Here is a 111,614-nt window from a genome sequence, read left to right as displayed (position 1 = left end):
CGATTGCCGGCGCAACTTCCCGTTCGCGGCGTTGTCGCAGAACTTTGGTTGCGAAGGATTCATGTCACGAATCAATGCGGTTAGACGGGGCCGGTTAACAGTCCCTCTCGCACAACCCTCGAAAACAACAAGAAAATCCGGCCGAGGCCGGATCGGGAGAACGCGCATCAAAGGGGCAACTGGCGGAGAGACAGGGATTCGAACCCTGGGACCCCGTGAAGGGTCAACGGTTTTCGAGACCGCCCCGTTCGACCACTCCGGCACCTCTCCGCGGGGGTCTGGAGTGGCCGTGTAATGGCCTTTGGCGGGCGGGGCAAGGGGGATTGCGCTTGTTTCGCGCGCGAATTTCCATAGTGTCGCGCCTGACCGTCAGGGTGCGATGGGAGGACAGGATCATGGCATGGCCGGACAGCGCGGTGCGGCTGCGGGGGCTGTTCGCGGGGCTCGCCTGTCTCGTGCTCGCGGCGGTCGTCCTCGCGGGGCCCGCCCGCGCCACAGAGCGTGACCGCCTCCTGGCCTTTCTCGAGGTGACGGGGTTCGGCGTGGCGATCGACAGCATCGCGCTCAGCGCCTCCGATGCGCCCGCGATGATCGGCATGGTGCCAGACGATTTCGGTCTGGCCTGGCCCCGGATTACCGCCGGGGTGTTCGACAGCACCCTGATGCGGGGCTTGGCGCTCGACATGCTCGACGAGACGCTCGACAATGAAATGCTGGGCCATGCCGCCGCCTTTTATGCCTCCGATCTCGGGCAGCGGCTGGTCGAGGTGGAGAATGCCAGCCATGTGCAGCGCGCCGACGAGGCCGCGCGCAAAGAGGCCGAGGCGCGCGCCGCCGCGCTGTCACCGGCGCGCCGTGCCGTGCTCGAGCGGATGAACGCGGCGATTGACGGCTCGGGCATGGCCGAGCGTGCGTTCCGGGAAATACAGGTGCGATTCCTGCTGGCCGCCGCCGACGCGGGGCTGACCGACGATGATTTCGACGCCGACCTGCTGCGCCGCCTATTGGCGCAAGGGGCCGAAAGGGCGCGCGCCGAGATGAAGGAGGCCGCGCTCGCGAGCGCCGCGCAGACCTATCGCAGCCTGTCCACGGACGACCTGCGCGCCTATGCGGACGCCCTCGAAGACCCGGTGATGGGCCGCGTCTACGAACTGATGAACGCCGTGCAGTTCGAGATCATGGCCAACCGGTTCGAGGCGCTGGCGGCGCGGCTGGGAGAGGTGCCGCCAGCGCACGACCTCTGACGCGGTGCGCGCGCGGCTCTTGACACCGCGGCGTCACTGACGCATACGAGCGCGACCGGCGGCAGGATGCGCCGGTTTTGCATTTGTAATGACACCCCGAGAGGGGCGCCGTCCGAGGTGGCCGCGAGGCCCGCAACACCCGCCAAGCCGGGGACCACAGGACGCGGGATGAGAAGGAAAGAGCCATGTTTGCGGTCCTCAAGACCGGCGGCAAGCAATACAAGGTGCAGTCGGGCGACCTGCTGCGTGTTGAAAAGCTTGCGGCGGATGCCGGCGAGAAAGTGCAGTTCAACGAGATTCTCATGCTGGGCGGTGACAGCCCGGTAGTGGGCGCCCCCCTTGTCGAGGGGGCCGCGGTTCAGGCCGAGGTGATCGACCAGGTCAAGGGTGACAAGGTCATCAACTTCGTCAAGCGTCGCCGCAAGCACGGCTCGCAGCGCACCAAGGGCCATCGGCAGAAGCTGACGCTGCTGCGCGTCACCGAGATCCTCGAGAAGGGCGCCGACAAGTCCGGCGTCAAGGCCGCGATTGGCGCGGGGTCGGTGGCTGGCGTGACCGTGGCTGCCGCCGAGGCGAAGAAACCCGCCAAGGCCAAGCCCACGGCAAAGCCTGCCGCCAAGGCAAAGCCCGCCGCCAAGGCCAAGGCCGAAGCGCCCGCGGGCGGCGACGACCTCAAGAAGCTGTCGGGCGTCGGCCCCGCGCTGGAGAAGAAGCTCGTCGAGGCGGGTGTGACCACCTTCGCGCAGATCGCCGCGTGGACCGAGGCGGATGTCGCCGAGATGGATGAGAAACTGTCGTTCAAGGGCCGGATCGAGCGCGAAGGCTGGATCGAGCAGGCCAAAGAGCTGACCAAGGGCTAAGGAGAGACGAGATGGCACACAAGAAAGCAGGCGGGTCGTCCCGCAACGGTCGCGATTCGGCGGGCCGTCGTCTCGGCGTCAAGAAATACGGCGGCGAGGCCGTGATCCCCGGCAACATCATCGTGCGTCAGCGCGGCAACAAGTTCTGGCCGGGCAACGGCGTGGGGCAGGGCAAGGATCACACGATCTTCGCCGTGACCGAGGGTGCCGTGACCTTCCACAAGGGCCTCAAGGGCCGCACCTTCATTTCGGTGCTGCCAGTGGCAGAGGCCGCCGAGTAAGCCGGACCCGGGATATGTCAGGAACATGAGGGGGGACCGGCTCGCGCCGGTCCCTTCTTCGTTTCCGGGGCATCAACCGGTCAAATCGTCGTCACTTTCCGGTGTGGGTGAGGCCCGGCAGGCTTGCGGCAGAGGCGCGTGCCCCCAATTTGAAACGCGGGGGATGTGCCCATCATGCGAAAGGAGGAGCGCATGACTTTCGAGACGGTGATCGACCAGCCGGTGATCGCGGCGGAACGGTTCGACCTGAGACCGCTGCGCGCGTCCGATGCCGGGCTGATCGCGCTCAACGCGGGCGACGAGCGGGTGGCGCGGGCCACTGCCTCGATCCCGCATCCCTATCCGCCCGGTGCCGCCGAGGCGCTGATTGCGCGCGCGCAGGCAGAGGGCAGGGTCGAGGATATCTGGGCCATCGACGGCACCCGCGCGGGCGGGTCGGAGGTGATGGGCCTCATCGGGCTTACCCGGGTGGACGAGGGCCAGTCCGAGATCGCCTACTGGGTGGCGCCCGCGTGGTGGAACACCGGCATCGCCTCGGCGGCGGTCGAGGCCATCCTCGCGGCCAACCCGCACGCCGCGCGCACCATCTTTGCCAGCGTCTTTCAGGACAACGCCGCGTCGGCGCGGGTCTTGACGAATTGCGGCTTTCAGTATCTTGGGGACGCCGAGAGCTACTGCGTCGCGCGCGGGGCCAACGTGCCCACATGGACCTACAGCCGCCGGATGGGCTGAGAGCCGCGCGCGGACCGCGGCGCGGCGAAAGGATGGGCAATGAAATTCCTCGACCTCGCAAAGGTATATATCCGCTCGGGTAGCGGCGGCGCGGGCTGCATCAGCTTTCGGCGCGAGAAATACATCGAGTTCGGCGGCCCCGATGGCGGCGATGGCGGCGGCGGCGGCTCGGTCGTGGCCGAGGCGGTGGACGGGCTCAACACGCTCATAGATTTCCGCTACCAGCAGCATTTCTTCGCCGTTGACGGGCGGCCCGGGCAGGGGCGTCAGCGCACCGGCGCCAGCGGCGACGACATCGTGCTGCGCGTGCCCGTGGGCACCGAGATCCTCGAAGAGGACGAAGAGACGGTGATCGCCGACATGACCGAGCCGGGGCAGCGCGTCGAACTGGCCCGCGGCGGCAACGGCGGCTGGGGCAACCTGCGGTTCAAGACCTCCACCAACCAGGCCCCGCGCCGCGCCAATCCCGGCCAGCCCGGCGTCGAGCGCACGATCTGGCTGCGGCTCAAGCTCATCGCCGATGTCGGCCTTCTCGGCCTGCCCAACGCCGGCAAGTCCACCTTCCTCGCTGCCACCTCGAACGCGCGGCCCAAGGTGGCCGATTATCCCTTTACCACGCTGCACCCCAACCTCGGGGTGGTGGGCATCGACGGCGCGGAATTCGTGGTGGCCGACATCCCCGGCCTGATCGCGGGCGCGTCCGAGGGGCGGGGGCTGGGCGACCTGTTCCTCGGCCATGTCGAGCGCTGCGCCGCGCTTTTGCACCTCGTCGATGGCAGCTCCGGCGATCCGGTGGCCGACTACCACACCATCCTCGACGAAATCGAGGCTTATGGCGCGGGCCTCGCCGACAAGCCGCGCCTGACGGTGCTGAGCAAGATCGACACGCTGGACGACGAGGAACGCGCCTTCCTGCGGGACGAATTGCAGGCGGCCTCGGGCGGCGAGGTGATGCTCATGTCGGCGGTCTCGGGCGAGGGCGTGCCCGAGGTGCTGCGCACCCTGCGCGCACAGATCGGCAAGAACCGCGCCCGTGTCCGCCGCGAGGAGGCCAGCGACGAGGACGCCCCGTGGCAACCCTGAGCGACGCGGCCCGCGTGGTGGTCAAGATCGGCTCGGCGCTGCTGGTGGACCGCGCCACCGGCGACCTGCGCGCCGAATGGCTGGCCTCGCTTGCCGCCGACGTGGCCGGGCTGCGCGCGCGCGGTGCCGACGTGGTGCTGGTGTCGTCGGGCTCCATCGCGCTGGGCCGCGGGATGCTGGGCCTGCCTGCCACCACCCTCTCGCTGGAGCAGAGTCAGGCAGCGGCAGCGGTAGGGCAGATCCGCCTCGCCGGGGCCTACGAGGCGGCGCTGGCGGCCCACGGCATCAAGGCCGCGCAGGTGCTGGTCACGCTCGAGGACAGCGAGAACCGCCGCCGCTATCTCAACTCCCGCGCCACGCTCGATCAGCTTTTGCGCCTCGGCGTGGTGCCTATCGTGAATGAAAACGACACCGTCGCCACCGACGAGATCCGCTACGGCGACAACGACCGGCTGGCCGCGCAGGTGGCGGTAACGGCGGGGGCGGACCTGCTTGTGCTGCTGTCGGACGTGGACGGGCTCTATACCGCCAACCCGCAAACCGACCCGGACGCGCGCCACATCCCCCACGTGGATGCGATCACCCCCGAGATTGCGGCGATGGCGGGCGATGCGGGGTCGGGCCTCGCCAAGGGCGGCATGAAGACCAAGCTGATGGCGGCGCGCACCGCCACCGCCGGGGGTTGCGCGCTGGCGATCACGCGCGGCGACGTTGACCATCCGCTCGCGGCCCTCGGCGCGGGCGCGCGCGCCACATGGTTCGCCGCGCAGGGCGACCCGCAGCAGAAACGCAAGGCCTGGATCGCGGCGATGAAGCCGCGCGGCCGCATCACCGTCGACGCCGGTGCCGCGCAGGCGCTTGCCCGCGGCAGCAGCCTGCTGCCCGCCGGGGTGAGCGCGGTCTCCGGTGCCTTCGGGCGGGGCGACCCGGTGGAACTGGCCGACACGGATGGCCGCGTGCTGGGGCAGGGGCTCACCCGCTACGACAGCGGCGATGCCGACCGTATCAAGGGGCTGCGCCTCGATCAGATCGAGGCGGCGCTCGGCCACCCGCCGCGAGGGCCGCTCGTCCACCGCGACGACATGGCGGTCTGAACGGGGGAGGCTGGCCCGGAGCGGGCGATGGCGCGGCGGGCTTCGCCCTTGAATCCGCGCCGGGAGCAGACGGCGACCGTCCGCTCCAATCCATCACCCCTTCTTCCCGCCAAAGACCGGGGCGCGTCCGGCCATGTTGGCGGCGATCTGTTCCATCTGCTCGGGCCCGCCGATGAGCGCCGCCTGTTCGCGGCTCTCGGCCATCAGAACATCGGCCACCGCCGCGCCGCTCTCGGCCACGGCGATGAGCCGCTTGGCGGCGCGGATCGCGGACGGGCTGCGCCCGGCGATCTCGCGCGCGAGGTCTTGCGCGGCGGCGTGCGGGTCCTCGGTGACTTCGGTCACCAGCCCCCATGCCGCCGCCTGCGCCGCGTCCACCGGCGCGGCGGTGTAGGTCATGCGGCGGATCACGTCCGACCGTGTCAGCCGCGGCAAGAGCGCCATGCCACCCATGTCGGGGATGAGGCCCCATTTCATCTCCATGATGGCAAGTCGCGCGTCGGGCGCGGCGATGCGGATGTCGGCCCCGAGGGCCAACTGGAATCCCGCGCCATAGACCGCCCCGTGCAGCGCCGCGATCACCGGCACCGGCAGGCGGTGCCAGACCATCGCCACCTCCTGAAAGAGGTTGGTGTCGCCATGGCTGCGCGGCAGGACGAGCGCTTGCGGATCGCCCTGCGCCAGCGCGGCAAAGCTCATCACGTCGAGCCCCGCGCAGAACGCCTGCCCCGCGCCTGACAGCACCACCGCGCGGATATCCGCCTCCTGCAGGGCATGGCCCGCGCCGACGATGGCCTCGGCCATCTCGGGATCGACCGCGTTGCGCTTCTCCGGGCGGGTGAGGGTGACATGGGCGATGTGATCCACGATCTCGGTGCTGACGCGGGGCATGGGCGGTTCTCCTTTGGCGGCCAGTGAACCACGCCCGCCCCGCCCGGCACCAGCGGAACGTGGCGACAGGCGAGACTTGCAGGCGGCCCCGCCATCCCGTTAACTGCACGCCATGACCGGACCCCGCCTGACCCCGCTCGCCGCCTCGCTGCCCGCCACCGTGCCCTTCGTCGGCCCCGAGGAGCAGGAGCGCGCCCGTGGCGCGCCCTTCGCCGCGCGGCTGGGCGCGAACGAGAACCTCTTCGGCCCCTCTCCCGCCGCGCTGGACGCGATGCGCGCCGAGGCGGCGGAGGTGTGGAAATACGGCGACCCCAAGAGCCATGAGCTGCGCGAAGCGCTGGCGCGGCACATGGGCGTGGCCCCGGAAAACGTGCTGGTGGGCGAGGGGATCGACGGGCTGCTGGGCAATCTCGTGCGGCTGTTGGTGGCGCCGGGCGACGCGGTGGTGACATCGGATGGCGCCTATCCGACGTTCAACTACCACGTCACGGGCTTTGGCGGCGCGCTGCACAAGGTGCCTTATGCCGACGATGCCGAGGATCTGCCCGCCCTCATCGACAGGGCCCGCGAGGTGGACGCAAAGCTCGTCTACTTCGCCAATCCCGACAACCCGATGGGCACCTGGACAAGCGGCGCCAAGGTGGCGGCGGCGCTCGACACGCTGCCCGATGGCTGCGTTTTGTGCCTCGACGAGGCCTATGTCGAGTTCGCCCCGGCGGGCACGGCACCGCAGATTGCCGCCGATGATCCCCGCGTGATCCGTATGCGCACCTTTTCCAAGGCGTACGGCATGGCCGGTGCGCGCATCGGCTACGCGGTGGCAGACGCGGGGCTGATCGCCGCCTTCGACCGCGTGCGCAACCATTTTGGCATGAACCGGATGGCGCAGGCGGGGGCGCTGGCGGCCTTGCAGGACGGTGCGTGGCTTGCCCATGTGCAGACGCAAGTGGCCCGCTCGCGCGACGCGATCACGGCGGCTGCCGTGGAAAACGGCCTGACCGCCCTGCCGTCCGCGGCGAATTTCGTGGCGGTGGATTGCGGGCGCGACGGCGCGTTCGCCCGCGCGGCGCTGGCCGCTCTGGTAGACCGGGGCGTGTTCGTGCGGATGCCCTTCGTCGCGCCGCAAGACCGCTGTATCCGCGTCAGTTGCGGCCCCGAACGCGAAATGGCGGTGCTGGCGGACATGCTCCCGCGGGCTCTTGCCGAGGCCCGAGAAAACACCTGACAGCCGCGCGATTCGCGGTAAACTGTGCTTATGCGCAGAGGCCAGATGGACGCCGCACCGAACTACACCACCGCCGCACTGGTGATGGGGGGCGTCAACCTGTTCTGGATTCTGTTGCTGATCCGTGGGTTTCTGGGGTTCGGCGCGGTGTTCGCGGTGGGCTATGCGCTTGACCGGCTGATCGTGTGGGGCGCGCGGCGGCGGCGCCGGGCGCGCTGAGGCCGGGCGCGGCTCAGACCGGGACAGTGCGCACCGACCAGCCCCAGAACCGCCAGAGCATGAACACCCCCGCCAGCGCCAGTCCCAGCGCCAGCCCCAGCCAGATGCCCGGCCCCCCGAGCCCGAGGGTGAAGCCCAGGACATAGCTTGCCGGCACACCCACGGCCCAGTAGCTGAGCGCGGCGATGACCATCGGCACGCGGGTATCCTGCACCCCGCGCAACAGCCCCAGCGCCATGACCTGCGCCGCGTCCACCACCTGGAAAAGCGCCGCCGCCGCAAGCAGCATCACGCCGATGGCGACGACCGCCGGGCGGTCGGGATCGTCGGGGCTGAGGAACAGCCCGATCAGCACCTCCGGCGCCATCAGGAACACGACGACGGTGGCGAGCGCGACGAGGCCCGACACCACCAGCACCACCCGTGCCCCCTCTCGCAAGCTGCGCCCGTCGCCGCGGCCCTGCGCCTGTCCCGCGCGCACGGTGGCGACGTTGGACAGGCCGACATGCACCATGAAGATCACCGAGGTGACCTGCAGCGCGATGCCGTGCGCCGCCAGTTGCAGCGTGCCGAGCCAACCCATCATCACCGACGAGGCGGCGAACAGTCCCACCTCGGCGAGATTGGTCATGCCGATGGGCCAGCCGAGGCGGAACACCTGCGCCAGCGCCTCCCAGTCGGGCCGCCAGAGCCGGGCGAACATCGTGTGCTCGGGCATGCTGTGCTGCACGTAGACGGCCAGCACCAGCATCGAGGCGAGGTTGACCGAGACCGAGGCGATGGCCGCGCCGCGCACGCCCATCTCGGGCATACCGAGATTGCCGAAGATGAGCGCGTAGTTGACCAGGATATTGAGCGCCACCGCCGCCAGCGTCACCCACAGCACCACGCCGGTGCGCTCGAGCGCGGCGAGGCAGGACTTCAGCACCATCACCAGCAGCGCGGGCAGGATACCCCAACCGGCGATGACGAGGTAATCGCCCGCCAGCGCCGCGGTGCCCGGGTCCTGCCCCATCACGCGGAACAGCGTGGCCGAGCCCAGCGTCACGGGCAGGCACGCGAGCGCGAACATCGCCGAGGCCCAGAGCCCCATCCGCGTGACCCGGCGCACCTGCGCCTCCTCGCCCGAAGATGCGGCGCGCGCGACCATCGGCATCACCGCCCAGGCAAACCCCGATCCCATGATGAACAGCACGAAGAACAGGGTGCCACCCAGCACCTCGGCGGCCAGCGCCTCGACCGAGTACCAGCCCAGCATCACCGCATCGGTGAGCGTGATCGCGAACTGCGCCAGGTGGCTGCCGACGAGCGGCAGGCCGAGGCCAAGGACGGCGCGCAGGTGCTGGCGATATGTAAGGCGCTGCGACATGGATTTGCCCTATGCCGGGGCGCCTGCGGGTGCAAGAGGGGGGGAGGTGCAAGGGCTGGTCCTGGCCTCAACCTGCCATGCGCATCTTCGCCCTGTGCGGCTCATCGCCGGATGCCGAACGCCCGCAAAGGACCGGCCCCGCTCATCTTTCGTGGCCGGCTCTCCGGGCGCCCTCACGTTCCGATCAGAGCGGCACCGCCGCCACCTCGTCGCCACGCACGACAAGCCCGATCTCGCCCCGGCACAGGCGCAGCGCGTCCTCACCGAACACCTCGCGCCGCCAGCCCGATAGTGCCGGCACCTCGCGCCCGCCCGCGGCAAGGTGGTCGAGATCGGCGGCGCTCGCGATCAGGCGCGCGGCCACGTCACTCTGGTCGCTGCGCGCCTTCAGAAGCACGCGCAGCATGTCTGCAATCGCCGGGTTGGCCTGCGCCTTGCCATGAGGCTCCGAGTCGACGCGCGGCAGGTCGTCTTGTGGACAGTCCAGCCCGGCGCGCACCGCCGCGATGATCCCTTCGGCGATCTCGCCCTTGCGCGCCTCGCGCAGCAGCAAACGCGCGCGGCCCAGGTCCTGGTGCGATTGCGGCTTTGTCGCCGCCAGTTCCAGCAGCGCGTCATCCTTGAACACCCTTGAGCGCGGCACGTCGCGGGATTGCGCGTAGGTCTCGCGGAAACGGGCCAGTTCGCGCAGGATGGCGAGGAAACGCGGCGCGGTGTTGCGCGTCTTGATGCGCCGCCATGCCTCGTCCGGATCGGTGCGGTAGGTGTCGGGATCGGCGAGGGTCTTCAACTCCTCGGCCACCCAGGCGCTGCGCCCGGTCTCGTCCAGCTTGGCCGCGAGATACTCGTAGATCTGGCGCAGGTGGGTCACATCGGCCACGGCATAGTTTTTCTGTGCCTCCGACAGCGGGCGGCGCGACCAGTCGGTGAAACGCGAGCTCTTGTCCACCGAGGCGCGGGCGATGCGTTTCACCAGCGTCTCGTATCCCGCCTGATCGCCGAAGCCGCAGACCATCGCCGCCACCTGCGTGTCAAAGAGCGGTGTCGGGATCACCCCTGCCGCGACGGCGAAAATCTCGAGATCCTGCCGCGCGGCGTGGAACACCTTGACCACCGACGGGTCGCGGAACAGATCGTAGAGCGGCTCCAGCGAGAGCGCGTCGCCCCCCGCGATGGGATCGACCAGCACCGCGTTCTCGTCGTCGTTGCCGGGCATGGCAAGCTGCACCAGGCAGAGCCGGGAATAATAGGTGCGCTCGCGCAGGAACTCGGTATCGACGGTGACGTAATCATGCGTGCGTGCCGCCTCGCAGAATTCGGCGAGCGCCTCTGTGGTGGTGATTGTCTGCATGAAGGTTATGCTCTCCGGTGTCGCGGTCCTGCCCCTCGGCGGGGTATATCCCAGCCCCCCGGCAAATGAAATGCCCCGCTCAGGGCAGCATCACCGGGCGCCGGTCGCCAGCGGCAAAGCGCTTCAGCACCGCCGGGTAGAGGATATGCTCCTGTTCCAGCACCCGCGCGGCGAGGGTTCGCGCCGTGTCATCCGGCAGGATGGGCACCCGCGCCTGCCCGAGGATGGGGCCATCGTCGAGCGCGGGCGTGACCTCGTGGACGGTGCAGCCGGCTTCGGTATCGCCCGCCGCCAGCGCGCGGGCATGGGTGTCGAGCCCGCGATACTTCGGCAAGAGCGAGGGATGGATGTTGAGCATCCTGCCCTGCCAGGGTGCGACGAAGCCCGCAGTGAGCACCCGCATGAACCCCGCGAGGGCGATGATGTCGATGGCGTGCGGGGCGAGCCGTTCGGCGAGCGCGGCCTCGAACGCCGCGCGATCGCCCGCGAAGGGGCGGTGATCGACCACGTCGGTCGGGATACCCGCGTCCCGCGCCCACGCGATACCGCCCGCCTGCGGATCGTTCGACAGGACCAGCGCGGCGCGCGCGGGGTGATCGCCGGTCATGCTTTCGACCAGCGCGCGCATGTTCGAGCCGCCCCCCGAGATGAAGATCGCGACCCGCTTGCTCAAAGAATCTGCCCGGAGTAACGCACCCCCGCCCCGGCGGTGACATGGCCGATGCGGTGGGTGGTCTCGCCCGCTTCCCGCAGCGCGGTCTCGACCGCGTCTGCGCTGTCGGCAGCGGCGACCACCACCATGCCGATCCCGGCGTTGAAGGTCTTGAGCAGCTCCGCCCCGGCGAGCCCGCCGGCCTCGGAAAGCCAGCCAAAGACCGGCGGCAGCGCCCATGCGCCGAGGTCGATCTCGGCGCCCGTGCCCTCGGGCAGCACGCGTGGCAGGTTCTCGGTCAGCCCGCCGCCGGTGATATGGGCAAGGCCATGCACGCCGCCCACCGCCAGCGCCGCGAGCGCCGGGCGCACATAGAGCCGCGTGGGCGCGAGCAACGCCGCGCCGAGGGTCTGCTCCGCGTCCCACGGACAGGCATCGTCCCAGCCAAGGCCAGAGCGTTCGACGATCCGGCGCACGAGGCTGTAGCCGTTGGAATGCACGCCATCCGAGGCAAGGCCAATGAGCACATCACCCTCGACCACGCCGCGCGGCAGGTCGGTGCCGCGCTCCATCGCGCCGATGGCAAACCCCGCGAGGTCGAAATCGCCCGCCGGGTACATGCCCGGCATCTCCGCCGTCTCGCCGCCGATGAGCGCGCAGCCCGCGCCCCCGCAGCCGCGCGCGATCCCCTCGATGATCCGCGCGGCATTGTCGAGTTCGAGCTTTCCGGTGGCGAAATAGTCGAGGAAAAACAGCGGCTCGGCCCCCTGACACACCAGGTCGTTGACGCACATGGCGACGAGGTCCACGCCGACGCCATCCACCAGCCCGGTGTCGATGGCGATGCGCAGCTTGGTGCCGACGCCATCGGTGGCGGCCACGAGGACCGGATCGGTGAAACCGGCGGCCTTGAGGTCAAAGAGACCGCCGAAGCCACCAAGACCCGCCATCACCCCGGGCCGTTTCGTGGCGGCGGCGGCGGGCTTGATCCGCTCAACCAGCGCGTTCCCGGCGTCGATATCGACGCCTGCCTCGGCATAGGTCAGCCCGCTCGTCTTGCCGGTCTCGGTCATGCTCAGGTGTCCTTTTCGTTGCTCGCGCAACGCAGTATTGCATCCACCTGCCCCGCGCAATCGCAAAGCCCGCCTGGCGCCGTTCCGACCTTGCTGTATCAGAGGGTATCTTGCATCGTCGCGTCGTCGCCCAGCATCGCGCGCAGCCGTTCCAGCCCGCGGTCGCGCAACTGCCGAACCCGCTCGCGCGAGACACCGTGGATATCGCCCAGCTCCTGTAGCGTGAGCGGTGGATCGGCCAGCACGTTGGACACCACGATATGCCGCTCGCGATCGGGCAGCGCGCGGAAATGGTCGACCATGATAGTGCGCAACCGCGCGCGGTCGTGACGATCCGCGACATCGGCCTCGACGTCCGTATCGAGGTCGGGCAGCAGGTCCATCGCTTCTGCCCCGTCCTCGCCGACGGGGCCGTGAAGTGAGCTGTCGGCCTGCCCGAATTGCCGCCGCATTTGGTCCAGCACGCGCGTATCGACCCCGAGCGCGGCGGCCAACCGCGCGTCGCGCGCCGCCGGGTCCTCGCCGGGTCGGCGGGGCAGATTGTTCTCGATCTGCCCCAGCCGATAGAACGCCTGCCGCGCCTTGGCCGACCGGCCCCGCCGCACCAGCGACCAGTTGAGCAGCCGGTAATCCTGCAACTCGGCGCGCACCCACCACGCCGCGTAGGTCGCGAAACGGATGCCGCGATCCGGGTCAAAGCCGTCGGCGGCGCGCATCAGCCCGATATAGGCCTGTTGCATCAGGTCGGGATCGTCCTGCGCCCGGCCCTTGGTAAAGCGTGCCACCATCGCCTGCACCAGCGGCGTGAAGGCCGTGACCAGCCGGTTGCGCGCCGCCACGTCGCCGCGCTCGCGCCACGCGCGGGCCAGCCGCGTCTCCTCCTCGGGGGACAGGAAGGCGCGGCCCGCGGCGCGCGCGCGCTGGGGCGGTCGGTTCGGGAAATAGGGCTTGTTCATGGTCTCGGGCCCGACTCTTGCAGCGGTGAAGTGGTTTCGAATCGAAACTATCCCTCCGCGCGCCTCTGGTCAAACCGGTTTCGACTCGCTATTACTCTCCCATGAGCCGATCCGAGGCCCCCCAAGCCGACCCTGCCGAGGCCGCGCCCGCCACGCTGGCCGAACTGCTCGTGCATGTCGGGCGCTCGGCGCGCGGCGAAGAGGGCGGCCTCGCGCGCCTCACCGCCGCGCAATGGACGGCGCTGCGTTTCTTCGCGCGCGCCAACCGCGCCTCGCGCACGCCCTCGGCCTTCGCCAGCTTCCAGGCGACGACACGGGGCACCGCCTCGCAAACGATCAAGACGCTGGAGACGCGCGGCCTGCTGGCGCGCCGCCGGTCAGAGAGCGACGGGCGCAGCGTGCACTTCGAGGTGACGGCAGAGGGGCAGGAGATGCTCGCCGCCGATCCGCTGCGGCACCTGATGGCAGCGATCGACCATTTGCCGCAGGCCGACCGCGCGGCGCTGGCGCGCATCCTGCCCGAACTGTCAGCACAGCTCGCGGGCGCGCGCGGCGGCACCTGCGTGGGCACCTGCGGCCGTTGCGACCACTACGAATCGCGCGGCGATGGCGGCTATTGCGCCTGCGTGGCGATGAGCCTCGCACCGTTCGAAATCGGCCAGCTCTGCACGCGGTTCAGCCCGCGCGAGGCGGCAGAGTAGGGCAGGGGGCTGTCTGCCCCCCGTCGCCCGGGACGGGCGCCTCCCCCCGAGAATATTTTGGGCAAGATGAAGCTCAGGCGAGCGTGCCCTCGGGCGTCAGCACGCGCTTGCCACCCAGATATGGCACCAGCGCCTCGGGCAGGCGCACCGAGCCGTCCGCCTGCTGCCCGTTCTCCAGTACCGCGATCAGGCAGCGCCCCACCGCGAGGCCAGAGCCGTTGAGCGTGTGGACGTAATCCGGCTTGCCGCCGCCCTCGGGGCGGAACCGCGCGTTCATCCGCCGCGCCTGGAAATCCCCGCAGACCGAGACCGAGGAAATCTCGCGATAATTGTCCTGTCCCGGCAGCCACACCTCGATATCATGCGTGCGCCGCGCGCCGAACCCCATGTCGCCGGTGCACAGCACCACGGTGCGATAGGCCAGCCCCAGCCGGTCGAGGATTCCTTCCGCGCAGGCCGTCATCCGGTCTAGCTCGGCGCGGCTCTCACCCGGGTGGGTGATCGAGACCATCTCGACCTTCTCGAACTGGTGCTGGCGCAGCATTCCGGCGGTATCGCGCCCCGCGCTGCCTGCCTCCGAGCGGAAACACTGGGTGTGGGCGACATAGCGGCGCGGCAGGGTGGCCGCCTCCACCGTCTCGCCATGCACGAGGTTGGTCAGCGGCACCTCGGCAGTGGGCACCAGCCACCAGCCATTGGTGGTCTGGTAGCTGTCCTCGCCGAATTTCGGCAACTGCCCGGTGCCGCGCATCATCTCGTCGCGCACCAGCACCGGCGTCCAGGTCTCTTGCAGCCCGTTCTCGGTGATGTGGGTGTCGAGCATGAATTGCGCCAGCGCCCGGTGAAGCCGCGCCACCGCCCCCCTGAGCACCACGAAGCGGCTGCCAGAGAGCTTGGCGGCGGTCTCGAAATCCATGCCCGGAATGACGCCCGCGATCTCGTAATGCTCCTTGGGGGCAAAGTCGAACGCGGGCGGCGTGCCACGGCGGTAAAGCTCGACATTGTCATCCTCGTCCGCGCCCTCGGGGACATCCTCGAGGGGCAGGTTGGGCAGGCCCATGAGCATTTCGGTCAGTTGCTGATCGAGGTCGCGCGCCTGCGTCTGCATGGCCGCCACCTCGGCCTTCTTCTCCGAGACCAGCGCGCGCAACCGCTCGAATTCGGCCTCGTCGCCGCGCCCCTTGGCGGCGCCGACCTCCTTGGAGGCCCGGTTCTGTTCCGCCTGCGCGGTCTCGGCGGCGTGGATGCGCGCCCGCCGCGCCTCGTCGAGCGCGAGAATCTCGCCTGCGACCCCCTCCAGCCCCCGCCGGGCCATCGCCGCGTCAAAGGCGTCGGGGTTGTCGCGGATGGCGCGGATGTCGTGCATGGAATGGTCCCTCGCGTGAATCGTCTCTCGCGCGCTTATGCACCAGATTTTTGGCGAGGTGTAGGGCGGGGTTTACCCCGCTGTATCCGGTGGGTCGGGCGGGGTATAGCCCTCGGGATCGGCCTGCCACTTGCGCCATTCTTCATTAAACTCTTCGGGTCCAAGCGCATGCCGTGGCCAGTGGTCCGGCCAGCTTCCATGCTCCGGTCCATGGCCGCCGGGCAGTGTGACGCTGGCATCACCGAACATTTCGCTAAAGTTATCACGACAATTCCACCGGTTTGGAAGGCAAGTATTGCGCAAACCAAGACCTGTGAGAGCGCCTTGATCAAACTGCCCCTCGAGACCAAAAAAGAAACCGTCTCCCTCCCACAATGCGTACATCAATTTGGGTTTACAAAATTCAAGACGATTGGCGTCAGTTCGTCTGCCGTCTTCTCGAACAAAAATTGCTCCGACAAGTTGGGAATTTTTGAACTTTGTCAATTCAAAGTGACAGTTGATGAATTTGGCCTCATCAAGGACCCCAGAACCGCCAAGTAACGTTTGGGTGGAGCGATTGTGTTCGAAACTTGCTTGCCGCAACTCGGCTTCAGTAAAATCGGTGCCAACTGCGTTCGTGTTCTCAAACCGACATCCATTAAGATTAGCCCTCATAAAATGAGCGCCGTTCAGAAATGCGTCGTCAAATGTAGAATTGAAAAAAACAGCATCGTCAAAATTGCGGTCAATCAGCTCTGCTCCATTCAAGCAGGTATGGCGGAGATCAAGACGAAATTCTCCCCGTCTCTCAGTTTCTCTTACTGATTGCTGCCGTTTTTTCTCTTTTCCGAACCGTCGCCCCAGGACCGTCAAAGCTGTTTGAATGTCAGCACTCACCTTTGGCTTTTGCTCTGTCACAGGCGCATTCTGCCTCACGTATGCGCAGAGGATTTCCATGATCTGCACATGATCGCGGTCGCTGTCCTGCGCGATCCGCTCCAGCGCGTAGATCGCCCCGATCCGCACTTCGAGGTTAGGTTGGGTTTCGGTGAAGACCTGCCACTTACCTTCGCTTTCTGGTGTCTCGTGATCATCCAGTGAACCGGTTTCTCCTGGCCTGCGAATAACGGTTCTCGAATACGCTTCGTTACCGTTAACCGCGCCGCCGGAGATGTTGACTGATTGACCGATCCAGTTCACCTCCTTCTCCGCCCCCAGCCCCTGAACCGCCGTGTTGATCCGATCCGTGATCTGCCCCTGTTCCTCAACGCTCACGGTCTTCTGCGCCACCACCGCGCGCCAGATCACGAAGGGCGCGCCGAGCAGGGCGACGATCACCGCCCCGGTGCCGAAGCCCGTGCGCGGCGTCCCCAGGCCGAGGTCGAAGATCGCGTGGAGCAGGATCGCCGCCGCTGCCGCGACCGCCAAGGCAAAGAGAAGCATCACCACCCCGGACAGGAGTGGGCCGAGCGGGCGCGCGACGGTCAGGACCCATGGACGGCGCAGGCCGAACCAGCCGGGGATATCGGGCTTCTCGGGCGCGCTCACGGGGTCTGCCTTTCGCGGGTCATGGCCGCAACCTACCCGCGAAACGCGCAAAGCCCAAGCCCGCGCGCGCACCGACGGAATACCGACGTAATACCGACGCTGTGCAGCCCCGGCTTTCGCGCCTTGCAAATGCGCGGCCCGAACCTTAGGTTCCGCGTCAATTCGCGGGGCCGGGCCCTGCCATCAGACAAGGAACGCACCCCATGGAAGCCTTCGCGCAATTCGTCCCGCTTATTCTGATCTTCGTCATCATGTACTTCCTGCTGATCCGTCCGCAGCAGAAAAAACTCAAGGAACACAAGGCGATGGTCGAGGCGCTGCGGCGTGGCGACCAAGTGGTGACCCAAGGCGGGCTGATCGGCAAGGTGGCCAAGGTCAAGGACGAGGGCGAGATCGAGGTGGAGCTTGCAGAGGGCGTCAAGGTGCGGGTCGTGCGCTCGACCATCGCGCAGGTGCTGTCCAAGACCGAGCCGGCCGAGGGCTAAAGGCCGCCACCTACCATGCAAGCCATTGAAAAGGCTCGACAATGCTGCAAATCGACCTGTGGAAACGCCTCCTGATCTGGGGCATCGTCGCGCTCGGGCTGCTGCTGGCCCTGCCCAATGGATTCTACGACCGGGTCGAGACCCATAACGACGCCGCCACCGCCATCGAGCGGGGCGCCAACCCCTCGGAATTGCAGGACGAATTGGCCCTCTGGCCCGAGTGGCTGCCCTCGGGCCTCGTCAATCTCGGGCTCGATCTGCGCGGCGGCGCGCATCTGCTGGCCGAGGTGCAGGTGGGCGATGTCTACAAGGCACGGCTGGAGGGCATGTGGCCCGAGGTCCGCGACCTGTTGCGAGAAGAGCGTGATCGGGTGGGCGCGATCCGCCTGCAAGACACTGAAAACGCAGAACTTCGTGTGCGAATGGTCGAGAAGCCGGAGATGGCCGAAGAGGCCGCGGCGCTGGTTCGCGGGCTCGCGCGCCCGGTCACCAGCCTGACCGGCGCCGGGGCCACCGACATCGCGGTGGCGAGCGAAGGCGCCGATATCATCGTGCGCCTGAGCGAGGCCGAGCAGCGCGCCACCGACGAGCGCACGGTGCGTCAGGCGCTCGAGATCATCCGCCGCCGCATCGACGAGACCGGTACCCGCGAGCCAACGATCATGCGCCAGGGGGCGGATCGCATCCTCATCCAGGTGCCGGGCATCGGCTCGGCGGGTGAGCTCAAGGCGCTCATCGGCACCACGGCGCAACTGACCTTTCAGCCGGTGGTGAGCCGCACCTCCAACCCTGACGAGACCCCAGGCCCGGGCAACGAGATCCTGCCGGCGATTGACGAGGAGGGGGTCCACTACATCCTCGAGCGCGCGCCGGTCGTCACCGGTGAGGAGCTGGTCGATGCTCAGCCCGATTTCGACCAGAACGGGCGGCCGGCTGTCTCTTTCCGTTTCAACCCCACCGGCGCGCGCAAATTCGGCGAGTACACCGCCGAGAATGTTGGTAATCCCTTTGCCATCGTGCTCGATGGCGAGGTGATCTCGGCTCCCGTGATCCAGAGCCACATCCCCGGCGGCTCTGGCATCATCACCGGCAATTTCACCGTCGAGGACAGCACGCAGCTTGCCGTGCTGTTGCGCGCAGGCGCGCTGCCTGCGGGCCTCGAATTCCTCGAAGAGCGCACCGTCGGGCCGGAACTGGGCGCCGACAGCATCGAGGCAGGCAAGATCGCCTGTATCGTGGCCTTCGCGCTGGTGCTGGCCTACATGCTGGCCTCCTACCGGATTTTCGGGCTGTTTGCCAATATCGCGCTCATCGTCAACGTCGGCCTGATCTTCGGTCTGCTGAGTCTCATCGGGGCCACGCTGACGCTGCCGGGGATCGCGGGCATCGTGCTGACCATCGGCATGGCGGTGGATGCCAACGTGCTGGTCTTTGAGCGCATCAAGGAGGAGATGAAGACCGCCAAGGGCGCCGCCCGGGCGATTGAGCTGGGCTACGAAAAGGCGATGAGCGCCATCGTGGACGCCAACATCACCACCTTCATCACCGCCGTGATCCTCTACGCGATGGGCTCGGGCCCGGTACGGGGCTTTGCCATCACGTTGGGGTTGGGAATCATCACCTCGATCTTCACCGCGATTTTCGTGACCCGACTGATTGCCATCATGTGGTTCGAGCGCAAGCGCCCCAAGACCGTCCTGCAAGGTCGCGCGCTGCGTCTCGTGCCGCAGGAGACCGCGATCGACTTCTTTGGCCGGTGGAAGCTGTGGCTGGGTATTTCGGGCATGATGATCCTCGTGGCACTCGGCTCCTTTGCGATACAGGGGTTGAATTTCGGTATTGATTTCAAGGGCGGCACGACGATCCGCACGCAGAGCGCCGAGCTGGTGGACGTCGGTCAGTACCGCGATGCGGTGGGCGATCTGGGACTGGGGGATGTGAGTATCACGCAGGTGTTCGACCCGACCTTCGGCCCCGACGAGAACGTGGCGATGATCCGTATCCAGGCGCAGGACGAAACCGAGAGCGTCTCGCCGGAGGTGATCTCGGCGGTGGAGCAGGCCTTGCGGGCGCAGGTGCCCGATATCCAGTTCACCTCCGTCGAGAGCGTCGGGCCCAAGGTCTCGGGCGAACTGATCCAGGCGGCGGTGATCGCCGTGGCGCTCGCCATCGCGGCGGTGCTGTTCTACATCTGGCTGCGCTTCGAGTGGCAATTCGCCGTTGGTGCGGTGCTGGCGCTGGTGCACGACGTGGCGCTTACCGTGGGCGTGTTCTCGGAGTTGCAGATCCAGTTTGATCTGGCGATCATCGCGGCGCTATTGACCATTGTCGGCTACTCGCTCAACGACACTGTGGTGGTGTTCGACCGCGTGCGCGAGAACCTGCGCAAATACAAGCAAAAGCCGCTCCGCGAGGTGCTCAACATCTCGATCAACGAGACGCTGAGCCGCACGATGATGACCTCGGTTACCACGCTGCTGGCGCTCTTCGCGCTGTATTTTCTCGGCGGTGACGTGATCCGGGGCTTTGTCTTCGCGATGATCTGGGGCGTGGTCGTGGGCACCTATTCGTCCATCTTCGTCGCCTCGACGATCCTGATGTGGCTGGGGGTCAAGCGCGACTGGTCGAAACCGGATGCCACCGCCGGCACGCAATTCGCCAATGTGGATGCCTGATCCCCTCGTAGCGGCCCTTGCGACTCCGGGGTTGCCCTGGCTGATGCTGGCGATCGGGGTTGCCGGTATCGTGCGCGGCTTCTCGGGGTTCGGCACGGCGCTGATCTTTGTCCCTGTCGCCGGGATATTCCTTGCACCGCAGGTGATCGTGGGCGTGATGATGCTGACCGGCATCGTCAGTTCATCGGCGCTCCTGCCGCGTGCGTGGGGGCAGGCGGATCGGCGCGAGGTGGGGCTGCTGGCCTTCGCTGCGCTGCTGACGGTACCCTTGGGCCTGTGGCTGATGGCCCGGATTGACCCGGAACTGATCCGCTGGTGCGTGGCCGTGATCGCCACGGTGACGCTGGCGGCGCTGGTCTCGGGCTGGCGCTTTTCGGGGCGGGTGAGTCGCTCGCAACTGGCGGGTATCGGCGCGGCGGCGGGGGGTATCGGCGGGCTGACGGGGCTGACCGGGCCGGCGGTGATCCTGTTTTACCTCGCCGGGCAATCGGTGGCGCAGGCGGTGCGCGCCAACACCATCCTGTTCCTCGCCGCGCTCGACGTGGTGATCGTGGCCAACCTGCTGGCGAAGGGCGTGGTGGACTGGGCGCTTGTGGCGCTGGCACTGGTACTGGCAATTCCTTATGTCACCACCTCGCTCATCGGGCAGGCGCTGTTTGACCCGCGCCACGAGCGGCTCTACCGTTGGGTGGCCTACGCCGTGATCGCGCTCGCGGTGCTGAGCGGTCTGCCGATCTGGAGCAACGGAGCCTGAGCCATGCGCATGACCGAGATCACCTTTGCAGAGGCCACGCCGGTGGACGGCTACGGTCCCGGCTTTTTCCGTGTGGCCGGGCAGGTGATCGAAGGCGCGGTGCTGGTGACCGCGGCGTCGGCGCGCGGGTGGCGGGGCTTTGACGATCCCGCACCGCTCCTCGCGCTGGCGGGTGAGGTGGACGTGGTGTTCATCGGCACCGGGGCCGAGACGGCGCACGCCCCCGCCGACCTGCGCGACCGGCTGCACGAGGCCGGGCTGGGGGTCGAGGCGATGAATTCGCCCGCCGCCTGCCGCACCTACAACGTGCTCCTGTCCGAGGGTCGCCGGGTGGCGCTTGCGGCGCTGCCGGTGTGACATCGCGCGCAGGCTTTGGCGCTTTCCGCGCCTGCGGCTTTCGGCTAGGCAGAGCGCATGGTGTTACGTGTCACGGATATGGGCGTCGCCCGCGGCGGAGTGCCGGTGCTGGAAGGGGTGAGCCTCGCGCTCGGCCCCGGTGAGGCGCTGGTCCTGCGCGGACCCAACGGCATCGGCAAGACCACCCTCTTGCGCACGGTGGCGGGGCTTCAGCCCGCCCTTGGCGGCGAGGTCGAGGCCGCGCCCGAGAGCCTCGTCTATGCCGGGCACGCCGACGGGATCAAGGCGGCGCTCACCGTGGTGGAGAACCTGCACTTCTGGGCGCAGGTCTTTGGCACCAAGGACATTTCCCGGGCGCTGGAGACGTTTCGCCTTGGTCCACTGACGAACCGGCAGGCCGGCGCGCTGTCGGCCGGGCAAAAGCGGCGGTTGGGCCTCGCGCGGCTCCTAGTCACCGGGCGGTCTGTCTGGCTGCTGGACGAGCCGACCGTGTCACTCGACACGGACGCGGTGGCGATGTTCGCGGGCGCGGTGCGTGCCCATCTTGCCGCGGGCGGCGCGGCGCTCATCGCCACGCATATCGACCTGCGGCTGTCGGAGGCGCGCATCCTCGATCTCGCACCCTATCGCGCCGCGCCGCTGGCGGTGGAGGATTTCGACGGGGTGTTCCTGTGATCGCGCTTCTCACTCGCGACATGCGGCTCGCGGTGCGCGCTGGCGGCGGCTTTGGCCTCGGGCTGGCGTTCTTTCTGATCGTCGTGGTGCTGGTGCCCTTCGGCGTCGGACCACAGAGCGCCCTTCTGTCGCGGATCGCGCCGGGAATGCTGTGGCTGGGCGCGCTGCTTGCCTGCCTGCTGTCGCTCGACCGCATCTTCGCCCTCGATCACGAGGATGGCAGCCTTGATCTGCTGGCCACCTCGCCCTTGCCGATGGAGGGGATCGTGGTGGTCAAGGCTTTCGCGCACTGGCTCACCACCGGCCTGCCTCTGGTGCTGGCCGCGCCCGTGCTGGGCGTGCTGCTCAATCTGCCGGGGCCGGGCTTTGGCTGGCTGGTCCTGTCGCTGGTGCTGGGCACCCCCGCGCTCAGCGTGATCGGCACCTTTGGCGCGGCGCTCACTGTGGGGCTGAAACGCGGCGGATTGCTCCTCAGCCTGCTTGTGTTGCCGCTCTACGTGCCCACATTGATATTCGGTGCCGAGGTGGCGCGGCGTGGGGCCGAGGGGCTCGCCGTGACCACGCCGCTGGCGCTTCTGGCGGGGATCACCTGCGGCACGATCGCGCTTTTGCCTTTCGCCTCCGCTGCGGTATTGAAGGTCAACCTGCGATGACGGACGGATACAGCCCATGAATCTGAATGCCCTTTGGGAATACGCCAATCCGAAGAAGTTCATCGAGACCACCGACCGCGTCCTGCCTTTCGTGGCGTGGTCGGCGGCGCTCCTGCTGGCGGCGGGGTTGGTCTGGGGCTTCTTCTTCACACCCGAGGATTACCGGCAGGGCTCGACGGTCAAGATCATCTACCTGCATGTTCCCGCTGCGCTGATGGCGATCAACGCGTGGCTGATGATGCTGGTCACGTCGCTGGTCTGGATCGTGCGCCGCCACCATGTAAGCGCGCTCGCCGCGCGCGCCGCCGCCCCGGTGGGCATGGTGATGACGCTCATCGCGCTCGCGACCGGCGCGCTCTGGGGACAGCCGATGTGGGGCACGTGGTGGGCATGGGACCCGCGGCTCACGAGTTTTTTGATCCTGTTCCTGTTCTATCTGGGGTATATCGCGCTGTGGGAGGCGATCGAGAACGACGACACCGCCGCGGACCTCACCTCGATCCTGTGCCTTGTTGGCTCTGTCTTCGCGCTCTTGAGTCGCTATGCGGTGAATTTCTGGAATCAGGGTCTGCACCAAGGTGCGTCGCTCAGCCTCGACAAGGAGGAGAACGTGGCCGACGTGTTCTGGTATCCGCTGCTGGTAACGATGGCGGGCTTTGTGCTTCTGTTTGTCGCGCTTGTGCTGGTGCGCACGCGCACCGAGATCAGGGCAAGGCGGACGCGCGCGCTCGAGGCACGTGAAAGGATGCAGGCATGATCCCCGAACTGGGCAAATACGCGGGCGCAGTGTTGTCGTCCTACGGGGTGTCGCTGGCACTTCTGGCCGTGATCGTCTGGACCAGCCTGCGGCGCTCGGCACGCGTCAAGCGGGCTTTGGAAGAAATAGAGAAGCGGAGAAGATCCGATGGCTAGGCTTTCGCCCCTCATGGTTGCGCCGCTGGTTGTGTTTGCTGCCTTCGCGGGGCTGGCGTTCATCGGACTTTATCGCGAGAATCCAGATGCGCTCCCTTCGGCGCTGGCGGGCCGGCAGGCCCCGGCGGTTGAGACCACTCCGCTCGGCGACAAGCCGGGCTTTGGGGACGCCGACCTGCGCGCGGGCGAGGTCAGCCTCGTCAACTACTGGGCAAGCTGGTGCGCGCCCTGCCGGGTGGAGCACCCAAACCTGATGCAGCTCGCCGCCGATGGTATCCCCGTCTACGGCGTCAACTACAAGGACAAGCCCGGCAACGCGCTGGGCTTCCTCGAAGAGCTGGGCGATCCCTATACCGGTATCGGCGCGGACGCGTCCGGTCGCATGGCGCTCGAGTGGGGAGTCTACGGCGTGCCCGAGACCTACGTGATCGACGGGCAGGGCGAGATCGTGCAGCGCTTTGCCGGGCCGATCACCGACCGGGTTCTGGAAAACACCATCCGCCCGGCGATCGAGGCGGCGCGCGAGCGCTAGCGCCGCCTCAGCGTCTTTCGTGAAGTTTTGGTGACAGCAAGCCGTGGGCCTTGCCGCACCTCCAATATTTTGCATATTCGCGAAATATGGAAAAAGAAATCGCCACCCGCCTTTCCACGCTCGGACATCCGCAACGGCTCGGTCTTTTCCGGCTGCTCATGCGGCGCTATCCTGATCGCGTGTCGGCGGGCGAGTTGGCCGACGCACTCACGCTCAAGCCCTCGACCCTCTCGGCCTACCTGAATGCGCTGCTGCGCGCCGGGCTGGTCACCCAAGAGCGTCACGCCACGTCGCTCAGATATTCCATCAACTTGACTAAGGTGCGTGGCACCTTCGATTACCTGCTCAACGACTGCTGCCGCGGGCGGTCCGATATCTGCGTCCCCGCCCCAACCCTGACAGGAGGCTTGGACATGGCCGACAGGAAATACAACGTGCTCTTCATCTGCGTGGGCAACTCTGCCCGTTCGATCTTTGCCGAGACCATCCTGCGCGAGATCGCGGGAGACCGGTTCAACGCCTATTCCGCCGGAACGCGGCCCTTTTCCGAACTCAATCCCTTCGCGCTGGAAGTGCTGAAATCCAAGGGGCACGATGTTGCGGACCTGCGCGCCAAGAATGTCAGCGAGTTCACCGCCCCCGACGCCCCGGTGATGGATTTCGTCTTTACCGTTTGTGACCGGGCCGCGAACGAGGAGTGCCCGGCCTGGGACGGGCAGCCCGTCACCGCCCATTGGGGCACCCCCGACCCGGTCAGGGCCGAGGGAACCGAGGCGGAAAAGGCGCTCGCCTTCCAGCACGCCTATGGCGCGCTGCGCAACCGGATCATGATCTTCGCGGCGCTGCCTTTCGACTCGCTGGACAAGGTGAGCCTTCAGGCCCGGGTGGACGACATCGGGCGCAAGGCGGACGAGGCCGAGGCATGACCGTCTATGCCGTCAATGGGCTGGGCCGGATTGGCAAGCTGATCCTCAAGCCGCTGCTGGCGCGTGGCGCGCAGGTTGCGTGGATCAACGACGCGGTGGGCGATGCGGAGATGCACGCGCATCTTCTGGAGTTCGACACGGTGCACGGGCGGTGGGACGCGGCGTTTTCGCATGATGAGAGCGGCGTCACCATCGACGGGACGCGCCTGCCGTTCATCGGCACGCGCGACCTTGGCGACCTGCCACTCGACGGTGTCGACGTGGTGATCGACTGCACCGGCGTCTACAAGACCGAGGCGAAACTGGCCCCGTATTTCGACGCCGGGGTAAAAAAACTCGTCGTCTCCGCCCCGGTCAAGGACGGGGACGCCGCCAATATCGTCTACGGCGTCAATCACGAGGTCTACGATCCCGCCCGCCACCGCATCGTCACGGCGGCAAGCTGCACCACCAATTGCCTCGCCCCCGTCGTCAAGGTGCTGCACGAGGCCATCGGCATCAAGCACGGCTCGATAACCACGATCCATGACGTGACCAACACGCAAGTGATCGTGGACCGACCCGCCAAGGACCTGCGCCGCGCGCGCTCTGCGCTCAATTCACTGATCCCCACCACCACGGGCAGCGCCACGGCGATCACGCTGATCTACCCGGAACTCAAGGGCCGTCTCAACGGCCACGCCGTGCGCGTGCCGCTACTCAACGCCTCGATCACCGATTGCGTGTTCGAGATGGAGCGGGAGACCTCTGCGGAGGAGGTGAACGCCCTGTTCAAATCCGCAGCCGAGGGGCCGCTCGCGGGCATCCTGGGCTACGAGACGCGACCCTTGGTCAGTGCCGATTACACCAACGACACGCGCTCCGGCATCGTCGATGCGCCCTCCACCATGGTGGTGAACGGCACGCAGGTGAAGGTGTATGTCTGGTATGACAACGAGATGGGCTATGCGCATCGGCTGGTCGATGTGGCGTGCATGGTGGGAGCATCATTGTGAGCCCAGGCCCCGAGGACCTCAGCGCCTATATCGCCGTCACGGCGGCCTATTGGGCCTTTATGCTGACCGATGGCGCGCTGCGGATGCTGGTGCTTCTGCACTTTCACACGCTCGGGTTCAGTCCGGTGCAGCTCGCCTATCTGTTTGTCCTCTACGAGGTCGCGGGCATGGTGACGAACCTGTCGGCAGGCTGGATCGCGGCGCGGTTCGGCCTCACCGCGACGCTCTACGCGGGGCTGGGATTGCAGGTGCTGGCACTCATTGCGCTGGCGCAGCTCGATCCGGGCTGGACCGCCGCGCTTTCGGTGGCCTACGTGATGGTGGTGCAAGGAGCGAGCGGAGTGGCCAAGGATCTGGCCAAGATGTCCTCGAAATCCGCCGTCAAGCTGCTCGCACCAGCGCAAGACGGCGGGCTCTTCCGCTGGGTCGCGACGCTGACGGGATCGAAAAACGCGGTCAAGGGGCTGGGCTTCCTGCTGGGTGCGGCGCTGTTGGCCGGGATCGGTTTCAACGGCGCGATCTGGGCGATGGCGGGGGTGCTGGCGGTAATCCTCGTGGCCGTGGCGCTCGCCATGCCGCCGGGCCTCCCGACGGGGCGCAAGGGCGCGAAATTCTCCGAGGTGTTCTCGAAATCCGCCAACGTCAACTGGCTCAGCGTAGCGCGCGTGTTCCTCTTCGGTGCGCGCGACGTGTGGTTCGTGGTGGGCATCCCCGTCTATTTCTACGGCGTGCTGTCGGACGGCTCCGAGGTCGGGAACCGCGCGGCGTTCTTCATGATCGGCAGCTTCATGGCGGGGTGGATCATCCTCTACGGCGCGGTGCAGGCGGGCGCACCAAGCCTGATGCGCGCGCAGTCGCGGCCCGAGGACGATCTGATTCGGGCGGCGCGGGGCTGGGCGCTGGCGCTCCTTTCCGTGCCGGTGCTACTGATCGGCGCCGTGCTGCTGGCCGATGGGCCGCAGACATGGCTCACGATCACGCTGGTCGCGGGGCTTCTGGCCTTCGGCGCGGTCTTTGCCGTGAATTCCGCGCTCCATTCCTACCTGATCCTCGCCTTCAGCCGGGCGGAACGGGTGACGATGGATGTGGGCTTCTACTACATGGCCAACGCCGGCGGGCGTCTCTTGGGCACGGTACTCTCGGGGCTGACCTACCAGGCGGGCGGGTTGCCGCTGATGCTGGGCACGGCCAGCGCGATGATCGCTGCCTCGGCGTTCGCGGCGGGGCGGTTGCGCGCCGGGTGAGGCCCCGGCGCGCGTAGGCTCAGGCCACCATCTTCGCTACCACCTCACCGAAGGACGAGGGCGTAGGTACAATGGTCACACCGGCATCGCCGAGGATCTCCACCTTTTCCTGCGCCGATTCGCCAAACGCCGACACGATGGCGCCGGCATGGCCCATGCGCCGCCCCTTGGGCGCCGAGAGACCGGCAATGTAGGCCGCGACCGGCTTGGTCATGTGGTCGCGGATATAGGCGGCGGCCTCGGCCTCCTGCGGGCCACCGATCTCGCCTACCATCACCACGGCGTCGGTCTCGGGGTCGTTCTCGAACAGCTCCAGGATATCGCGGAAGCTTGATCCGTTGATCGGGTCACCGCCGATGCCGACCGAGGTCGAGACGCCGATACCGTGCTCCTTCATCTGGCTCGCGGCCTCGTAGCCGAGCGTCCCCGACCGCCCGACGATGCCCACGCGCCCCGGCATGTAGATATGCGGCGGCATGAGCCCGGCAAAGGCCTGCCCGGGCGTGATGATCCCGGCGCAGTTGGGGCCGATCAGGCGCATCCGGCGCTCGGCCTTGTAGCGGCGCATGTAGCGTTTCACGCGGATCATGTCGCGCGCCGGGATGCCGTCGGCGATGCAGACGCAGGTTCTGATCCCCGCATCCGCGGCCTCCATGATCGCGTCGGCGGCGAACGGGGGCGGCACGAAGCAGATCACCAGATCGGCCCCCGTCTCGGCCACGGCGCCCTTGACTGTGTTGAAGACCGGCAGGCCGTCATGCTTGGTGCCGCCCTTGCCCGGGGTCACGCCGCCCACAATGTTGGTGCCGTGCTTGATCATGTCGGCGGCGTGAAAGCTGCCGATGCGGCCGGTCAGGCCGGTGACGAGCACGCGGCTGGATGTGTCGATGAGAATGGCCATCAGGCGGCTCCCTTTTCCGATTTGTGGGCAGCAGACCACGCCGCCACTACCTTTTCCGCGGCGTCGGCGAGGCTCTCGGCGGTCTGGATGGGCAGGCCGCTCTCGGCGATGAGGCGGCGGCCCTCCTCGACATTTGTCCCCGACAGCCGCACCACCAGCGGCATGGTCAGCTCCAGCTCGCGCACTGCGCGGATCACCCCCTCGGCGATCCAGTCGCAGCGGTTGATACCGGCGAAGATGTTGACGAGGATCGCCTCGACATTGGGATCGTTCAGCACCGCCTGGAACGACATGAGCACGCGCTCGGGGCTTGCCCCACCGCCCACGTCGAGAAAGTTGGCGGGCTCTCCCCCGGCCATCTTGATCATGTCGAGTGTCGCCATGGCGAGACCCGCGCCGTTGACGATGCAGCCGATCTCGCCGTCGAGTCCGATGTAGTTCAGCCCGCGATCCGAGGCGAAGGTTTCGCGCGAATCCTCCTGGCTCTTGTCGCGCAGCTCCGAGATTTCGGGGCGGCGGAAAAGGGCGTTGTCGTCAAAGCTCACCTTGGCGTCCAGCGCCACGATCTCGCCCGCGCCGGTGACGACCAGCGGGTTGATCTCGACCATGTTGGCGTCGGTTTCTTCCATCATGCGGTAACAGCCGATGATGGTCTTGACCGCCTGCGGGATGAGCGGCGGGTCGAGGTCGAGCGAAAACGCGATCTCGCGCGCCTGGAACGCCTGCATTCCCACCGCCGGATCGACCACCGAGCGGATGATCGACTCGGGCTCCTCAGCCGAGATTTCCTCGATCTCCATGCCGCCCTGCGCCGAGGCCACGACGACCACGCGCTCTTCCTTGCGGTCCATCACGAAGGCGAGATAGATTTCCTGCGCGATATCGGTGGCTTCCTCGACATAGAGGCGGCTCACCAGCTTGCCTTGCGGGCCGGTCTGGTGCGTGACCAGCATCCGGCCCAGCATCCAGCTTGCCGCTTCGCTGATCTCTTTCTCCGACTCGCAGATGCGCACACCGCCCGCCTTGCCGCGGGCACCGGAATGGATTTGCGCCTTGACCACCCACTTGTCGCCCGACAACTCCGAGGCGCGGTAGACGGCCTGTTCGGGGCTGTAGGCGATGCCGCCGCGCGGCACCTGCACGCCGAAACGCCTCAGCAGGTCCTTGGCCTGGAATTCGTGGATATCCATTTGATTTCCTCCCTTATCCCTTGGCGGCGATGGCGTCGGCCACGCTCAGCACGTTGTTGGCCATCCGCTCTGATGCCGCGTCGATCATCTTGCCGTCGAGGCTCGCGGCGCCGCGGCCCTCGGCCTCGGCCTTGCGCAACTCCTCGATGATGCGCCGCGCGCGCGTCACCTCGGCCTCGGGGGGCGAGAACACCTCGTTAGCCAGCGCGATCTGGCTGGGGTGGATGGCCCATTTGCCCTCGATCCCCAGCGCGGCGGCGCGTTTTGCCGACAGGATATAGCCATCCGGGTCAGAGAAATCGCCGAACGGCCCGTCGATGGCGCGCAGCCCGTAGGCGCGGCAGGCCACGGTCATGCGGCTCAGCGCGAAATGCCACTGGTCGCCCGGGTAATCGGGGTTGAGCCCGCCGATCACCACGGTGCGCGCGCGGTTCGAGGCGGCATAGTCGGCGACGCCGAAATGCAGCGCCTCAAGCCGTCCGGGGGCCGCGGCGATGGCCTCGACATTGGCCATGCCGAGGGCGGTCTCGATCAGTGCCTCGAGGCCGATCTGGTGGGTAAGGCCCATGGCCTCCTCGATCTGGCTCACCATCGTCTCGACCGTGTAGAGATCGGCGGGCACGCCCACCTTGGGCACCAGGATCGTGTCGAGATGCTGACCCGCCTGTTCCACGATCTCGACCACGTCGCGATACATGTAATGGGTGTCGAGCCCGTTGATGCGGATCGAGACGGTCTTGCCCTTGGCTTTCCAGTCGATGTCGTTGAGCGCCTGGATGATGTTGGCGCGGGCCTGCACCTTGTCGGGGGGCGCGACTGCATCCTCGAGATCGAAGAAGATGTAATCGACCTCCGAGTCCGCTGCCTTCTCGATCATCGAGGGGTTGGAGCCGGGCACGGCCAGTTCCGAGCGTTGCAGGCGCTGCTTCTTGAGTGGGTGAAGGGTGTAGCTCATGTCATCTGTCCTTTCAGGCGGCGCGCGCGGCGCTGCGGGTCTGTACTGGCGGGGCCGTCATGCGAAACGCCTCTTGCGCGGCGGCGACGCCCTGGCCCGGGCTGATGGCCGCCCCCGCGTCGCGCAGCGCCATTTCCGCTGCCGACAGCGCGCCGCACAGCATCACCGGGTTGAGTGAGCCGAGATGGCCGATGCGGAAGGCACGACCGGCAAGCTTGGCAAGGCCCGAGCCGAGCGAGGTCTGATACTTGTGATAGGCGGTCTCGATCACCTGGCGTGCGTCGATACCCTCGGGGGCGTAGATCGCGGACACGGTGTCGGAATGCCATTCTGGCGCGTCGGCCACGAGGCGGCAGCCTTGCCATTCGGCTACGGCGGCGCGCACGCCCGAGGCGAGGCGATGATGCCGCTCCCAGACCGATTCGAGCCCGGCCCCGAGCAGCATGTCGAGCGACACGCGCAGGCCGCGCAGGAGCTGCGTCGGGGGCGTGTACGGGAAATAGCCGGTGTCATTCAGCCGGATCATGTCCGAAAAGCTGAAATAGCAGCGCGGCATTTTGGCGCGCTCATGGGCGGCGAGGGCCTTTTCGCTGACGGCGAGCAGGCCGAGACCGGCGGGTAGCATAAAGCCCTTCTGCGAGCCCGCGACGGCAAGATCGACGCCCCAGGCCTCCATCTCGAACTCGATGGAACCGATGGAACTCACCCCGTCCACGAACAAAAGCGCCGGGTGCCCGGCGGCGTCGAGCGCGGTGCGGATGGCGGCGATGTTGGACGTCACGCCGGTGGCTGTCTCGTTATGGGTGGCAAAGACGGCCTTGATCTCATGCGCCTTGTCGGCGGCGAGGCGCGCGGCGTAATCCTCCACGGGCACGCCTTTGCCCCACTCCACGTCGATCACCTCGACATCGAGGCCGAGCCGCTCGGCCATATCCACCCAAAGCATTGAAAACTGGCCGAAACGCGACATCAGCACGCGGTCGCCACTGTTCAGCGTGTTGGTGATTGCGGCCTCCCACGCGCCCGTGCCCGAGCCGGGAAAGACGAAGACGCGACCGGTCTCGGTGCGAAACACCTTCTTCAGATCGGCCAGCAGCGGCAGGATGAAATCGCCGAAATCGGGCGCGCGCATGTCCTCCATGGGCAGGTTCATCGCGCGGCGCACCTCCTCGGGGACGTTGGTGGGGCCGGGGATGAATAGATGGGTGTTGCCGTTCATTTGGTCCTCCTCTCAGGTTGACCCCTTGTCGCCGACCGCGTGCCGCCCGGGAACGCCCGCGCGCATGGAAAGCGCGGCCAAGAGGGAGGCGTTTCGCCCCGCCGGGTAGGACGCCCCTACCCGGCGCCGCAGGGGCGGCATACGTCTGTATGCAAAAAAATCGTTTGATTTCATGCATTTCCTTTGTCTTTGATGGCGGATCAGGAGGAGGAGGCCATGCGCGACATGGTGGATGCGACCGCTCAGGACGCGGAACATGGTTTGCCCGAGGTAATCGTGGCGGACAGGCACCTTATTGTCTGTCAGGGGCTGGGTTCGCTCGTGGCGCAGATGGCGCAGGTGCGGCTCGGGCCGTTCGCCACCGATCAGGCGAGCCTGCGCAAGGCACTGGCGGCGCGACGCGGTCCCTGCATCGTGATTCTCGGCGTGCGGCTCGCCGATGCCGATCTCGGCCGTGTGCTCGAGATGCTGCGGCGCGATCACGCCTCGGTGCTCGTGGTGGTGGTGGTCGAGGAGAGCGAATTCGCCTTCATCCGCACGGCGGTCAAGGCGGGTGCCAACTCGGTCTGCCTGATGGGGCAGGTCCTGACCTCCCTGTCCAAGGTACTCGGGCGGCTGGTGGAGGGGCATTGCATCCTGCCGGTGGACGTGATGCGCCGCCTGACCGGCGAACGGGCCGAGACCCTGTCGCGCCGCGAGCACGAGATCCTCGGCTTGCTCACCGACGGGCTCACGAATTTCCAGATAAGCGCGCGGCTCGGTCTGTCCGAGAACACGGTGAAATATTACCTCAAGGCGATCTACCAGAAGCTCGAGGTCAATTCCCGTGGCGGCGCCATCGCGAAATACGTGGCCGGGCATTACTGAAGTGGCAGCGTGCGTCCGGGCAGGTCATGGCCTGGAGGGGACGTTGCCGTCTGGTCCCGGCGCGGAATCAAGGGCGAAGCCCGCCGCGCCATCGCATGTCCGCCCCCCGGACAGGCGATTTGGCTAAGCCAATGCGCCGATTGCATGTTTTTCGGGAACGCAGAAATAAAGTGCCCTGAAAAACCGTTGGATCGCCTGCCCGCGGACATACGATGACACGGCTCACTGCAACGACCGCTCAAGGCCATCCGCCCCCTTAACGCACTGCCTCTATCGGTCCCTCCGCCCGGCCATGGATGAACTGGTCAAGATAGGGATCGCCCGACGTGTCCATTTCTCCTACCGGCCCGGTCCATTGGATCACCCCGTCATGCAGCATTGCCACGTTGTCGGCGATGGCGCGCACGCTCGTCATGTCGTGGGTGATGGTCATGGCCGTCGCGCCCATTTCCACCACGATCTCGCGGATCAACTCGTTGATCACGCCCGACATGATCGGGTCGAGACCCGTTGTCGGCTCGTCGAAGAAGATGATTTCCGGTTCCGCGGCGATGGCCCGCGCGAGGCCCACGCGTTTCTGCATGCCGCCCGATAATTCTGCCGGGAAGTTATCTGCCACATCCGGTTTCAGCCCCACGCGGCGCAGCTTCTCGATGGCGATCTCGCGCGCTTCGGCCTTCGGCCGCTTGAGCGAGCCACGCAGCAGGCGAAAGGCCACGTTCTGCCACACCGGCAGCGAATCGAACAGCGCCCCGCCCTGGAACAGCATCCCGAACCGCGCGAGAAAGGCATCACGGTCACCCTTGGTCACGTCGCGCCCGTCGAGCGTGATCTCGCCGCTGTCGGGCCGGATCAGCCCGAGGATGCACTTGAGCGCCACCGACTTGCCGGTGCCCGAGCCGCCGATGACGACCATCGACGTGCCGGACTCGATCGTCAGGTTCACCCCGCGCAGCACGCGGTTCTCGCCAAAGGCCTTGTGAACGTCCGTAAGCTCGATCATGCGGAAAAGAATACCTCGGTCAGCACGTAATTGGCGGCGAGGATCAGCACCGACGACGCCACCACCGCCGATTTCGTGGCGCGGCCCACGCCCTGCGCGCCGCGGCCCGAATTCATCCCGTGATAGCAGCCCATCAGCGCCACGATGAAGCCGAATACCGCCCCCTTGATGAGGCCCGAGACCACGTCCCATGTCTCGAGAAAGTCGATGGTGGTCTTGAGATAGGTACCCGGCCCGAAATCGAGTCGCCCGACGCCCACCATGAACCCGCCCATGATGCCGATGGCGTCGCCCACTGCCACCAGCAGCGGCAGCGCCAGCGTGGCGGCCAGCACGCGGGGCAGGGTGAGGTATTTCATCGGGTTGGTGGACAGCGTGGTCAGCGCGTCGATCTGCTCGGTCACCTTCATCGTGCCGATTTCGGCGGCGATGCTTGAGGCCACCCGCGCGGCCACCATCAGCCCGCCCAGCACCGGGCCAAGCTCGCGCGTGAGGCCGATGGCCACGATCGAGGGCACCACCGTCTCGGCGTTGAAGCGCGCGCCGCCGGCGTAAATCTGCAAGGCCAGCGCGCCCCCGGTAAAGAGCGCCGTCATGCCCACCACGGGCAGCGACAGCCAGCCGATCTGCACCAGCGCATGGCCGAACTCGCGCCAGTAGAAGGGCGGACGCGCGAGGTGGCTCACCGCGTCGGTGGCATAGAGCGTCACCCGCCCGACCCCGGCCAGCGCGGTGATCACCGCCCGCCCGATGGCGGCGAGGAGGCGTGCGAGCGCGCTCACGCGCCGACAAGGCGCCGCGTGTAGCGCCCCCCCAGCGAGGTGAGGATTTCATAGCCGATGGTGTCCGCGTTGTCGGCCAGCACGTCGATGCCCTGCTCGGGACCGAGCAGCCGCAGGCTCGACGGATCGTGGCCCAGGTCGGTGATGTCCACCCCAATCAGGTCCATCGAGATGCGGCCTGCAATGGGGCAGGGCGTCTCCTCGGCATAAAGGGACGTGCGCGGTCCCATGCCGCGCAGGATGCCGTCGGCATATCCTGCCGATACGGTGGCGATACGGGTGGGGTGGGCGGCCACGAAATCGTTGCCATAGCCCACCGTCTCGCCCGCCTCCAGATCGCGGCACTGGATGACGGGGAGGTCAAGCGTGACCACCGGCTTCGCGTCCGTGAAAGGCGCGCCGCCATAAAGCCCGATCCCGGGACGCGCGAGGTCGAAATGGTAATCGGGGTGCATCAGGATGCCGCCGGTATTGGCGAGGCTGCGCGGGATATCCAACCCCTCGGTCATCTCGCGGAAGGCGCGCAGCTGCTGCGCGTTCATCGCGTGATCCGCCTCGTCGGCACAGGCAAGGTGGCTCATGATGAGCTGTAGCCCCTGCGTCTGCGCGATCTCGCGCACCGCCTGCCACTCGGCGGGCTCCATCCCCAGCCGGTTCATGCCACTGTCGAGCTGGATGCCAAAGGCGCGGCCGGGAAGCGCCTCGGCGTGGCGGATCATCTGGTCGACCGAGTTGATCATCGGCACGAGGCCGCAGTCCGCGATCATGTCGGCATCGCCGGGCATGTGGCCCGAGAATACGTGGATCGCCGCCTCCGGCCCCACCACGTCACGCAGCGCGGCCCCCTCCTCGGCGATGGCCACGAAGAAGCTGCGCACGCCCTCGCGCACCAGCCTGCGGGCGACGCGGGCCGCCCCGAGCCCATATCCATCGGCCTTGACGACTGCTGCCGTCTCACCCGTGTTGGCGGCGTCGAGCGCGCGCCAGTTGGCGGCGATGGCGTCGAGGTCGATCGTGAGGGTGGCGGTGCTCATGACATGGGTTTTGACAGTCAGGACGGGGGCGTCAAGGGGAAAGCAGGCCCCGCGCTTACCGGCGCGGGCCATGAGCGCCGCGCCGCCCGCGACCGCGTCAGAACCAGCTCTGGACGCCGCGCGCGGCGCCGGAGATGTCGCGCCCGATGCCATCGACGGTGGCACACCCGGCCAGCCCGGCGATGAGGGCGAGGGCAATCAGTTTGCGCATGTGTCTGCCTGTGCTTGGTTGCTCTGCTCGTGTGACGGCGTAGCCTTAAGGCTATTCGCTCTTCTTGTCCCACCAGACCGTCGGCAGGAAATGAATTCCGTCACCGTAGATCGGCAGGTTATCCACAGGATAGGTCAAATCCGCCCTGTGGGCAATACGGCCCACCGCATAGCGGTGGATGGGGATGACATAGCGCCCGGTCGTCAGCACCCGGTCGAGCGCGCGGGTGGCGGCGACAAAGCCTTCGCGGTCGGGTGCGGCGAGCATGGCGTCGATCATCGCCTCGGCCGCCTTCGAGCGCATGCCCATCAGGTTGCGGCTGCCGGGCTCGTCGGCATGATCGCCCCCCCAGTAGAATCGCTGCTCGTTACCCGGGCTCAGTGACAGTGACCGGCGCATCATCGTCAGGTCGAAATCGAACTGCGCCGCGCGCTCGGAATATTGCGCCTTGTCCACCGTCTCGATGGTGAGCGCGATGCCCAACCGCGCCAGCGCGCGGGTGTATATGTCCATCATCGCGCCCGCCTGCGCGATCAGCCCGTCCTGTTGCAGCAGGACGGTCAGTTCCAGCGGGCGGCCCACGTCGTTCACCAGCCGGCCCTCTTGCACCTGCCAGCCCGCCTCTTCGAGTAGGGCTCGCGCCCGCCGCAGGCCGCCGCGATTGCGCGCCGTGCCGTCGCTCGCCGACAGGTCGTAGCCCTCGATCGCGCCGGGCAGCAGCGTGTCCTCGAAGGGCAGGAGCAACTCTCGCACGCGGCCTTCGGCAGGGCCGGGCCGCATGGCCAGTTCGGAGCCCGAGAAATACGAGGTGATGCGCGGCTGCCGCCCGCCGGTGAGCGTGTCGTTGATATGCTCGAAGTTGAACGCAGTGATGAGTGCCTCGCGCACCCGCCAGTCATCAAGCGGTGCGCGCCGGGTGTTCATCACGAAGCCGGTCATCCCCGAGGGCTGCTCGTGGGGGATTTCCGACAGAACGATCTCGCCCCGCTCCACGGCGGGAAAGTCATACTGATTGGCCCAGGCCTCGGCGTTGAACTCGCGCACATAGCTCAGCAGCCCGCCCTTGAACGCCTCCTTGAGCACGGTGTCGTCGCCGTAGAACTCGATCCTGATCTCGTCGAAATTATGCGTGCCGCGGCGATAGGGCAGGTCGCGGCCCCAGTAATCCGGGTCGCGCCGGAGCGACACAAAGCGGCCCGGCTCGTAGTCGGCGACGACATAGGGTCCGCTGCCGAGGGGCACGTCGTCGAGCCCGCCCTCGGCGATGTCGCGTCCCTCCCATTGTGCCTTTTGCAGGATCGGGCGCATCCCGGCCAGCAGCGCCAGCTCGCGATCGGCCTCGTTGAAGGTGATGCGTACCTTGCGCGCGCCGGTCGCCTCGATGGAGGCGACCTTCTGCCAGAAGCTGCGATAGCGGGCGTGACCGCGTGTGCCCAGCGCCTCGAAGGACCAGATCACGTCCTCGACCGTCACCGGCGAGCCGTCGGAGAATCGGGCCCCGGGCCGCAGGGTGAATTCCACCCAGGAACGGGCTGCATCGGTCTCCACCGATTCGGCCAGCAGGCCGTACAGCGTGAACGGCTCGTCGTAGGAGCGGCCCATCAGCGTCTCGTGCGTGAGATGCGCGATCTGCCACGGCGCGGTGCCGCGAATGATAAAGGGATTGAGCGAATCGAAGCCGCCGACATTGCCGGTGACGATGCGCCCGCCCTTGGGCGCATCCGGGTTGGCATAGGGTAGCGACACAAAATCAGGTGGCAGGGCGGGGGTGCCATACATAGCTATGCCATGCGCGGGCTCAGCACTTGTCGGCGGGGCCGCCAGCGCGACCACGAGCGCCGCCAGCGCGCCGCGCAATATGGAGAAAAAATCCGGTGTCATTTTGGCGACAATTCCTGCTCTGCCTTGTTTTCTTGACGCCAAGCCTAAGACCGGATTCACGTCTTTTCAAACTTTTAGCTTGGACTGAACCGCAGGATTGCTTATAAAGGAGTCACTGCTCGATAGGTTTCTTGCCTGTATGAAACCTGCCTCAATGACTATACCCCGGCCTTGTGCCGGGGTTTTTTTTGTCCGCGTTCCGGCGGCTCACGGTGACGTGACCGCAGAGCCCGCGTGCAATTCCGCGACGCGGCATCTATGCTGCGTGCGCAGTACACATTGGGAGACAGAGCATGAGTGTGAAGGGCAAGACCGCCGTCATCACCGGGTCGAATTCCGGTATCGGCCTCGGCATCGCCGAGGAACTGGCCCGCGCCGGGGTAAACGTGGTGCTGAACTCGTTCACCGATTCGGACGAGGACCACGCGCTGGCCCGCCGAATCGCCGAAGAGACCGGCAGCCAAGTGCGCTACATCAAGGCCGACATGTCGAAACCCGAGGAATGCCGCGCGCTGATCGGACAGGCGGGTGCCTGTGATATCCTCATCAATAACGCGGGGATCCAGCATGTCGCGCCGATTGACGAGTTTCCACAGGACAAGTGGGACGCGATCATCGCGATCAACATGAACTCGGCCTTTCACACCACCGCCGCCGCGTTGCCGCTGATGCGCGAGGCGGGCTGGGGCCGGATCGTCAACATTGCCTCCGCTCACGGGCTGCGTGCCTCGCCCTACAAGGCTGCCTATGTCACCGCCAAGCACGGTGTCGTCGGCATGACAAAGACGGTAGGGCTCGAGACCGCGAAAGAGCCGATCACCTGCAACGCGGTCTGTCCGGGCTATGTGCTCACCCCGCTGGTGGAGGCGCAAATTCCCGACACGGCCAAGCAATACGGCATTTCCGAGGATGCCGCGATCGAGGAGGTGATCCTCGCCAAGCAGCCGTCCAAGGAATTCGTCACGGTCGAGCAGCTTGCCGGGACCGTGCTTTATCTCTGCTCGGACGCGGCGGCGCAAGTCACCGGCACGACGATCAGCGTCGATGGCGGCTGGAGCGCGCAGTAAGTAGGGGCATTGGCGCGGGCGCGCGGGCGGTCTATATCGGAAAGCATGTTTGGAGATTTGCTCAGCCGGCTTCTGGCCACCGCCCCCGAGATCCTGCCCGACGAGGACGCGCGGCTTGCGCTGTCGGCGCTGATGGTGCGCCTCGCGCGCGCCGATGGCCATTACGATGCCGATGAGCGCGCGCGCATCACCGGCATCCTGTCGGGGCGCTACGGGCTCGACGAGGCCGGAGCCGAAGCGCTGCGCGGCGACGCCGAGGCGCTGGAGGCGGAGGCACCTGACACCGTCCGTTTCACCCGCGCGATCAAGGATGCCGTGCCGCACGAGGCCCGCGCCGAGGTGATAGAGGCACTGTGGCAAGTGGCGCTGGCCGACGGTGCGCGCGAGGCGCACGAGGATTCGCTTATCCGGCTGGTGACAAGCCTGCTGGGCCTGACCGACCAGGAAAGCGCCCGTGCCCGCCAGCGGATAACGCGCGGATGATCGCCAGCCTGCCGATGTATGACCGGCCCGAGACGGCGGCGGCCAATGACCGGCTGTGGCAGGCGGTGCGGGCGCGGCTGGGCGAGGGGCCGGAGGCGTTGACGCGGGATGGCGACCTCTGGGCGCAGTGGCAAAGCCCCGACCTGCTGTTGTCGCAGACCTGTGGTTTGCCTTACCGGTCAAGGCTTTACGACACGGTGAACCTTGTCGGCACGCCTGTCTGCGACCTGCCGGATTGCCCGCCGGGGCAGTACTACAGCGTCTTCGTTGCGCGTCGCGACGATCCGCGCGATGATCCGCAGGCCTATGCCCAGGCGGTGCTGGCGTATAACGAGCCGCTGTCGCAATCTGGCTGGGCCGCGCCGCAGGCCTGGGCGGCGGAGCGGGGTTTTGCCTTCACCGAAACGCTGCGCACGGGCGCGCACGCGGCCTCGGCGCAGGCGGTGGCCGACGGGCGTGCGGATATCGCCGCGCTGGACGCGCTAAGCTGGAGGTTCATGGCGCGAACCGATAGGTTCGCGGATGCGCTGCGGGTGATCGGGCGCACCGATCCCACCCCGGCGTTGCCCTGGATCACCGCCGCCACGCGCGACCCCGCCCCGATCCGCGCCGCGCTGTCGGCGGCGCTGCTCGCGATGCCGCCGGAGGATCGCGACACGCTGGGGATTTCCGGACTGGTGGAAATCGCGGCGGAGGCCTATCTCGCGCTGCCGATACCGGCACCGCCTGCCTCCGAGTTGACCTGACCAGGCGTCAATTCGGCGGGCAAGCGGCCCGTTCCGCCGCATTGCAAGTTGCATCGCGCAGAATTTTCGGCCCTATTGTCACGAAGACGTCGCAATGCCAGAGTCCGACAGGGGGACGCGCGTGACCGAAACGCCGGTGATCGAAATCCGAAACCTGCACAAGGCCTATGGCGCACTTGAGGTCATCAAGGGCGTCGATATCACCGCCCCCAGGGGCCATGTCATCTCGCTCATCGGGTCGTCGGGATCGGGCAAGTCCACCATCCTGCGCTGTGCCAACCTGCTGGAGGACAGCCAGCAGGGCGACATCCTGTTCAATGGCGAGCCGGTGAAGTGGAAGGGCGAGGGATTGGGTCGTCATCCCGCTGACGCCAAACAGGTTTTGCGCATCCGCACGAATCTCAGCATGGTGTTCCAGCAGTTCAACCTGTGGGCGCACATGACCATCCTGCAAAACGTGATGGAGGCACCGGTGACGGTGCTGGGGCGCGACCGGGCGGAGGCGGAGCACGCGGCGCGCGGCTATCTCGACAAGGTGGGTATCGGCGACAAGTGCGATGCATACCCTGCGCAGCTCTCGGGCGGGCAGCAGCAACGCGCGGCGATCGCGCGGGCGCTGTGCATGGAACCCGAGGCGTTGCTGTTTGACGAGCCCACCTCGGCGCTCGATCCCGAGCTGGAACAGGAGGTGATCCGCGTCATCAAGGACCTCGCGAACGAGGGGCGCACGATGATGCTCGTTACCCACGACATGAGCATGGCCCGCGATGTGAGCGATCACGTGGTGTTCTTGCACCAGGGTCTGATCGAGGAAGAAGGCGCGTCCGACGAATTGTTCGGCGCACCGAAATCAGAGCGGTTGCGGGGCTTTCTCAGCTCCACGATGGCCGCTTGACCGTTACCAACCAGGAGGGAGAAGACCATGAAGAAACTACTCGTTTCCACCGCCGCCGTGGCCATGATGGCCAGCATGGCGATGGCGCAGGACGTCGTGCGGCTGGGCACCGAGGGTGCCTATCCGCCGTGGAACTTCATCAATGATGCCGGCGAGGTGGACGGCTTCGAGCGCGATCTGGGCGACGAGCTGTGCAAGCGCGCCGAGCTTAACTGTGAATGGGTGACGAACGATTGGGACAGCATCATTCCCAACCTCGTTTCGGGCAATTACGACGCCATCATCGCTGGCATGTCGATCACCGACGAGCGCGACCAGGTGATTGATTTCACCCAGAATTATACGCCGCCGGACCCGTCCGCCTATCTGGCCATGTCCGACGACGTTGACCTCTCGGGCGGCGTGATCGCCGCGCAAACCGGCACGATCCAGTCGGGCTACGTGGCCGAATCGGGCGCGACCCTGCTGGAATTCGCCACACCCGAGGAAACCATCGCCGCCGTGCGTAACGGCGAGGCCGACGCGGTGCTTGCCGACAAGTCCTATCTCGCGCCGATCGCGCAAGAGGACCCGGGCCTGATGTTCGTGGGCGACGATGTGCCCCTGGGCGGCGGCGTCGGCATGGGCGTGCGCGAATCCGACGGCGAACTGCGCGAGACCTTCGACGCGGCGATCCAGTCGATGAAGGATGACGGCACGCTCAACACGATGATCGAGAAGTGGGAAGTGTCCTCCACCTTCGAGTGACCGCTTTCATCCCCGCGCGCCATGCGGCGCGCGGGCCGATCTTTCGGGGGCGGCCCTGATGTTTTCATTTTGCTCCGATCCCGCGACACTCGACGGTGCGCGGTGGCTGGCGTGCTACCTCACCACGGTAAAGCATGCCAATCTCTACGTCGCGGTGGGCACGGTGCTGCTGCTTCTGGCGATCACCGCGCCCGCGGCGCTTGCCTTCGGCTTCGGTGGGGCGATGGCGGCGCGGTCGCGCATCTGGCCGCTGTCGTGGTTCGGCAAGGGCTATATCGCCATCGTGCGGGGCGTGCCGGATATTGCCTTTTTCCTGTTCTTCGTGATCGCGCTCGACCAGATTTTCGAGGTGATCCGCCACAAGATCAAATGCCCCGACTGGCCCGACGAGATATGGCAGGGCAGCGATTTCGTGGTGTGCCAGGCGGCCAAGCTGCCGTTGGGCAATTCGCCGCAATGGGTGCATGACACCTATGGATTCTTCGTCGCTGTTCTGACCTTTGCCATCGTGTTTGGCGCGTTCGCGGCCAACGTGCTCTATGGCGCGATGCGCGCGGTGCCGCGCGCGCAGCTTGAAACCGCGGAGGCCTACGGCATGTCGCGGCGCCAGAGTTTCTGGCGCATCCTCGTGCCGCAGATGTGGGTCTATGCGCTGCCCGGCCTCAGCAACCTGTGGATGGTGCTGACCAAGGCCACGCCGTTGCTGTTCCTGCTGGGGATCGAGGATATCGTCTACTGGGCGCGCGAGATGGGCGGCACGGCGCTGCCGCGCTTTACCGAGTATCCGCACGGTGACTGGCGGATGTGGTATTTCCTCGCGCTGCTGGTGTTTTACCTGGGGCTGACCAAGGTGTCGGAGGTGGCGCTGGAGCGGGTGATGGTGCGGCTGAGCCACGGGCAGGCCACCACGGGCGGCGAAGCGCAGCGGAGGGCAGCATGAGCTGCTGGCAGACGGTTCAGGATTACGCGCTGCGCAGTCTCGGCCATGGCGAGCGGCTCTTGCCGCGCGAGGGCTATACGCTGTGTGAGCATTTCACGCTGATCGGCTCGGGGATGATCTGGAACGTGTATTTCGGGGCGCTGGCGCTTTTCGCGGGGTTCTTCCTGGCCACGGTCGTGGCACTGGGAAAGGGCGCGCGCAATCCGCTCATCAGAAAGCCGTCGGAGTGGTTCATATTCATCTTTCGCGGCTCGCCGCTCTTCATCCAGTTCTTTTTCGCCTATTTCCTGTTTCTGTCGCTGAAATCGGTCAGCCCGATCTTTGACGCCTTCACCTCGGCGTGGCTGGGGGCGCTGATCGTGCTGTTTCTGAACACTGCCGCCTATTCAGGCGAGATATTCTACGGTGCGCTGCGCTCGATCCCCAAGGGCGACGTGGAGGCGGCGGATGCCTACGGGTTCTCGGGGCTGCGGCGGTTTCGCAAGATCGTGTGGCCGACGATGCTGCGGCTGGCATGGCCGGCCTATACCAACGAGGCGATCTTTCTGTTCCATTCGACGACGCTGGTGTTCTTCTCGGGCTTTCCGGCGTGGCAACAGCGGGGCGATGCGCTCTATTACGCCAATTACTTCGCCGACAAGACCTTCAACCCTTTCGTGCCCTACCCGATCCTTGCCGGGTATTTCATCCTGTTGACGCTGGTCATCATCGGGATTTTCGGCGCGGTGAACCGGCACCTCAACCGGCACCTGCCGCAGGAGGCGCGGCGTGGGCTGCGGCTGCGGCTCAACGTCATCCGGTGACGGGGGCAGTGGCGATCCTGGTGCCGGCGGCGGGGGCGTCGCGGCGGATGCGGGGGCGCGACAAGCTGCTGGAAGAGGTGCGGGGGCGGCCGTTGCTGGCCGACCGTGTGGCGATGGCGCTGGCCCTTGATGCCGATGTGCTGGTGACGGTGCCGCCCGGGGGGGCGGCGCGCGCGCGGGCGCTGGCCCCGCTGACGGGGCCGAGGCTGTGGGTCGAGGAGGTGCCGGAGGCGGGCGAGGGGATGGCGGCGTCGCTGCGCCGGGGGGCGGAATGGGCCGAGGCGCGCGGGGCAGGGGCGCTGATGGTGCTACTGCCGGATCTGCCGGACCTGACCGGGGCCGATCTGCGCGCGGTGTGGGACGCCTTTGACGGGCAGCGCATCCTGCGCGCGACCGCCGAGGATGGAAGGCCGGGGCATCCGGTGGTGTTTCCGGCGCGGCTATTGCCCGAGATGGCGGCGCTGCGGGGGGACGAGGGTGCGCGGGCGATCCTTGTGGCGCATGATGTAGCGCGCGTCGCGCTGCCGGGGTGCCGCGCGGTGACCGATCTCGACACGCCCGAGGACTGGGCTGCGTGGCGTGCGGGCGGGGCACCAAAACCTTAAGAAAATGTAAATATAACGGATGGTTGGCGTGCGTGTGGATTTGACTCACCGCGCGTTTTCTCGTATAGGTTGTGCCATGCTGAGCGAGATGGGCAGGCGGCCCCGGGACACCCCCGGAGGCCGCCTTTTCATGTCGGCGCGGGCGGGGGGCATCGCGAGAAGGGAAACGGCATGAGGCAGCGACACGCATGGTTCTGATCACCCCGGAGGAGGGGCCTTCGGGCCTGACCAGTGCGATCAATTCGCTTGAAGAGCAGCTTGCGGACATGCGCGGGGAGCTCGAGACGCTTTATCGGCGGATACGGGCCGGGGAACTCGACGAATTGAAAAACGCGACGCGGGCCACGACGGAAATCCGTCAGTGGCTCAAGATCGCCATTGAAATGGAGGCACAGCTTGAAAAACGCAGACAACACGAGCGTGGCATCGTCCACGGCTACGCCATCGACTTCGACGCCGCCCGGGTTGAGATCCGGTGCCGCATGGATCGTCTCGCAAGGGCACGATGCGCGGCACGAGTTCCTCGATGCCCTGAGCGAGGGTGAGTTGCTGGCGCTGCCCTATATCTTTGAGTTCTGGGCGATGGAACATCAGTTGCCGCCCGAGGGGGATTGGCGCACATGGGTGATCCTGGGCGGGCGCGGCGCGGGCAAGACGCGCGCCGGGGCCGAATGGGTGCGCGCTCAAGTAGAGGGTGCGCTGCCGCTCGGTGAAGGGGCGTGCAAGCGGCTGGCACTGATCGGCGAGACGGTGGAGCAGGTGCGCGAGGTGATGATCTTTGGCGAGAGCGGGATCATGGCGTGCAGCCCGCCCGACCGGCGGCCCGAATGGCAGGCCACGCGCAAGCGGTTGGTCTGGCCCAACGGGGCGGTGGCGCAAGTGTTCTCGGCGCACGAGCCCGAGGGGCTGCGCGGGCCGCAATTCGATGGCGCGTGGGTGGACGAGCTGGCCAAGTGGAAGAAGGCGCGCGAGACGTGGGACATGCTGCAATTCGGGCTGCGGCTGGGTGAGGCACCGCAGGTTTGCGTGACCACGACGCCGCGCAACGTCGGCGTGGTCAAGGACATCCTCGCGAGCGACAGCACCGTGGTGACGAGCGCGCCCACAGAGGCCAATGCCGCCAATCTGGCGCAGGGTTTCCTGGAGGAGGTGCGCGCGCGCTACGCCGGTACGCGGTTGGGGCGGCAGGAGCTGGAGGGGGTGCTGGTGGACGCCACCGAGGACGCGCTCTGGACGCCGGCGATGCTGGAGGCAGGGCGGGTGGAGGTCGTGCCCGACCTCGACCGGATCGTGGTGGCGATCGACCCGCCGGTGACGGGCCATGCCGGCTCGGACGCATGCGGTATCGTTGTGGTGGGTGTGGTTACGCAAGGCCCGGTGCAGGACTGGCGGGCCTGGGTGCTGGCCGACGCAAGCGTGAACGCGGCGAGCCCGGCGGCCTGGGCGCGGGCCGCGATCCGCGCCATGGAACGCTGGGGGGCGGACCGGCTGGTGGCCGAGGTCAACCAGGGCGGCGACCTGGTGGAGCAGGTGATCCGACAGGTCGATCCGCTGGTACCGTTCCGCAAGGTCCACGCCAGCCGCGGCAAGGCGGCGCGCGCCGAGCCGGTGGCGGCGCTATACGAGCAGGGGCGGGTGCATCACGTGCGGGGGCTGGCGGCGCTGGAGGACCAGATGTGCGCGATGACCAATCGTGGCTACGAGGGGCGCGGCAGCCCGGACCGGGTGGATGCGCTCGTCTGGGCGCTGACCGATCTGATCGTGGAGCCGGGGGCAAAGTGGCGCCGCCCGAGCGTGCGCGCGGTGTGAGCGGCGGGCCGGGGGCATGACAGATGCGGCCCAAGGGTGATCGGGGTGGTCCCGATGCTGCGGCAGGCCGATGGGGTGGGCGTGGAGATTGGCCTGAAGCGGGCGTTCAGCACAACGCTTGAGGAGCCGCGCAGCGCCCGACCGCCGGGTGGGCGCAACCCCGGTTACGCTCTGCGATTTATGGTGCAAGATACCTCTTATATTTCCGCTGCTTGCGCCGTTATAGAAGCGCCCGCCCGAGGGGGCGGTCGGGCGCTGCGCGGCGGCGCGTAAACGCGCCTTGATTCCGCGCGGGGGCAGGAGGCGAACGTCTGCTCAAGGCCGTTCCCGTTACCGCAACCCGCCGGGCAGCGCTTGCCCGCCCGGCGGCGTGCAACGGGCTTCTTTCCGGGTTGATGCGATGGTTTTCGAGGGGGCGCACGCATCGCTTAACTTTCCTTAAACCTTTGACCGTCTGATGCCCCTCGAGCGCCGAGGTGAAGGAGCGAGCGATGATACTGGATTTCTTCCGGCAAGGAGGGGCAGAGGTGGCAGAGAGTCCGGAGCAGAAGGCGAGCGCTGCGGGCCGCGTCATCGCCTGGGGCGGGTCGGGGCGCGTGGCGTGGAGCCCGCGGGACACCGTGAGCCTCACGCGGAGCGGTTTTGCGGGCAACCCGGTGGGCTTTCGCGCCGTCAAGATGATCGCCGAGGCGGCGGCGGCGCTGCCGCTGGTGTTGCAGGATGCCGAGCAGCGGTTTGCCGTGCATCCGGTGCTCAACCTCGTGGCCGCGCCCAATCCGGCGCAGGGCCGGGCAGAGCTGTTCGAGGCGCTTTACGGCCAGCTTCTGCTGAGCGGCAATGCGTATCTTGAGGCGGTGGGCGCGGGCGCGGGCCTGCCGCTCGAGTTGCACGTGTTGCGGTCGGACCGGATGAGCGTGGTGCCGGGTGCCGATGGTTGGCCGGTGGCCTATGAATACAGCGTTTCGGGGCGCAAGCACCGGTTTCACATCGGCGAGGGTGCGCCCTGCATCTGCCATATCAAGAGCTTTCACCCGCAGGATGACCATTACGGGCTGAGCCCGATGCAGGCCGCCGCGCAGGCGGTGGATGTGCACAACGCGGCAAGCCGGTGGTCCAAGGCGCTGCTCGATAATGCGGCGCGGCCCTCGGGCGCGATTGTCTACAAGGGAGCCGAGGGGCAGGGCGCGCTGAGCACGGATCAGTATGACCGGCTGGTCGCTGAGATGGAGGCGCATCATCAGGGTGCGCGCAACGCGGGCCGTCCGATGCTGCTGGAAGGTGGGCTCGACTGGAAGCCGATGGGGTTTTCGCCCTCGGACATGGAATTCCAGCAGACCAAGGAGGCGGCGGCGCGCGAGATCGCGCTCGCCTTTGGCGTGCCGCCGATGCTGCTCGGCATTCCCGGTGACGCGACCTATGCCAATTACCAGGAGGCCAATCGCGCCTTTTACCGGCTGACGGTGCTGCCACTGGTGGCGCGCGTGAGCGCCAAGGTGGCAACGTGGCTCGACGCTTTCACGGGCGAGGCGCTGGAGATTCAACCCGATCTTGACCGGGTGCCGGCGCTTGCGGCCGAGCGCGATGCGCAATGGGCCCGCGTGGCGGGCGCGGATTTCCTGACGGCGGCGGAGAAGCGGGCGCTTCTGGGTCTGCCCGCGCTGCCGGGCGGGGCGGCGGATGACTGAGGGCGCGCCGCCGCCGCGCTACGGCTTCGAGGCGTTCGACTGTGCGCCCGCGCTTCGGCTGGAGGCGCATGAGCGGGTCTCTGACTTGCAGCAGCGGGCGATGCGCGAGCGGCTGGAGCGGTTGGAGGCGACGGTCGAGCGGCTGGAGCGCCGCCTGTGGCTGGCGGTCTATGGCGTGGTGGCGGCGGTGCTGGTGCAGGCGTTTCAGCCGATCCTGGCGGCGTTGCCGGGTTGAGGCGAAAGGAAGAGGTGGATGGAGATGGAGACGGATTTGGAACGCAAATTCATGCAAGGCGGGGCCGAGGGGCTATCCGTGACCGAAGCGGGCGGGATCGAGGGCTATGCGAGCCTGTTCGATGCGCCCGATCAGGGCGGGGATATCGTCGCGCGCGGGGCCTATGCCGCGAGCCTCAAGCGGATGGGCGCAGACGGGCGCCGCGTGCGGATGCTGTGGCAGCACGATCCGCGTGAGCCCATCGGCATCTGGGACGAGGTGCGCGAGGACGGGCGCGGCCTGTGGGTCAAGGGCCGGCTACTTGACGGTGTCGCGCGCGCCCGCGAGGCGGCGGCGCTGATCGCCGCGGGGGCGCTCGACGGGCTGAGCATCGGCTATCGCACCGTGCGCGCGGGCCGGAACGAGAAGGGCCAGAGGCTCTTGCAGGAACTGGAGCTTTGGGAGGTGTCGCTGGTGACATTCCCGATGCTGCCCAGTGCGCGGGTGGCGGCCAAGGGCGAGAGCCCCGGGGACGAAACCTTGCGCGAGATGGCGGCCGTGCTGAGGGCGGCGCGCCGGGAGATGGCGCGCGACTGAGCCGCCGACCCGCAACCGAGAGGAGTTGACGATGACGACCGAGACGAAGGCTCGGACCGGGGAAGACGTGTCTCCGGCAGCCGAGATGGGGGAGGCCCTGTGCGGGTTCCTCGACGAGTTCAAGGGCTTTCGGGCCGAGATCACCACGCGGTTTCAACAGCAGGAAGACAAGATGACCATGATTGAACGCAAGAGCCTGACGCAGGCGCGCCCGCAACTGGCAGGCCAAACCGACATGCATGCACCGCATCGCAAGGCGTTCGACGCCTATCTGCGCTCGGGTGACGATGACGGGCTGCGCGGCCTCGACCTTGAGGGTAAGGCGCTCAACACCTCGGTGACGGCGGAGGGCGGCTATCTGGTCGATCCGCAGACCTCCGAGACGATCCGCTCGGTGCTCAACTCCACCGCGTCGATCCGGGCGATCGCCAATGTGGTCGCGGTCGAGGCGACGTCGTTTGACGTGCTGGTGGACCATACCGAGCTGGGCCACGGCTGGGCCAGCGAGACCGGTAGCGTGGCCGAGACCGACACGCCGCAGATCGACCGCATCGCGATCCCGCTGCACGAGTTGAGCGCGCTGCCGAAGGCAAGCCAGCGACTGCTCGATGACAGCGCCTTCGACGTGGAGGGGTGGCTGGCCGCGCGCATCGCCGACCGGTTCTCGCGCGCCGAGGCCGCGGCCTTCGTGTCGGGCGACGGGGTGGACAAGCCGCGCGGGTTCCTCAGCCGTCCGGCGGTGGACAACGACGTCTGGACCTGGGGCAACCTGGGCTATGTGCCCACGGGCATCGATGCTGATCTGGGCGGCCCCGATCCGATTGTCGACCTAGTTTATGCGTTGGGTGCCGAATACCGCGCCAACGCCACGTTCGTGATGAATTCGCGCACTGCCGGTGTCGTGCGCAAGCTCAAGGATGTGGATGGCCGGTTCCTGTGGTCCGACGGGCTGGCCGCCGGAGAGCCTGCGCGGCTGATGGGCTACCCGGTGCTGATCGCCGAGGACATGCCCGAGATCGCGAGCGGGGCGGATGCCATCGCCTTTGGCGATTTTCGCGCGGGCTACACGGTGGCCGAGCGGCCGGATCTGCGCATCCTGCGCGATCCGTTCAGCGCCAAGCCGCATGTCCTGTTTTACGCGACCAAGCGCGTGGGCGGCGATGTGAGCGATTTCAAGGCGATCAAGCTGTTGCGGTTCGCCGTCGCCTGAGGCGGGCGGTGAAGGCGGGCGGGGGCCGATGGCTCCCGTCCGGGGCGCGTGCCGCGCGACGCGGCGTTGTTCAGCTTCCCCTCCGTCCGTGCAACGCCGGGCGGCACGCGCCGCAAGAGCCGGAGGGGTCCGGGATGATGGAGATGGTCCATGTTGCTGATGGAAGAGACCGCGGTGCCCGATGCCGCATTGCCGCTGGCGGAGTTCAAGGCGCATCTGCGGCTGGGCACCGGATTCGCGGATGACGATATTCAGGATCCCGTGCTGGAGGGATTTCTGCGCGCGGCGCTGGCCGCGATCGAGGGTCGCACCGGCAAGGCCCTGATCGAGAGGGATTTTTCCTGGGTTTTGCATGATTGGCAGGATCCGGCCGGGCAGCCGCTGCCGGTGGCGCCGGTGAGCGCGGTCCTTAGCCTCACGCTGCGCGATCGCGTTGACGAGGAAGAGGTAATTGCCCCCGCGCTCTATCGGTTGGAGCGCGACGCGCACCGCCCGGTTCTGCGGCCCGTGGGGCATGGATTGCCAATTGTGCCGACGGGCGGCGTGGCCGAGATCGTGTTTCGCGCGGGCCATGGTGCGGGCTGGGGTGAGCTGCCTGCGGATCTTGGGCAGGCGGTGCTGCTGCTTGCGGCGCATTACTACGAGCACCGGTCCGAGACCGCGCTGCGCGAGGGCTGCATGCCCTTTGGCGTGGCGAGCCTGATCGAGCGCTACCGCACGGTGCGCCTGCTGGGCGGGGGGGCACGGTGATGGCGCGGCCCATGCTCGACCGCCCGCTGGTGCTGGAGGCGCCTGATCGCGTGCCTGACGGCGCGGGTGGGTTCACGCAGGTCTGGGCGGTGCGCGGCACGCTCTGGGCGGCGCTCGACGTGCGCACGGGGCGCGAGGTGGCGGGCGAGGGGCTGCGGCTGGGGCGCGCGGGTTATCGCATCACCGTGCGCGCGGCCCCGCAGGGCGCCCCCTCTCGACCAATCCCCGGGCAGCGGCTGCGCGACGGCGCGCGGCTCTTTCACATCCTTTCCGTGACGGAGAGCGACGCGGGGCGCGGGTATCTGATGCTCTGGGCCGAAGAGGAGGTGGTGGCATGAGCTATGGCATGGCCGCAGCACTTCAGGCGGCGATCTGGCAGCGGCTCTCGGCCGACCCGGCGCTGGTGTCGCTGGTGGGCGGCGCGATCTACGACGCGGCCCCTCAGGGCACGGTGCCCGATCTCTACGTGATCCTTGGCCCCGAGGATGTGCGCGAGCGCGGTGATGGCACGGCGGCAGGGGCCGAACACCGCGTCACCGTCACGGTGGTGAGCGCGGCGGCGGGATTTCTCATCGCCAAGCAGACGGCGGGTGCGGTGAGCGATGTCCTGGTCGGCGCGGCGCTGACGCTCGATCGCGGGTGGCTGGTGTCACTCAATTTTCTGCGCGCCCGAGCGCGGCGCAGCCGCGACGGGCAGTTGCGCCGGATCGACCTGACCTTTCGGGCGCGCGTGGATGACGGCGCCTGATCCAAGACAGAACGGAGACGAGACATGGCAGTTCAGAACGGCAAGGACCTTCTTATCAAGGTCGATCTCAATGGCGGCGGCAATTTCCAGACGGTGGCGGGGCTGCGCGCAACGCGGGTGAGCTTCAACGCCGAGAGCGTGGATGTCACCAGCCTCGATTCGGCGGGCGGCTGGCGTGAGTTGCTGGCCGGTGCGGGCGTCAAATCCGCCAGTATCAGTGGATCGGGCGTCTTTCGCGACGCGGCGAGCGATGCGCGGATGCGGCAAATATTCTTCGACGGAGAAACGCCGAATTTCCAGGTGGTTATCCCCGATTTCGGCACCATCGAGGGGCCATTCCAGGTGACCGGAATCGAGTATGGCGGCACCCATGATGGCGAGGCGACCTACGAGATGTCGCTGGCCTCGGCGGGGCGGCTCGATTTCGTGGCGCTGTGAGTTCGGCGATGGTCAATCCCTACGCGGGCGAGGTGGCGCTGGTGCTGGGCGGCGAGAGCTGCGTGATGCGGCTCACGCTCGGGGCGCTGGCGGAAATGGAAGCGGCGCTTGGGGCGGATTCGCTCGTCGCGTTGGTGACGCGGTTCGAGGAAGGGCGGTTTTCTTCGCGTGACGTGCTGGCGGTGATCGTGGCGGGCCTGCGCGGCGGCGGCTGGGAGGGGCAGCCCTCGGACCTGCTGACCGTTGAGATCGAGGGTGGGCCGGTGGCCGCGGCGCGGGCGGCGGCGCAGCTCTTGGCGCGAGCCTTTGCCATGCCGGGAGAGGCGGGGTGAGCGAGACGCGTTTCGACTGGCCCGCGCTTTTACGCGCGGGCGTGCAGGGGCTGGGCCTGCGCCCGGGTGAGTTCTGGGCGCTGACGCCAGCGGAATTGCGTCTGATGCTGGGCGAACGGCAGGGCGCGCGCCCGATGGCGCGCGACGGGCTGGAGGCGCTGTTGGTGGCCTTTCCCGATCACGAAGAGGAGTGACGAGCGATGGATGAACTGGACCGCGCCGAGGATATGGAGGCGCAGATCACGGCACTGGACGACGCGATGGGGCAGGCGGGCGCGATGGCCGCTGCATTTGCCGGGGAGCTTGCACAGGTGCGCGGTGGGTTTGCCGCCGCGGGACAGGACGTGCAGAGCCTCGAACGGGGGCTGAGCCGCGGGTTGCGCGGGGCGCTGAGGGGCGCGGTGGTGCAGGGCGACAGCCTGTCCGAGAGCCTGCGGCGGCTGGCCACGACGATGGTCAACACTGCATTCAGCGACGCGGTGCGGCCCGTGACCGACCAGGTCGGTGGGTTGCTCGCGCAGGGTGTCGGCGCGCTGGTGGGCGGAATCCTGCCCTTTGCCAAGGGGGGCAGCTTCGCGCAGGGACGGGTGATGCCTTTTGCCAGCGGCGGTGTGGTGAGCGGACCGGTGAGCTTTGCCATGCGTGGCGGGCGAACCGGGTTGATGGGCGAGGCCGGACCCGAGGCGATCCTGCCGCTCAGCCGCGGCACCGACGGGCGGCTCGGTGTGCGCGCGCAGGGCGGCGGCACCGTGAACGTCGTGATGAACGTGAGCACCCCGGATATCGAGGGGTTCCGCCGCAGCCAGGGACAGATCGCCGCGCAGATCGGTCGTGTGATCGGTCGCGGCGCGCGCAATCGCTGAGAGGGAGGCAGGCATGGGATTTCACGAAATACGGTTTCCGGCCAATCTGAGCTTTGGCTCGATAGGTGGGCCGGAGCGGCTCACCGAGATTGTCACGCTGGCAAGCGGGCACGAGGAGCGTAACACGCCATGGGCGCAGGCGCGCAGGCGGTATGACGCGGGCGTGTCGCTGCGCAGCCTCGAGGATGTCGAGGCACTCATCGCGTTCTTCGAGGCGCGGCAGGGGCAGCTCTACGGCTTTCGCTGGAAGGACTGGAGCGATTACAAATCGTCGCGCGCGGGCGCGGCGCCCGTCTTTGACGATCAGCGGATCGGGGTGGGCGACGACGCCACCACGGCGTTCCAGCTTTACAAGACCTATCGCTCGGGCGCGCAGGAGGCGGTGCGCCCCGTGGTCAAGCCGGTGGCGGGCAGCGTGCGCATGGGCCTTGGCGGCGTGGAGATGCGCGAGGGGGTGCATTACGAGGTGGACGATTCCACCGGTATCGTCACCTTTGCCGAACCGCCCAACCGGGACGTGGCGGTGACCGCCGGGTATGAATTCGACGTGCCGGTGCGGTTCGATACCGACCGCATCCAGGTCAGCCTCGCGTCGTTCCAGGCGGGCGAGGTGCCCAGCGTGCCGGTGGTGGAGATCCGGGTATGACCGGGGCAGAGGCGCTGGCCGCGCATCTCGGGTCGGGGGTGAGCACCACTTGCCGGGCCTGGGCGCTGACGCGGCGTGACGGGGTGGTGATGGGGTTCACCGATCACGACCGTGCGCTGCATTTCGAGGGGATCGCGTTTCGCCCCGAGACGGGCCTGAGCGCGCGCGCCGTGGCGGCGAGCACCGGGCTTTCCGTCAACAATACGGAGGCGTTGGGTGCGCTGTCGGATTCTGCCATCAGCGAGGCGGATATAGAGGCGGGGCGCTATGACGGCGCAGGCGTGCGGGCGTGGATCGTCAACTGGCAGGACGTGACGCAGCGGGTGGCGATTTTTGCCGGGACCATCGGCGACATCCGCCGCGCCGGCGGCGCGCTCGAGGCGGAACTGCGCGGGCTGACCGATGCGCTCAACGTGCCGCTGGGCCGGGTATTTCAGAAATCGTGCAGCGCCGTGCTGGGGGATCGCGATTGCACCTTTGATCTCGATACGCCGGGGTATGTATCCGAGCGCGCGGCCGAGGAGGTCGCGGATAATCGCGTGTTCCGCTTTGCCGATATGGCCGGGTTTGCCGAGGATTGGTTCCGGCATGGCGTGCTGAAGGTGCAAAGCGGCGCTGCGCGGGGCCTGCAGGGGATGATCAAGCGGGACCGTATGGACGGTGTCGCGCGGGTCATCGAGCTGTGGCATCCCTTGGGGGCAACGGTCGCGCCGAGCGACGCGCTGCGGATCGAGGCGGGCTGTGACAAGCGCCGCGAGACGTGCCAGTTCAAATTCGACAACATACTGAATTTTCAGGGCTTTCCAGATATTCCGGGGGATGACTGGGTGATCACCGATCCCACCAAGTCGCCGCGCCTTGACGGTGGGAGCCGCCGTCGATGAGCGCCCGGCAGGACGCGATCGTGGGCGCCGCGCGCGGCTGGATCGGCACGCCCTACCGGCATCAGGCGGCGTGCCGGGGCGCGGGATGTGACTGCCTCGGACTGGTGCGCGGAGTCTGGCGCGAGGTGATGGGCGAAGAGCCCGAGCGCCCGCCTGCCTATTCGATGGACTGGTCCGAGCCTGCACGGGAGGAGGCGCTGTGGCACGCGGCGCTGCGTCACCTGCAGGCGCGTCCCGTGACCGGGGAGCAACCGGGCGACGTGATCCTGTTCCGGATGCGCGACGGCGCGGTGGCCAAGCATCTGGGTATCTGTACGCGTGCCGGGCGGGACGCGCGATTTGTCCATGCTTATTCGGGGCATGGCGTGGTGGAAAGCGTGCTGAGCCTGCCGTGGCGGCGGCGGGTCGTGGCGCGTTTCGCCTTTCCTGAGGAGGGATAAGCATGGCAACGATTCTTCTGTCCGCCGCCGGGGCGGCCATCGGTGGCGCGGTCGGCGGCTCCGTCCTCGGCATCTCGTCGGTGGCGCTGGGGCGCTTCGCGGGCGCGGTGATCGGGCGGTCGATCGACCAGCGGCTGCTGGGGCAGGGCTCGGAGGTGATCGAGACCGGACGCGTCAACCGGTTGCGGCTGACCGGGTCGGGCGAGGGCGACGCCATCGCGCAGGTCTATGGCCGGATGCGCGTGGGCGGGCAGGTGATCTGGGCCACCGAGTTCCGCGAAACGGTGACTGTCACGCCGGGGCAAAGCGGAGGCGGCAAGGGCAGTCCACGTCCCGCCACCCCCACTGTGCGGGAGTTTCGCTATTCGGTGAGCCTGGCCATCGCGCTTTGCGAGGGCGAGATCACGAATGTCGCGCGTATCTGGGCCGATGGCACCGAGATCGCGCCCGACAGCCTGAATATGCGGGTGTATCCGGGTAGTCGCGATCAGCTTCCCGATCCGTTGATCGAGGCCGTTGAGGGGGCAGGCAGCGTGCCCGCCTATCGTGGCACTGCCTACGTGGTGATCGAGGAGCTTGACCTCACACCGTTCGGTACCCGTGTGCCGCAATTCAGCTTCGAGGTTTGCCGGCCTGCGCAGATTGAAAACCCCGGTGCCGATCTCGATCCGGTCCATAGCCTGAGCGGGGTGGCCATGTTGCCGGGCACCGGCGAATACGCCCTCGCCACGACCCCGGTGACGCTTGATTTCGGGTTCGGCTCCAAGCAGGTGGCCAATATCAGCACGCCCGGCGCGCGCACCGATTTCACCGTGTCGCTTGAGGCGCTGACCGCCGAATTGCCCCGCGTGCAGGCGACCTCGCTGATCGTGAGCTGGTTCGGCGACGATCTGCGCTGCGGCTCTTGCCAAATCCGTCCGCTGGTGGAGACACGCGATTTCGATGCCGCCAACATGCCGTGGACGGTATCGAGCCTGACGCGCGACGCGGCGGACGAGGTTCCCAAGGACGCCGGAGGCCGCGTTGTCTATGGAGGCACGCCCTCGGACCAGGCGGTGATCGAGGCGATCCTCGCGCTGCGGCAGGCGGGGCAGGAGGTGCTTTACTATCCGTTCATCCTGATGACGCAGATGCCGGGCAACACCCTGCCTGACCCGTGGAGCGATGCGGAGACGCAGCCGTTATTGCCGTGGCGGGGGCGGATCACCACCTCGAAGGCACCGGGGCAGCCGAACAGCCCGGACGGGACGGCGATGGCGGCGGAAGAGGTGGCGGCGTTTTTCGGCACGGCGACGGCCGCGGATTTCTCGGTCACGTCGATTGAGGCGGTGCCGGTAGAGGCGCCGGGCACGGGCGCGCTCGACCTGCTGAGTTTCGGCGGAGAGGTCAAGGCGAGCCCGATCGCCTATCACGGCCCCGACGAATGGTCCTTTCGCCGCTTCATCCTGCACCAGGCGGCGCTCTGCGCGGCGGCGGGGGGTGTGGAGAGCTTCTGCATCGGGTCGGAGATGCGCGGCCTGACGCAGATCAGGGGCGCGGGAAACAGCTTTCCGGCTGTGGCGCAACTGGTTGATCTGGCGGCGGAGGTGCGCGCACTGCTGGGGCCGGAGGTGAAGATCAGCTATGCCGCCGACTGGTCCGAATATTTCGGGTATCAGCCGGGGAACGGCGACCGGTTCTTTCATCTCGATCCGCTCTGGGCCGATGACAATATCGACTTCATCGGGATCGACAATTACATGCCGCTGTCGGACTGGCGGGAGGGGTATGAGCACCTTGACGCCGAGGCGTGGCCGTCGATCTACGACCTTGGCTACCTGCAATCCAATATCGAGGGCGGCGAGGGGTATGACTGGTTTTATCCGTCGCCCGAGGCACGCGCGGCACAAAGGCGGGTGCCGATCACCGACGATGCCCATGACGAGCCTTGGATCTGGCGGTTCAAGGACCTGCGCAACTGGTGGGCCAACCGGCATTTCGACCGTGTGGATGGCATGCGCGCCCCCGAGCCGAGCGCCTGGGTGCCGGAGTCGAAGCCGATCCGCTTTACCGAGTATGGCTGCGCGGCGGTGGACAAGGGCACAAACCAGCCCAACAAGTTTCTCGATCCGAAATCTTCGGAATCGCGCTTGCCCCGCCATTCGACGGGGCAGCGGGATGAGTTGATACAGATGCAGTATCTGCGCGCGATGGCGGGCTATTGGCGCGATCCGGCGCATAACCCGGTCTCGCAGGAATACGGGGGGCCGATGCTCGACATGGATCGGGCCTATGTCTGGGCTTGGGACGCCCGGCCATATCCGTGGTTTCCGGCCAATGGTACGCTGTGGTCCGATGGCGACAATTACGCCCGTGGGCACTGGATCACGGGCCGGGTAAGCGGGCGCCGGTTGGCCGAGGTGATCGACGAGATCACGGGCCGCGCGGGGCTTGCGCCGCCCGACAGCGCACCGGCCACCGGCTTCGTGCGGGGCTATACCGTGGACGAGGTGGGCCCGGCGCGTGCATCGCTTCAGCCGCTCTTGCTGGCCTATGGCGCGGACGCGGTGGAGCGTGATGGCAGTCTGGGTTTTCGTGTGCGCAACGGGCGGGCGGATTTTGCCGCCGTCCATGACCGGCTGGTGCGCGACCCCGAGCTTGGCGGCGTGATCGAGGAAACGCGCGGTAGTGACCTGGAACTGGCGGGCCGCGTGCGGCTTCGTTTCGTCGAGGCAGACGGCGATTATGAAGCGGTGGCCGAGGAGGCGATCCTGCCAGACGAGGCAACGCACGCGGTCGCGATGTCGGAGTTGTCGCTGTCGCTGACCCGCGCCGAGGGGCGTCAGGTGGTGGAGCGGTGGCTGTCGGAGGCGCGGCTGTCGGTCGACACGCTGCGCCTGTCGTTGCCGCCCTCGGAAATCGCGGTCGGGGCGGGGGACGTGATCGCGCTGCCCGACGCGGAGGGCGGTGGGCGGTTTCGCATCGACCGGGCCGAGCAGATGGGCGGGATGCAGCGCATCGAGGCCACGCGCACCGATCCCGAGAGCTTTCGGCCCATCCTATTGAGCGAGATATCCGCGCGGATCACGCCGTTCGTGGCGCCTGCGCCGGTGACGCCGCTGTTCCTCGATCTGCCGCTCATGACTGGCGAGGAGGTGCCGCACGCGCCGCACCTCGCGGTGATCGCCGATCCGTGGCCGGGGACGGTGGCGCTCTATTCCTCGGACGAGGATGCCAATTACACGCTCGACACGCTCGTCGCCGCGCAGGCGACGGTGGGGGTGACCGAGGCAACGCTTCTCCCCGCCGCGCCGGGGCGGATCGACCGGGGCGCGGGTCTCTTCGTTCGGATGCGCCACGGCGCGTTGGAAAGCGTGAGCAACCTGGCGTTCCTGAACGGCGGCAATCTGTGTGCCATCGGTGACGGCACGCCCGACGGTTGGGAGCTTTTCCAGTTTCGCGATGCCGAGCTGGTGGCCCCGGAGACCTATATCCTGCGCCACCGGTTGCGCGGGCAGCTGGGAACCGAGGGGGCGGGGACGTGGCCGGTAGGATCCATCGTGGTGCGGATGGATGGTATTCCGCGCCAGATCGGGCTCAAGGAGGCGCAGCGCGGACAGGCGCGGCATTACCGGATCGGGCCGGGGGGGCGTCCGGTGGACGATCCCAGTTTCGGCCACGCGGTGCTGGCCTTTGACGGGCTGGGTTTGCGCCCTTTCGCGCCCGTGCACTTGCGTGTGGCCGAGGCGGCGGGCGACCTGCGCGTCACATGGGTGCGGCGAACGCGGATCGGCGGCGACAGGTGGGAGACGCCCGAGGTGCCGCTGGGCGAGGAGAGCGAGAATTACGTGGTGCGCGTGCGACGCGGGGCGCAGGTGTTGCGCGAGGTGACAGTGTCCGAGCCGGAATGGACCTATCCCGCCGACGCACGCGTCGAGGACGGGCCGCAGGCTGGAAAGCGGATCGAGGTGGCGCAGGTCTCGGCAAGTTTCGGGCCGGGGCGGTTCGCGGTGCGCGCGTTGTGAGCGGCCCCGGGGGCCTCAGCGCCCCCGGATGCGCGGGTCGAGCGCATCGCGCAGCCCGTCGCCCATGTAGTTGATCGCCAGCACCGTGAGCGAGATCGCGAGGCCGGGCCAGAACACCCGCTCGGGATAGTCCTGCAGGTATTGCGTCGCGTCGTTCAACAGCCGTCCCCATGTCGGGAAGTCGGGCGGAAACCCGAGGCCGAGGAACGACAGCGCGCTCTCGGTGATGATCGCGTTGGCGATGCCCAGCGTCGCCGAGACCATGATCGGCGACATCACGTTGGGCAGGATGTGCCGGGTAATCAGGTTGAAATTCGTGGTTCCGATGGAGCGCGCGGCGAGGATGAACTCGCGCTCTTTCAATGCCAGCACGTCGCCGCGCACGATCCGCGCCGTGGGCATCCAGCTTGTCACGCCGATGGCCACCACGATCAGGATAAAGATGCCCTGCTCGGGGCCGAACGTACTGTTGAGCGCCTCGCGAAACAGCAGCACCATCACCAGCAGCAGCGGCAAGAGGGGCAGCGACAGGAACAGGTCGGTGAAGCGCATCAGCGGCCCGTCGAGACGGCGGAAAAACCCCGCCAGAACCCCGATCAGCGAGCCCAGAACCAGCGCCAGAAGCATTGCCGTCAACCCCACCGAGATCGACGTCTGCCCGCCTGCCATCATCCGCGCCAGCGTGTCGCGGCCAAGCTGGTCGGTGCCGAACGGATGCGCGAGGCTGGGCCCCTGGTTGCGCGCGCGGATGTCGATGAAGGTGGCATCGTAGGGCCAGAGATATGGCCCGATGAATACCGCCAGGATGATGAACAACAGCACGATGCCACCCGCGAGCGCGCCGCGATGGGTCTTGAACTGGTCCCAGACATCGCGCCAATGGCTGCGCGGCGGCGCGGTGGGGCCCTCGTCGGCCAGCGCCGCGATCGGCTTGGGGTCGGGGGTATCAGTCATAGCGGATCCTTGGGTCGAGCACGCCATAGAGCACGTCTGCGACGATGTTGAACATGACGATCAGCACCGCGATCATGAAGGTCACGGTCTGCACCATCGGCAGGTCATTGGCCTGGATGGCGGTGATGAGAAGCTGGCCGAGCCCGTTCACCTTGAAAATCTGCTCGGTGATGATGGCGCCGCCGAAGATGTAGGGAACCCCGAGCGCGATCACCGTGACGACCGGGATCATCGAGTTGCGCAGCACGTGGACCATCACCACGGTCCATTCCGACAGCCCCTTGGCGCGGGCGGTGCGCACGTAATCCTGGTTGAGATTGTCGAGCATCGAGGCGCGCATGAAGCGGCTGATCTGCGCTGTGGTCTGGAGCGCCAGAACCATCACCGGCATGACCATCTGCATCAGTTGCAGCTTGAACGTCTCCCAGTCGATCACCACCAGCGTGGTGTCATAGATCGAGGGCAGCCAGCCAAGCTCGACCGAGAATATCACGATCACCAGCACGCCCGAGAAAAACGGCGGCACCGAATAGCCCACCATGGTGACGAAGGTGCCTGCCTGGTCGAAAAGCGAGTACTGCCGGTAGGCCGAATAGATGCCGATGGGCAGGGCAATCAGGATGCCGACCACGTAGGACATCGCCACCACCCACAGCGTCTGCGGCATGCGCTGCACGATCACGTCCATCACCGGCGAGCGGAACTGCCAGCTCAGCACGCGTTGCTGGCCCTCGGCCAATGTGGTCCCCAAGAGGTGATCGGTGAAGACCAGCGGCTCGACCACGAAGAACTGCCACATCCACTTGCCAAAGCGGATATGAGTCGGCTCGCCGAGGCCCAAGGCTTCACGCATCCGTTCCTTGACCTCGGGCGGCACGGTGAGCGGCACCTGCGCCATCGGGTCGCCGGGGGCAAGCTCCAGCAGCAGGAAGATCACGAGGCTGATGAACAGCAGCGTCGGGATCGAGAGTACGAGCCGTCGGATCGTATAGGTCAGCATGCGCGGCGCCTCAACGGGGTATCTTGGGACAAGAGGGGCCGGGCAAATGCCCGGCCCCTATCCGGCGCGAACCGGATCACTCCTTGATGCGGTACCAGTCAGCCGCGTTCCACAGCTCGGTATCCCAGGTGTTCATCACCACACCGCCGAGCGTGTTGGATTTGGCCGAAACGCGGCCACGATGGACCAGCGGGATGATCACATTGCTGTCCTTGGTGACCATGTTGTTGAGCTTGATGGCGATCTCCCCTCGCTTCGACAGTTCTGCGGTGCCGCCCAGCTCCTTGATCAGCGCATCATATTCCGGGTCGCAATACCGGTTGATGTTCTCGCCCTGCCATTGCGTCGCGGGGCGCGGAATTTTCTCGCAGGTGCGCGACGCCAGATAGCTCTGCGGGTCGGTGCCGTCGAAGTTGTTGGCATACATCTCGACATCGGCGTAGAACTTGACGAAGGTGTCGGGGCTGCCCGGATCACCGCCGAAAAACACGCTCGCATTGATATTGCGCAGCTCGGTCTCGACGCCGATCTCTCCCCACCACTGCTTGATGAGCGCCTGGAAATCCTGGCGCACGGCGTTGGTCGAAGTCTGGTAGAGGACGGACAGCTTCATGCCATCCTTCTCGCGCACACCGTCGCCGTCACTGTCGGTCCAGCCCGCTTCTTCCAGAAGCGCCTTGGCCCCCTCGATGTCCTGCTCGAGGCAATGGGTGTTATTTGCGGCGTAGATCTCGGGGGCGGGCACCCAGTCACAGGTCGGCTTGCCTGCCTTGCCGTATCCGACCTCGGTGAGCAACACGCGGTCGATGGCCATGGACAGCGCCTTGCGCACTGCCGGGTCGGTCAGGAACGGGTGCGGATGCTTTGTGGTGGCGCGTTCGCCATCGGGCAGGTCGGTCGAGGGATCGGTGAGGTTCATTTCGAGCCTCTCGACCAGAGTGCCGAAGGCTGCGATCGCCTCGCCCTGGCCTGCCTCTTCCATGTTGGCGATCACGTCGGGGGCAAGCTGCAGGTTCCAGGCGTAGTCGAATTCGCCGGTCTCCAGCACTGCACGGCCCGCCGAGGTGGCATCGCCGCCGCCCTTGAAGGTCATGGTGGCAAAGGCGGGCTTGTCGGGATCGCGATAGTTCTCGTTGGCCGACAGAGAGATCACGTCATTGGGGCGGAACTCATCGACCACGAAGGGCCCGGTGCCGACGGGGTGGAAATTTTCATCGGCGCATTCCGAGGCACGCGCGCCGGTGCACTCGGCATATTGTGCGGCCTGGATGATTGGCGATGTCCCGCCGGTGAAAGGACCATACGGGTTGGGCTGCGGTCCGTCGAAATGCACGGTCACGGTCAGGTCATCGACCACCTCGACCTCGGACACGCCTTCGAACTTGGCGAGCTGCGCGCAGCCGCCCTCGGGGTTCATGCAGTACTCGGCAGTGAATTTCACGTCCTTCGCGGTGAAGGGCGTGCCGTCCGACCATTTCATTCCCGGCTTGATCTTCCAGGTGATCGACTTGAGGTCCTCGGCCACGCCGCCGTTCCCGACGGTGGGAATACCGTCGGACAGGTAGGGTACCAACTCGCCCTTTTCGTTATAGCGTGCGAGCGGCTCGATCACGAGGCTCGCGGCCTCGCGCTCCTTGGTGCCGCCGGTCAGATAGGGGTTCATGATCGACGGCGCCTGCCAGTAGATCAGGTTCACGTGGCCGTCCGAGCCGCGTTCGGCCATCGCCATCGAGGCGAGACCGACGAGTGCGGTCGCGCCCAAGAGAATCGGTTTGAGGGTCATAACGGTGCGTTTCCTCCGCTGTTGCGATGGCTCTGCGGCCATCTGTGGTTCCGTTTTGTCGGGGTAGCCGGGAGAGCGTTGCCCGCCCCGGCCCCAACCGGTGCGGCCATCACAGACTGGATTGCGTCAAAAAGCAAGAGCGCGCGCGCCAATGGAACGCACGTGCGGTTCGCTTTCGTTCGGCGTTTGACAGTCTGCCGCGCTTGTGCGTAGCGTTTGGGCTTGGGTGACAGGCAAAGCGAGGCGCGTCATGCTCGACAAACCGCTGGCGAGGATCGAGAATCTCCGCGTCGAATTCGAGACCCGCGATGGTCGCGTCGTGGGCGTCGAGGACGTGTCCTTTTCCGTCGATCCGGGCGAGACGGTCTGCATCGTGGGCGAATCGGGATCGGGCAAGTCGGTCTCGTCGCTGTCGCTGATGCGACTCATCGAATATGATGGCGGCACCATCGCGGGTGGCCGGATGCTGTTCGACCGCAAGGAAGGTGGCGAGATCGACCTCGCGAAAACCGACCAGGGCCTGATGCGCACCATCCGCGGCAACGAGATCGGCATGATCTTTCAGGAGCCGATGACCGCGCTCAACCCGGTCTTTACCGTGGGCCGGCAGCTATCCGAGGGGCTGCGCGTGCATCGCGGCATGGACAAGGCGCAGGCGCGTGCCCGCGCGCTGGAATTGCTGCGCGAAGTTCGCATCCCCGAGCCGGAACGGCGGCTCAACCAGTATCCGCACGAGCTGTCGGGGGGCATGCGCCAGCGGGTTGTGATTGCCATGGCGCTGGCCTGCAAGCCGCGGCTCTTGATCGCGGACGAGCCCACCACCGCGCTCGATGTCACCATCCAGGCCGAAATCCTGGCCCTCATGGACCGCTTGAAGCGCGAGACGGGCACCGCCGTCATCTTCATCACCCACGACATGTCCGTGGTCGCACAGATGGCCGATCGCGTGGTCGTGATGTTCCGCGGCAACAAGGTCGAGGAGGGCCCGGTCGAGGAGATTTTCGAGGCACCCCAGCACGAGTACACCCGCGCGCTGCTGGCCGCTGTCCCGAAGCTCGGCGAGATGCGCGGCAAGGCCTGGCCCGAGCCGATGAAGCTTTTGGGCACCGAGGGGCAGGAGATCAAGCCGATCAAGGGCAGCGACGAGACGCTGCTCACGGTCAAGGGGCTGACCACGCGCTTTCCCGTCACTGGCGGCTTCTTTCGCCGCACGGTGGCCAATGTCCACGCGGTCGAGGACCTGTCGTTCACGCTCAAGAAGGGGCGCACGCTCAGCCTCGTGGGCGAGTCGGGCTGCGGAAAGTCCACCGCCGGGCGCTCGATCCTGCGGCTGGTCGAGCCGATGGCGGGCGAGGTGGTTTTGGATGGCACCGACATCATGTCGCTCCATTCCCGCGACCTGCGCCGCGCGCGGGTCGACATGCAGATGATTTTCCAGGACCCGTTCGCCAGCCTCAACCCGCAGATGAAGCTCGCCGCGCAAGTGGCTGAGCCGATGAAGAATTATGGCCTCGTCAGCCAGTCGGAGATGGAGGATCGGGTGGCGATGCTGTTCGACCGGGTGGAACTGCCGCGCTCGTTCCTGCGCCGCTTCCCCCACGAGCTTTCGGGCGGACAGCGGCAGCGCGTGGCCATCGCCCGGGCGCTGGCGCTCAATCCCAAGCTGATAGTTTCCGACGAGGCGGTGAGTGCGCTCGACGTGAGCGTGCAGGCGCAGGTGATCAACCTGATGATGGAATTGCAGGCCGATCTCGGCCTCGGTTACCTGTTCATCAGCCACGACATGGCGGTGGTCGAGCGCGTCAGCCACGATGTGGGCGTGATGTACCTGGGCCGCATCGTCGAGCTGGGGCCCCGCGCGGCGGTGTTCGAGAACCCGCAGCACCCTTATACGCAGGCGCTGATGAAGGCCGTGCCGATCGCCGACCCGCGCAAGCGCAAGTCGGAAAAAGACCTCAATTTCAAGCCGATCCCGTCGCCGATCCACCCCGTCGGATACGAGCCCGGGCCATCGGTCTACAAAGAGGTCGATCCGGGTCATTTCGTGCTGACCTCCGACAGCGGGTACTGAGCATGGAACACCTTTCGCCCGAGGCGATCATGGCCCGGCTGGTGGGTTTTCCCACGGTCAGCCGCGACAGCAACCTCGAACTCGTGGACTGGGTCGAGGACTACCTCGCCGGGCATGGCATCACGGCGCATCGCCACCCCGACGAGACCGGGCAGAAGGCCGCGCTCTTTGCCCATGCCGGGCCGCCGGTCGAAGGCGGCGTGGTGCTGTCGGGGCACACCGACGTGGTGCCGGTGGACGGGCAGGCGTGGAGCACCGACCCCTTCACCGTGACCGAGCGCGAGGGCAAGTATTTCGGGCGCGGCTGCGCCGACATGAAGGGGTTTGACGCGCTCGCCATCTGGGCGCTGGTCGAGGCGCACCGTCGCGGCGTCAACCGCCCGTTGCAACTGGCACTCAGCTATGACGAGGAGGTGGGCTGCATCGGCGCGCCACCGATGATCGCGGCGATGCAGGGCGTGGTGCCGCGCGCCGATCTGGCCATCATCGGCGAGCCCACCACGATGCAGGCGGTGACTGGCCACAAGGGGGGCCTGGGCTATGACGTGCACGTGCAGGGCTACGAGGTGCATTCCTCGCTTATGCACAGGGGCGTCAACGCGATCATGGCCGCCGCCCCGCTGATCGACTGGGCCAACCGCATGAATGCCGAGAATCGCGCCAAGGAGCCTTCGGACCTCGCCGCCATGTTCGAGCCCCCCTGGACAACACTGCACGTGGGGCAGATCGAGGGTGGCACCGCACATAACATCACCGCCAAGGACTGTCGTTTCGGCATGGATTTCCGCGTGGTACCGGGCGAGGACCCCGAGGAATGGGGCGCGCGGTTCATTGAGGAGGTGCGCGCCGCCGAGGCGGCGATGCAGGCGGTTCGCCCCGAGACCCGGATCGACGCGCGGCGAAAATTCACCGTACCGGGGCTGCGCCCCGAGGAGGGCGGTGTCGCCGAGGCGCTGATCCGGCAGGTCACCGGCGACAATGCCTCACACGTGGTCAGCTATGGCACCGAGGCGGGACAGTTCCAGGCGGCAGGCTATTCGGCGGCGATCTGCGGGCCGGGTGACATCGCGCAGGCGCACCAGCCGGACGAGTTCATCACGCGCGCGCAGTTCGAGGCCGGACATGGCTTCATGCGCAGCCTCGTGGACCGGCTCGCGTCGAGGTGAGGTCGCGGCCCCTTGCCGCCGCCCGCGCTTTGGTCCAACCTCCGCGCATTCCCGAACCCGCGAACAGGAGAGGCACATGCCCATCAGGAACCGCTTTGCCGAGATGCACGACGAAATCACCGCCTGGCGACGCGACATCCACCAGCACCCCGAGATTCTCTACGAAACCCATCGCACCAGCGCGCTGGTGGCCGACAAGCTGAAGGAGTTCGGCTGCGACGAGGTGGTGACCGGCATCGGCCGCACCGGCGTGGTCGGCGTGATTCGCGGCAAATCCACCGGATCGGGCAAGGTGATCGGCCTGCGCGCCGACATGGACGCGCTGCCTATCCACGAGGCCACCGGGGTGGAATATGCCAGCAAAACCCCCGGTGCGATGCATGCCTGCGGCCATGACGGGCACACCGCGATGCTGCTCGGTGCGGCGCGCTACCTTGCCGAGACGCGCAATTTCGACGGCACCGCCGTGGTGATCTTCCAGCCTGCCGAAGAGGGCGGCGGCGGCGGCAAGGAAATGTGCGACGACGGGATGATGGAACGCTTCGGCATCCAGGAGGTCTACGGGATGCACAACTGGCCGGGCAAACCGGTGGGCAGCTTCGCGATACGTCCCGGTGCCTTCTTTGCCGCCACCGATCAGTTCGACATCGAGGTGACGGGCCGCGGCGGTCACGCCGCCAAGCCGCACGAGACGATCGATCCCACGGTGATGACCGCGCATCTGGTCACGATGCTGCAGACCATCGCCAGCCGCAACGCCGACCCGGTGGACCAGGTGGTGGTGTCGGTCACCTCGTTCCAGACCTCTTCGAACGCGTTCAACGTGATCCCCGCCTCGGTGCATCTCAGGGGCACGGTGCGCACCATGAGCACCGCCATGCGCGATCTGGCCGAGACGCGCATCCGCGCGCTGTGCGAGCATGTGACGGCGGGCTTTGGCGGCAGCGCCGAGGTGACCTATCACCGCGGCTACCCGGTTATGGTCAACCACGAGGACCAGACCGATTTCGCCGCCTCTGTGGCGGCGAGGGTCGCGGGCAATTGCGACGAGGCCCCGCTGGTGATGGGCGGCGAGGATTTCGCCTTCATGCTAGAGGAACGCCCCGGTGCCTATATCCTCGTGGGCAACGGCGATACGGCGATGGTTCACAACCCCGAGTACAATTTCAACGACGAGGCCATTCCCGCTGGCTGTAGCTGGTGGGCGGGCATCGTTGAGGAGCGGATGCCGGCCTGAGCGGGCGGAACCGGAACCGAGCATTTATGGAAAGATGAAGCCGGGGCGGGGGATACTCCCGCCCCGGTCGCGTTCAGTCGCCGAACACGCGGGCAAAGATCGTGTCCACGTGCTTGGTGTGATAGCCCAAGTCAAACTTTTCTTCGATCTGCGCCGGGCTGAGCGCCGCCGTGACCTCCGGATCGCCAAGCAGCTCGGTCTTGAAATCAACGCCCGTCTCCCAGACCTTGAGCGCGTTGCGCTGCACGAGGCGGTAGGCGTCTTCGCGGCTGACGCCCGCCTGCGTGAGCGCCAGTAGAACGCGCTGGCTCATCACCAGGCCGGGGAAGCGGTTCATGTTGCGGATCATGTTCTCGGGATAGACGATCAGCTTGTCGATGACATTGGTCAGTCGGGCGAGGGCGAAATCGAGGGTCACGGTGGCATCCGGCCCGATCATCCGTTCGACCGAGGAATGCGAAATGTCGCGCTCGTGCCACAGCGCCACGTTCTCCATCGCCGGGATGACCATCGAGCGCACCATGCGCGCAAGCCCCGTCAGGTTCTCGGTCAGCACCGGGTTCTTCTTGTGCGGCATGGCCGAAGAGCCCTTCTGCCCCATCGAGAAGAACTCGGCCGCCTCCAGCACCTCGGTGCGCTGCATGTGGCGGATTTCCACGGCCACGTTCTCAACCGAGGAGGCCACCACGCCGAGGGCGGCAAAGAACGCCGCGTGCCGGTCGCGCGGGATCACCTGCGTGCTGATCGGCTCAGGGCTCAGGCCAAGCTGCGCGCAGACATGCTCCTCGACCGCCGGGTCGATATTGGCGAAGGTGCCGACCGCGCCGGATATCGCGCCGGTGGCGATCTCGTCGCGCGCGGTACGCAGGCGGGCGAGGTTGCGGTCCATCTCGGCGTAGAAGCGGGCAAAGGTCAGGCCCATCGTCGTCGGCTCGGCATGGATGCCGTGGCTGCGCCCGATGCGAATCGTGTCCTTGTGCTCAAAAGCGCGGCGCTTGAGTGCGGCGAGGAGCCCCTCCATATCCGCGATCAGGATGTCGGCGGCGCGGGTGAGCTGGATGTTGAAGCAGGTGTCGAGCACGTCCGAGCTTGTCATGCCCTGGTGTACGAAGCGCGCCTCGTCGCTGCCCACATGTTCCGCGAGGTGGGTGAGAAACGCGATCACGTCGTGGCGCGTCTCGGCCTCGATCTCGTCGATGCGGGCGACGTCGAATTCCACGTCCTTCGCCTTCCACACGGCCTCGGCATTCTCGCGCGGGATCACGCCGAGGTTGGCCATTGCGTCGCAGGCATGGGCCTCGATCTCGTACCAGATGCGGAATTTGGTGGCGGGCTCCCAGATGGCGGTCATTTCGGGGCGGGAATATCGCGGGATCATCTTGTCGTCCTCAATCGGATGGGGTGGTATCGGTCTCGGCGCGCTTGTAGAGCCAAGGGCAGGGCGCGGCAAGGCGGGGCGCGATGACGGTACGGCGATTGCAGGATTTCGAGGGCGAATGGCGGCTCTCGCGCGAGGTGGTCGAGGCGGATGGCCGCCGCGCGACCGTGACGGGCCGCGCGGTCTGGTCGCGTGCGGGCACCGGGCTGGCCAACGAGCTGGCCTATGTCGAGACGGGCGAGATGCGTCTTCCCGGCACACCACCGATGCAGGTTGAGCGGCGCTATCACTGGGCCCAGGATCTGAGCGTGTTCTTCGCCGATGGCCGGTTCTTTCACCGCGTTCCCCCCGAGGGGGGGGAAACCGCTCATTGGTGTGACCCCGATCAGTATGACGGGGCCTATGATTTCAGTCGCTGGCCGGAATTCACCGTCACCTGGGCGGTGCGCGGCCCGCGCAAGGACTATCGCATGATGACGATCTACACCCCGGAGGACAGATGACCGCGATCCTGCAACAGAGCCTGCCTCGTGAAATGGCGGAGCGCCGCCCGCTGCCCGGAATCGCGCCGCTCGACCCGGCGACATGGCTTCGCGTGGACGAGGCATTCGCCGCGCAGATGGCCGAGCGTGCGCGGCTTCTGGCCGGGCAGCGCGACGATGTGATCGCCGTCACCGAGGGCGCCGGTCCGGCGATGGACGAGCTTTTGCAGTTCGTGCTGGATTGGTTGGCCGAGCACGGCGATGGCTACGACATTTCCGCAAGCGAGGTCCGGCGGCCCGATGGCGTCACCGTGCCCCTCGATCATGCCGACCCGATGGGCACGCTGGGCCACCTGGTGCAGGAGGACCTGTGCCTGATGGAAAAGCGCGGGGAGGAGCATGTGCTCACCGCCGCGGTGCTGTGCTTTCCGGCAAGCTGGCGGCTGGCGGAAAAGATCGGCCGCCCGCTGACCGCGATCCACGTGCCGGTGCCGGAGTATGACGTCGGCCTCGCGCGGCGCGTGCAGCGGCTCTTTGACGGGGTGCAGTCGGGGCGGCCCCTGTGGCGGTTCAACGCGCTCAACTATGCCGATCCGGTGCTGCACCAGCCGCGCTCGCGCGTGCAGCCGTGCGAGACCGCGGACCTGCCCTACCTGCGCTCCGAGCGGCAATGCGTACTGCGCCTGCCGCGCACGCGCGCCTGCGTGTTCTCGATCCACACCTACGTCTTGGCGCGGTAGGGGGCGCGACCGATCACGCCCCCCTTCATGAGTCAGGCTGCGTCGAGCACCACGTGGGGCTGCCCGTCGGACGTCCTGGCCAGTGTGCGTCCAGCGTCATTCACGATGCAGTTGATTTGCCGCCGGTACGAACTGAACCAGTCGGAGCGCACCACATCGACGGGCCGGTCGAAGACGATGGTCAGATGCTGATGGCCACCGATGGCCTCCCGCGCCGCCTTGATCCGCCCGGTAAAGCCCTGGCCCAGATAGCGGCCCGAGACGGCCTGTCCCACCTGCCAGCGCGGCGCTGGCGCATTGCCGAGCGCTGCCGAGAGCGTATTCCAGTCGCGAAAGCCCCATTGCCGCGAGATCGTTTCAAGCGCTGCGCTGTGACTGAGGGCGGTGCCCTGATCGGCCAGAGTGGCACGCAGGCGCCTGGCGTGATCCTTGAGTGCGGTTCGATTCGGAAGTGTCGTGTTGGTCATGGTTTCTGTCCTGCGGGTCGCGTCGACGGGACGATGTTCGCATTGTCATCCGGTTCGTGACCCAAGGTCAGAAAACGGGAAAATATCTCACAGGACTTCACCAAGGGCGCGTGGCCTCGCGAACGGCGGGGGCCTGCGCCCCATGATGGTGCGAAGTAGGGACCGGCGCCCGCGCTGTCAACGGGGTGCAACAGCTTCGTATCGGGGAGCCGGGGCTCAGCCGCTGATAAGCGGCTGCGCCTCGCGCAGGGCGGTGTAGGCGAGCAGGGCGGCCCCCACGGGCGGCGCGTGCAGAAACAGCGTCATCCCCAGCGTGACCACCGTCAGGCGCAGCGGCTGCGACGGGATCGCGGGCAGGGCCTCGGGCTCGACCGCGTCGCGCTGCCACCCGCCCTCGCGCGCCTCGACACGCTTGCGGCGGCCGGTCTCGATGTCCTCGGGCCGCAACCGAGGCGCGGTCGCGCCCAGCAGGTCAAATGTCCGGTCCAGCAGCGCCGTGCCGACCGCCTGCGCGGACGGGCCGCGCAAAAGCGCATCATAGGGCAGATAGCTGCCCACCCGCTCCAGCGCGCGCTCCAGCAGCACGCCGTAGGCGCCCGGGTCGAAACCGGTGCCGAGGCGCTTTTTCCGCGGCGGCGGGCCGATGGCGATGACCAGGTAATGCGGTCGATCCTTGCGCTCCGGCGGCAGCCAGCCAAGCGCGATGCGCACGCATTCACGGTCGATGAGCGCGATGTCTTCGCCGTCCCATGTCAGGCGGCGCACCTGCGTGGCCAACCCGTGCGAGGCGATGTCAAACTCCTCGACGATGTCGGGAAATTCCATCCCCGGCGGGCCGTGATATTCCAGTGCGGCGATTTCGCCGTATGTCTGCCTGCTCATGATTTGCCTCTCGGCTTGCTCCTGTCTTGAAGCGGATGGAAACCACATGCACCGTTTACACCTATCTCTCCGTCTCTTCGCACACATCCCGCCCGTCACGCTCGGCCCCGTTCCGGGCCGCGGGCCGTCTCAGCCCTGGTCGATCTGTGCCGCCATGATGGCGATCGCCTTCTGATACACACCGGCGGCGTTCCATTCCTGGATCACCGCGAAATTCGGCTCGCCCTCCTGATAGCCCTTGCCCGGCTGCCAGCCCTTGGCGCGCAGGTAATTGGCGGTCGAGGCCATGGCGTCGGCGAGGTCATAGAAATCCACCCGCCCGTCACCATCGCCATCCACGCCATAACGCAGCGCGTTGCCGGGCAGGAACTGGGTATGACCCAGTTCGCCATGCCGGGCCCCCCGCGTCTCGGGGGTGATCGCGCCCCGGTCCACCAGTTTCAGGGCACCGATGGCATGGGGACGGAAGAAATCCGACCGGCGGCAATCATAGGTTAGCGTGACGATGGCCGAGACCACCGAACTGTCGCCCATGAAGTGGCCGAATCCCGTCTCCATCCCGTGGATCGCGATCAGCACGCCGGCGGGCACGCCATAATGCCGCTCGAGCGATTCGTAGAAGGCCGCGTTGCGTGCCAGCCGCTTGCGGCCCTGCGCCACGATGACCGACGCGCCGCGGATTTCCATGAACTTGTCGAAGCTGTAGCGAAAGCTCTTTTGATTGCGGTCGGCGGCGATGGTGGAGCGGGCATAGGTGGCCGCGCGCAGCGCCTCTATCCCGCGCTGACCGACACCCGCGTCGGCGGCTTGTCGTGCGAAATCGCGTTTCCACGCCTCGAAACCCTGCGCGTTGTCACCGCACCCGGCGGCCCATGCCGCCCCGGTGCCGACCAGCAGCGTGGCAGTCCAAAGGCCCAGGGCCGCGAGGCGCGGCGCGGCGATTGTCGGCTTGGCTTGCATCGTCACTCTCCCCCTCGGTGCACACACGGTGCCACCATACCGCGCCACTGCGGTGGGGCAAGGCCCCTCGCGAGTGCGGCTGCGAGGCGCGCGCGTGTCATCCGCCCAGGGCCACGATCAGGTTGGCCGCCTGTGCGATCTGCCCATGCGTGGCCAGCACCATGAACGTGCCGGTCAGCGCTGCCGTCTGCGAGGCGAGGCGCATATTCTCGCCACGCAGCAGGTTGACGACCGTGAGCGCCGCGGCGACCGGCAGGGCGAAGAGCCCGATGGCAAAGGTCAACATCCAGACGCTGAGCCGCAACGGCGCGGTCGGTTCGCGGATATCGTCGGGCTGCGACATGGCCTCGACCTCTGCCGGGTCGGGGTCGCGAAACGCGGCGCGCAGCGCATCGAGTCGCTCTTCTTCGCTCCGGTCGCGGCCAAAGCCGGGCATCTGTGCGCGCAATTGTGCATAGGCTGTCTCGACATCGGGCAGCCGCTTGCGGCGGCGGTCGGTCGCTGCGGGCGCGGGGCGCACCGGCGCGGGCATCGCGGCGGTGTTGGCCACGGCTGCGCGGAACTCGGCCCGCGTCAGCACCGCGCGTGGGTCGGTCCATTGCACGTAATCGGGCACCAGCGTCGCCTGAAGCCCGGCGAGCAGATGCGCGATCAGCGTCTCGGAGGACGTCTGCGCGCGCGCCTCTTCATCCGCCCCGCGCCCAAGGCTCAGCTCGAGGATATGCGCCGGGTTGGTGTCGATTCGCGGCAGTGGCCGACCCTCGGTGATCCGCACCCGGCAGACAAGCCCACGCGCGCGCACCGTTGCCTGCGTGTCGCTTTCGCAGCGCCGTTCCTCCACCCGCTCGCCCAGACGGTCGAGCGCGTCGGCAATGCCGCAGGTGATCGCGGCAATATCAAACGACTTCTTACCCAAGAACACTAGTCCTGCCTGAACCTTTTGCATTGTATCGGTCATGGTGGCACCCGTCGGTTGCTGTTCAGCCATCTAACTGGCAGGAAATATGGCAACCAGTTTGTTTCAAATGCGGATACATTTAGGCAAATTGTCCGGAACGGGCATATTGGCGCGCTACACGAAACGGCCCGCACGCAAAGAGAAAGGCGCCCCGCAAGCGGGACGCCTCATGGTGGCAAGTCTGGCGGGATTGTGCCGCCGCCGCCTCAGCAGCTGTAATACATCAGGAATTCAACCGGATGCGGCGTGTGCTCGTAGAGCTCGATCTCGTCCATCTTGAGCTCGATATAGCCATCGATCTGGTCCTTGGTGAACACGTCACCCGCGAGCAGGAATTCGTGATCGGCCGCGAGCGCGTCCACTGCCTCGCGCAGGCTGCCGCAGACCGTGGGGATGCCTTCGAGCTCCTCGGCCGGCAGGTCGTAGAGGTTCTTGTCCATCGCCTCGCCCGGGTCGATGCGCGACTTGATCCCGTCGAGCCCTGCCATCAGCAGTGCGGCAAAGCACAGGTAGGGGTTGGCCGACGGGTCGGGGAAACGGGCCTCGACGCGCTTGGCCTTGGGGCTCTCGGTCCACGGGATGCGGATACAACCCGAGCGGTTGCGCGCCGAATAAGCCCGCAGCACCGGTGCCTCGAAGCCGGGAATCAGCCGCTTGTAGCTGTTGGTCGAGGGGTTGGTGAAAGCGTTGAGCGTCTTGGCATGCTTGAGCAGACCGCCGATGAACCACAGCGCTTCCTGGCTCAGATCGGCATACTTGTCGCCCGCGAAAAGCGGTTTGCCGTCCTTCCAGATCGACATGTTGACATGCATGCCGGTGCCGTTGTCGCCATAGATCGGCTTGGGCATGAAGGTGGCCGACTTGCCATAGGCCTGCGCGACGTTGTGGATGACATACTTGTATTTCTGAAGCTCGTCGGCCTGCTTGGTCAGGCTGTCGAAGATCAGGCCCAGCTCGTGCTGACACGACGCCACCTCGTGGTGGTGCTTGTCCACCTTCATCCCGAGGCGTTTCATGGTGCTGAGCATCTCGCTGCGCAGATCCTGCCCGTCGTCGATCGGGTTGACCGGGAAGTAGCCGCCCTTGACGCCGGGGCGGTGGCCGGTGTTGCCCATCTCGTATTCGGTGTCGGTGTTCCAGGAGGCGTCGATTGCATCGACCTCGTAGGACACCTTGTTGATCTTGTTGCTGATGCGGACATCGTCGAAGATGAAGAACTCCGCCTCCGGCCCGAAGAAGGCCGTGTCGCCGATGCCGCTCGATTTCAGGTAGGCCTCGGCCTTTTCCGCGGTGCCGCGCGGATCGCGATTATAGGGCTCGCCAGTGTCCGGCTCGACCACCGAGCAGTGCACGCAAAGCGTCTTCTCGGCGTAGAACGGATCGACATAGGCGCTTTCGGTGTCGGGCATGAGCTTCATGTCCGAGGCCTCGATGGATTTCCAGCCCTGGATCGACGAGCCGTCGAACATGAACCCTTCCTCGAGGAAATCCTCATCGACCTGATCGGCCATCACGGTCACGTGCTGCAGCTTGCCGCGCGGGTCGGTGAAGCGGATATCGACATACTCGATATCCTCGTCCTTGATCTGCTTGAGAAGCGCGTCTGTGCTCATGCGCTGGTCCCTTTCGTTGATGTGTTCGTTGCTGTGGAGAAATGTGGGTGACGAGGGCGGGTCAGAGCGCGTCCGGCCCGGTCTCGCCGGTGCGGATTCGGATGGCGTGTTCGATGGGGCTGACGAAGATCTTGCCGTCCCCGATCTTGTCGGTGCGCGCCGCGTCCACGATGGCCTCGATCGCGCCCTCGACCTGATCGTCATCGACGACCACGTCGATCTTGACCTTGGGCAGGAAGTCCACGACGTATTCCGCCCCGCGATACAGTTCGGTATGCCCTTTCTGGCGGCCAAATCCCTTGACCTCGATCACCGAGAGACCCTGGATACCGGCCTCCTGCAAGGCTTCTTTCACCTCGTCCAGCTTGAATGGCTTGATGATCGCCTCGATCTTTTTCATGGCAAAAGAGCTCCCTGACCGTGTTCGACCCCGCTCAGACCACTTCCCGCAGGCACCGACAATCGGATAGGCTGGATTTTGGGCGTTCGCGCCGCCGGTTTTGATGCTGATGCCTAAAAAATATGCAAAATGCCACAAAACCGGGCGAAATTGAATCGCGCCGGGGACAGGAGGGCCGATGCCGATGACCAACCTGCTCAGCGCCGCGCAGATGCGGGCCGAGGAAACCGCCGCCATCGAGTCGGGCGCGGTGACGGGGCTGGAGCTGATGGAGCGCGCGGGGCGCGGTGTGGTAGAGGCCGCGTTCGCGCACTGGCCCGATCTCGCGCGCGCGCCGCAGCGCGCATTGGTGCTGTGCGGACCGGGCAACAACGGCGGCGACGGCTTTGTCGTGGCGCGGCTCCTGAAGGAGTGGGGCTGGGACGTGCAGGCGTTCCTCCTGGGCGATCCCGAGCGGCTGCCGCCCGATGCGCGGTCCAACCACCGGCGGTGGTCCGCGCTTGGCGCCACCCGCCCGATCGACGATGCGCGCGCGGCTGCGGCGGCCGGGGATGCGGCGCTGGTGGTCGATGCGCTGTTCGGCACCGGGCTCACGCGCCCGCTGGAGGGGGTTCTGGCCGATCTGGTCGCGCGTCCCGCGTCGCGCTGCGTGGCCGTCGATATTCCCTCGGGGCTCTGCGCCGATAGCGGGCGCGTGCTCGGCGCGGCGATGCGCGCCGATCTCACCGTGACCTTTCACTCTGCCAAGCCGGGTCATTACCTGGCGGACGGCCCCGGCCATTGCGGCGCTCTCGCGGTGGCGGATATCGGCCTGCGCGATGGCGACGTGGCGGGTGCGATCACGCTGTGCCCCGCCCCCGGCGCGGCGCGACTTGCCAAGGGGGCAGGGGCGCACAAATTCGGCCACGGTCATGCGCTGGTGCTGACCGGCGGGGCCGGGCGCACGGGGGCCGCGCGGCTCGCCGCGCGGGCGGCGCTCCGGGTCGGGGCGGGGCTGGTGACGCTGGGCGTGCCGGGGTCGGCACAGATGGAGGTCGCCGCGCAGATCACTGCCCTGATGCTGACCCGCGTGAACGGGGCCGAGGGGCTGGCCGCCGCGCTGGAGGACCGGCGCCTCACCGCGCTCTGCCTCGGGCCGGGGCTGGGGGTCGCGCGGGCGCGGGCGCTGGTGCCGGTGGCGCTAAGGGCTGCGCACGCGCCCGGCGTGGTGCTCGATGCCGATGCGTTGACGGCCTTTGAAGACGCGCCAGAGACCCTCTTCGAGATGCTGCACGCCGGCTGCATCCTGACACCGCACGCGGGCGAATTCGCGCGGCTGTTCCCGGATATTGCAGAGACGCTGAACGCGCCCGCAACCAAGGGCCCCGCCTGTTCCAGAGTGGATGCCACGCGCGCGGCGGCGGAACGGGCAGGCTGCGTGGTGCTGCTCAAGGGGCCGGACACCGTGATTGCCGCGCCCGGCGGGCGGTGCTGCATCCACGCCGCGCACTACGACCGCGCGGCCCCGTGGCTCGCCACAGCCGGATCGGGTGACGTGCTGGCGGGGCTTGTGACCGGAATGATGGCGCGGGGCCTCGGCCCGGCACAGGCAGCAGAGGCCGCCGCCTGGCTCCATGTCGAGGCCGCCCGCAGGTTCGGTCCCGCCCTCATCGCCGAGGATCTGCCCGAGACCCTGCCGCAGGTGCTGCGCGCGCTGGGGGTCTGAGCCCGGTTCAGGCGCGGCGGCGGCGCGTGCGGCGGGGTTGTGCCGCATCCTCGCCGGTCCCGTCGGAGGGCGAGGAAAATGGCCCGATCTTGTCGGTAATCTGCTCGGGCGTGGGGCGCGGCCCCATGGGGCGCTCTTCCAGCGCCGCGCGCATCAGGCGCAGGTGATCGCCCATCGTGCCGCAGCAGCCGCCGATGATGCGCGCACCCGCGTCGCGCGCCAGCACCGCGTATTCGGCCATCAGTTCCGGCGTGCCATCGTAATGGATGTGCCCGTCATGGTATTTGGGGATGCCGGCGTTGCCCTTGGCGATGATCGGCCGTTCCGATCCCTGCGCCACGAATCCCAGCACCGTGCGCAACAGGTCCGATGCCCCCACGCCGCAATTCGCACCATAGGCGATGGGCGGGTTGGGCAGCTTTTCCACCATCTTCGCCATGTCTTCCGAGGTCAGCCCCATCATGGTGCGCCCCGCCGTGTCAAAGCTCATCGTGCCGCACCACGGCATCCCGGCGAGCGCGAATGCCTCCGCCGCGGCCTTGTATTCCTCGGGCGCACTGATCGTCTCGAGCCAGAGTACGTCGGCCCCGCCTTCCTTGAGACCCTCGGCCTGCTCGTGGAATACCTCCACCGCGAGCGAATGCGTCAACGCCCCCATCGGCGCCATGATCTCGCCCGTCGGCCCGACCGAGCCCGCCACCACCAGCGGGCGGTCGCAGCGGTCGGCCACGTCGCGCCCGATCTCTGCGGCGATCCGCGAGAGCTGTTGAGCGCGCTTCTCGGCGCCGTGCAGCTTGAGCCGCGCGGCGTTGCCGCCGAAGGAATTGGTCAGGAAGAGGTCGCTGCCCGCGTCCACCGCGCTTTGATAGAGTGCGCGGATACGGTCCGGGTGATCCTCGTTCCACAATTCCGGCGCGTCGCCGGATTGCAGGCCCATGTTGAACAGGTTCGTGCCCGTGGCACCGTCTGCGAGAATCCACTCGCGCCCGGCGAGCATCTTGGTGAGGGCGTCGGTCATATCGCGCTTCCCGCAATCTCTAAGACCGGAAGCGATGCCACTGCCCGCCCCGGAATGCAAACCAGAAATCCTCATCAAGAACGTGAGGCGCGCTTGAATCGCGCCCGCTCAGTGTTCCTTGACGAGCTGATCCTTGGCCACCTTGAGCAGTTCGCCCATCTTCGCGCGGATCGTGTCGGCATCGGCGATGTCGCCCAGGTCGGCGGCCACCTTGCGCACCACGTCCTCGTGCCCGGCCTCCTCGAAATCGGCCTTGACCACCGTGATGGCATACTCGTTGGCCGCCTCGCCGGTCTTGCCCAGCAACTCGGCGGCCCACAGACCCAGGAGCTTGTTGCGCCGCGCTTCGGCACGGAACTTCATTTCCTCGTCATGGGCGAACTTGTTCTCGAAGGCGCTCTCGCGTTCATCGAAGGTGGTCATCGGGCCGGTCCCCTTGCGCTGATTGCATTCGTGTCCGATATGCCCTTTGCGCCCCGCAAGGGCAAGAGGCTCTGCCCCGATGCGACACCTTGCGACCGCGCGGGGCTTGCACTATGAGAACGCATCGGCGTGACTTCCCCACGCCCCCCAGCCCAGCGACGGAGACTGCATGGCACGGCGCAAGAAAATCTACGAAGGCAAGGCCAAGATTCTCTACGAAGGGCCCGAGCCGGGCACCATCATCCAGTATTTCAAGGATGACGCCACCGCCTTCAACGCCGAGAAGAAGGCGGTGATCGAGGGCAAGGGCGTGCTGAACAACATGCTGTCGGAATACTTCATGGCCGGGCTCAACGCCGTCGGCGTGCCTACGCATTTCATCCGCCGGGTGAACATGCGCGAACAACTCGTGCGCGCCTGCGAGATCGTCCCGCTCGAAGTGATCGTGCGCAACTATGCCGCCGGCACCATGGCCAAACGGCTGGGCATGGACGAGGGCACGCAGCTTCCGCGCCCGATCGTCGAATACTGCCTCAAGGACGATGCGCTCGGCGATCCGCTGGTGACCGAGGAACATATCGCCGCCTTTGGCTGGGCCACGCAGCAGGACATGGACGACATCCTCAGCCTCGCGCTGCGGGTCAACGATTTCATGTCCGGCGTGATGTATGGCGTGGGCATCCGTCTGGTGGATTTCAAGATCGAGGTGGGCCGCGTCTACGAGGGCGATTTCCAGCGCCTGATCGTCGCCGACGAGATCAGCCCCGATAGCTGCCGGTTGTGGGACATCAAGACCGGGCAGAAGCTTGACAAGGACGTGTTCCGCCGCGATCTGGGCTCGCTTACCGACGCCTATACCGAGGTGGCCAACCGCCTCGGCGTCATGCCCAAGGGCGCGACGCCCATGACGCGCCCCACGCTCATCAACTGAAGGAGTGCGAGGATGAAGGCCCGCGTTCACGTGATGCTGAAAACCGGCGTGCTCGACCCGCAGGGCGAGGCGGTGCGCCACGCCCTCGGGTCGCTCGGATTCGACGGTGTCGAAGGCGTGCGGCAGGGCAAGGTGATCGAGCTCGACCTCGCCGAGACCGACGCCGACAAGGCCCGCGAGACGGTGACGCAGATGTGCGAGAAGCTGCTCGCCAACACCGTGATCGAAAGCTACGCGGTCGAACTGGTCTGAGCGAGGGTCCGGCCGCCCTTTAGCCTCCGCCCTGGATCATTCGCCTTTTCTCAGCCCGTCGCCGCGATGCGCGGGGCACCGACGCGGGCAAGGTGCGCATCGGTGAGCGCGCGCTCGGCATCGCTCAGCCCCCGGTGGCGCGGATAGCGTGGCGCGGCGCGGTCGTCGAGCACCGGCGCGTCCCAGCCCCCTGTCGTGTCAAAGAACCGCGCCACCCCATCTTCGCCGAACTCGCGCAGATAGCCCTGCACCACCACGTCGATATAGCTCAGCAGGATCGGGTGCGCCGCCGTCGGCGCCCCGTGATGGCCCTCGGGGATGGTGTAGACGGCGATTTCGGGGGTGTGGGGCAGGTCATGGCGCACCTGATCGGCGGCGGGTGCGCGCACATACGCGGCCTCGCGCGCGTCGAGCGCGGGCCAGTCCGCACCCGGCACCGGCGCGATCAGCCCGTCGATCTCGGCATCGTCGTCAGGGACCACCGTCAGATAGGCCACCGGGCGCAGTGTGGTGTGCCGCCACACCCGACGCCACCCCGACAGGCGCGCGGGGCGCGCCCCCCCAAAGCCGTGGGTCGTGCGGTTCACGAGGCTGCCATAGCCAAAGAAATATGCATGTCGAATCAAGGTTTTTTTGCCTCCGCTTGATTTGCATCAAGGTCCGCGCTCACAGTCTGGCGAAACTCGTGCAATTGCAACCGAAGGCAGGCTCATGCGGATCACGAAACGCACCAATATCGCTATCAGGCTCCTGATGTTCTGCGCATTCAATCCCGACCGGCTGGTGACCAAGACCGAGATCGCGGAACGGTGCAACATCTCCGAGAGCCACCTGGCGCAGATCGTCAACCGGCTGGGACAACTGGGCTTTCTGCACACGCAGCGTGGGCGCACCGGCGGGGTGGCGCTGGGCCGCCCGATGGCCGAGATATCGGTGGGCGAGGTGTTTCGCAAGCTCGAGGAGAACGTGCCGGTCGCGGAATGCTTTGCCGATGTCGACAATACCTGCCCGCTCAAGGCCGGGTGCCGCCTGCGCGCGGCGCTGACCGACGCGGTCGAGGCGTTCTACCGGCGGCTCGACGACGTGACGCTCGACGCGCTGGTCTGCGACAACGACACGCTGCTCGCGATCTTTTCAGCGCCGCCTTGCGCCAAACGGGCTTGATCGCGCCTGCGCGGTATACTAGCGTCCACCACGTCGCGGCAGGGAGAACTGGCCACGCCAGTGCCGAAGGAGCAACCGCCCCGGAAACTCTCAGGCTCAAGGACCTGCGCGACCGACACAACTCTGGAGAGACCCCGCACGCGGGGCGCCGAAGGGATAGCGATCTCAGGCGAAAGGACAGAGGGGGCATCGTGGCACGACCCGGTCCGGGCGCGTGCATCACTGGTGCCGGGACGTATCGAAGCCTCCGGCCCGTCGTCATGAGGAGGGTCCGGTGTCTGATCTGAACGTCACGCCGCTCAACGCGCTGCACCACGAGCTTGGCGCCCGGATGGTGCCCTTCGCGGGCTACGAGATGCCGGTGCAGTACCCGCTCGGCGTCATGAAGGAACATCTGCATTGCCGCGCCCGCGCCGGGCTCTTCGACGTGAGCCACATGGGACAGGTGATCCTGCGCGCGCCGGGTGGCTACCCGCAGGTGGCGCGCGCGATGGAGGGGCTGGTGCCCGTGGATCTGCTGGATCTTGGCACGATGCGCCAGCGCTATGGCTTTTTCACCGACGACGATGGCGGCATCCTCGATGACCTGATGCTGGCCAATCGCGGCGATCACATGTTCGCCGTGGTCAACGCCGCCTGCAAGGCGGATGACATCGCGCATATGCGCGCGCATCTTTCCGGCGTCGAGATCGAGGAAATCACCGACCGCGCGCTGCTGGCGCTGCAAGGTCCCGCCGCCGAGGGCGTGCTGGCGACGATGCTGCCGGGCGTGGCGCAGATGCGGTTCATGGATGTGGCCGTCCTGCCATCGGATCATGGCGAGCTGTGGATTTCGCGCTCGGGCTATACCGGCGAGGACGGCTACGAGATTTCCGTGCCCGCGGATCAGGCAGAACCGCTCGCCCGCGCGCTGCTCGCGCACGCGGACGTGGAGCCCATCGGCCTCGGCGCGCGCGACAGCCTGCGGCTGGAGGCGGGACTGTGCCTCTACGGCCACGATATCGACACCACGACAAGCCCGGTGGAGGCGCGCCTCGCCTGGGCCATTCAGAAGGTGCGCCGCGCGGGTGGCGCGCGGGCGGGCGGCTTTCCCGGCGCCGCGCGCATCCTGCGAGAACTGACAGACGGCGCACCCCGCGCCCGCGTCGGCCTGCGCCCCGAGGGGCGCGCGCCAATGCGCGAGGGCACGCCGGTTTTTGCCGCGCTCGAGGGCGGCGAGGCCGTGGGCCACGTCACCTCCGGCGCCTTCGGGCCGACGATCCAGGGGCCGGTGTCGATGGGCTACGTGCCGCGTGACCTCGCCACCAAGGGCACCACGGTTTACGGCGAGGTGCGCGGCAGGCGGATGGCGGCCACGGTCGTCGCGCTGCCCTTCACCCCGGCCAATTTCAAACGCTGAACAACAGGGAGAGACCCACCATGAAATTCACCGAAGAACACGAATGGCTCCGCGCCGAGGGCGATGTCGTCACCGTTGGCATCACCGGCCACGCCGCCGAGCAACTGGGCGACGTGGTGTTCGTCGAACTGCCCGAAGTGGGCACGATGGTCACCCGCGACGACGAGGTCGTGGTGATCGAGAGCGTCAAGGCCGCGTCCGACATCCGCGCGCCGCTCGACGGCGAGATTGTCGAGGTCAACGAGGCGCTGGTGGACGAGCCCGGCAAGGTCAACGAGGACCCCCTGGGCGATGCGTGGTTCTTCAAGATGAAACCCTCGGAGCCCGGCCAGATGGACGAGTACATGGACGAGGGGGCCTATAACGACTTCATCGGCTGAGCCGCTCGCCCGTCGGGGACGCCTCCGGCGGGAGTATTTTTGCCAAGAAGAAACCGGGCCCGCGCGCGCCGCAGCCCGGTATAGCGAGGACCAAGCGATGCCCTTCACGCCGACAGACTACCTGCCCTACGATTTCGCCAATCGCCGCCATATCGGCCCCTCGCCCTCGGAAATGGAGGGCATGTTCGAGGTGCTGGGCGTGGCCGATCTCGACGCATTGATCGACGAGACGGTGCCGAAATCCATCCGGCAGGAGGCCCCGCTCGATTTCGGCAAGCCCAAGTCCGAGCGCGAATTGCTGCATCACATGCGGGTCGTGGCGTCTAAGAACAAGGTGCTGACCTCGCTCATAGGGCAGGGCTATCACGGCACGGTCACGCCGCCCGCGATCCAGCGCAACATCCTCGAAAACCCCGCCTGGTACACCGCCTATACCCCCTACCAGCCGGAAATCAGCCAGGGGCGGCTCGAGGCGCTGTTGAATTTCCAGACCATGGTGAGCGACCTGACCGGCCTCGAGATCGCCAATGCCTCGCTGCTCGACGAGGCGACGGCGGCAGCCGAGGCGATGACCATGGCGCAGCGCGTGTCGAAATCGAAGGCAACCAGCTTCTTCGTGGACGAAAGCTGCCACCCGCAGAACATCGCGGTGATGCGCACGCGCGCCGCGCCGTTGGGCATCGAGGTGATCGTCGGCGCCCCCGACGAGATGGAGGCCGACAAGGTCTTTGGCGCGATCTTCCAGTATCCCGGCACGCATGGGCACCTGCGCGATTTCTCGGACGAGATCGCGGCGCTGCACGAACACAAGGCCATCGGCATCGTGATCGCCGATCCGCTGGCGCTGACCCTGCTCAAGGAGCCGGGCGCGATGGGCGCCGATATTGCCGTGGGCACGACGCAGCGCTTTGGCGTGCCGGTGGGCTATGGCGGTCCGCACGCCGCCTACATGGCCTGCCGCGACGCCTATAAACGCGCCATGCCGGGGCGCATTGTTGGGGTGAGTGTCGACAGCCACGGCAACCGTGCCTACCGCCTCAGCCTGCAGACCCGCGAGCAGCATATCCGCCGCGAAAAGGCCACGTCGAACGTCTGCACCGCGCAGGCGCTCTTGGCGGTAATGGCGTCGATGTACGCGGTGTTTCACGGGCCAAAGGGTCTCAAGGCAATCGCCCAGCGCATCCACCGCAAGACGGTGCGGCTGGCCCGCGGGCTAGAGGCCGCCGGATTCCACGTCGAGCCCGGCGAGTTCTTCGACACGATCACCGTGGACGTGGGCCTGTTGCAGCGCGGCGTGCTGCAATCGGCGGTGCGCGAGGGGGTGAACCTGCGCCGTGTCGGTGACACGAAGATCGGCATCACGCTCGATGAACGCACGCGCCGGGCGACGGTCGAGGCGGTCTGGCGCGCCTTTGGCATCGTCATGCAGGACAGCGATCTGTCGCCCGAGTATCGCCTTCCCGAGGCACTTGCGCGGCAGAGCGCGTATCTCACCCACCCGATCTTTCACATGAACCGCGCCGAGACCGAGATGATGCGCTACATGCGACGGTTGGCAGACCGCGATCTGGCATTGGATCGGGCGATGATCCCGCTGGGAAGCTGCACGATGAAGCTCAACTCGGCGGCCGAGATGATGCCGGTAAGCTGGCGCGAGTTCTCGCTCCTGCACCCCTTCGCCCCCGCCGATCAGGCCGAGGGGTACGCCGAGATGATCGGTGATCTCAACGCCAAGCTATGCGAGATCACCGGCTATGCCGCCATTTCCATGCAGCCCAATTCCGGTGCGCAGGGCGAGTATGCGGGGCTCTTGACCATCGCTGCATGGCACCGCGCGCAAGGGCAGGGGCACCGCCGCGTCTGTCTCATCCCGACAAGCGCGCATGGCACCAACCCGGCGAGCGCGCATATGGTCGGCTGGGACGTGGTAGTCGTGAAATCGGCGGAGAACGGCGATATCGACCTCGACGATTTCCGCGCCAAGGCCGAGAAACATTCGGAAAACCTCGCCGGGTGCATGATCACCTATCCCTCGACGCATGGCGTGTTCGAGGAAACGGTGCGCGAGGTCTGCGAGATTACCCACTCCCACGGCGGGCAGGTCTATATCGACGGGGCCAACCTCAACGCGATGGTGGGCCTCTCGCGGCCCGGCGATCTGGGCGGCGACGTCAGCCACCTCAACCTGCACAAGACTTTCTGCATCCCGCATGGCGGCGGCGGGCCCGGCATGGGGCCGATCGGCGTGAAGGAACACCTCGTGCCGCACCTGCCCGGTCACCCGGCGACCGGCGGCACCGAGGGACCGGTGAGCGCCGCGCCCTATGGTTCGCCCTCGCTTCTACCGATCTCGTGGGCCTATTGCCTGATGATGGGCGGCGCTGGGCTCACGCAGGCGACACGGGTTGCGATCCTCAACGCCAACTACATCGCGCGACGGCTTCAAGGGGCCTATGACGTGCTCTACAAGGGCCGCAACAATCGCGTGGCGCATGAATGCATCCTCGACGTGCGCCCCTTCGCCGATAGCGCGGGCGTCACCGTGGACGACATCGCCAAGCGGCTGATGGATTGCGGCTTTCACGCGCCGACGATGAGCTGGCCGGTGGCCGGCACGCTGATGGTCGAGCCCACCGAGAGCGAGACCAAGGCCGAGCTTGACCGGTTCTGCGACGCGATGCTCGCCATCCGCGAGGAAATCCGTGCCATCGAGGAGGGGCGGATGGACCGCGAGAACAACCCGCTCAAGAATGCCCCGCACACGATGGAAGACCTCGTGCGCGACTGGGACCGCCCCTATAGCCGCGAGCAGGGCTGCTTCCCGCCCGGCGCGTTCCGGGTGGACAAGTACTGGCCGCCGGTGAACCGGGTGGACAACGCCTATGGCGACCGTCACCTCGTCTGCACCTGCCCGCCGCTCGAGGACTACGCCGACGCGGCGGAATAAGGCGGGCCGAAAAGAATTGGGACGGCCATCCTGGCCGCCCCTCCCGTGATGGAAATTACCTTGTTTTTATTGACCGGACCCCGGAAGGGCCGCGGCCGCGTCGGAAGAGGCTGCACCATCACTCACTATGATCACCGTCCCCTCACGCAAGATCACGCTAGCGCGAAAAGGTGAGTCTGTCATACCCTGATTGGGCTATTTCGCGTCCGCCTCCGCGACAAGCGGCGCCAGCCGGTCGAGCGCGGCACGCCAGTGCCGGAAGAACACGAGCTGCCCGGCATCCTCGAACAGGTGATACTCGATCCACGGGTGATCGCGGCGGAATTCCTCGTATGTTGCGCGCGGCACCTGAGGGTCCTGCGCGCCGTTCATCAGGATCACCGGCAGCGCCCCCTTCAGCGCTACCAGATCGCCGCTCCAGTCCTCGAGCTGCCCGCCGACAAGCTGGCGTGCGAACGCCTCGTGCGCCGAATGCGTGGCCGACAGCGCCACCTCCGAGCCATCCAAAATCGCCTCGGACACCTCCGGGTTCTCGAAGGTGGCGATATCGGCCCCGGACTCGCCGTAGATCGCGCGGGTGAACCCGCTCTTGCCGATCCGGCGCGCGAGGAGGAACCCTGCCTTGACCATGAACGGCAACAGGTGTGGCGTGTATTTCGCCCCGGCGAGGATGAAGCGGTGCCACTTGTCCATCCGTTCGAACTGTGCCCGCCGGGTGAGCGGCAGCATCCCGGCGCAGGCGAGGATGCCGGTGATCCGCGCTGGGTCGCGCCGGGCGAGCTGCACCGCATAATAGAGATCGTCCCCGAGGCTCAGCACCGGGCAGCGCCGCACGCCCTCGGCACGCAGCACCCTCTCGGTATCTTCGAGCAGGGCGGCGTCGTAATCCGCCCCGTGCGCCACCATGTCCGATGACCCGTAGCCCGGCCTCAGCGGCACGATCACCCGTAATCCCCGTGCCCGCGCCTCGGCCTCGGCGCTCGCGGGCCAGCGCACCAGCCCGAAATCCATCGGCAGGTAGAGCAGCGGTCGCCCCGCCATGTCCCCCAACACCATCCACGCGACCCGCCGCCCGTCCGGCGCGACAAGCGTCCTGTCGGCGGATACCTCGTGGTCAGGATGCGCGCAGGTCACGCCCTGCCGCGCGGGGGGTGATGTCACCGTGGCCGTCGTCATGTCGATCATCGACAGCGCCAGCCGCACCAGTTCCAGCTGCGAATGGGTCTCGGTCTTGGCGAGGATCGACTTGATCTGTGCGCGGATCGTGTCGGGAGAGCGCCCGCGTCCCGCCGCGATCTCGGCGATCGAACGGCAATCGACGAGGTGGCACAGGATGTCGCCCTCCGCCCGCGTGAGATCGAAGGCCTGCCGCAGGATATCGCAGAACCCTTCGGGCAGGTGCAGCCCGTTGGACGCGGCGAGCACCAGATCGGTGCCGTCCGACGCGGTGCAGCGTTGTAGCCGCAGCACCATCAGGTGCCCGGGCCCGTTGCCGCGCAGACGCAGCATCGCCGTGTCCTTGCCCAAGTCGGCGAACAGCATGGAGAGCGCGGCGGCAAGGGCAGGGCGGTCGTCGCCATGCAGCGGCAGATCGCGGATCGTTGCCCGCTCGGCGATGCCCATCAACCGCCGCGCCGCCGGGTTCGCGGCGCGCACCGCGCCACCACGGTCGAGCACCAGGGCTGCCACCCGCTCGAACGGGGCGAGCATGGCGTCGAGCCCGTCCTTGCCGGTGCCTGCCTCGCCGATCGCGGCGCGGTCGAGAAACGCGGTGGCCCGTCGGAAATGCGCGGCAATCTGCGGATCGTCGAGCAGGCGCGGCGCGCTGAGGTCGACATGCGCGCGCAACGGGGCGACGGTGCTCTCCCAATGATCGAGAAGCGCCTCGAACCGCTCGGGATCGAGCGCCACGTCGTAGAGACGGTCGATGGTCTCGGCACGGTCCGCATCGGACAGCGTTACTGTCGTGCCGCCGCCCGTCCCCGCCGCGTCCGGGCCGTCGTTGTGCCGTGATGTCATCGAGGGCCTTGAATCCTGAGAGCCAATTGCACGCAGTATTGACACCGCGGGTGTCAATTTCAAGGCAAGTGGGGCCCCGCGTCAGGCAAGATCGGCAAAGTGATCGCGCAGCGCCGTCCATGTTGTCTCGCTGCCCGCGCAGAGCAGCAGGCCCTCGCCGAGCGAGGTGTCATAGTCGTGCCCGTCGAGCATCCGCGCCACCCCGCCCGCGCGCTGACAGATCAGCACGCCCGCCGCGTGATCCCACGGGTTGAGCCGGTCCGACAGGACGAAATCCACCGCACCCTGCGCCAGCAGGCGGTATTCGTGGCACGAACAGCGCAACGCCGTGGCCTGCCCCAGCGCGGCGAGGCGCGGATAGAACGCCTCCTGCCGTGCCTGCCCCATCAGCGACACATGCACATACCCATGCAGATCGCCCAGCGCACCGCCAGCCGCCGTGGTGGCCGCGCGCTCAACCCCGCTGGCCGCGACGAGCCGTGCGGAGGTGGTCTCGTCGGCGAGGATCCAGTCGTCGCCCACGGGATCGTAGAGCAGCCCCAGCACCGGGCGGCCAAACCGCGTGACAGCTATGATCACGCCGAAGAGCGGCAGGCCGTGAACGAAATTCCACGTCCCGTCCACCGGGTCGATGATGATCGCGAACTCCGCCTCGCTGACCTCGTCGCGCAGCTCTGGCCGGTCGGCGACGGCCTCCTCACCGACGATCAGCGCATGGGGAAACAGCCTTTGCAGCCCTCGCGCGATCATCGCCTCGGCCGCGCGGTCGGCCTCGGTCACCAGATCGCGGGGGCCGGTCTTGGCCGTGGCCTCCGCGCGCGTGATCGAGCGAAAGCGCGGCAGGATCTCGGTGCGCGCGGCGCGCCGCACGAGGTTGACCAACGCGGTCTGCTGCGCGGGGCTGAGGGGCGCGGAGAGGGCGATGGGCAACGAATCGGTCATGGTCTCTCCCTGTGGGTGCCGGGGTTGATTGCCAGCCGGACGTGACGAATTCAACGCGGCGCTTTGGTCGTCGGGTGCGGATCGAATATTTGGGGCAAGATGAAGCGGGGCGGTGTCATTCGCGGGCGCGCAGCACCCTTGCGGGGCGGGCGCGCAGCGGGCCGAGGGCAAAGACCAGCCCGGCCAGCAGCGTGATCGCCGTGCCGCCCGCGACGATGGCAAGCGCGGAGGGCCAGATCACGGTGAATGGCGTTTCCATCACGAATCGACTCACCGCCCAGCCACCGCCGATGCCTGCGCCCAGCGCCACGATGCCCGCGGCGGCCCCGAGGATCAGCGACCTCAGGGCCAGCCCCGCCAGGATACGCGCGCGCGTGGCACCCAGAACCTTGAGGATCGCCGCCTCGACGCTGCGCGCGCGGGCATCCGCCGCCGCCGCGCCGATCAGCACCAGGAACCCGGTCAGAAGCGTCACCGACGCCCCCCACGAGGTGGCCGACGCGAGGCTGGCCAGCAGGTCCGTCACCCGCATCAGTGCGTCGCGCACGTTGATCGCGGTGACGTTGGGGTGGCGGTCGGTCACGTCGCGCAGGATCGCCTCCTCGGTCGCCTCGCTGTCAGCATAGACCGTGGCGATGAAGCTGTGCGGCGCGCCCGCCAGTGCCGAAGGGTTCATCAGCATGACGAAGCCCATGCCAACGCTGGAGAAATCCACTTCGCGCAGCGAGGTGATCGGCGCGGTGACGTCGCGCCCGAGGATGTTGACGGTGATCTCGTCTCCGATGCCGATCCCCATCTCGGCGGCCTCCTCGGCGGCAAAGCTGAGCTGCGGCGGCCCGGTATAGCCCTCGCCCCACCAGTCCCCGGCAGTGAGCGTGGTGCGCGCGGGCAAGCTATCAGCGTAGCTCACCGCGCGGTCGCCCTCGACCACCCAGTGGCCGGGGGCCACCTCGCGCGCGGGGCGGTCGTTGATGCGGGATATGATTCCGCGCAGCATCGGTGCGTGATCGACGCGGGCGACGCCCGGGTCGTCCTTCAGCCGGTCGAGGAACCACTCCATCTGGTCCTCTTGCAGATCGACGAAGAAGAAGGACGGCGCGCGCTCGGGCAGGTCGGCGGCGATGGCGCGGCGCAGGTTGCCATCGATCTGCCCCACGGCGGCCAGCACCGACAGCCCCAGCCCCAGCGCCAGCATCACCGGCCCCGCCGTATTGCCCGGCCCGCCGATCGCGCCCAGCGCCCAGCCCAGCGCGGGCCGTCCCCGCAGGCGCGGGCGCAGGGCGCGCGCCGCGCGGGTGGTTGCCGCTGCCGCCAGCCACAACAGTGCCAGCGCCCCGATGATACCACCCGCCGTCCAGAGCGTCAGCGGGGCATTGCCGGAAAACAATGCCGCCGCGATCACCAGGAGCGCGAAGAGCACGGCGGTGATCAGCACCCACGGCCAGCCCGGCCAGCGCGCCCCGCCGATCCCCGCGTCGCGGTAGAGCGCGGCGGCGCGCACCTCGCGCGCCCGTGCCAGCGGCCACAGCGTAAAGATGAGCACGCTCAGCACCGAATAGAGCGTGGCCTCGATCATCGGCGCGGGGTAGGGCGCAAAGACCGCCGGCACCGGCAATTGCGCCGCGATCACCGGGCCCAGCGCCACCGGCAGCCCCACGCCGAGGATGAGCCCGCCCGCGATCCCGAGCAGTGCCAGCACCGCGACCTGAAGGAAATATATCAGAAAAACAGTTCTTTGGTCGGCGCCCAACGTGCGTAGTGTGGCGATCACCTGCACCTTGCCCGCAAGATAAGCCCGCAGCGCCGCCGAGATACCGACGCCGCCCACCGCGAGGCCCGATAGCCCCACCAACACGAGGAACGCGCCCAGCCGGGTGACGAATTCGGCCACCTGCGGGCTGGCGTTGCGGGCGTCGGTCCAGCGCGCGCCGCTGGTGGAAAGCTCTTCTTCGGCGCGGGCGGCGAGGGCGTCGAGATCGGCGTCCGGCGGCAGGTCGAGCCGGTAGCGAGAGGTGAAAAGCGAGCCGGGCGCCAGAAGCCCCGAGCCATCGAGCGCCGTCCGCGCCACGATGGTGCGCGGCCCGAGGCCAAAGCCCGCGCGCGACGGGTCGGGCTCGCGCACGATTTCAGCCGTTAATGTAAACCGTTGTTCTCCAAGCCGAAAGACGTCACCGACCCCGATGCCCAGCCGGGTGGCCAGCACCGGCTCCATCACCGCGCCGGGCAGGCCATCGCTACCCGCGAGAGCCGCCTCCAGCGGCATGTCGGGGTCGAGGGCCACGCGACCGACCAGCGGATAGGCCGCATCGACCGCCTTGACCTGCGTGAGTTCGCGTGCCTCGCCGGCCACCGCCATCGACCGGAAATCGGCGATTTCCGAGACGCGGGCGGCGGCATCTTCCATCCACAACCTCTCGGTTCGCGACGCGAACCTATAGGTTAGCTCGATCTCGGCATCGCCGCCCAATAGCTCTGCGCCCTGCGTGGCGAGCCCGGCCTGCACGCTCTCGCGCAGGGTGCCGACGGCGGCGATGGCCGCCACCCCGAGGATCACGCAGCCGAGAAAGATGCGAAAGCCCCGCAGCCCCCCGCGCAACTCCCGCCCAGCCAGCCGGGCCGCGACCCTCAGGCTCATGCTGCGGCTGCCGGGGCAATGCGCCCGTCACCCAGCGAAATCACCCGGTCGCAGCGCGCCGCCAGCGCCGGGTCGTGGGTGACCAGAACCAGCGTCGCCCCGTCGCGGTCGCGCAACCCGAAGAGCAGGTCGATGATCGCCGTACCGGTGGTGCTGTCGAGGTTGCCGGTGGGTTCGTCGGCGAGGATCAAAGCGGGGCGCGGCGCGGCGGCGCGGGCGAGCGCCACGCGCTGCTGCTCGCCGCCCGAGAGCTGCGAGGGATAGTGGCCCGCCCGCGCCTCGAGCCCAACGGCGGCAAGCTCTTCCATCGCGCGCGCACGCGCGTCCCTGCGCCCGGCAAGTTCGAGCGGGGTTGCCACGTTTTCCAGCGCGGTCATCGTGGGGATGAGGTGGAATGACTGGAACACCACGCCCATATGCGCGCGCCTCAGCCGCGCCAGCGCGTCCTCGTTCATGGCACCGAGGTCGTGGCCGAAGGCGCGCACGGTGCCCCCGGTCGCGCGCTCCAACCCGCCCATCAGCATCAACAGCGAGGATTTGCCCGATCCCGACGGGCCGACAAGCCCGATCGTCTCGCCGCTGTGGACATCGAGCGTAATCCCGTGAAGTATCTCGACAGGGCCGGCATTGCCTTCGAGCACGAGCTCGACATCGGCCAGGGAAAGAAGGGGAGAGCTCATGGGGTTGCGCCTGTTTTGCCAGTGTTTTCTGTCATATGGGGTGGCCCGGCACCTGGGCAAGGCGCTCGTGCTGTTTCTGTGGATGGCCGTGCCCGCGCAGGCGGGCGAGGAGGCGGCGGCGGACGCGCCCGTCACCGTGCTGGCGCTGGGCGACAGCCTTACCCAAGGCTATGGCCTGCCGCAGCAGGACGGTCTGGTGCCGCAATTGCGGCGGTGGCTGGCGGAACGTGACATCAACGCGGAGGTGATCAATGGCGGTGTGTCGGGCGACACCACGGCGGGCGGTGCCGCGCGCGTGGGCTGGAGCCTGACGCCAGAGGTGGACGCGATGATCGTGGCGCTGGGCGGCAACGACCTGTTGCGCGGGATCGACCCGGCGGTGAGCCGCGCCAATCTCGATACCATTCTGGCCGAGGCGGCGGAACGCGACGTGGACGTGCTGCTGGTGGGGATGCGCGCGCCGGGCAATTACGGCGCTGACTACAAGGCCGGTTTCGACGCGATCTACCCCGATCTCGCGGAAAAGCACGGCACGCTGCTCGCCCCCGATTTCTTTGCCGGGCTGGGCGAGGGCGACCCTGCGGCGCTGCAACGTTTCTTTCAGGGCGACGGCATTCATCCCAACGCGACAGGCGTGGCGCGCATCGTCGATGGGCTGGGGCCGCACGTGGCCGCGCTGATCAAGGCCGTTAAATGAGAACGGGCCCCACAAGGGGGCCCGGTTCAACCGTCTCGCCAAGGGCGGAAGCGCCGTTCAGGCGAGGGCGATGTCGCTGGCGGACTGACGCCCGTCGCGGCCCGATTCGATTTCGAAGGTCACCTTCTGGTTGTCTGCGAGGCCGGTGAGGCCCGCGCGCTCGACTGCGGAGATGTGGACGAAAACGTCCTTGCCGCCGCCGTCAGGTGCGATAAAGCCGAAACCCTTGGTGGTGTTGAACCATTTTACTGTGCCAGTAGCCATGTGCCCTGAACTCCTAATTGTGTGCTGCCCGCGGAAGTGCGGCAGCTTGGCTCGTCGTCGTGCAAGATCGAGTGACTGAGCCGATAGAAGGACAGGTGGTCGATAGCCGTAACGTTAGCAGGTGCAATATGGGCCCCGGCGACGAGAAACGCAAGGGGTATCGTGCGGTCCGGGCAATATCACAGCACCGTCACCACGGTGCCTGTCGGGACGCGCTGGTAGAGATCCTGCACATGGGCGTTGATCATGCGAATGCAGCCATTGGATACCGAGCGCCCGATGGACGAGGGCTGGTTGGTGCCGTGGATGCGGTAATAGGTGTCGCGCCCGTTCTGAAACAGGTAGAGCGCGCGCGAGCCAAGCGGATTTTCGGGCCCGCCGGGCTGGACGTAGTCGTTGCCACGAAAGCGCGCGTAGGTTTTCGGCTCACGCTCGATCATCTCGTCAGTGGGCCGCCATGTGGGCCATTTCTTTTTCACGTCGATGGTGGCGGTGCCGGTGAATTCGAGCCCCGCCCGCCCGACGCCCACGCCGTAGCGGCGTGCCTCGCCGGGTGCGGTGACGAAGTACAGAAAATGCGCGCGCGGCAGCACGACCAGATGCCCTGGCGCGTAGGCGTCGCTGAACGTCACCTGCTGCGGTGTGAATATCGGGTCGAGTTCGAATGCGCGGGCGCGGCCCGGCACAAGGGCAGGAGCGGCCAGCGCGGCGAGGCCCGAAACGACGAGAGAACGGCGGTCGATCATGTCACTTCCTCCACGGATCCTTTCAACATCCTATATATGGCCTTGCGTGCCGCGGGTTTAAGTCAAAACGCGGTGACCGCGGCGAAAATCGCGGCACTGTGGCCTTTGCGCTCAGATTGCGGCCCAATCGTCGAAGCGGTAAGGCAGGGGCCGCCGGTGCCACGGCGGACGGGGATGGCGCGGATCGGTCTTGCGGCGGGTCATGGCGGGTCTCCTTTTGCCGGGTCCGTGCCGCCAAGGTGGGGCTGGCCGTGCGCGCAAGCCAGAGGCGGTGGGGCGAACGTGAGCGGGTGTGATCGGAGAGGATCGGCCCGGGGCAGGCGCGGCGGATGGCGCCCGCCCCACGGGAACCGCATGTACGACACGGCAGTTTCGTATGATCGAGGATCGGAGTCGGGAAACAGACCTGATATGAAGCAGACCGAGTCCCGAATGTTCAGACGCGGGCACGCGCATGTGCCCCCCGTGTCAGCCCGTGACTTGTCGGCTCGGGAGGCGCGGGGTCAAGTTTTTCTGCCTAGACGTATTCAGTCTGGTATCAGAGGGATGCGACAAGCGTCGTGTCGTGCCGGGCGCAAGGCATGGGGCGGCGCGACGATTTTGGAGCATGAAGAGAACGGCATGACAGCGATAACCCGGCGCGCGGCGATCATGATGGGCGGCCTCGCATGTGCGGCGATTCCGATGCGCAGCCTGGCACAGACACGTTTCAGGTTGGGTCTCACGCCGGTTTTCCTAGACAATGACGCGGTGATCATCGACCGGCTGCGCCACGTGCTGTCGGCGGCCATGGGGCGCGAGATAGAGCTTGTGCAGAAACGCACCTACGAGGAAGTGACGGGCCTGTTGCTGGAGCGCTCGCTCGACGCGGCGTGGCTGTGTGGGTATCCATACCTGCAGCACCGGGAGGCGCTCGCACTGGTGGCGGTGCCGGTCTGGCGGGGCAGGCCGCTCTATCAATCCTACCTGATCGCCGGCCAGGGCGTCGCGGCCGATAACCTCTCTGATCTGCGCGGGGCGACGCATGCGTTCTCCGATCCCGACAGCAATTCCGGCTACCTGGTCACGGCAAGCGATCTGATCGCCATGGGCACGCGGCCCGAGCAGTGGTTTTCGCGGGCGATCTTTACCTACGGGCACCGCAACGTGGTGCGCGCGGTGGCCGACGGGTTGGTGCAGTCGGGCAGCGTGGACGGCTATGTCTGGGAGGCGCTGGCCACGGTGGAGCCGGACCTGACACGGCGAACCCGCGTCATCGGCAAGTCGGAATGGTTGGGCTTTCCGCCCGTCTGCGCGCGCAAGGACACCGAGAACGCGGAACCGGTGCGTGCGCTGCGCGAGGCGCTTCTGGGACTGTCGCGATCAGACGCCGGACGCGCGGCGTTGGCGGCCCTGCAACTGGACGGGTTTCAGACAGCCCCCGAGGGCTTGTTTGGCGGCATAGCCACCCGAATGCGCCTGCTGGAAACCTGAATGGCCCGGGTCCTGCGTCCTCTGCCGCTATCGCTCAGGCTGCCCCTGCTCGGGGCGGCGCTGATGGTGCTGGTGGGGGTTGTCGCGTCGCAACAGGTGCTGTCGGCGCTGGGCCGCGTGCAGGACGCCCGGCTGCGCGAACTGGCGGCGATGCATGTCGAGGGGCTGTCGGTGGCGTTGGGGCCGCTGGTCCTGCGCCGTGACATCTGGGAAGTTTATGACACGCTTGATCGCGCCGGGCGCGAGAGCGAGGGTCGGCGCATGGTCCTGACGGCCGTGGCCGATGAGGCGGGCCGGGTTCTGGCCGCGACCGACCCGCGGCGCGTACCGGTAGATAGCGCGATCGAGCGGGTTGCCCAAGGGGCGGTGCCGCTCGACCAACTGTCGGTGGGCGCGTCCGAGAGCACGGTCCGCCTGATTGCGCCGCTCGATTACCAGGGCCGGTCGGTGGGTCGCATCGTCACGGAACTGGATGTGTCCGATCTGCAGAGCGAGCGCCGGCGCGCCCTTTGGTTCCTGCTGGCGGGCAACGCGCTTGCGACCGCCTTTCTCGCGGGGCTGGGATATCTCGCGATGCGGCAGATGCTGCGGCCCGTCTCGACCCTGGCGCAGCAGATGGCCGGGGCAGAGGGCGAGCCGCAGCCCATCGCCGAGACGGACGTGCCGCGCGGCGATGGCGAGCTTGCCCGACTGGCGCGCACCTATAACAGCATGGTGCATGACGTCGCCGCGAAATCACAATTCGAACGTCGGCTTGCCGAACGTGAACGCTTCGTGGCCCTTGGGCGGCTGTCGTCGTCGCTGGCGCACGAGATCAACAACCCGCTGGGCGGGCTGTTGAACGCGACGGATACCATCCGGAAATTTTCCAACCGGCCCGAGGTCGTGACGGCATCCGCCGAGTTGCTGGAACGGGGCCTGCGGCACCTGCGGGACGTGGCGCGTGTCACGCTGGACCAGAACCGCCTGGAACAAGAGGGAACCCCGCTTTCACCCGATGATTTCGAGGATGTCCGGCTGCTGATCCTGCCCGAGCTCAAGCGGATGGAACAGCGCATCGACTGGTCTGCGCCAGAGGATCTGACGGGCTGTGCGGCCTTGCCCGCCGCGCCCGTTCGACAGATCATGCTCAACCTGTTGCTCAATGCCTCGGCGGCGACCGGACCCGAGGGCGGCGTCGCGCTTCACGCCCTGCTGGACGATGCCGGCCTGGAAATCGACATTTCCAACAGCGGCCCGCCCATGTCCGAGGCGGCGCGGGCACGGCTGCTGAGCGATGAGGCGCTGGCACCGGGCGGTGGCGTCGGCCTGCGGCTGGTGCGCGATCTCGTGAAGGATCTGGGCGGCAGGATCGAACTTGCGCGCGCAGACGGGCAGACGACGGTGCGGGTATTCCTGCCGGCTCGGGAAGGTGCGACCGATGCTTGACGGCCGCCGCATCGTTCTGGTCGAGGATGACGAGATCATGGGCGGCTCGCTCTTGCAGCGGCTGGAGCTGGAGGGCGCGCAGGTGCTGTGGCTGAAGCAGATGCACCGTGCGCTGGGTGCGATCCGCACGCCTCAGCGCGGCATCGACGCGGTGATCTGCGATATCGCCCTGCCGGACGGTACCGGCGAAGACCTGTTCATCACGCTCTGCCGCACCACCACGCCGCCGCCGTTCCTGTTCATCACCGGGCAGGGCGGCATCGAGCAGGCGGTGCGCCTGATCAAGTCGGGAGCGGCGGATTACATCACCAAGCCGTTTGACATGTCGGTGTTCCTGGACCGCCTCGCGCAGCTTCTGGCCCCGGGAGAGACGCAGGAATTTCCCCCGATTCTCGGGGTTTCCGGGGCCGCGCAGCGGGTCGAGGCGTTGATCGTGCGCGCGGCTGAGAACGCCGGGCCGGTCCTGATCCGGGGCGGGCCCGGGTTGGGCAAGGACCTTGTCGCGCGCCGTATCCACGAGTTGTCAGAGCGCCGGGCCGCGCCCTTCATCTCGGTGAACCTCGCGCGCGAGGGCGATCCCGAGGCGGCGCTCTTCGGGCAGGATGGCGCGTTCCGGAGGCTGGGCGAGGGCACGCTGTTCGTCAACGCGATCAGCCGCCTGCCGCTGCCGCTTCAGCGGCGGTTGGGCGAGGAGATCGAGCAGGGGATCGAGGGGCGCCTCGTCACCGCCTGCGGCACCGATCTGGAGGCGCTGGTGCAACAGGGCGCGTTCGACACCGAACTGCATTACGGCATGGCGCGGATGGAGATACCGATACCACCCCTCGGCACCCGCCCCGAGGACGCGGTATGGTTGCTGGAGCAACTGTTTCAACGGCTCGCGCCCGCCAAGGCCCCCGATGTCACCGGGATCGGCGCGCTGTGCCTGGAGGCGGCGCGCGACCACGACTGGCCCGGCGGCGGGCGCGAGGTGCGGGCGCGGCTGGTGCGCGGGTTGTCGCTGGCGCGCGGCACGCTGTTGCAGCCCGCCGACCTGTTTCCCGAGCGTCAGGCGGGGGAGGACGGCATCAAGAGCCTCGCCGAGGTGCGCGAAGCCGCCGAGCGCGCGCAGATCATCGCCGCGCTGGAGCGCAGCGGCGGACAGGTGGGCGCGGCGGCGCGGATGCTGGGCATCGCGCGAACAACGCTGTGGGAGAAGATGCAGCGCTACGGGCTATCGTGACGCGCCCGCGCCGCGCGGCCTGTTCGGATTTCCGAACATCTGAAATTCCTCATATTTTTCAAGGTTTAGCCGCGTCGCAGAATAGGCGCCAAGGCTGTCGTGGCTTGCGCGTGGAGGCCCTATCCTTGTTGCCATAGCAAGGGAGGAGCCAAGCCAATGAAATGTAATCGACTGGTCGATGCGGGCCGTCGTCAGTTCCTGCGCGGGGGCCTTGGGGCCACGGCGGGCGCTGCGGCGAGCGTTGTCATGGGAACGAGCGACGCCAAGGCGCAGACGGCGCTCGCGCGGGTGGACTATCCCGCAAACCGGCTGGCCAACGTGGCCGACCTGGCCGTGAACGAGCCGGTGGACGTGGCCTATCCGGATGCCGACAGCCCCGGTGTCCTGCTCAAGCTGGGGCAGGCGGTCGACGGTGGCGTGGGCCCCGATGGCGATATCGTCGCCTTCTCGGTCCTGTGCCCGCACAAGGGCTGGTATCTGAGCTACAACGGCGAGGATCGCACCTTCAATTGCCCCGGCCACCATTCGCGCTTCGATGCCGAGGCGGGCGGACAGCAGGTCTGGGGCCATGCCACCAACAACCTGCCGCAATTCGTGCTGCGCGTCGACGGCGCCGGCGACATTTATGCCGAGGGCGTGGACGAGCTGATCTACGGTCGCCTGTCCAACACGCTCTGAGGGAGGAAATTCAATGGCTTACAAGAGACAAGTGGACCGTCTGCCGATCATTCCCGCGGACGCCAAGGAACATAACGTCACCTGCCATTACTGCATCGTCGGATGCGGCTACAAGGCCTACACCTGGCCGATGAACAAGCAGGGCGGCACCGCGCCGAACCAGAACAAGTTCGGCGTCGATCTGTCCGAACAGCAGTTCCAGGACACAGAGGCGTGGTATGCGCCCTCGATGTACAACATCGTCAAGCAGGACGGGAAGGACGTGCAACTCGTCGTCAAGCCGGATGCGAATTGCGTCGTCAATTCCGGGCTCGGCTCGATCCGTGGCGCGCGCATGGCCGAGAACCGGCCCTCCGATGTCTCCGGCACGCAGCTTCAACGCCTGAGCGATCCGCTCGTGTGGCGCAACGGGACATGGCAGCCGACATCGTGGGACGACGCGCTCGACCTCGTCGCGCGGGTCACGGCGCGGGTGGTGACCGAAGGCTCGGAGGACGATCTCGTCGTGTCGATGTTCGACCATGGCGGCAGCGCCGGCGGATATGAAAACACCTGGGCCACCGGCAAGCTCTATTTCGAGAGCATGAAGGTCAAGAACTGCCGTATCCACAACCGCCCGGCCTATAATTCCGAGGTGCATTCGACCCGCGACATGGGGGTGGGCGAGCTCAACAACAGCTATTCCGATTACGAGATCACCGACACGATCTTCATGATCGGGGCCAATTCGATGGAGACGCAGACCAATCTCTATCTCAACCACATGGTGCCCGGCCTTCAGAACGGCGCCAAGTTCATCATGGTCGATCCGCGCCGCACCGTCACCGTGCATTCCTCCGAGCAATGGGCGGGCAAGGAGAACGTGCTGCACCTCGCGATCAACGAGGGCAGCGACATGGTGCTGTTCAACGCCATCCTGACACATATCGTCGATCAGGGCTGGACGGATGACGACTTCATCGCCGCCTCGACCTTTCAGGGCAGCGAGGCGGTGGCGCAGGACAGTGCCCATCCCGCAAGCCTGGGCAGTCTCGATCATGCGATGCAGGACTGCCGGACGTCGCTGGATGAGGCGGCGGAGATCTGCGGTGTGGCCGCGGCCGACATCCAAAAGGCCGCCGAATGGATCGCCAAGCCGCATGACGATGGCAGCCGCCGCAAATGCGCGACGGCCTACGAGAAAGGCATCATCTGGGGCAATGACAACTATCGCACCATCGGCGCGCTGGTGAACATCGCGCTGGCCACCGGCAATGTGGGCCGCGAAGGCGGCGGCGTGTGCCGTCTGGGCGGGCACCAGGAGGGCTACTATCGCCCCGCCGATGGCCATGTGGGCCGTCCGGCGGAATATGTCGACCAGTTCCTGATCCGGGGTCTGGGCGGGGTGCACCATATCTGGGCCTGCGACCACCACAAGACCACGCTCAACGCCGCCGAGTTCAAGCGCGCGCACAAGCGCCGCGCGGACATGGTCAAGGACGCGATCGACGGTGCTGCGGGCGGCACGCGCGAGCAGGTGGTCGATGCGATCGTCTCGGCGATCAGTGCGGGCGGCCTCTTCGTGGTGGATGTGGACATCATCCACAGCCAGATCGGTCAGAACGCGCATGTCATCCTGCCCGCCTGCGAATCGAACGAGATGAACCTCACCTCGATGAACGGCGAGCGGCGGTTGCGTCTCAGCGAGCGCTACATGGACCCTTACGGCAATTCGCGTCCCGACTGCCTGATCGCCGCCGGGATCGCGCAGCACATGGAGCGCGTCCTGCGCGAGATGGGCGAAGAAGCCTATGCCGACCAGTTCCAGGGCTATGACTGGCAGACCGAGGAAGACGCCTTCATGGACGGGTACAATGCGGGCAATCCCGAAGTGACCTATGAGCGGCTCCGCGCGGCGGGCAACAACGGCGTGCAGGAGCCGGTCAGCGGCTACGAGAACGGTGCGCTTGTCGGCACCGAGCGGCTCTATGCGGATGGCACGTTCGACCGGCACGGGCGCGACGACGGCAAGGCGCTGTTCTGTGCCGCCGGGTGGCGCGGCTGGCAGGCGCCGGGCAAGGCCCGCGAGAAGGCCGCGCACAAGTACTGGATCAACAACGTCCGTGCCAATATCTTCTGGCAGAACCAGTTCCTCGACCAGAAGAACCAGTTCATCCAGGACCGCTTCCCGTATCCGTTCATCGAGATGAACCCCGATGACATGGTCGAGGAAGGGCTCAACCCCGGAGACCTGATCGAGATCATCAACGACAATGGTGTGACGCAGGGCATGGCCTATCCCACGGCCACCGCCAGGCGCGGACAGGTCGCGATGGTCTTCGGCTCACCCGCGGGCAGCCAGGGCAACGTCGTCAACCCCGGCACCAACGAACTGGTGCTGCCCAACTACAAGCATTGCTGGGGCGACATCCGCAAGATATCGAACGCCACGCATGAAACGGCAGGCATCACGTTCAAGTCGAAGGAAGTCACGCTCTGACCGGCTGAAACAAGAAACGCCCGCCCCGCGTCACGGGGCGGGCGCTCGATCGTCGGGGCGACAGCGGGCCGGGTCTTGACGCCCGGGAACGCGACATTCGGATCCTCCTCGAAAGTTGCAGGCAAGCGCCGTTCGAGGTTCTGGGGACGTTCACTGACATCGAAACAGGGCGAAGGCGGACCGCCCTCAACTTCGTGCGGCGATGGAGTTACCCCGCCGCGAGGGCGCCGCCCTGCCGGTGGCCAGGCTTGACCGGATCAGCCGTTCGGTGGCGTTCACCGCTGGGGTGTTGAAGGATAATTGTGCCAGCTACATCTTCCGAGGCGCGTGCGCCGATTTTTCTTACATCAAGGCAGCCCCAACCGGTTTGCCGACCGAGGTGCGGCAGGGGGCAATTGCGCGCAAGCTGAATGATTTGCTTGGATAGTGCCTACATGAACCCGGAGGTCTACGCGATGCATCCGCTAAGATATTGATTTTAAATGGAGGCGAGTACCGGAATCGAACCGGTGTACACGGATTTGCAATCCGCTGCGTAACCACTCCGCCAACTCGCCCCGATGTGGTGGCGTTTCGGTTATCCCATCCACTTCTTCGGTGCAAGAGGGACCGAGGTGTTTTGCCGGTAGGGGGCGCAGGGAGATTGCCGCCATGCGGCAGATGTGTCAGAACCCCCTCATGGATTCATCAAGACGAGAGTTCCGCCGATGACCGATTTCACCGCGCGCCGCACCATGATGGTGGATACGCAGGTCCGCCCCTCGGACGTGACCAAGTTCCCGATTATCGACGCCATGCTGCGCGTCCCGCGCGAGGCCTTCGTTCCGGCACGGATGCGCGAGGTGGCCTACCTGGGCGAGAATCTCGATCTCGGGGCCTCGCGGGTCGTGCTGGCGCCGCGGACGCTGGCCAAGATGCTCGACGCGCTCGATATCGAGGGGGACGACCTGGTACTCGATATCGGCCCGGCGCATGGCTATTCGGCGGCGGTCATCGCGCGGCTGGCCGAGGCCGTCGTCGGGGTCGAGGACGATCCCGCGCTGGTCGAAGAGGCGCAGCGCGCGCTGGGCGATGCCGGCGCCGACAACGTGGTGATGGTCGAGGGCGCATTGTCCGCCGGGGCACCGGATCATGGTCCCTACGACGTAATCCTCGTCGAGGGCGCGGTCGAGCACCTGCCCGAGGCGATCACCGGGCAGCTCAAGGAGGGCGGGCGCATCGCGTGCCTGTTTTCCGAGGATGCGCTGGGCGTGATACGCATCGGCTACAAGATCGACGGCCGGATGAACTGGCGCGACGCGTTCAACGCCGGCGCGCCGGTGCTGCCCGGGTTCGAGCGTCACGCGGCATTCACGTTGTGAGCGGAAAGGGGCAGGAGGCACCGGGAATGACGATGAGGCAGCTGTTGCGGTGGAGTTTTGTCGCGGTCCTGGGGGTGGCTTGCCTGGGCGCGCAGCCAGGCGCCGCGCGGGCCGAGACGCTGGCGGATGCGCTCGTCTCCGCCTACGTCAATAGCGGGCTTCTGGAGCAGAATCGCGCGCTCTTGCGCGCGGCGGACGAAGATGTTGCGCAATCGGTTGCCAACCTGCGTCCCATCATCGAATGGACCGCGGATGTCACGCGCGATTTCTCGCAGGCGGGTTCCAGTCTGCTGACGCGCAATTCCGGCGAGACGACCGCCAATCTCGGCATCGTCGGCTCGCTGCTGCTCTATGATTTCGGGCGCAGGGATTTTCTGACCGAGGCGGGGAAGGAAACCGTGCTGGCCACGCGCGAGGTGTTGCGCAGCGTCGAGCAGGACGTGCTGCTGACCGCTGTGCAGGCCTACATGAATGTGATCCGCAACCGTGAATTCGTCCTGTTGCGGCGCAACAACCTGAGGCTTCTGGAGGAAGAGTTGCGCGCCGCGAGCGACCGGTTCGAGGTCGGCGAGGTCACGCGCACCGATGTGGCGCAGGCCGAGGCGGCGGTGGCACTGGCGCAAAGCGGCCTGGCGGCCGCTGAGGGTGATTTCGAGCGCGCCGTCGAAGAATTCCGCGAGGCCATCGGGCGCGGCCCCGGCGATCTGCGCACGCCGGGCGATCTGCCGCAACTGCGCAGTAACGTTGCTGCGGGCAAGGCGGCGGCGATGCGTCGCCATCCCGACGTCCTGGAGGCGCAGCGCAACGTTACGGTGTCCGAGCTCAACATGCAGGCCGCCGCGGCGGCCAAGCGGCCCACGCTCAACCTGACCGGGCGGCTGGGCACCACCAACGACCTTGCCGATTCCGAGTTTACACGTTCGGGCAGCGTGGGGCTGGAACTGCGCGGACCCATCTACGAGGGCGGGCGGCTCACATCGCGCGAGCGGCAGGCGCGGGCGCAGCGCGATCAGCGGCTGGCACAGCTTCATCTCGCCGGGCTTCAGGTCAAGCAGGACGTGGGCAACGCCTTTGCCAACCTGCGTGCTGCCCGGGCAAGGCGCGAGGCCAACCGCGAGGCGGTGCGCGCCGCGCGGGTCGCCTTCGAGGGGACGCGCGAGGAGGTGAAGCTCGGCGCGCGTACCACGCTCGACGTGCTCGACGCCGAGCAGGATCTGCTCGATGCCGAGGCCAGTCTCATCTCGGCCAACGCCGACGTCGTGATCGCGGCCTATGCGGTGCTCGCTTCAATGGGGGATCTAACGGCGCGCGACCTCAACCTCGGGGTCCGGACCTACGATCCGGCGGCGTATTATGACCTGGTCAAGACCGCCCCGGTACCCTTGAGCCCACAGGGCAAGAAGCTCGACCGGGTGTTGCGGGCGCTCGGGAAAAACTGAAAAATTTCCGAATAGGTTGTGCGAATACACCTGCGCGGGTAAACTGCTCGCGAGGCAAGAATGGTAACAGGCATGTCGGACCCGGTCGCAAATGTGGATATCGAGGATGTCCTGTCGTCGATTCGCCGACTCGTGTCGAACGGGCCGGAGAAGGGTGGCAAGGCGTCGAAGCAGGCGCGCGAGGAAGAGCGGCTCGTGCTGACGCCGTCGCAGCGCATTGATGACTCAGAGCCATCGGAGACAGGGGATCGGTCGGATCGCGCGACCTCTGCATTGGCAGGGCTGACCGATGCCCATCCGCCTGAACCCGGGCTGTCGCTTGAGCCCGAGCCCGAGCCCGAGTCCGAGGAACGCGGCGTGGAAGATGACGTTGCCGATGTTCTGTCAGGGGCCGATGCCGCGACCGATACCGATACCGTAGCCGAGGACGATATTGCCGCGTTGTCGCTGACACTGTCTGACCAGGGCGGGGATGCGCAGGCCGACGCTATGCCCGGCGCGGGCGAGACCGATGGCGGCAAACCCGAAGACGGGATCGGGACCGACACCCACACCGAGGACGAGAACGATGACGAGGACGCCGCGCTTGAGGGGATAGCCGCGATGTTCGCCCGGCATGAATCGACCACGCCGAGCGCGTGGGAGCCCGATGGCGACGATGAGGATGCCTTTGCCGATCATGCGGCGGCCCCGTCGCTTGAATGGCGCGATGTCGATGATACCGACGAGGACGATGGATACGACAAGATCCTCGCCGGTCCGGATCATCCCGAAGAGACAGAGCCGCGCGAGGAGGGTCGCGCGTTTGCCCGCGACCGGGATGCCGAGGTGCGCGAGGCGGAAGACAACGCCTTTGCCATCGACGACGAGGCCCTGCTCGACGAGGAGGCGCTGCGCGACCTCGTGGCAGAGATCGTGCGCGAGGAACTCATGGGCACGCTGGGTGAGCGGATCACCCGCAACGTGCGAAAGCTGGTGCGCCGCGAGATCCACCGCGCCCTCAACTCTCAGGATTTCGACTGATCCTCCGGCGGGATCACCGGCTCTGCCGCGAGCGACAGCAGCCAATCCACGTCGAGATGCGTCTCCAGGTGTCGGGCGAGCGCGTCGAGCGTGGCATCGACCGCTTCCTCATATAGCAAATCCGATACCGCGCCGAGATCGGCCAGGTATGCGGCGCGAAACGCGTCCTCGGCGAAAAGCCCGTGCAGGTAGGTGCCCTGAACCCGACCATCGGGCGATTGCGCGCCTTCGCGCCGGTCGCCCACGCACAGCCAGCCGCGTTCGCAATCGGGGCCGAGGGTTTCGCCCAGATGTATCTCGTAGCCCCGCACCGGCGTGCCCGAGGGCTCGTGCCGCGCCTCGGTGAGGCCCAGCCGCTTGTGCGGTTGCAGCACCGTCTCGACATCGAGATGGCCCAGCCCTTCGACCGCGCCGGGCGGGCCTTCGATCCCGTCGGGGTCGGCGACGCGGCGGCCCAGCATCTGGTAGCCGCCGCAAACGCCCAGCACCCGGCCCCTGCGCCGGACATGGGCGGCAAGGTCGATATCCCAGCCATTGGCGCGGAAATCCTCCAGGTCGGCGATGGTGGATTTGCTGCCCGCGACAAGGATCAGGTCGGCATCGGCGGGCAGGGGACGGCCCGGCGGGATGATATCCAGCGTGACGCCCGGCTCGCCCGCAAGCGGCGTCAGATCGTCGAAATTGGCGATCCGGCCTAGCTGCGGCACGGCGATGCGGCAGGCCCCGCCCCGCGACGAGGCAAGGTCCTGCACGTCCTCGGGCGGCAGGCGCCAGGCGTGCTCGAACCACGGCACCACGCCCAGCGAGGGCCAGCCGGTGCGCCCGGCGATGGCGCGTTCGCCGTCCGCAAAAAGCGAGATGTCGCCTCGGAACTTGTTGACCGCGAAGCCCCGGATCATCGCCGCATCGTCGGGATCGAGCACCGCCTGCGTGCCGACGATCTGCGCGATCACCCCGCCGCGGTCGATATCGCCAACGAGGATCACCGGAACCCCGGCGGCGCGGGCAAATCCCATGTTTGCGATGTCACCGGCGCGCAGGTTGATCTCGGCGGGGCTGCCCGCGCCCTCCACGATGATCAGATCGGCGCTACGGCCAAGCCGGGCAAAGCTGTCGAGCACCGCACCCATCAGGCGCGGCTTTTCCCGCGTGTAGCCCCACGCGCCGAGGCGTCCCACCGGGTGGCCCTGCACGATGACCTGCGCGCCGTGCGCGCCCTCGGGCTTGAGCAGCACGGGGTTCATGTCGGTCAGGGGGGTGCGTCCCGCCGCGCGGGCCTGTAGTGCCTGCGCGCGCCCGATCTCGCCGCCATCCCCGGTCACGGCGGCGTTGTTGGACATGTTCTGCGGCTTGAACGGCGCGACGCTGATCCCGCGCCGCAGGCAGGCCCGCGCCAGCCCCGCCACCAAGAGCGACTTGCCGACATTCGAGCCGGCCCCCTGGATCATGATCGCGCGCGTCATGCGGCCATCCCCGCCTGCGGCAAAGCAAAGGCCCCGCCGCGTGCGACGGGGCCGGATCGGCGATCTTGCGCCGTGACGCTCAGGCGGCTTCGGCCTGCGCTGCGGCGTGGCGGCGCTCGCTTTCCTCGCGCGACAGCGCGACCGAGGTGCGCACCCCCTTGCCGACGAATTCCATCAGCCCGGAGACCACGCGCTCGTTGGGGTCGATCCCGGCACAGGACAGCACCTCGCGCCCATCGCGCGAGCGCGCCCAGCGGGCGATCTGCTCGGGGCCATTGCCGTATTTCTTGTCATCGGCGATGGCGTCATCGAGCGCGGCCAGAACCACGGCCGCAAAAAGTTTACGCGCACGGTTTCCCTGTTCGGCGTTGAAAGCCGTGCCATCAACGAAATCCTTCATGCTTCGTCCTGTTCTTATTGCTCTTGCGTTTCGGGCGTGACGGCGGTTATGACGCGTTTTGATCGATTCGGATAGAGCGTAGATGCATAGCATCTATGCAAAATGCGCATGGCTTGCGCGGCCCCGAAACGAAATATGGGTGTCTTGCCCCCGTGCATCACGCGAGATATAGGAGCGCGAGACACGATATCAACCTTTTGACACGGTTCGGACCATGCCCAAGATCAACGGAAACGAGATTCGCCCCGGCAACGTGCTGGAGCATAACGGCGGCCTCTGGGCCGCGGTCAAGGTGGACCACGTCAAGCCCGGCAAGGGCGGCGCCTTCGCGCAGGTCGAGATGCGCAACCTGCGCAACGGGTCCAAGCTCAACGAGCGGTTCCGCAGCGCCGACAAGGTCGAGCGCGTGCGCCTCGAACAGAAGGATCAGCAGTTCCTCTACCAGGAGGGCGAGAACCTGATCTTCATGGATACCGAGACCTACGAACAGATCCAGCTTCCCGCCGAAATCCTCGGTGAGCGCCGCCCCTTCCTGCAGGACGGCATGACCATCACGGTAGAGTTCCACGAGAGCGAGGCGCTCAACGCGTCGCTGCCGCAAAAGGTCACCTGCCGCGTGGTCGAGACAGAGCCGGTGGTCAAGGGCCAGACCGCCGCCAACAGCTTCAAGCCTGCCGTGCTCGACAACGGGGTAAAGGTGATGGTGCCGCCCTTCGTCGGCCAGGACGAGGACATCGTCGTCAACACCGAGACGATGGAATATGCCGAGCGCGCCTGAGCGCGACCTGCCCTAACGCCCCTAACGCCCCAACTCGGCCAGCGTCAGCGGGCAGGGAATGCCGTCGTAAAACACGTCGAGGATCGCGCGAAACTCCGGCCCGCCGCCGGCGGCGTCGAATAGGGTGGTCGAGGACCGCAGCTTGAGCGCATCCGTCCTCCCGAGGATCGCCTCCGGGCTTTCGCCCTCATGAGAGAGCATGGCGCGCGCGGCCTCGATCAGGCGCGGCCCGAGCACTGGATGCGCGAGATAGTCCCGCGCCTCCTCCAGCCCCGCGATCCCGTAATACTTTGCCGTGGCCGACCGGCCGAGCGCGGAGAGTTGCGGAAAGATGAACCACATCCAATGCGTCATCTTCGCCCCCGCGCGAAGCTCGGCCAGCGCGGCGGGCCAACTGCCCTCCTGCGCCTTGACAAAGCGAGAGAGCTCGGAATCGGGCGTCATTGCCTCAGCATAACGCGGGGCAGGGCGGTTCGTCCAGATGGCTGGCCCAGCCGGGCCGCGCCTATGGGCAACAAGAGGCACCGCCGGGCGGGGCGTGGGGCGAGAGGAATGCGCTACGCTATGGCGAAGTTGCTGGCGGAGTACGCGATAGTGGGATGGCACCACCAATACCGTCCGGTCGAGCACATCGCCCGGATCCTGATCCTGACCGAATGGAGCAAACAGCGCGCGGTGGGAATCAGCGCCGCAGGCGCGCCGTGGCGCGGCGTTCCACCCCGCCTGTCGGGATGGCAATGCAATCGCCGTCCAGCGGTCGACCATCCACCTCAAGCTCAACGCGACCGGAGCCGATCCGGTCGGGATCTTCGATGGTAATGATCAATATCCCGTCCGGGCCCTTTACCCTGACCTCTGCACCGCCCCAGTTCCTGGGGAGCCGCGGGGCGATCCTGACAGCACCGCGCTGGAGGCTCAGGCCGAGAATTCCCTCGACGGCGAGTTGCCATGTCCAGCCTGCGGCGCCTGTGTACCATGTCCAGCCGGCCTGACCGATCCCGGGTTCGGCACCGCGCACGTCGGCCGGCACGACATAGGGTTCCGCCCGGTAGAGGTCGGCCCTGATGAGGTCGTCGGTGCGGCGGATGGGGTTGATGAAATCGAAAATGCGATGGGCCTCATCGCCATTGGCCAGCCGTGAATGGGCCAGACCCAGCCAGGCCGCCGCATGCGTATACTGGCCGCCATTTTCCCGCACACCCGGCGGATAGGCGCGGATATAGCCCGGATCGCGCGGTGTCCGGTCGAAAGGCGGCGTCAACAGACGCACCAGCCGCGCATCATCATCGACGAGGCGCCCGGTTGCGGCAGCGACGGCCATGGCGGTTCGATCCGAAGAGGGGCCGCCGGCGAGTGCTGCCCAGGACTGCGATATGCTGTCGATCTGGCATTCGTCCGACGTCTTCGAGCCCCATGGCAGGCCGTCATCGGCAAACGCCCGCGCGTACCATTCGCCATCCCAACCCGCCGCGTCGGCAGTCCGGCGCAGATCATCGGCGCGTACCTTCCAGATGTCATGGAGGTCGTTGCGTCCGGTTTCCGAGGCAAGGCCAGCGAAGGTGTCGGCGCAGACAGCCGCGAACCATCCGAGCCACACGCTTTCGCCACGCCCTTCGCTGCCTACCCTGTCCATGCCATCGTTCCAGTCCCCGGTGCCGATCAGTGGCAGTCCATGAGCGCCCTTCGTGACGCCGCGATCCATTGCCCGCCGGCAATGCTCGAAGAGCGAGGCGCGCTCCGCGCCCGCCTCGAACAGGGCGTAGCGGTCTTCCTCGTCAGCCCCCAGCGGCGGGGCGGACAGAAACGGGATTTCCGCGTCGAGGATAGAGGTGTCCCCGGTGGCCGTTACATATCGGCCGGTTGCATAGACCAGCCACAGCAGATCGTCCGAGCAGCGTGTTCGCACACCTCGGCCCAGAGGGGGATGCCACCAATGCAGCACATCGCCCTCCTCGAACTGCCGCGCCGCACAATCCAGAATGTGCGCCCGCACGCGTTGCGGCTCGGAAAACAGCAGCGCCATCATGTCCTGAAGTTGGTCACGGAAACCGAAGGCGCCCCCGGCCTGCTGGAACCCGGCGCGCGCGAAGATGCGCGATGCAAAGGTCTGGTTGAGGAGCCAGCGATTGACCATGAGGTCGAAAGCCGAGTCGGGGGTGGTAACCCTGACGGCGCCGAGCCGACGCTGCCAGACGGCATCGTTTTCGACAAGTGCCTGTTTGGCCGTCTCGACGTCACCCCAATGTACCGCGAGGCGCGCCGCTTCGGCGGGATCGCTTCCGTCACCAAGCACGAAGACGACCTCCTCTGTCGCACCGGCGGCCAGGTCGATATGGACTTGGAATGCTGCGCAGGGGTCGGCGACATCGCTGAGCACGCCGTCGAGTCCCCAGGCCGTGAGGCCGGTCGGTCGGGCCGGATCACCCTGCCGACCGAGGAACGCCCCGCGGTCACAGGTCAGGCTGTGCGGTGGCCGACTGGCGGCGAGAAACGCCGTGCGGTTGCCGAACTCGGGATTCCAGCCATTGCGTGCGATCAGCGCCCGACTTTCGAAATCGAAACCGCAAACCACATGTGGCCGCGCGGTACTGGACATCGACCCAAGCAACCATTGGGCATAGTAGGTGACCGTAAGCCGCCGGTCACGATTGCCGGGATTGGTTAGGGTCAGCAGCGCCAGCTTCACAGGAGCATCGGGCGGGACGAAGACAGTGAGGCGCTGTTCGAGACCTTCTTCGTGGCGCTGCCAGGTCGTCGCGCCCGCGCGGTGGCGGATCTGGCAGGTCGCATCGCCCCCGGCAGGCAGCGGGGTCGGTGTCCAGATATGCGCTGTTTCCTCATCGCGCAGATAGAGCGCCTCGGACTGCGGATCGGCAACCGGGTCGTTCGAACATGGCGTAAGGCGATGCTCGCCGCTGTTGATGCACCAGCTGAAGCCTAGCCCCGCTTCCGAGACGATGGTGCCGAAGCTCTCATTACCCAGCACGTTGCACCACGGTGCTGGCGTCACCTGTCCACCCTCCAGGTGGATTTCATAGTCGCCCTCTGTCGGGGTGAACCCACCGAGAGAATTGTCGAAGGCGAGGTTTTCCGGGCGCATGAGGGGCGGCGCGGGTACAGGATCAGACGGTGGTGCGCCGACCGGCTGGAAACGTGGCGGCGCGGTGCGTCCCGATCGCGGCGGTGTCACCGCCTGGATCAGTGATGTGGCCGCTCCGTCAAGAGACACCCGGGCCGTGGCCTCGAGCGTCCGGCGCTCGGCTGCATCGAACCGGTCCGCCGCCAGAAGATGAATGCCCCCCGGCCCGCCCAGACCCTGGGGTGCGTTCGCGTCGCGAAGAGCGGCAAACAGCAGGTCGCGGATTGGCTCCTGATAGCCTGAAGCGCCTTCGCGCAGGATCACCAGGTCCGCACGAAGGCCATGCCTCAGCCACCATTGATGCGCCCGGATGATGATCGGCAGAAGCTGTGCATGCGCGTCGTCGACAGCCCGCACAAGGATGATCGGCAGATCGCCGGACAGCCCCATGCTCCAGAGCAGCGGCTGGGCCGGAAGATCCGTCTCCGACGCCGCCGCCAATGCGAGCGGGGGCGGTCGTGGGAAGACGAGATCGTGGCACAGGGCCTGCGCCTCGGCCAGCGCGCGGGAATCGAGCCCGAGGCGTTGCGCTTCGAGCGCGGCTGATCGCTGCGCGTCTTCCATGACCCAGTCGAGTGCCGGCGGGGATGCGTAGCGTTCGGCGATCTCGAGCGCCGTCTCGCGTGAGCCGGCCGCGATCGTCACGAAATCAACCCGTGCGCGTGCCCCGGGCGCCAGGACAACGCGCGCCCGCAGGGCCATGACCGGATCGAGCGTCCATCCGGTGGCACCATCCAGCGGGTCGATCGCGCCCGGTGGCCGTTCGGGGTCGCCGTGCCTGGCGAGAAACCTTCTGCGGTCTGTCTCGAAACCTGCTGGTGTCACCGCGGAATCGCTCGGCAGAAGGCTATGAATGAGGACCGGCGGCTGATCGGCGGGTCGTCTCGGGCGCCGCTTGAAGATTAGCGTGTTCTGGCCATCGAGGCGCTCGCTGTGGACGAAGAGCTTGCTGAAGGCAGGGTGCCGCTCATGAGCGTGCGCAGGCGCAAGCACGACCTCCGCATAGCTTGTCACATCGACCTCGCGTGTCCTGTCACTTTCGTTGGAGAGTGTAACGCGACGGATTTCCACGTCGTCGCCCGGCGCAATCGCGATCTCGAGGTTCATCGACAAACCTTCCGCGCGCTCGTGGAACTCGATCTTGTGGGCATGGAACGTCGTCTCCGACGGTCCGCCCACGCTGCGACCGCCGAGCGAGCGGACCGTCCCTTTTTCGCGCTCGCTGACATAGATGCGCGAGTCTCCGCCACGGTTGACATCGTCGCCCGTCCATCGTGTGAGCGATTGGCCGCGCCACCAGAGCGCCCCGCCTCCGGCGTCGGTTATCCAGGATGCGAGGCTTCCGTTGCCGATGGCATGGAGTTGAGGGCCCGGCTGGTTGCGTGCCGTCCAACCCTGCAGCGCCGGTGTCGGCGTACGTGAAAGGTCGGGCGTCGCGGTCTCAGCATCGGTCGCCTGCTCGGGCGGAAACTCCCACGGAACACGCTCCTGCAGCAGCAGCTCGGTGGCGCGCATGCGCGGCTCGCGACCGAAACGCCTGATCAGTATGTTATCGTTCAGCGCGTTGCCAATGGCGGCGGAAATCATACCTTGGTGGTGGGGGCGTTGTTGCAGAACTATCCCGGTGAAGGATTCACTTCGTGAATCCATGCGGTTACAGAGGCTGCATGAGCAAGCCCCCTCCTGCCCGCTATCGCACGACGAACTGGTCCAGCTACAACGCGTCGCTGCGCAAGCGGGGGGCTCTGCTGATCTGGGTCGACAAGGATATGACCTGGCGCGCGCCGCGTGACGGGCGACCCGGACGGCCAGCGGTGTTTTCCGATGCGGCAATCCAGTTCTGCCTGTCGATCAAAGTGCTGTTCAGGCTTCCCTTGCGCCAGACCGCAGGCATGGTGGCCAGCCTTCTGAAGCTGGCGGGGCTGGACTGGCCGGTGCCGGACTTCTCCACGCTGTGTCGGAGGCAGAAAACCTTGGCCGTTCAGGTTCCGTATCGCCGTGCAGACGAGCCGCTGAACCTGCTCGTGGACAGCACCGGGATCAAGTTCCTCGGCGATGGTGAATGGCAGGCGCGCAAGCACGGCCCGCAGGGCCGTCGCCAATGGCGCAAGGTGCACCTTGCCATGGACCCGGCCACATCCGACATCCGAGCGGTGGAATTCACCCCCAGCCGCGACGGCGACAGCCCCGTGCTGCCAGACCTGCTCGGCCAGGTCCCGGCAGACGAGCCGATCGGCACGGTGACGGCGGATGGCGCCTATGACACGCGCCGTTGCCACAAGGCCATCATCGAACGGGATGCCGTTCCAATCATCCCGATCCGGAAAAACGGCCGCCTGTGGAAGGACGACTGCCCGGCGGCCCGCGCCAGAAACGAGACCCTGCGCGCCACCCGATACTATGGCCGGGCCTTCTGGAAGCGCTGGACGGGCTATCACACCCGAAGTCGGGTCGAAGCGAAAATGCGCTGCCTGAAAGCCTTCGGCGAGCGCATCGCCGCAAGAGACCCCGACCGCCAGACCGCCGAAATCCACATCCGCATCGCCCTCATGAACCGCTTCAACGCCCTCGGCACCGCCGAGATCGTCCGCGTGGCATGACGTCAGCGGGGAAAGGGGCACTCACACCTCAGGCCTGAGTTCTGCAACAATGCC

The 111,614-nt window shown here is 67.0% G+C and carries 111 protein-coding genes, 2 tRNA genes and 1 riboswitch; of the genes, 71 read left to right on the top strand and 42 right to left on the bottom strand.

Features of this window, described 5'->3' with window-relative positions; genetic code table 11:
- Positions 1–180: 180 nt before the first annotated feature.
- A tRNA-Ser gene (locus CRJ03_RS01090) sits at positions 181–270 on the bottom strand.
- 125 nt (positions 271–395) lie between these two features.
- Between CRJ03_RS01090 and CRJ03_RS01085 the strand changes: the two genes are divergently transcribed.
- From CRJ03_RS01085 to proB, 6 genes are all read left to right on the top strand, one after another.
- Positions 396–1,244, top strand: a complete 849-nt coding sequence (locus CRJ03_RS01085; RefSeq protein ID WP_104017071.1) for a DUF2059 domain-containing protein — start codon at positions 396–398, stop codon at positions 1,242–1,244.
- Between the two features lie 185 nt (positions 1,245–1,429).
- On the top strand, positions 1,430–2,104 hold the full coding sequence (locus CRJ03_RS01080; RefSeq protein WP_104017070.1) for a 50S ribosomal protein L21: 675 nt from the start codon (positions 1,430–1,432) through the stop codon (positions 2,102–2,104).
- A gap of 11 nt (positions 2,105–2,115) precedes the next feature.
- Positions 2,116–2,385 carry a 50S ribosomal protein L27 gene (rpmA, locus tag CRJ03_RS01075; RefSeq protein WP_104017069.1) on the top strand — a complete coding sequence of 90 codons (270 nt, stop codon included), beginning with the start codon at positions 2,116–2,118 and terminating at the stop codon, positions 2,383–2,385.
- Between the two features lie 192 nt (positions 2,386–2,577).
- Complete coding sequence (locus CRJ03_RS01070) at positions 2,578–3,117, top strand: GNAT family N-acetyltransferase (protein WP_104017068.1); 540 nt, start codon at positions 2,578–2,580, stop codon at positions 3,115–3,117.
- 39 nt (positions 3,118–3,156) lie between these two features.
- Positions 3,157–4,200: a GTPase ObgE gene (gene obgE, locus CRJ03_RS01065; protein WP_104017067.1), complete on the top strand. Its 1,044-nt coding sequence runs from the start codon at positions 3,157–3,159 to the stop codon at positions 4,198–4,200.
- Positions 4,188–5,294 carry a glutamate 5-kinase gene (gene proB, locus CRJ03_RS01060; RefSeq protein ID WP_104017066.1) on the top strand — a complete coding sequence of 369 codons (1,107 nt, stop codon included), beginning with the start codon at positions 4,188–4,190 and terminating at the stop codon, positions 5,292–5,294. The genes obgE and proB overlap by 13 nt, the downstream gene beginning before the upstream one ends.
- 93 nt (positions 5,295–5,387) lie before the next feature.
- On the opposite strand, the gene CRJ03_RS01055 is transcribed toward proB, so the two are convergent.
- Positions 5,388–6,185 (bottom strand): crotonase/enoyl-CoA hydratase family protein, encoded by a 798-nt coding sequence (locus tag CRJ03_RS01055; RefSeq protein WP_104017065.1) that lies wholly within the window; start codon positions 6,183–6,185, stop codon positions 5,388–5,390.
- Between the two features lie 112 nt (positions 6,186–6,297).
- On the opposite strand from CRJ03_RS01055, the gene CRJ03_RS01050 reads away from it, so the two are divergent.
- Positions 6,298–7,410: a pyridoxal phosphate-dependent aminotransferase gene (locus CRJ03_RS01050; RefSeq protein WP_104017064.1), complete on the top strand. Its 1,113-nt coding sequence runs from the start codon at positions 6,298–6,300 to the stop codon at positions 7,408–7,410.
- 45 nt (positions 7,411–7,455) lie between these two features.
- Positions 7,456–7,629: a hypothetical protein gene (locus CRJ03_RS19560; protein ID WP_165375203.1), complete on the top strand. Its 174-nt coding sequence runs from the start codon at positions 7,456–7,458 to the stop codon at positions 7,627–7,629.
- 13 nt (positions 7,630–7,642) lie between these two features.
- Here CRJ03_RS19560 and CRJ03_RS01045 read toward each other — a convergent pair whose 3' ends face one another.
- The 5 genes from CRJ03_RS01045 to CRJ03_RS01025 form a co-directional block, all read right to left on the bottom strand.
- Positions 7,643–8,998: an MATE family efflux transporter gene (locus tag CRJ03_RS01045; protein ID WP_104017063.1), complete on the bottom strand. Its 1,356-nt coding sequence runs from the start codon at positions 8,996–8,998 to the stop codon at positions 7,643–7,645.
- Between the two features lie 184 nt (positions 8,999–9,182).
- Entirely contained in the window at positions 9,183–10,349 is a 1,167-nt protein-coding gene (gene rnd / locus CRJ03_RS01040; protein WP_104017062.1) for a ribonuclease D, read from the bottom strand.
- A gap of 79 nt (positions 10,350–10,428) precedes the next feature.
- Positions 10,429–11,022 (bottom strand): phosphoribosylglycinamide formyltransferase, encoded by a 594-nt coding sequence (purN, locus tag CRJ03_RS01035; RefSeq protein WP_104017061.1) that lies wholly within the window; start codon positions 11,020–11,022, stop codon positions 10,429–10,431.
- Positions 11,019–12,074: a phosphoribosylformylglycinamidine cyclo-ligase gene (gene purM, locus CRJ03_RS01030; protein WP_104017060.1), complete on the bottom strand. Its 1,056-nt coding sequence runs from the start codon at positions 12,072–12,074 to the stop codon at positions 11,019–11,021. Before purM ends, purN begins: the two co-directional genes overlap by 4 nt.
- A gap of 98 nt (positions 12,075–12,172) precedes the next feature.
- A complete protein-coding gene (locus tag CRJ03_RS01025; RefSeq protein WP_165375202.1) occupies positions 12,173–13,030 on the bottom strand; it encodes a sigma-70 family RNA polymerase sigma factor in 858 nt (285 codons plus the stop codon).
- Positions 13,031–13,131: 101 nt separating this feature from the next.
- Between CRJ03_RS01025 and CRJ03_RS01015 the strand changes: the two genes are divergently transcribed.
- Positions 13,132–13,731 carry a MarR family winged helix-turn-helix transcriptional regulator gene (locus CRJ03_RS01015; RefSeq protein ID WP_104017057.1) on the top strand — a complete coding sequence of 200 codons (600 nt, stop codon included), beginning with the start codon at positions 13,132–13,134 and terminating at the stop codon, positions 13,729–13,731.
- Between the two features lie 73 nt (positions 13,732–13,804).
- Here CRJ03_RS01015 and serS read toward each other — a convergent pair whose 3' ends face one another.
- A complete protein-coding gene (serS, locus tag CRJ03_RS01010) occupies positions 13,805–15,097 on the bottom strand; it encodes a serine--tRNA ligase (RefSeq protein ID WP_104017056.1) in 1,293 nt (430 codons plus the stop codon).
- A 72-nt stretch (positions 15,098–15,169) separates the two neighbouring features.
- A complete protein-coding gene (locus tag CRJ03_RS01005) occupies positions 15,170–16,627 on the bottom strand; it encodes a pentapeptide repeat-containing protein (RefSeq protein ID WP_104017055.1) in 1,458 nt (485 codons plus the stop codon).
- 203 nt (positions 16,628–16,830) lie between these two features.
- On the opposite strand from CRJ03_RS01005, the gene yajC reads away from it, so the two are divergent.
- From yajC to arsJ, 12 genes are all read left to right on the top strand, one after another.
- A complete protein-coding gene (yajC, locus tag CRJ03_RS01000) occupies positions 16,831–17,112 on the top strand; it encodes a preprotein translocase subunit YajC (protein WP_104017054.1) in 282 nt (93 codons plus the stop codon).
- 41 nt (positions 17,113–17,153) lie between these two features.
- Positions 17,154–19,787, top strand: a complete 2,634-nt coding sequence (gene secD / locus CRJ03_RS00995) for a protein translocase subunit SecD (RefSeq protein WP_104017053.1) — start codon at positions 17,154–17,156, stop codon at positions 19,785–19,787.
- Entirely contained in the window at positions 19,780–20,541 is a 762-nt protein-coding gene (locus CRJ03_RS00990; RefSeq protein WP_104017118.1) for a sulfite exporter TauE/SafE family protein, read from the top strand. The genes secD and CRJ03_RS00990 overlap by 8 nt, the downstream gene beginning before the upstream one ends.
- 3 nt (positions 20,542–20,544) lie before the next feature.
- Entirely contained in the window at positions 20,545–20,898 is a 354-nt protein-coding gene (locus CRJ03_RS00985; RefSeq protein WP_104017052.1) for an Mth938-like domain-containing protein, read from the top strand.
- A gap of 57 nt (positions 20,899–20,955) precedes the next feature.
- A complete protein-coding gene (gene ccmA, locus CRJ03_RS00980) occupies positions 20,956–21,573 on the top strand; it encodes a heme ABC exporter ATP-binding protein CcmA (RefSeq protein ID WP_104017051.1) in 618 nt (205 codons plus the stop codon).
- Entirely contained in the window at positions 21,570–22,226 is a 657-nt protein-coding gene (gene ccmB, locus CRJ03_RS00975; protein WP_104017050.1) for a heme exporter protein CcmB, read from the top strand. The genes ccmA and ccmB overlap by 4 nt, the downstream gene beginning before the upstream one ends.
- Before the next feature lie 16 nt (positions 22,227–22,242).
- Positions 22,243–22,983 (top strand): heme ABC transporter permease, encoded by a 741-nt coding sequence (locus CRJ03_RS00970; protein WP_104017049.1) that lies wholly within the window; start codon positions 22,243–22,245, stop codon positions 22,981–22,983.
- Positions 22,980–23,138, top strand: coding sequence for a heme exporter protein CcmD (ccmD, locus tag CRJ03_RS00965; protein ID WP_104017048.1), 159 nt, complete (start codon positions 22,980–22,982; stop codon positions 23,136–23,138). The genes CRJ03_RS00970 and ccmD overlap by 4 nt, the downstream gene beginning before the upstream one ends.
- Complete coding sequence (locus CRJ03_RS00960) at positions 23,131–23,670, top strand: DsbE family thiol:disulfide interchange protein (protein ID WP_104017047.1); 540 nt, start codon at positions 23,131–23,133, stop codon at positions 23,668–23,670. The genes ccmD and CRJ03_RS00960 overlap by 8 nt, the downstream gene beginning before the upstream one ends.
- A gap of 86 nt (positions 23,671–23,756) precedes the next feature.
- Positions 23,757–24,596 carry an arsenate reductase/protein-tyrosine-phosphatase family protein gene (locus tag CRJ03_RS00955; RefSeq protein WP_104017117.1) on the top strand — a complete coding sequence of 280 codons (840 nt, stop codon included), beginning with the start codon at positions 23,757–23,759 and terminating at the stop codon, positions 24,594–24,596.
- The gene (locus tag CRJ03_RS00950) at positions 24,593–25,591 is read left to right on the top strand and encodes an ArsJ-associated glyceraldehyde-3-phosphate dehydrogenase (RefSeq protein ID WP_104017046.1); all 999 of its coding nucleotides are present in this window, start codon (positions 24,593–24,595) and stop codon (positions 25,589–25,591) included. Before CRJ03_RS00955 ends, CRJ03_RS00950 begins: the two co-directional genes overlap by 4 nt.
- A complete protein-coding gene (gene arsJ / locus CRJ03_RS00945) occupies positions 25,588–26,835 on the top strand; it encodes an organoarsenical effux MFS transporter ArsJ (RefSeq protein ID WP_104017045.1) in 1,248 nt (415 codons plus the stop codon). The genes CRJ03_RS00950 and arsJ overlap by 4 nt, the downstream gene beginning before the upstream one ends.
- Positions 26,836–26,854: 19 nt before the next feature.
- Here arsJ and sucD read toward each other — a convergent pair whose 3' ends face one another.
- Genes sucD through CRJ03_RS00925 form a run of 4 tightly spaced genes read right to left on the bottom strand, consistent with a single transcriptional unit; the run spans position 26,855 to position 31,100 of the window.
- Positions 26,855–27,736 carry a succinate--CoA ligase subunit alpha gene (gene sucD, locus CRJ03_RS00940; RefSeq protein ID WP_104017044.1) on the bottom strand — a complete coding sequence of 294 codons (882 nt, stop codon included), beginning with the start codon at positions 27,734–27,736 and terminating at the stop codon, positions 26,855–26,857.
- The gene (locus CRJ03_RS00935) at positions 27,736–28,926 is read right to left on the bottom strand and encodes a malate--CoA ligase subunit beta (protein WP_104017043.1); all 1,191 of its coding nucleotides are present in this window, start codon (positions 28,924–28,926) and stop codon (positions 27,736–27,738) included. Before CRJ03_RS00935 ends, sucD begins: the two co-directional genes overlap by 1 nt.
- 13 nt (positions 28,927–28,939) lie before the next feature.
- Entirely contained in the window at positions 28,940–29,881 is a 942-nt protein-coding gene (locus CRJ03_RS00930; RefSeq protein WP_104017042.1) for an HpcH/HpaI aldolase/citrate lyase family protein, read from the bottom strand.
- Between the two features lie 13 nt (positions 29,882–29,894).
- On the bottom strand, positions 29,895–31,100 hold the full coding sequence (locus CRJ03_RS00925) for a pyridoxal-phosphate-dependent aminotransferase family protein (protein WP_104017041.1): 1,206 nt from the start codon (positions 31,098–31,100) through the stop codon (positions 29,895–29,897).
- Between the two features lie 216 nt (positions 31,101–31,316).
- On the opposite strand from CRJ03_RS00925, the gene CRJ03_RS00920 reads away from it, so the two are divergent.
- Positions 31,317–31,967 carry a helix-turn-helix transcriptional regulator gene (locus CRJ03_RS00920; protein WP_104017116.1) on the top strand — a complete coding sequence of 217 codons (651 nt, stop codon included), beginning with the start codon at positions 31,317–31,319 and terminating at the stop codon, positions 31,965–31,967.
- 256 nt (positions 31,968–32,223) lie between these two features.
- Here the strand turns inward: CRJ03_RS00920 and CRJ03_RS00915 are convergent, their stop codons facing one another.
- The 5 genes from CRJ03_RS00915 to CRJ03_RS00895 form a co-directional block, all read right to left on the bottom strand.
- The gene (locus tag CRJ03_RS00915) at positions 32,224–32,970 is read right to left on the bottom strand and encodes an ABC transporter ATP-binding protein (protein WP_104017040.1); all 747 of its coding nucleotides are present in this window, start codon (positions 32,968–32,970) and stop codon (positions 32,224–32,226) included.
- Positions 32,967–33,752 carry an MlaE family ABC transporter permease gene (locus CRJ03_RS00910; RefSeq protein ID WP_104017039.1) on the bottom strand — a complete coding sequence of 262 codons (786 nt, stop codon included), beginning with the start codon at positions 33,750–33,752 and terminating at the stop codon, positions 32,967–32,969. The genes CRJ03_RS00915 and CRJ03_RS00910 overlap by 4 nt, the downstream gene beginning before the upstream one ends.
- Complete coding sequence (alr, locus tag CRJ03_RS00905) at positions 33,749–34,786, bottom strand: alanine racemase (RefSeq protein WP_104017038.1); 1,038 nt, start codon at positions 34,784–34,786, stop codon at positions 33,749–33,751. The genes CRJ03_RS00910 and alr overlap by 4 nt, the downstream gene beginning before the upstream one ends.
- Positions 34,787–34,883: 97 nt before the next feature.
- Positions 34,884–34,997: an entericidin EcnA/B family protein gene (locus CRJ03_RS00900; protein ID WP_104017037.1), complete on the bottom strand. Its 114-nt coding sequence runs from the start codon at positions 34,995–34,997 to the stop codon at positions 34,884–34,886.
- 51 nt (positions 34,998–35,048) lie between these two features.
- Positions 35,049–36,878 (bottom strand): extracellular solute-binding protein, encoded by a 1,830-nt coding sequence (locus tag CRJ03_RS00895; protein WP_104017036.1) that lies wholly within the window; start codon positions 36,876–36,878, stop codon positions 35,049–35,051.
- A gap of 293 nt (positions 36,879–37,171) precedes the next feature.
- Between CRJ03_RS00895 and CRJ03_RS00890 the strand changes: the two genes are divergently transcribed.
- From CRJ03_RS00890 to CRJ03_RS00770, 25 genes are all read left to right on the top strand, one after another.
- Positions 37,172–37,945, top strand: coding sequence for a 3-hydroxybutyrate dehydrogenase (locus CRJ03_RS00890; RefSeq protein ID WP_104017035.1), 774 nt, complete (start codon positions 37,172–37,174; stop codon positions 37,943–37,945).
- Positions 37,946–37,990: 45 nt separating this feature from the next.
- Positions 37,991–38,428, top strand: coding sequence for a tellurite resistance TerB family protein (locus tag CRJ03_RS00885; RefSeq protein WP_104017034.1), 438 nt, complete (start codon positions 37,991–37,993; stop codon positions 38,426–38,428).
- On the top strand, positions 38,425–39,174 hold the full coding sequence (locus CRJ03_RS00880; protein WP_104017033.1) for a phosphate/phosphite/phosphonate ABC transporter substrate-binding protein: 750 nt from the start codon (positions 38,425–38,427) through the stop codon (positions 39,172–39,174). The genes CRJ03_RS00885 and CRJ03_RS00880 overlap by 4 nt, the downstream gene beginning before the upstream one ends.
- A gap of 94 nt (positions 39,175–39,268) precedes the next feature.
- On the top strand, positions 39,269–40,069 hold the full coding sequence (locus tag CRJ03_RS00875; protein ID WP_104017032.1) for an ABC transporter ATP-binding protein: 801 nt from the start codon (positions 39,269–39,271) through the stop codon (positions 40,067–40,069).
- A gap of 27 nt (positions 40,070–40,096) precedes the next feature.
- On the top strand, positions 40,097–40,816 hold the full coding sequence (locus CRJ03_RS00870; protein ID WP_104017031.1) for a transporter substrate-binding domain-containing protein: 720 nt from the start codon (positions 40,097–40,099) through the stop codon (positions 40,814–40,816).
- Positions 40,817–40,874: 58 nt separating this feature from the next.
- Positions 40,875–41,756: an ABC transporter permease gene (locus CRJ03_RS00865; RefSeq protein WP_104017030.1), complete on the top strand. Its 882-nt coding sequence runs from the start codon at positions 40,875–40,877 to the stop codon at positions 41,754–41,756.
- Entirely contained in the window at positions 41,753–42,559 is an 807-nt protein-coding gene (locus CRJ03_RS00860) for an ABC transporter permease (RefSeq protein ID WP_104017029.1), read from the top strand. Before CRJ03_RS00865 ends, CRJ03_RS00860 begins: the two co-directional genes overlap by 4 nt.
- Positions 42,556–43,164 (top strand): nucleotidyltransferase family protein, encoded by a 609-nt coding sequence (locus CRJ03_RS00855; protein ID WP_439126611.1) that lies wholly within the window; start codon positions 42,556–42,558, stop codon positions 43,162–43,164. The genes CRJ03_RS00860 and CRJ03_RS00855 overlap by 4 nt, the downstream gene beginning before the upstream one ends.
- Positions 43,165–43,352: 188 nt before the next feature.
- Positions 43,353–43,709 carry a hypothetical protein gene (locus CRJ03_RS00850; protein ID WP_104017028.1) on the top strand — a complete coding sequence of 119 codons (357 nt, stop codon included), beginning with the start codon at positions 43,353–43,355 and terminating at the stop codon, positions 43,707–43,709.
- A complete protein-coding gene (locus CRJ03_RS00845) occupies positions 43,630–44,973 on the top strand; it encodes a DNA-packaging protein (RefSeq protein ID WP_104017027.1) in 1,344 nt (447 codons plus the stop codon). The genes CRJ03_RS00850 and CRJ03_RS00845 overlap by 80 nt, the downstream gene beginning before the upstream one ends.
- A gap of 491 nt (positions 44,974–45,464) precedes the next feature.
- Entirely contained in the window at positions 45,465–46,658 is a 1,194-nt protein-coding gene (locus tag CRJ03_RS00840) for a phage portal protein (RefSeq protein WP_104017026.1), read from the top strand.
- Positions 46,651–46,893 (top strand): GTA head formation protein, RCAP_rcc01685 family, encoded by a 243-nt coding sequence (locus CRJ03_RS00835; protein WP_104017025.1) that lies wholly within the window; start codon positions 46,651–46,653, stop codon positions 46,891–46,893. Before CRJ03_RS00840 ends, CRJ03_RS00835 begins: the two co-directional genes overlap by 8 nt.
- Before the next feature lie 18 nt (positions 46,894–46,911).
- Positions 46,912–47,469 carry an HK97 family phage prohead protease gene (locus tag CRJ03_RS00830; protein WP_104017024.1) on the top strand — a complete coding sequence of 186 codons (558 nt, stop codon included), beginning with the start codon at positions 46,912–46,914 and terminating at the stop codon, positions 47,467–47,469.
- Between the two features lie 31 nt (positions 47,470–47,500).
- Complete coding sequence (locus tag CRJ03_RS00825) at positions 47,501–48,679, top strand: phage major capsid protein (RefSeq protein ID WP_104017023.1); 1,179 nt, start codon at positions 47,501–47,503, stop codon at positions 48,677–48,679.
- Between the two features lie 150 nt (positions 48,680–48,829).
- Positions 48,830–49,429, top strand: a complete 600-nt coding sequence (locus CRJ03_RS00820; protein WP_104017022.1) for a head-tail connector protein — start codon at positions 48,830–48,832, stop codon at positions 49,427–49,429.
- On the top strand, positions 49,429–49,767 hold the full coding sequence (locus tag CRJ03_RS00815; RefSeq protein ID WP_104017021.1) for a head-tail adaptor protein: 339 nt from the start codon (positions 49,429–49,431) through the stop codon (positions 49,765–49,767). Before CRJ03_RS00820 ends, CRJ03_RS00815 begins: the two co-directional genes overlap by 1 nt.
- Positions 49,764–50,177 (top strand): DUF3168 domain-containing protein, encoded by a 414-nt coding sequence (locus CRJ03_RS00810; RefSeq protein WP_104017020.1) that lies wholly within the window; start codon positions 49,764–49,766, stop codon positions 50,175–50,177. The genes CRJ03_RS00815 and CRJ03_RS00810 overlap by 4 nt, the downstream gene beginning before the upstream one ends.
- Before the next feature lie 24 nt (positions 50,178–50,201).
- Positions 50,202–50,615, top strand: a complete 414-nt coding sequence (locus CRJ03_RS00805) for a phage major tail protein, TP901-1 family (RefSeq protein WP_104017019.1) — start codon at positions 50,202–50,204, stop codon at positions 50,613–50,615.
- Positions 50,616–50,623: 8 nt separating this feature from the next.
- The gene (locus CRJ03_RS00800) at positions 50,624–50,947 is read left to right on the top strand and encodes a gene transfer agent family protein (protein ID WP_104017018.1); all 324 of its coding nucleotides are present in this window, start codon (positions 50,624–50,626) and stop codon (positions 50,945–50,947) included.
- Positions 50,944–51,141 (top strand): rcc01693 family protein, encoded by a 198-nt coding sequence (locus CRJ03_RS00795; protein WP_104017017.1) that lies wholly within the window; start codon positions 50,944–50,946, stop codon positions 51,139–51,141. The genes CRJ03_RS00800 and CRJ03_RS00795 overlap by 4 nt, the downstream gene beginning before the upstream one ends.
- A 6-nt stretch (positions 51,142–51,147) precedes the next feature.
- Positions 51,148–51,810 (top strand): RcGTA-type gene transfer agent tail tape measure protein, encoded by a 663-nt coding sequence (locus tag CRJ03_RS00790; protein ID WP_104017016.1) that lies wholly within the window; start codon positions 51,148–51,150, stop codon positions 51,808–51,810.
- Between the two features lie 13 nt (positions 51,811–51,823).
- Complete coding sequence (locus tag CRJ03_RS00785; protein ID WP_104017015.1) at positions 51,824–52,456, top strand: DUF2460 domain-containing protein; 633 nt, start codon at positions 51,824–51,826, stop codon at positions 52,454–52,456.
- Positions 52,453–53,340 (top strand): phage/gene transfer agent baseplate hub protein, encoded by an 888-nt coding sequence (locus tag CRJ03_RS00780; protein ID WP_104017014.1) that lies wholly within the window; start codon positions 52,453–52,455, stop codon positions 53,338–53,340. The genes CRJ03_RS00785 and CRJ03_RS00780 overlap by 4 nt, the downstream gene beginning before the upstream one ends.
- On the top strand, positions 53,337–53,780 hold the full coding sequence (locus CRJ03_RS00775; RefSeq protein ID WP_104017013.1) for an NlpC/P60 family protein: 444 nt from the start codon (positions 53,337–53,339) through the stop codon (positions 53,778–53,780). Before CRJ03_RS00780 ends, CRJ03_RS00775 begins: the two co-directional genes overlap by 4 nt.
- Before the next feature lie 2 nt (positions 53,781–53,782).
- Complete coding sequence (locus tag CRJ03_RS00770) at positions 53,783–57,784, top strand: baseplate multidomain protein megatron (RefSeq protein ID WP_104017012.1); 4,002 nt, start codon at positions 53,783–53,785, stop codon at positions 57,782–57,784.
- Between the two features lie 15 nt (positions 57,785–57,799).
- On the opposite strand, the gene CRJ03_RS00765 is transcribed toward CRJ03_RS00770, so the two are convergent.
- The 3 genes from CRJ03_RS00765 to CRJ03_RS00755 form a co-directional block, all read right to left on the bottom strand.
- Positions 57,800–58,738 carry an ABC transporter permease gene (locus tag CRJ03_RS00765; protein WP_104017011.1) on the bottom strand — a complete coding sequence of 313 codons (939 nt, stop codon included), beginning with the start codon at positions 58,736–58,738 and terminating at the stop codon, positions 57,800–57,802.
- The gene (locus CRJ03_RS00760) at positions 58,731–59,738 is read right to left on the bottom strand and encodes an ABC transporter permease (protein ID WP_104017010.1); all 1,008 of its coding nucleotides are present in this window, start codon (positions 59,736–59,738) and stop codon (positions 58,731–58,733) included. The genes CRJ03_RS00765 and CRJ03_RS00760 overlap by 8 nt, the downstream gene beginning before the upstream one ends.
- Before the next feature lie 76 nt (positions 59,739–59,814).
- Positions 59,815–61,521 carry a peptide ABC transporter substrate-binding protein gene (locus CRJ03_RS00755; protein ID WP_104017009.1) on the bottom strand — a complete coding sequence of 569 codons (1,707 nt, stop codon included), beginning with the start codon at positions 61,519–61,521 and terminating at the stop codon, positions 59,815–59,817.
- Between the two features lie 250 nt (positions 61,522–61,771).
- On the opposite strand from CRJ03_RS00755, the gene CRJ03_RS00750 reads away from it, so the two are divergent.
- The 3 genes from CRJ03_RS00750 to CRJ03_RS00740 all read left to right on the top strand — a co-directional run bounded on the left by CRJ03_RS00750 (position 61,772) and on the right by CRJ03_RS00740 (position 65,995).
- Positions 61,772–63,592: an ABC transporter ATP-binding protein gene (locus CRJ03_RS00750; RefSeq protein WP_104017008.1), complete on the top strand. Its 1,821-nt coding sequence runs from the start codon at positions 61,772–61,774 to the stop codon at positions 63,590–63,592.
- A 2-nt stretch (positions 63,593–63,594) separates the two neighbouring features.
- Positions 63,595–64,758 (top strand): acetylornithine deacetylase, encoded by a 1,164-nt coding sequence (gene argE, locus CRJ03_RS00745; protein ID WP_104017007.1) that lies wholly within the window; start codon positions 63,595–63,597, stop codon positions 64,756–64,758.
- Positions 64,759–64,834: 76 nt separating this feature from the next.
- Positions 64,835–65,995, top strand: coding sequence for a M20 aminoacylase family protein (locus tag CRJ03_RS00740; RefSeq protein WP_104017006.1), 1,161 nt, complete (start codon positions 64,835–64,837; stop codon positions 65,993–65,995).
- A gap of 73 nt (positions 65,996–66,068) precedes the next feature.
- Here CRJ03_RS00740 and purB read toward each other — a convergent pair whose 3' ends face one another.
- Positions 66,069–67,373, bottom strand: coding sequence for an adenylosuccinate lyase (purB, locus tag CRJ03_RS00735; protein ID WP_104017005.1), 1,305 nt, complete (start codon positions 67,371–67,373; stop codon positions 66,069–66,071).
- A gap of 83 nt (positions 67,374–67,456) precedes the next feature.
- Between purB and CRJ03_RS00730 the strand changes: the two genes are divergently transcribed.
- Both CRJ03_RS00730 and CRJ03_RS00725 read left to right on the top strand, forming a co-directional pair.
- A complete protein-coding gene (locus CRJ03_RS00730) occupies positions 67,457–67,876 on the top strand; it encodes a DUF6314 family protein (protein ID WP_104017004.1) in 420 nt (139 codons plus the stop codon).
- A complete protein-coding gene (locus CRJ03_RS00725; protein ID WP_104017003.1) occupies positions 67,873–68,595 on the top strand; it encodes a heme-dependent oxidative N-demethylase family protein in 723 nt (240 codons plus the stop codon). The genes CRJ03_RS00730 and CRJ03_RS00725 overlap by 4 nt, the downstream gene beginning before the upstream one ends.
- Before the next feature lie 32 nt (positions 68,596–68,627).
- Here the strand turns inward: CRJ03_RS00725 and CRJ03_RS00720 are convergent, their stop codons facing one another.
- The 6 genes from CRJ03_RS00720 to CRJ03_RS00695 form a co-directional block, all read right to left on the bottom strand.
- Positions 68,628–69,062, bottom strand: coding sequence for a glyoxalase superfamily protein (locus CRJ03_RS00720; protein WP_104017002.1), 435 nt, complete (start codon positions 69,060–69,062; stop codon positions 68,628–68,630).
- 216 nt (positions 69,063–69,278) lie between these two features.
- Entirely contained in the window at positions 69,279–69,944 is a 666-nt protein-coding gene (locus tag CRJ03_RS00715) for a hypothetical protein (RefSeq protein WP_104017001.1), read from the bottom strand.
- A gap of 129 nt (positions 69,945–70,073) precedes the next feature.
- A complete protein-coding gene (locus CRJ03_RS00710) occupies positions 70,074–70,904 on the bottom strand; it encodes a lytic murein transglycosylase (protein WP_104017000.1) in 831 nt (276 codons plus the stop codon).
- Between the two features lie 97 nt (positions 70,905–71,001).
- Complete coding sequence (locus CRJ03_RS00705) at positions 71,002–71,892, bottom strand: hypothetical protein (RefSeq protein ID WP_129590213.1); 891 nt, start codon at positions 71,890–71,892, stop codon at positions 71,002–71,004.
- Between the two features lie 176 nt (positions 71,893–72,068).
- Positions 72,069–73,475 carry a type I glutamate--ammonia ligase gene (glnA, locus tag CRJ03_RS00700; RefSeq protein ID WP_104016998.1) on the bottom strand — a complete coding sequence of 469 codons (1,407 nt, stop codon included), beginning with the start codon at positions 73,473–73,475 and terminating at the stop codon, positions 72,069–72,071.
- A gap of 61 nt (positions 73,476–73,536) precedes the next feature.
- Complete coding sequence (locus CRJ03_RS00695; RefSeq protein ID WP_104016997.1) at positions 73,537–73,875, bottom strand: P-II family nitrogen regulator; 339 nt, start codon at positions 73,873–73,875, stop codon at positions 73,537–73,539.
- A 184-nt stretch (positions 73,876–74,059) separates the two neighbouring features.
- Here CRJ03_RS00695 and CRJ03_RS00690 point away from each other — a divergent pair, with 184 nt between their 5' ends.
- A complete protein-coding gene (locus CRJ03_RS00690) occupies positions 74,060–75,580 on the top strand; it encodes an NAD(P)H-hydrate epimerase (protein WP_104017114.1) in 1,521 nt (506 codons plus the stop codon).
- 7 nt (positions 75,581–75,587) lie between these two features.
- On the opposite strand, the gene bmt is transcribed toward CRJ03_RS00690, so the two are convergent.
- Both bmt and CRJ03_RS00680 read right to left on the bottom strand, forming a co-directional pair.
- Positions 75,588–76,598, bottom strand: coding sequence for a betaine--homocysteine S-methyltransferase (gene bmt, locus CRJ03_RS00685; protein WP_104016996.1), 1,011 nt, complete (start codon positions 76,596–76,598; stop codon positions 75,588–75,590).
- Positions 76,599–76,706: 108 nt separating this feature from the next.
- Positions 76,707–77,021, bottom strand: a complete 315-nt coding sequence (locus tag CRJ03_RS00680) for a DUF1476 domain-containing protein (protein WP_104016995.1) — start codon at positions 77,019–77,021, stop codon at positions 76,707–76,709.
- Positions 77,022–77,190: 169 nt separating this feature from the next.
- Here CRJ03_RS00680 and purC point away from each other — a divergent pair, with 169 nt between their 5' ends.
- Both purC and purS read left to right on the top strand, forming a co-directional pair.
- Complete coding sequence (gene purC / locus CRJ03_RS00675) at positions 77,191–77,952, top strand: phosphoribosylaminoimidazolesuccinocarboxamide synthase (RefSeq protein ID WP_104016994.1); 762 nt, start codon at positions 77,191–77,193, stop codon at positions 77,950–77,952.
- A 12-nt stretch (positions 77,953–77,964) separates the two neighbouring features.
- On the top strand, positions 77,965–78,204 hold the full coding sequence (gene purS / locus CRJ03_RS00670; RefSeq protein ID WP_104016993.1) for a phosphoribosylformylglycinamidine synthase subunit PurS: 240 nt from the start codon (positions 77,965–77,967) through the stop codon (positions 78,202–78,204).
- A 50-nt stretch (positions 78,205–78,254) separates the two neighbouring features.
- Here the strand turns inward: purS and CRJ03_RS00665 are convergent, their stop codons facing one another.
- Positions 78,255–78,827: a gamma-glutamylcyclotransferase family protein gene (locus CRJ03_RS00665; RefSeq protein ID WP_104017113.1), complete on the bottom strand. Its 573-nt coding sequence runs from the start codon at positions 78,825–78,827 to the stop codon at positions 78,255–78,257.
- Between the two features lie 88 nt (positions 78,828–78,915).
- Between CRJ03_RS00665 and CRJ03_RS00660 the strand changes: the two genes are divergently transcribed.
- The 4 genes from CRJ03_RS00660 to gcvP all read left to right on the top strand — a co-directional run bounded on the left by CRJ03_RS00660 (position 78,916) and on the right by gcvP (position 84,094).
- Positions 78,916–79,368 carry an RrF2 family transcriptional regulator gene (locus CRJ03_RS00660; protein ID WP_104016992.1) on the top strand — a complete coding sequence of 151 codons (453 nt, stop codon included), beginning with the start codon at positions 78,916–78,918 and terminating at the stop codon, positions 79,366–79,368.
- 113 nt (positions 79,369–79,481) lie between these two features.
- A riboswitch (glycine riboswitch) is annotated at positions 79,482–79,559 on the top strand.
- 83 nt (positions 79,560–79,642) lie between these two features.
- Complete coding sequence (gene gcvT, locus CRJ03_RS00655; RefSeq protein WP_104016991.1) at positions 79,643–80,767, top strand: glycine cleavage system aminomethyltransferase GcvT; 1,125 nt, start codon at positions 79,643–79,645, stop codon at positions 80,765–80,767.
- A 20-nt stretch (positions 80,768–80,787) separates the two neighbouring features.
- A complete protein-coding gene (gene gcvH, locus CRJ03_RS00650) occupies positions 80,788–81,147 on the top strand; it encodes a glycine cleavage system protein GcvH (RefSeq protein WP_104016990.1) in 360 nt (119 codons plus the stop codon).
- Positions 81,148–81,244: 97 nt separating this feature from the next.
- Entirely contained in the window at positions 81,245–84,094 is a 2,850-nt protein-coding gene (gene gcvP / locus CRJ03_RS00645; protein WP_104016989.1) for an aminomethyl-transferring glycine dehydrogenase, read from the top strand.
- A 195-nt stretch (positions 84,095–84,289) separates the two neighbouring features.
- On the opposite strand, the gene CRJ03_RS00640 is transcribed toward gcvP, so the two are convergent.
- The 4 genes from CRJ03_RS00640 to CRJ03_RS00625 all read right to left on the bottom strand — a co-directional run bounded on the left by CRJ03_RS00640 (position 84,290) and on the right by CRJ03_RS00625 (position 90,370).
- Positions 84,290–86,113 (bottom strand): bifunctional helix-turn-helix transcriptional regulator/alpha/beta hydrolase, encoded by a 1,824-nt coding sequence (locus tag CRJ03_RS00640; RefSeq protein ID WP_104016988.1) that lies wholly within the window; start codon positions 86,111–86,113, stop codon positions 84,290–84,292.
- 81 nt (positions 86,114–86,194) lie between these two features.
- Positions 86,195–87,055 (bottom strand): inositol monophosphatase family protein, encoded by an 861-nt coding sequence (locus CRJ03_RS00635; protein WP_104016987.1) that lies wholly within the window; start codon positions 87,053–87,055, stop codon positions 86,195–86,197.
- A gap of 115 nt (positions 87,056–87,170) precedes the next feature.
- Positions 87,171–89,690 carry an ABC transporter permease gene (locus CRJ03_RS00630; RefSeq protein WP_104016986.1) on the bottom strand — a complete coding sequence of 840 codons (2,520 nt, stop codon included), beginning with the start codon at positions 89,688–89,690 and terminating at the stop codon, positions 87,171–87,173.
- Entirely contained in the window at positions 89,687–90,370 is a 684-nt protein-coding gene (locus CRJ03_RS00625) for an ABC transporter ATP-binding protein (RefSeq protein ID WP_104016985.1), read from the bottom strand. Before CRJ03_RS00625 ends, CRJ03_RS00630 begins: the two co-directional genes overlap by 4 nt.
- Between CRJ03_RS00625 and CRJ03_RS00620 the strand changes: the two genes are divergently transcribed.
- Entirely contained in the window at positions 90,369–91,067 is a 699-nt protein-coding gene (locus CRJ03_RS00620) for an arylesterase (RefSeq protein WP_104016984.1), read from the top strand. The genes CRJ03_RS00625 and CRJ03_RS00620 overlap by 2 nt on opposite strands.
- 57 nt (positions 91,068–91,124) lie before the next feature.
- Here CRJ03_RS00620 and CRJ03_RS00615 read toward each other — a convergent pair whose 3' ends face one another.
- Both CRJ03_RS00615 and CRJ03_RS00610 read right to left on the bottom strand, forming a co-directional pair.
- A complete protein-coding gene (locus CRJ03_RS00615; protein ID WP_104016983.1) occupies positions 91,125–91,331 on the bottom strand; it encodes a cold-shock protein in 207 nt (68 codons plus the stop codon).
- Positions 91,332–91,510: 179 nt separating this feature from the next.
- A complete protein-coding gene (locus CRJ03_RS00610) occupies positions 91,511–92,077 on the bottom strand; it encodes a L,D-transpeptidase (RefSeq protein ID WP_206018273.1) in 567 nt (188 codons plus the stop codon).
- 621 nt (positions 92,078–92,698) lie between these two features.
- Between CRJ03_RS00610 and CRJ03_RS00605 the strand changes: the two genes are divergently transcribed.
- From CRJ03_RS00605 to CRJ03_RS20055, 6 genes are all read left to right on the top strand, one after another.
- Positions 92,699–93,550 (top strand): substrate-binding domain-containing protein, encoded by an 852-nt coding sequence (locus CRJ03_RS00605; RefSeq protein ID WP_129590212.1) that lies wholly within the window; start codon positions 92,699–92,701, stop codon positions 93,548–93,550.
- Positions 93,551–94,978, top strand: coding sequence for a sensor histidine kinase (locus CRJ03_RS00600; protein ID WP_104016982.1), 1,428 nt, complete (start codon positions 93,551–93,553; stop codon positions 94,976–94,978). It abuts the gene before it with no gap.
- Positions 94,971–96,200 (top strand): sigma-54-dependent transcriptional regulator, encoded by a 1,230-nt coding sequence (locus CRJ03_RS00595; RefSeq protein ID WP_104016981.1) that lies wholly within the window; start codon positions 94,971–94,973, stop codon positions 96,198–96,200. Before CRJ03_RS00600 ends, CRJ03_RS00595 begins: the two co-directional genes overlap by 8 nt.
- Before the next feature lie 156 nt (positions 96,201–96,356).
- A complete protein-coding gene (locus tag CRJ03_RS00590) occupies positions 96,357–96,878 on the top strand; it encodes an arsenate reductase (azurin) small subunit (RefSeq protein WP_104016980.1) in 522 nt (173 codons plus the stop codon).
- 13 nt (positions 96,879–96,891) lie between these two features.
- Complete coding sequence (locus CRJ03_RS00585; RefSeq protein WP_104016979.1) at positions 96,892–99,357, top strand: arsenate reductase (azurin) large subunit; 2,466 nt, start codon at positions 96,892–96,894, stop codon at positions 99,355–99,357.
- A 202-nt stretch (positions 99,358–99,559) separates the two neighbouring features.
- Positions 99,560–99,784, top strand: a complete 225-nt coding sequence (locus CRJ03_RS20055) for a hypothetical protein (protein WP_104016978.1) — start codon at positions 99,560–99,562, stop codon at positions 99,782–99,784.
- A 56-nt stretch (positions 99,785–99,840) separates the two neighbouring features.
- Here the strand turns inward: CRJ03_RS20055 and CRJ03_RS00575 are convergent.
- Positions 99,841–99,914, bottom strand: a tRNA-Cys gene (locus tag CRJ03_RS00575).
- A 150-nt stretch (positions 99,915–100,064) separates the two neighbouring features.
- Here CRJ03_RS00575 and CRJ03_RS00570 point away from each other — a divergent pair.
- The 3 genes from CRJ03_RS00570 to CRJ03_RS00560 all read left to right on the top strand — a co-directional run bounded on the left by CRJ03_RS00570 (position 100,065) and on the right by CRJ03_RS00560 (position 103,180).
- Entirely contained in the window at positions 100,065–100,718 is a 654-nt protein-coding gene (locus tag CRJ03_RS00570) for a protein-L-isoaspartate O-methyltransferase family protein (protein WP_104016977.1), read from the top strand.
- 26 nt (positions 100,719–100,744) lie between these two features.
- On the top strand, positions 100,745–102,157 hold the full coding sequence (locus CRJ03_RS00565; protein WP_240611510.1) for a TolC family outer membrane protein: 1,413 nt from the start codon (positions 100,745–100,747) through the stop codon (positions 102,155–102,157).
- Positions 102,158–102,229: 72 nt separating this feature from the next.
- On the top strand, positions 102,230–103,180 hold the full coding sequence (locus tag CRJ03_RS00560) for a hypothetical protein (RefSeq protein WP_104016976.1): 951 nt from the start codon (positions 102,230–102,232) through the stop codon (positions 103,178–103,180).
- On the opposite strand, the gene CRJ03_RS00555 is transcribed toward CRJ03_RS00560, so the two are convergent.
- Both CRJ03_RS00555 and CRJ03_RS00550 read right to left on the bottom strand, forming a co-directional pair.
- Positions 103,165–104,643 (bottom strand): cobyric acid synthase, encoded by a 1,479-nt coding sequence (locus CRJ03_RS00555; protein ID WP_104016975.1) that lies wholly within the window; start codon positions 104,641–104,643, stop codon positions 103,165–103,167. The genes CRJ03_RS00560 and CRJ03_RS00555 overlap by 16 nt on opposite strands.
- Before the next feature lie 79 nt (positions 104,644–104,722).
- Complete coding sequence (locus CRJ03_RS00550; protein ID WP_104016974.1) at positions 104,723–105,043, bottom strand: DUF6280 family protein; 321 nt, start codon at positions 105,041–105,043, stop codon at positions 104,723–104,725.
- Positions 105,044–105,257: 214 nt separating this feature from the next.
- Between CRJ03_RS00550 and efp the strand changes: the two genes are divergently transcribed.
- Complete coding sequence (efp, locus tag CRJ03_RS00545) at positions 105,258–105,821, top strand: elongation factor P (RefSeq protein WP_104016973.1); 564 nt, start codon at positions 105,258–105,260, stop codon at positions 105,819–105,821.
- 21 nt (positions 105,822–105,842) lie between these two features.
- Here the strand turns inward: efp and CRJ03_RS00540 are convergent, their stop codons facing one another.
- Together CRJ03_RS00540 and CRJ03_RS00535 are read right to left on the bottom strand one after the other, a co-directional pair.
- The gene (locus CRJ03_RS00540) at positions 105,843–106,265 is read right to left on the bottom strand and encodes a DUF1810 domain-containing protein (protein ID WP_104016972.1); all 423 of its coding nucleotides are present in this window, start codon (positions 106,263–106,265) and stop codon (positions 105,843–105,845) included.
- Positions 106,266–106,503: 238 nt separating this feature from the next.
- Positions 106,504–110,475, bottom strand: a complete 3,972-nt coding sequence (locus tag CRJ03_RS00535; protein WP_206018272.1) for a GH36-type glycosyl hydrolase domain-containing protein — start codon at positions 110,473–110,475, stop codon at positions 106,504–106,506.
- A 152-nt stretch (positions 110,476–110,627) separates the two neighbouring features.
- Between CRJ03_RS00535 and CRJ03_RS00530 the strand changes: the two genes are divergently transcribed.
- Complete coding sequence (locus CRJ03_RS00530) at positions 110,628–111,560, top strand: IS5 family transposase (protein ID WP_104016971.1); 933 nt, start codon at positions 110,628–110,630, stop codon at positions 111,558–111,560.
- The last annotated feature ends 54 nt before the right edge of the window (positions 111,561–111,614 follow it).

Origin of the sequence: Roseovarius nitratireducens, assembly GCF_002925845.1 — a bacterium.
Taxonomy (GTDB): Bacteria; Pseudomonadota; Alphaproteobacteria; order Rhodobacterales; family Rhodobacteraceae; genus Roseovarius; species Roseovarius nitratireducens.
The sequence above is the reverse complement of the archived record's forward strand: the minus strand, read 5'-3'. Positions and strand labels throughout refer to the sequence as shown.

Coding starts and splice junctions, on each gene's coding strand:
- CRJ03_RS01085 (WP_104017071.1), top strand. CDS start 396: ATGGCATGGCCGGACAGCGCGGTGCGGCTGCGGGGGCTGTTCGCGGGG.
- CRJ03_RS01080 (WP_104017070.1), top strand. CDS start 1,430: ATGTTTGCGGTCCTCAAGACCGGCGGCAAGCAATACAAGGTGCAGTCG.
- rpmA (WP_104017069.1), top strand. CDS start 2,116: ATGGCACACAAGAAAGCAGGCGGGTCGTCCCGCAACGGTCGCGATTCG.
- CRJ03_RS01070 (WP_104017068.1), top strand. CDS start 2,578: ATGACTTTCGAGACGGTGATCGACCAGCCGGTGATCGCGGCGGAACGG.
- obgE (WP_104017067.1), top strand. CDS start 3,157: ATGAAATTCCTCGACCTCGCAAAGGTATATATCCGCTCGGGTAGCGGC.
- CRJ03_RS01055 (WP_104017065.1), bottom strand. CDS start 6,185: ATGCCCCGCGTCAGCACCGAGATCGTGGATCACATCGCCCATGTCACC.
- CRJ03_RS01050 (WP_104017064.1), top strand. CDS start 6,298: ATGACCGGACCCCGCCTGACCCCGCTCGCCGCCTCGCTGCCCGCCACC.
- CRJ03_RS19560 (WP_165375203.1), top strand. CDS start 7,456: ATGGACGCCGCACCGAACTACACCACCGCCGCACTGGTGATGGGGGGC.
- CRJ03_RS01045 (WP_104017063.1), bottom strand. CDS start 8,998: ATGTCGCAGCGCCTTACATATCGCCAGCACCTGCGCGCCGTCCTTGGC.
- rnd (WP_104017062.1), bottom strand. CDS start 10,349: ATGCAGACAATCACCACCACAGAGGCGCTCGCCGAATTCTGCGAGGCG.
- purM (WP_104017060.1), bottom strand. CDS start 12,074: ATGACCGAGACCGGCAAGACGAGCGGGCTGACCTATGCCGAGGCAGGC.
- CRJ03_RS01025 (WP_165375202.1), bottom strand. CDS start 13,030: ATGAACAAGCCCTATTTCCCGAACCGACCGCCCCAGCGCGCGCGCGCC.
- CRJ03_RS01015 (WP_104017057.1), top strand. CDS start 13,132: ATGAGCCGATCCGAGGCCCCCCAAGCCGACCCTGCCGAGGCCGCGCCC.
- serS (WP_104017056.1), bottom strand. CDS start 15,097: ATGCACGACATCCGCGCCATCCGCGACAACCCCGACGCCTTTGACGCG.
- yajC (WP_104017054.1), top strand. CDS start 16,831: ATGGAAGCCTTCGCGCAATTCGTCCCGCTTATTCTGATCTTCGTCATC.
- secD (WP_104017053.1), top strand. CDS start 17,154: ATGCTGCAAATCGACCTGTGGAAACGCCTCCTGATCTGGGGCATCGTC.
- CRJ03_RS00990 (WP_104017118.1), top strand. CDS start 19,780: ATGCCTGATCCCCTCGTAGCGGCCCTTGCGACTCCGGGGTTGCCCTGG.
- CRJ03_RS00985 (WP_104017052.1), top strand. CDS start 20,545: ATGCGCATGACCGAGATCACCTTTGCAGAGGCCACGCCGGTGGACGGC.
- ccmA (WP_104017051.1), top strand. CDS start 20,956: ATGGTGTTACGTGTCACGGATATGGGCGTCGCCCGCGGCGGAGTGCCG.
- CRJ03_RS00970 (WP_104017049.1), top strand. CDS start 22,243: ATGAATCTGAATGCCCTTTGGGAATACGCCAATCCGAAGAAGTTCATC.
- ccmD (WP_104017048.1), top strand. CDS start 22,980: ATGATCCCCGAACTGGGCAAATACGCGGGCGCAGTGTTGTCGTCCTAC.
- CRJ03_RS00960 (WP_104017047.1), top strand. CDS start 23,131: ATGGCTAGGCTTTCGCCCCTCATGGTTGCGCCGCTGGTTGTGTTTGCT.
- CRJ03_RS00955 (WP_104017117.1), top strand. CDS start 23,757: ATGGAAAAAGAAATCGCCACCCGCCTTTCCACGCTCGGACATCCGCAA.
- CRJ03_RS00950 (WP_104017046.1), top strand. CDS start 24,593: ATGACCGTCTATGCCGTCAATGGGCTGGGCCGGATTGGCAAGCTGATC.
- sucD (WP_104017044.1), bottom strand. CDS start 27,736: ATGGCCATTCTCATCGACACATCCAGCCGCGTGCTCGTCACCGGCCTG.
- CRJ03_RS00935 (WP_104017043.1), bottom strand. CDS start 28,926: ATGGATATCCACGAATTCCAGGCCAAGGACCTGCTGAGGCGTTTCGGC.
- CRJ03_RS00930 (WP_104017042.1), bottom strand. CDS start 29,881: ATGAGCTACACCCTTCACCCACTCAAGAAGCAGCGCCTGCAACGCTCG.
- CRJ03_RS00925 (WP_104017041.1), bottom strand. CDS start 31,100: ATGAACGGCAACACCCATCTATTCATCCCCGGCCCCACCAACGTCCCC.
- CRJ03_RS00920 (WP_104017116.1), top strand. CDS start 31,317: ATGCGCGACATGGTGGATGCGACCGCTCAGGACGCGGAACATGGTTTG.
- CRJ03_RS00915 (WP_104017040.1), bottom strand. CDS start 32,970: ATGATCGAGCTTACGGACGTTCACAAGGCCTTTGGCGAGAACCGCGTG.
- alr (WP_104017038.1), bottom strand. CDS start 34,786: ATGAGCACCGCCACCCTCACGATCGACCTCGACGCCATCGCCGCCAAC.
- CRJ03_RS00900 (WP_104017037.1), bottom strand. CDS start 34,997: ATGCGCAAACTGATTGCCCTCGCCCTCATCGCCGGGCTGGCCGGGTGT.
- CRJ03_RS00895 (WP_104017036.1), bottom strand. CDS start 36,878: ATGACACCGGATTTTTTCTCCATATTGCGCGGCGCGCTGGCGGCGCTC.
- CRJ03_RS00890 (WP_104017035.1), top strand. CDS start 37,172: ATGAGTGTGAAGGGCAAGACCGCCGTCATCACCGGGTCGAATTCCGGT.
- CRJ03_RS00885 (WP_104017034.1), top strand. CDS start 37,991: ATGTTTGGAGATTTGCTCAGCCGGCTTCTGGCCACCGCCCCCGAGATC.
- CRJ03_RS00880 (WP_104017033.1), top strand. CDS start 38,425: ATGATCGCCAGCCTGCCGATGTATGACCGGCCCGAGACGGCGGCGGCC.
- CRJ03_RS00875 (WP_104017032.1), top strand. CDS start 39,269: ATGCCAGAGTCCGACAGGGGGACGCGCGTGACCGAAACGCCGGTGATC.
- CRJ03_RS00870 (WP_104017031.1), top strand. CDS start 40,097: ATGAAGAAACTACTCGTTTCCACCGCCGCCGTGGCCATGATGGCCAGC.
- CRJ03_RS00865 (WP_104017030.1), top strand. CDS start 40,875: ATGTTTTCATTTTGCTCCGATCCCGCGACACTCGACGGTGCGCGGTGG.
- CRJ03_RS00860 (WP_104017029.1), top strand. CDS start 41,753: ATGAGCTGCTGGCAGACGGTTCAGGATTACGCGCTGCGCAGTCTCGGC.
- CRJ03_RS00850 (WP_104017028.1), top strand. CDS start 43,353: ATGGTTCTGATCACCCCGGAGGAGGGGCCTTCGGGCCTGACCAGTGCG.
- CRJ03_RS00840 (WP_104017026.1), top strand. CDS start 45,465: ATGATACTGGATTTCTTCCGGCAAGGAGGGGCAGAGGTGGCAGAGAGT.
- CRJ03_RS00835 (WP_104017025.1), top strand. CDS start 46,651: ATGACTGAGGGCGCGCCGCCGCCGCGCTACGGCTTCGAGGCGTTCGAC.
- CRJ03_RS00830 (WP_104017024.1), top strand. CDS start 46,912: ATGGAGATGGAGACGGATTTGGAACGCAAATTCATGCAAGGCGGGGCC.
- CRJ03_RS00825 (WP_104017023.1), top strand. CDS start 47,501: ATGACGACCGAGACGAAGGCTCGGACCGGGGAAGACGTGTCTCCGGCA.
- CRJ03_RS00820 (WP_104017022.1), top strand. CDS start 48,830: ATGTTGCTGATGGAAGAGACCGCGGTGCCCGATGCCGCATTGCCGCTG.
- CRJ03_RS00815 (WP_104017021.1), top strand. CDS start 49,429: ATGGCGCGGCCCATGCTCGACCGCCCGCTGGTGCTGGAGGCGCCTGAT.
- CRJ03_RS00810 (WP_104017020.1), top strand. CDS start 49,764: ATGAGCTATGGCATGGCCGCAGCACTTCAGGCGGCGATCTGGCAGCGG.
- CRJ03_RS00805 (WP_104017019.1), top strand. CDS start 50,202: ATGGCAGTTCAGAACGGCAAGGACCTTCTTATCAAGGTCGATCTCAAT.
- CRJ03_RS00800 (WP_104017018.1), top strand. CDS start 50,624: ATGGTCAATCCCTACGCGGGCGAGGTGGCGCTGGTGCTGGGCGGCGAG.
- CRJ03_RS00790 (WP_104017016.1), top strand. CDS start 51,148: ATGGATGAACTGGACCGCGCCGAGGATATGGAGGCGCAGATCACGGCA.
- CRJ03_RS00785 (WP_104017015.1), top strand. CDS start 51,824: ATGGGATTTCACGAAATACGGTTTCCGGCCAATCTGAGCTTTGGCTCG.
- CRJ03_RS00780 (WP_104017014.1), top strand. CDS start 52,453: ATGACCGGGGCAGAGGCGCTGGCCGCGCATCTCGGGTCGGGGGTGAGC.
- CRJ03_RS00775 (WP_104017013.1), top strand. CDS start 53,337: ATGAGCGCCCGGCAGGACGCGATCGTGGGCGCCGCGCGCGGCTGGATC.
- CRJ03_RS00770 (WP_104017012.1), top strand. CDS start 53,783: ATGGCAACGATTCTTCTGTCCGCCGCCGGGGCGGCCATCGGTGGCGCG.
- CRJ03_RS00765 (WP_104017011.1), bottom strand. CDS start 58,738: ATGACTGATACCCCCGACCCCAAGCCGATCGCGGCGCTGGCCGACGAG.
- CRJ03_RS00760 (WP_104017010.1), bottom strand. CDS start 59,738: ATGCTGACCTATACGATCCGACGGCTCGTACTCTCGATCCCGACGCTG.
- CRJ03_RS00755 (WP_104017009.1), bottom strand. CDS start 61,521: ATGACCCTCAAACCGATTCTCTTGGGCGCGACCGCACTCGTCGGTCTC.
- CRJ03_RS00750 (WP_104017008.1), top strand. CDS start 61,772: ATGCTCGACAAACCGCTGGCGAGGATCGAGAATCTCCGCGTCGAATTC.
- argE (WP_104017007.1), top strand. CDS start 63,595: ATGGAACACCTTTCGCCCGAGGCGATCATGGCCCGGCTGGTGGGTTTT.
- CRJ03_RS00740 (WP_104017006.1), top strand. CDS start 64,835: ATGCCCATCAGGAACCGCTTTGCCGAGATGCACGACGAAATCACCGCC.
- purB (WP_104017005.1), bottom strand. CDS start 67,373: ATGATCCCGCGATATTCCCGCCCCGAAATGACCGCCATCTGGGAGCCC.
- CRJ03_RS00730 (WP_104017004.1), top strand. CDS start 67,457: ATGACGGTACGGCGATTGCAGGATTTCGAGGGCGAATGGCGGCTCTCG.
- CRJ03_RS00725 (WP_104017003.1), top strand. CDS start 67,873: ATGACCGCGATCCTGCAACAGAGCCTGCCTCGTGAAATGGCGGAGCGC.
- CRJ03_RS00720 (WP_104017002.1), bottom strand. CDS start 69,062: ATGACCAACACGACACTTCCGAATCGAACCGCACTCAAGGATCACGCC.
- CRJ03_RS00715 (WP_104017001.1), bottom strand. CDS start 69,944: ATGAGCAGGCAGACATACGGCGAAATCGCCGCACTGGAATATCACGGC.
- CRJ03_RS00710 (WP_104017000.1), bottom strand. CDS start 70,904: ATGCAAGCCAAGCCGACAATCGCCGCGCCGCGCCTCGCGGCCCTGGGC.
- CRJ03_RS00705 (WP_129590213.1), bottom strand. CDS start 71,892: ATGGCTGAACAGCAACCGACGGGTGCCACCATGACCGATACAATGCAA.
- glnA (WP_104016998.1), bottom strand. CDS start 73,475: ATGAGCACAGACGCGCTTCTCAAGCAGATCAAGGACGAGGATATCGAG.
- CRJ03_RS00695 (WP_104016997.1), bottom strand. CDS start 73,875: ATGAAAAAGATCGAGGCGATCATCAAGCCATTCAAGCTGGACGAGGTG.
- CRJ03_RS00690 (WP_104017114.1), top strand. CDS start 74,060: ATGACCAACCTGCTCAGCGCCGCGCAGATGCGGGCCGAGGAAACCGCC.
- bmt (WP_104016996.1), bottom strand. CDS start 76,598: ATGACCGACGCCCTCACCAAGATGCTCGCCGGGCGCGAGTGGATTCTC.
- CRJ03_RS00680 (WP_104016995.1), bottom strand. CDS start 77,021: ATGACCACCTTCGATGAACGCGAGAGCGCCTTCGAGAACAAGTTCGCC.
- purC (WP_104016994.1), top strand. CDS start 77,191: ATGGCACGGCGCAAGAAAATCTACGAAGGCAAGGCCAAGATTCTCTAC.
- purS (WP_104016993.1), top strand. CDS start 77,965: ATGAAGGCCCGCGTTCACGTGATGCTGAAAACCGGCGTGCTCGACCCG.
- CRJ03_RS00660 (WP_104016992.1), top strand. CDS start 78,916: ATGCGGATCACGAAACGCACCAATATCGCTATCAGGCTCCTGATGTTC.
- gcvH (WP_104016990.1), top strand. CDS start 80,788: ATGAAATTCACCGAAGAACACGAATGGCTCCGCGCCGAGGGCGATGTC.
- gcvP (WP_104016989.1), top strand. CDS start 81,245: ATGCCCTTCACGCCGACAGACTACCTGCCCTACGATTTCGCCAATCGC.
- CRJ03_RS00640 (WP_104016988.1), bottom strand. CDS start 86,113: ATGACATCACGGCACAACGACGGCCCGGACGCGGCGGGGACGGGCGGC.
- CRJ03_RS00635 (WP_104016987.1), bottom strand. CDS start 87,055: ATGACCGATTCGTTGCCCATCGCCCTCTCCGCGCCCCTCAGCCCCGCG.
- CRJ03_RS00630 (WP_104016986.1), bottom strand. CDS start 89,690: ATGAGCCTGAGGGTCGCGGCCCGGCTGGCTGGGCGGGAGTTGCGCGGG.
- CRJ03_RS00620 (WP_104016984.1), top strand. CDS start 90,369: ATGGGGTTGCGCCTGTTTTGCCAGTGTTTTCTGTCATATGGGGTGGCC.
- CRJ03_RS00625 (WP_104016985.1), bottom strand. CDS start 90,370: ATGAGCTCTCCCCTTCTTTCCCTGGCCGATGTCGAGCTCGTGCTCGAA.
- CRJ03_RS00615 (WP_104016983.1), bottom strand. CDS start 91,331: ATGGCTACTGGCACAGTAAAATGGTTCAACACCACCAAGGGTTTCGGC.
- CRJ03_RS00610 (WP_206018273.1), bottom strand. CDS start 92,077: ATGATCGACCGCCGTTCTCTCGTCGTTTCGGGCCTCGCCGCGCTGGCC.
- CRJ03_RS00605 (WP_129590212.1), top strand. CDS start 92,699: ATGACAGCGATAACCCGGCGCGCGGCGATCATGATGGGCGGCCTCGCA.
- CRJ03_RS00600 (WP_104016982.1), top strand. CDS start 93,551: ATGGCCCGGGTCCTGCGTCCTCTGCCGCTATCGCTCAGGCTGCCCCTG.
- CRJ03_RS00595 (WP_104016981.1), top strand. CDS start 94,971: ATGCTTGACGGCCGCCGCATCGTTCTGGTCGAGGATGACGAGATCATG.
- CRJ03_RS00590 (WP_104016980.1), top strand. CDS start 96,357: ATGAAATGTAATCGACTGGTCGATGCGGGCCGTCGTCAGTTCCTGCGC.
- CRJ03_RS00585 (WP_104016979.1), top strand. CDS start 96,892: ATGGCTTACAAGAGACAAGTGGACCGTCTGCCGATCATTCCCGCGGAC.
- CRJ03_RS20055 (WP_104016978.1), top strand. CDS start 99,560: ATGGAGTTACCCCGCCGCGAGGGCGCCGCCCTGCCGGTGGCCAGGCTT.
- CRJ03_RS00570 (WP_104016977.1), top strand. CDS start 100,065: ATGACCGATTTCACCGCGCGCCGCACCATGATGGTGGATACGCAGGTC.
- CRJ03_RS00565 (WP_240611510.1), top strand. CDS start 100,745: ATGACGATGAGGCAGCTGTTGCGGTGGAGTTTTGTCGCGGTCCTGGGG.
- CRJ03_RS00560 (WP_104016976.1), top strand. CDS start 102,230: ATGTCGGACCCGGTCGCAAATGTGGATATCGAGGATGTCCTGTCGTCG.
- CRJ03_RS00555 (WP_104016975.1), bottom strand. CDS start 104,643: ATGACGCGCGCGATCATGATCCAGGGGGCCGGCTCGAATGTCGGCAAG.
- CRJ03_RS00550 (WP_104016974.1), bottom strand. CDS start 105,043: ATGAAGGATTTCGTTGATGGCACGGCTTTCAACGCCGAACAGGGAAAC.
- efp (WP_104016973.1), top strand. CDS start 105,258: ATGCCCAAGATCAACGGAAACGAGATTCGCCCCGGCAACGTGCTGGAG.
- CRJ03_RS00540 (WP_104016972.1), bottom strand. CDS start 106,265: ATGACGCCCGATTCCGAGCTCTCTCGCTTTGTCAAGGCGCAGGAGGGC.
- CRJ03_RS00535 (WP_206018272.1), bottom strand. CDS start 110,475: ATGCGCGCCACCGAGCTGCTGCTGCAGGAGCGTGTTCCGTGGGAGTTT.
- CRJ03_RS00530 (WP_104016971.1), top strand. CDS start 110,628: ATGAGCAAGCCCCCTCCTGCCCGCTATCGCACGACGAACTGGTCCAGC.